Raw genomic sequence first — 115,343 nt, forward strand, 5'->3', positions numbered from 1 at the left:
GGTCTGGCCCGCGGCCTCGGCCTGGTGGTGGTTCCACACGCCGCTTTGGGTCTTGGTGACGTTCGGGTCGTTGGAGGTGAACGGGGTGTCGGAGGCGAAGACGTAGAAGTCACGCAACCGGCTTGAGCAGCAGTCGGTGCGGTTCCACAACTTGATCGCGCTGACGGATTCGGACGAGCCGAGGTCGACCTGCCACCAGGGGTTGGTGTCCAGTGGCGTCTCTGAGGTGTGGCTGACCGAGCCGTAGAGGAAGTCGCCGTTGGTGTTGCCGTCGTTGGCCCGTCCGGCGTTGGCCCCCGAGTACAGGACGCTGGAGGAGGTGTAGGTGCTGGATTGGGTGACGGGCTTGTGGAGTGCGAGGTTGCCGAAGACCTGGACCTCGGCGAGGGACAGCGGCCGGTCCGAGCCCGCCAACTGGACTCGGACGTAGCGGGCGTTGCGGTTGACAGGCAGGGTCAAGGTCTGGCCCGCGGCCTCGGCCTGGTGGTGGTTCCACACGCCGCTTTGGGTCTTGGTGACGTTCGGGTCGTTGGAGGTGAACGGGGTGTCGGAGGCGAAGACGTAGAAGTCACGCAACCGGCTTGAGCAGCAGTCGGTGCGGTTCCACAACTTGATCGTGCTGACCGGCTGGGAGGAGCCGAGGTCGACCTGCCACCAGGGATTGGCTTCTAGGGGGTTGTCGGCGGTGTGGGTGACCGAACCGGATCCGAAGTCGCCGTTGGTATCGCCGTCCACCGCCCGCGCCGCCGACGCGGAGTGGCTCGTGCTGGATTGGGTGGCGGTCCTGGTCACGGCGAGGTTGCCGTCGATGTTGCGGAGGGTTTGGCCGAGCTTCGTCAGGAATCCCATGGCTATGTCGGAGATATGCCCGTTGTCGCGGTGGTAGCCCACGTCCCAGGTCACCGCGCCGCCGACGCGGACGACGCCGCGGGTGAGATCGATCATCCGCTCCTCGCCGGTCGAGGACAGCGGCTGGTCCGGCGGGCTGCCCCATTCGCTCTGCGCGATCCCCAGGTAGTGCAGCTGCAACTGGTCTCCATGGTTGTCGACCCACCGGTCGGGCGTAGGCCGCGGCCAGAAGTCGACGCCGGATTCACCCGGCGTGAAGTCGGACTCGGCCGACCACGAATTGAACGGAGTGCCGCCGCTGCTGAAGGAGAGCAGGGCGTTGGGGTTGCCGCTGCGCAACTTCGCGGCCATCTGGTCGTAGAACGGCTCGAGCTGCTGGTAGCCGGAGCCGTCGATGAAATAGCCGTCCACGTTGGCGCCCCACTGCTGCGCCCAGGTATTCGCTACGTTCAGCCAGTTGGCCTGGTAGGTCGCGTTCGGCGCGCCAGGGTTCTGGCCGTCGCCGCCGAGCTTGTGTCGGGCGTATTCGTCGCGCGCGATGGGGTCGGCGGTGATGTAGACGATGAACTTCAGGCCAGCCTGGTGCAGGGCGGCGCCCAACTCCTTGATCAGATCCCGGCGTGACAACCGCGACGGATGCTCTGCGGTGGCCGGGACGAGCGAGTCGAAGGTCGCGTTCGGAGCGGCGTAGTATCCGGTGTTCTGCCCGACCGACAGTTGGAGCCAGCCCGCACCGACCGACTTCACCTGCTGCACGACGCCCGCCACATCGAAGTTGTCGACCCGGGTGTTCCACTGCTCGACGGTCGGCATGTTGTTCGGGTAGTCGGTGCACGGTAGTTCGGGGCAGCCCTCGGCCAGGTAGTGCATCATGACGCCGAACTTGCCCTGGTTCATCCAGTCGGTCGCCGGACCACCCGCAGCGCGGGCCGGCGCCGGCGGAACGGAGACCAGGCCGAGGCCGAGCAGAAGCGCGGTCGAGCCTGCCAAGATCGACCGCCCTAGGGTCGATCCGGCCAGGACCGATCCGAGTAATTTCATCGGGATGCCTCCTTGGGCCGGGCCTCGCGCGCAGCCCTGGCCCGGTTTGCGGCCACGTTGTCACGCCGCGATTCGTGGAAGGGGGTTGGCGCGCTCCGGCCGTCGGGCGCCGGCAACGTGCCCACGCTGGGCCGCCCAGTGCCGTCGGACCCTCTGCGGAGGAACGTCATGGACCCTCCCTCCGCCTCGTCGTGACGGATCATCATGTTGCTTGAGGTGGACGTCGGTCCGCCGGCTGAGCTGGACCGACATCATCGCGAGGGCCGGGCCCCTGTCGCTCGAGCCCTCACTCTCTCGCGCAGTAGCGAGTAATTAATAATGAAGATGTTCTTAATATTACCGAAACACGAAGATAGTCGCACCGGATGGGCAGGACGTCAAGAGGGGTGGAGGAGCGCGTTCCCAGGGGCGGAGATTGTCCCGTCGGCCGCAGTGGGAGTAGACCGGCCTCCCACGCGTCGGCCCAGTCCAACCACATCCATCGGGTCGGCAGGCTACCGGCCGGCCTGGTCAGTGAGCGCACGCCTCCCCCGGCCGTGAGTCGCCCGAAGCCGCGCTTCGGTGCAGGTCAGCGAAGCGCTGTCCGGAATCTACGGTCGTGACCGCCACGCCGTCGAACGCGGTCGCGACGACCACGCACCACCGGCGATCCATCTCACCGACGGGTGAATGGCAGAAGATGGATCTTGTCAGAGCACATCACACAGTGGTCGGCCGGCCTGCATGAGGACCGGCAGCCTCGCTGCTCAGCGCCATCACTCTCATCACACCGGAGCAAGCACTCCGGCATTCGCCGCAAGCACTGACACGCCGCTCTACGCGCCCACGCCCGGCAAGCAGGACGGTCGGAAGGTGGTCGGAAGGTGGACGGCAGGACCAAGATCGCCGACCCCGAGGCACCCGACGCGATCAATCAACGACAACGTCCCGCCGAGAGCGAACCGCTTCTCTCCTCTGCCGAGAACTGGACCGGCGTCGCCGAATCCTTCGCGAACACCAAGGGGCCGGGCTGGGACGCTCAATGACGGCATCGCCAGGACCAAGCACTACTACTTCGCCGAGTAGTGGAACGACGTGGACACTTACCGGTACGACCCTCCCTCGATCGGGTCCAAGGGACGGCTGCTCGTGCTCGACTCGCATGTCGATCCGCTGCGTCGTACCGGAGAGGCCGCCCAGCACGATCCCGGCCGGCACAAGAACATGACCGCACGCATCCAGAGCTCCAACGCGGCGTTCACCTTCTTCGGCACCTACTCGCAGCGAGAGGGCCTGGAGGACTCGGCCGTCTACTGCACCAGCCTTCCCGCACAGAGCAGCCCGTGCTCCGCAACGGGGCGGCGTCCGTCATCGGGCGGCCAGCCGTACACGACCCGGGTCGTGCACGCCGACGGGACCCCGGCCGGCGAGTTCTACGGACAGGAGCTCAACGGGCACAAGCTCGGCACCGGAAACCCCGGTGACGAAGGAAAGGCGCTGGGCGTACAGCTCCGCCTGGTCGCTCCGCTCCCCGGCAACATGGGAGCGATCGTGGAGGTCACCTCGGCCAAGAAGTAGAAGAAACGCTACGAAGGGGCCGTGACGGCCCCTTCTGCCGTGCTCACCGCGCTTCGGGCCGCGAGTACCTCGGAGCGATGATCACCTGCAGCTCTGACGTGCTCTCTAGTCGAGGACTTGTACTTCGGCGAGGGACAGAGGTCGGTCGGAGCCGACGAGCTGGATGCGGACGTAGCGGGCGGTGCGGTCGAGGGGAAGGCTCAGCGTGGCGCCTGGTGCGGCCTCGTGGAATGTGCTCCACACGCCGGCCTGGTCGGCGGTGGCCTGCGGATCAGTGGAGGCGAAAGGTGTGTCGGAGGCGAAGACATAGAACTGTCGCAGCCGGTTCGAGCAGCAGTCGGCGCGGTTCCACAGCTTGATCGCACTGACGTGCTGGACCGTGCCGAGGTCGACCTGCCACCACGGGTCGGTGTCGAGAGGGGTTTCGGAGGTGTGGGTGACTGAACCAGACGCGAAAGCCCCGTCGATGTTGCCGTCCACTGCGCGGGTGGCCGGCGCGCCGTAGCCCGTGCTCGACTGGCTCGCGGGCTTGTTGAGGGCCACGTTGGCGGTACCTGGCGGGTAAAGCTGCTGCTGGGGAACCATCTGCAACGGAGTGTTCGGGCTGGACCACATCAACTTGACGGCTGCTTCGCCACCGTTTTCGGTGTGCTCCAGTTTGATGTCGTAGACCTGCCCGGCGGCGAGGTCGATGCTGCCTTCGTTCGTGCTCGGGATATGCGGGGTGGTGTTGTTGATGATGAGGTGCCCGTTGACCCAGAGCTTGATCGTGTCATCGGAAATGGTGGCGAACTTGTAGGTCTCGGAGAGCCGGGGCTGAATCTTCCCGGTCCAGCGGGAGGAGAAGTTGTCGGTGCCGATGGAGGAGTCGGGTGAGCCGCCGTACCGCCATAGGTAATTGACGGTGGCGTCGGTCCGGATCACGGCAGGTGTGCCGCTGAAGGAGTTGTTGTTCCAGAACTCGGCCTTCAGCCCGGTGCCGGTACCAGCGGCGGTGGGTGCGGAGGTGGTGATGTCGGCTTCGATCACCGTGGCGATGGAGTTCGTGGCATCACCACCGGGCACGAAGTCGAAGCCGTCGCCCGCCGCGCGGACCACCACCGGCTGGGTGCTGCCGAGCACGCGAGCGGCCGACACGGTGAAGGGGCTGAGGGCCGAGACATGCAGCGTGCCACCCGCCCCGGGCCAGCTGTAGGCGTGCAGGTACAGCTTGCTTCCCTTCCGGGTGATCTTCCCCCAGGACGGGCCGGCGGTGAGTGCGCTGTACCCGCCGCCGTAGATCGCCGAGCCGTTGGTCGCCATCCAGGACTTCATGCCCGCCAGCGCGTTCCCATGACCGGAGGAGATGGCACCGGTATCGGTGGGACCGACGTTGAGCAGGAAGTTGGAGCCGACGCTGACCGACGTGACCAGGTCGCGGATCAGCGTGGCCGGCGATTTGAAGTTGGTGTCCCACGAGGTGTATCCCCAGGTATCACCGACGTTGTCGCAGGTCTCCATCAACTCGGAGGGCGACGGAGCGGTTGGATAGTAGCCTTCCGGGGTGGCGTAGTCGCCGTCACCAGGCCGGTAGAGGTGGTACTCCCCACCGATGCCGTGGTGGTCGATCGATCGTTCGTTGATGATGATGCCGGGCTTGAGGCCGCGCGTATAGTGCTCCATCTGCGCGCCGTCTTCGAAGCTGTAGGGGTTGGGCGGGTTCGTGTAGTTCTTGTGCGAGCCATCGAACCAGAGGATCTCCGGGTCGTAGCTCGTGACCAGCTCCTTGAGCTGGGCCCTGACGCGTTTGAGGTACTCCGGGTAGTTGCCGCCGGGCAGTGCGTCGGGATCGTGCCAGTCCCAGATGGAGTAGTAGAGGCCGAAATGGAGGCCGTTCGCGCGGGCGGCGTCGGCCAGCTCGCGCAGCGGGTCCCGCTGGAAGGGCGTGCGCTGGCGGATGTTGTAGTCGTTGACCTGGGTGGGCCACATGGAGAAGCCGTCGTGGTGCTTGGCCGTGATGACGATGTACTTCTGGCCGGCGTCCTTGGCCATCTTCACGATGGCCTCAGCATCGAACGAGGTCGGGTTCCAGGCGGCGGCCTTGGCCGCGTAGGCGGCGTCGGGGATGCCGCAGTTCCTCTTGATCCACTCAGCGTCCCTGCAGGTCGAGCCGTCGGGTCGGGTGTACTCGCCGTGGAAGGCCGAATAGACCCCCCAGTGCAGGAACAGACCGAATCTCGCGTCGGTCCACCACTTGGTACGTAAGGAGGACAGCGGGTCGTCGATGGAGTAGTTGTCGCCCTGTGCTGCGACAGCGGGCTGCGGGATGGTGATCGCGAAGGCTGTCATCAGTACGGCGATCACGCGGCTCAACAGTCGTTTCACTGGCCAGCCACCTTCTTCTCATGGGGGGAGGCCTGCTCGGCAGCGTAGTGTCGATGTGCCTCTTGCAGGCCAGGTCTTCGACCACGCCGAGGGCCTGGAGGAACGCCGGACTGGCGAACATGACCTCGCCCGCCCGGCGCTTGGTAAGCAGTTCGGTGTGGCCTTTCACACCTCGGAGGCCACGGTCGCGGTCGGCGGAAGCGCGCTCCTGAACGACTCCTTGCACGCCGACCACGGACGGCGTCCCCGCCCTTGCCTTCAAGCTGGGACGCGGCGTCCGGCAACTGGGCGTACGTCTTGGGCGGGGCGGCGATGCCGGCCATGTCGAACAGCTCGACGTTCGGCGCCCTCAGCTTCTCGGCCTTGATCTCCGGATGCCCCGGACTCCGACGCACCGGTGTCCTCACGTACCGAACAACCGGCGAGCGCGACTGCGCCTGTCCTTCGGGCCATGGGGGACTTCTCGATCGTGAGCGATCACCTGAGCGCTCACGCAGCAGTGTGTGGCTCGCCCACATTCGTGTCAAGCGCGTTTCGGTAGCGTGACGATCATGAGCCGGCAGCCTTGACAGCGGAGGCATCGACTCTCACCATCAGCCATTAGTGCTCACGTGAGCGCGAACGGAGCGCCTGCCAAGCCGTCATACGGCGCTCGAATGCGCTGTGCGCGGCAGATCCTGCACATCTCCGCGACACGGGCGATCGACGGCGACGCCAACAGTCAGCCGTGGCAGCGCGGGAGCGATCACGCCCCTGATGCTGATCAGCCCGCTTCTCGCAGTAATCCATCAGCTCCGGGTCGCGCCATACATCCGATCAATTTTGCGGCATCGAGAGCATATCGAGGGGTTGACGCGCAAGTTCTGCTGGCACATGATCCCAGACATCCGACCTCTCCTCCTCTCGAAAGGTGGAGCATGCACCTCAGATCTCTGCTGGCATCGCTTGGCCTATGCCTCGGCCTCCTGTTCGCGGGGGGTGCCGCCCAGGCCGCGCCCGGCGACAATTACGCCCCCGACGACTCGTTCACGTCCTCACGCACTCAGTGGTGGCGTGACGGCCACTTCGGCATGTTCATGCACTTCGGCATGTACGCCGCCTACGGAGGCGAGTATCGCCGCCCCGACGGCACCGTCTGCCGCACCTGGCCCGGCGAGTGGATCAAGAACAACTGCCAGATCCCCTGGCCCGAATACGAGGCGAAGGCCGCGACCTTCAACCCCACCGGTTTCGACGCCAACGCGGTGATCGGTGCCGCCAAGGCCGCCGGTGAGAAGTACCTGGTCATCACGGCCAAGCACCACGACGGCTTCGCGATGTGGCCGACCGCCGTCAACGACTGGAACATCCACGACCGCACGCCGTTCAAGCGCGACATCCTCGCCGAACTCGCGACCGCCGCCCGCGCCCAGGGCCTCAAGCTCGGCCTCTACTACTCCATCCTGGACTGGCACGACCCCGACGCCCAGCCCGGATCCTCCAACTACGCCGCATATCTCGGCCGGATGAGGGCGCAGCTCAAGGAGCTGCTCACCAATTACGGGGACATCGCCGTGCTCTGGTTCGACGGGAACAACTACACCGACCAGGAAGGCGCGAAGGTCGAAGCCTACGTCCGCCAGCTGTCACCCAAGACGATGATCGACGACCGGGTCGGGATGCAGCGCGCCCTCGACGGCGACTTCCACACACCCGAGAACGAGATCCTGGATGCTCCCGTCGACGGCCAGCTGTGGGAGTCGTGCGTGACCATGAACGACTCGTGGGGTTACAGATTCTTCGACGACAACTACAAATCGGCGACCACCCTGACCCGCAACCTGGTGGGCATCGCGGCGAGCGGCGGTAACTACCTGCTGAACGTCGGGCCGGATGAGCGGGGGATGATCCCGCAGCCGCAGCTTGACCGGATGGCCCAGATCGGCAGCTGGATGAACACCAACGGCCCGGCGGTTCGTGGCGCGGAATACACCGGCCTGGTCGCCAAACCCTCCTGGGGTGTGGTCAGCCGCAACGGCAACAAGCTCTACGCCTCGGTCTACAACTGGCCCGCCACGGGCTCCGCACTGCACCTCACCGCCAAAGCCCCCTTCACCGTGAACGCCGCCCGGCTCCTGAAGACCGGAGCCGCCGTCCCGGTGACCGCCTCGGGCGACGGCTACGACCTCAAGCCCACAGGCTCCGAACCCGACCCGATCGCATCGGTCATCGAACTCGACATCACCCCCACCACCGCCAAACCCACCGGATCGGGCACCGGGCTCAAGGCCCAGTTCTGGACCAACAACTCCTTCTCCGGCGCGCCCGCGGTCACCCGGATCGACCCCACCATCAACAACCGCTGGCACTACGAAGGCTCCCCCGCCCCGGCCATCCCCACCACGAACTTCTCCGGCCGCTGGACCGGCCTCATCGAACCCCGCTACAGCCAGACCTACACCTTCGCCACCCTGTCGGATGACACCGTCAAGCTCTGGATCAACGGGCAGCTCCTGGTGAACGACACCACCCCGCACATACCGAAGATCGACAAGGGCACGATCTCGCTGACCGCCGGCGAGCGGTATCCCATCACCATGGAGGTCACGCAGAACAACGGCGAATCCGCCGCGAAGCTGTTCTGGTCCAGCCCCGACACACCACAGCAGATCGTCCCCGTCAGCCAGCTCTACCCCGCCACCACCCTCAACGATGACGCCCCCGGCATCGCCTACACCGGCACCTGGAAGACCAGCACCGATCGCACCTACGCAACCGACCTGGACGGCGACGTCCACTACACGATGACCGACGGCGACGCCTTCTCCTACACCTTCACCGGCACCGGCATCGACTTCCGCTCCGAGAAGCACAGCGACCAGGGCCTCGTCGACCTCTACCTCGACGGCGTGCTCCAGGACACCGTCGACACCACCAACCCGACCAGGCTGTCCCAGCAGCTCCTCTACTCCCGCCGCGATCTGCCCAACGGACAGCACACCCTCAAAGCCGTCAAACGCTCCGGCCAGTTCATGCTCGTCGACCGCATCGACATCTACCCCTGACACGCTTCACCGGCTCCAGGCACGCGCCCGGAGCCGGCAGCACCGAGTACGGTTTCCCCGTTCAGCGCTCCGCACCGGAAGCCGTACGCCGACCCGAAGTCCAGATCATGGGCTGATCCTCAGCCCGCATCGCGGCGGCCGGCCTGATCGGCCGCCGCGACATCTTCGCCCGGGGTACCGATCTGCCACCAGCACAGAGGGACGAGCCGGAGCCGACCGCCTGGCCCTCTCCCCCACGCTCCCTTTCCTGCGGCGCGTCCCGGACGACCTCGCCGTTGCCCCCGCCGGGACGATCGACTTGGCCGGACCCGCCCGAAGTGACCACCTCAGGTGGCCGGCCTCATGGAAGTGCGAACAGTCGGTCCTCCAGGTGGTCCAGGGCGAGCCGGACGGCGCCGAGCGCGACGGCGTTCCCCGAGGCGGGAGGCCTGGAGGGGGAGGGGGAAGAGGCAGAGGTCGTCGAGTCACGAGGGCATCGACGAACTCGGGGTCGTCGAGGGGAGTGCGGGCGGCGAGGGCGTCGGGGGCCACGTACCAGCGGGCGGCTTTGAGCACACCGATCTCTCCGGCCGCGCCATGGCGGCCCTCCCGGACGCGGCCGTCGATCAGGATTCCCACTGAGACCTGGTGTCCGGCCAGCATGTACACGACGTCGCGGGCGTCGTCGGTGGCTCCTTGCCAGTGCTCGGCCACGGCGCCGAGGTTGGCGTCGTTGCCGACGAACACGGGTCCGGATCCGAACGGGACAGGGCCGCCTTCAGGTTCACTCCCGCCCATCGCGGCAGGGCCGGGGACTGGATCACTGCACCGCTGCGCGGGTCGACCAGGCCGATCGTACCTGCGCCGACGGCGAGGACGTCGGCCAGACGGATGCCGGATGCGCGGGCGGCGCGTTTGAGGGCGACTCGGGCGGCCTCGATGCGCTCGTCGTTGCCGAGCACATGGCCGAGCTCGGAGCGGAACCGGTAGCGCTTGGCGGGTCGGCCGACGGGCCGCGGATTCGAGGCGTCGGCGTGGAACACCCGCAGGGCCGCCACGGCAGTGACACGACTCAACGGCTCCACCTCCCAGAGCCGAGGAGCGTCCGCATCCATCGATTCCTTCTGCGACCTCTTGACGTTGCGCCCTTCGAGTGCCACCATCCTAGCGCGTTCTAAATATTAAGCCCGTCTTCTTTATTAATTTAAGGTCACGGCGCTGGAGTCGCCCCGGCTACGGGTCAGTGACTGCCCTTCGACTCGCCCATGAAAGGCCGGATGCCTCATGCCTCAGTCCCGTACCGCGTTGTCCTGGCTGTCTGACGCGGTGCTGTATCAGGTCTATCCGCAGTCGTTCGCCGACTCCGACGGCGACGGCATCGGGGATCTGGCCGGCATCGTCGAGCGCCTGGACTACCTGGAGTGGCTGGGCGTGGACGCTGTGTGGCTGAGCCCGTGCTTCGCCTCGGAGTTCGGCGACGCGGGCTACGACGTGACGGACTACCTGAGCATCGCGCCCCGCTATGGCACGAACGACGACGCCGTGGCACTGGTGGAGGCCGCTCGCAGCCGGGGCATCCGCGTGATGCTCGACCTGGTTCCCGGGCACACCTCGCACCGGCACCCGTGGTTCCAGGAGTCGGCGAACACGCCTGGAGATCACCGGTACATCTGGTCGGACCGGATCGCGTCGCCGATGCGTGAGTGGATCCCGAACCAGGGCAGGCGAGGGGGTTTCTACCGGGCCAACTTCTACGCGATCCAGCCGGCGCTGAACTTCGGCTACGCGAGGTCGAACGAGGCCGAGCCGTGGCGGCAGCCGGTGGACGCCGAGGGACCTCGTGCCAACCGGGCCGCGCTCCAGGAGATCATGCGCTACTGGTTCGACCGGGGCGTGTCCGGATTCCGGGTGGACATGGCCTACTCACTGGTCAAGGATGATCCAGGCCAGGCTGAGACGGCCAAGATATGGGGGCGGATCCGCGAGTGGATCGACAGGGCCTACCCGGACCGGGCACTGCTGGCCGAGTGGGGCAACCCCAAGATCTCCATTCCGGCGGGCTTCCATTCGGACTTCTTTCTGCACTTCGACGGTCCCGCGCTGCGGTCGCTGTGGGACAACAACGCCGGCAGCCTGGGCCCCTGGAGTGATGGTCAGCCGTGCTATTTCGATCCCGACGGCAAGGGTTCGATGCATGCGTTCCTGGCCGAGTGGCAGACCGCCGAGGCGGCGGCCGACGGCCGCGGACTGATCGCGCTGCCCACGTCCAATCACGACTTCTCTCGCCTGGTATGCGGACCCCGCACCCGTGACATGGCCGTGCCGGCGTTCGCCTTCCAGCTCACCTGGCCGTCGCTGCCGGTCATCTACTACGGCGACGAGATCGGCATGCGCTACGTCCCGGGGCTGCCGGACAAGGAAGGCAGCCAGCTCGACACCCAGGCCAGACAGGGATCACGCACCCCCATGCAGTGGAACGAGGGCCCGAACGCCGGGTTCTCCACCGCTCCTGCCGAAGACCTCTACCTGCCGATCGATCCGGACCCCGGCCGGCCCACCGTCGCAGGCTCCCAGGCGGATGCGTCCTCACTGCTCCATCACGTCCGCAGCCTGATCCGCCTGCGCAAACAGACTCCCGCCCTGGGCGCCGACGCGCCCGTGCGGGTCTTCCACCGCGACTACCCCTTCGTGTACACCCGTAATGACAGCCATCTGGTCGTCGTCAACGGGCGGCAGGATCCGGCCATCGCGCCGGTGGCGGGCGTCGACGGTGCTCTTCCCCTCGCGGTACACGGTGTCGAGGTGACCGACGGAGCGATCCGAGCCGACGGCTTCTCCTACGGAATCTTCGAGCTCCCGCGGCTCTGAGAGCCATCTCACCCCCACACAACAGATCACCTGGAGCAAGCAATGAATCGTCGGAGACTCCTCGCCGCGAGCGGCGCCGCGATGGTAATGGCGTTGGCAGGATGCACCGCGGGCAGCAAGCCGGCGACGTCGTCCGCCGGCGGGGAGGTGGAGCTGTCGTTCCTGACCTTCGAAACCCCCAACCTCAACGCCGCCTACTGGGACGCCGCGATCGCCCGCGCCTCCGCCAAAGTCCCCGGCGTGAAGATCAAGAAGCTGGTCTCGCCGATCGTCGACCGGACGGCCTACGTCAAGCAGCTCGACGCCTCCGGGCAGATGCCCGACATCATGCCAGCGATCACCGTCGCCGGGTTCGCCCAGGCGGGCAAGCTGGCCGACTTCACCCAGGAGGAACTGACCCAGTTCGTCTGGCCCGAGTCGAACGCGGTCGGCGGCAAGATCTACCAGTTGCCGTACAACACCCAGACCATCCCGATGGTCTATTACAACAAGAGCCTGTTCGCCAAGGCCGGGATCACCACTGAGCCCAAGACCTACGCCGATTTCCTCGAGGTCTGCGCCAAGCTCAAGGCCAAGGGCATCAACCCGATCGTCCTGGGTGGCGGTGGTAAGGACACCTGGGCTGACATGTACCCGCTGACCGCCACGGTCGCGACAGACGTCTACAAGAACAACCCCGCCTGGCTGGCCGACCGCACCGCCGGCCAGACCACCTTCGCCGATCCGGCCTTCGTCAAGGCGGTCGAGAAGGTCTCCGCCCTGGCCAAGGACGGCTACATCGATCCGGCCGGCCTGAGCCGCTCCTACCCTGACACCGAAAAGGCCTTCCGCGACGCCAAGGGCGCCATGTACCCGATGGGATCATGGTTTCCGGCAGCCGCCGACAGCAAGCAGCCCGGCTTCGAGATCGGCGTCTTTCCCTGGCCCACCGAGGACGGCTCGCTGGTGGTACCGGCGTTCACCGGCGGCGGGCTGAGCGTCAGTGCCAAGGCCGCAGACGTGTCTCGGGCCAAGAAGTGGGCGCTGGCCTTCCAGACCGACAAGACCAATCTGGACGCCATCGTCAAGGGCGACGGCGCCATCATCGCGATCAAGGGGTACCAGCCGCCCGCCGACATGGGCCCCGTCTACCAGGCCACCGTCGCGGTCTACGACAAGGCGCTCCACTCGGGCACCGTGACCACGGCCTTCTCCCAGGAGAACGGCGACGCGGCGCTGCCGCCCGGCCTGGCGGACAAGGCCGCCCTCGGTGTGCAGGACCTGATCACCGGCAAGAAGACCGCCGCCCAGTTCGCTGCCTTCCTCGACAAGGAGTGGGCCAAGGCCCAGTAGGAGCCACGGTCCCGCCACCGAAACGACCAAGCGCTGCTCGGCGGCCTGACCCGGCCACCGAGCAGCGCCCGGAAAGGAGCGCCGCGATGACGGCGACGCACACAAGGACCTCGGCCGGAGGCCGACGGGGTAGGCAGCGCCCCACCGCTCACCCCCCGCGACACGGCCGGGGTCGGTCCGCGCGCCGACTCGGCCACCTGGCCCACTTCGGGCTCTTCGGGCTGCCCTCTCTGGCGCTCTACGCCTGCATCGTGCTGATCCCGATCGGCATCTCGGTGTACTACAGCCTGACCAACCGCAACCCGTTCAACCCGCCCACCCAATGGGTCGGCGCGCGCAACTACCAGAACCTGGCCACCGACCCGGACTTCTGGAAGGTCCTCACCAACACCATCGTCATCACGATCTTCGTGACGGCCGCCTCCAATGTCATCGGCCTGGCCATCGCGGTGCTGCTCGACCGGCGCGGCTGGCTCTACAACGCGCTGCGCGGCGTCTTCTTCACCCCGGTCGTGCTCAGCGGCGTCGTGGTCAGCGTCATCTGGCAGGCCATCCTCACCGACGACGGCCTGCTCAACAGCACCCTGCGCGGCCTCGGAATCTCCGATCCGCCGGGCTGGCTGTCCGACCCGGACCTCGCCCTGTACACGCTGAGCTGGATCGTCACCTGGCAGATGGCCGGCTTCTGCGTCGTCGTCTACCTGGCCGGCCTCCAAGGAGTGCCACACGAACTGTACGAGGCGGCCGCGATGGACGGCGCCGGCCCTGTGGCCCGCTTCCGCAGCGTCACCTGGCCCCTCCTGGCGCCGTCCGTGACCATCAACACCGTCATGCTCCTCATCAGCACCTTCAAGATCTACGACCAGGTCCAGGTCATCACCAACGGCGGCCCAGGCGACGGCACGACCAGCACCATCGCCTTCGACGTCATCCAGACCGGCCTCGTGGGAAACCGGATCGGCGTCTCCTCCGCCATCGCGGTCGTGATGCTCGTCTTCGTCGCCATCGTGTCCACCGTCGTCCTGCAACTGCTCCAGCGCCGCGAGGTGAAGGCATGACCCGACACACCGGCAGCCGGCTGCGCCCGCTCGTCGCCACCTTCGTCAGTGCGGTGTTCTTCCTGCCGCTCTACCTCGTGCTCACCAACGTCTTCAAACCCGGCCACAAGATCATCGATGCTCCGGCCGCCCTCCCCCTCCCCCCCACGCTCGACAGCATCCGGCAGGTCCTCACCCGTCCCGACCACCTGTTCTGGTACGGCCTGATCAACAGCATCGAGGTCACCGCCATCTCGATCACCATCCTCACCGTGCTGTCCGCGATGTGCGGCCACTACCTGGCACGCAGCGAGGGCCTCGGCGCCAAGGTCATGCTCGTGGTCATGCTGGCCGGCCTCATGATTCCACCCGCCGTCATCATCGCCCCGATCACCGAGGTGCTGCGCTCCGTCGGCCTGATGACCTCCGTCGCCGGACTCGTCCTGGTCAACGTCGGCTACTACGTCCCCTTCGGCGTGTTCGTCTTCGCCGGCTTCGTCAAGACCATCCCCATCGAGATCGAACAAGCCGCCGCCATCGACGGTGCCCGCCGACTGCGGATCTTCTGGCAGGTCGTGTTCCCCCTGCTACGGCCCGCCTCCGCCAGCGTGCTGATCTTCCTCGGTGTCTGGATCTGGAACGACTTCCTCAATCCGCTCATCATCCTCGGCCCCGCCGAAGGCACCACCGTCACCGTCGGCATCTACCGCGCCATCGGCGAACACCAACAGGACTACGGAGCCGTCTTCGCCCTGATGTTCCTGGCCACCCTCCCCATCCTCGTCTTCTACCTCGCCTTCCAGAAGCACTTCGTCAAAGGCCTCACCGCGGGCGCGAGCAAGGGCTGACCCGATGACCCACATCAACCTGCGCGACCACATCGGCACCCGGCTCGAGCGTCCCGTGACGCTGGCCGTGGTCGGCGCGGGAGCACGCGGCGCCGCCTACGCCGAACTCGCCGCGCAGCATCCGGACAAGATCAAGGTCGTCGCGGTGGCCGAGCCCCGCGACGCCGTGCGCAAGCGGTTCGCCGAGCGTCACGATCTCGCACCGGACCTGGTGTCCCCGACCTGGCAGGAACTCGCGGCCCGCGCAAGGATCGCCGACGCCGTGCTCATCGCCACCTTGGACACCGAGCATCTCGCGCCCACCGAGGCCTTCGCCGACCTGGGCTACGACATCCTGCTCGAGAAGCCGATCGCAACCACCGAAGAGGAGACCGTCGCGATCGGTGAGGCGGCCGCCCGCACCGGCGCCACCATCGCCGTCTGCCATGTCATGAGATACACGCCCTACACGACCGCGCTGCGGGAGGTCCTGCCACGGCTCGGGGAGATCGTCTCGGTCGAGCACCTCGAGCCGATCGGCTGGTACCACTTCGCGCACTCGTACGTCCGCGGCAACTGGCGCCGCGAGGACGAGGCCAGCTTCGCACTGCTGGCCAAGGCGTGCCACGACATCGACTGGCTCGGGTTCGTCATCGGCCGGCCGGTCGAGAAGGTCTCGTCCTTCGGCGGGCTCAGCCACTTCCGCCCGGAGAACAAACCAGTGGGCGCCGCCGCCCGCTGCCAGAGCTGCGCGGTCGAGCCATCCTGCCCGTACTCGGCACAGCGCATCTACCTGGACGGCCTGCGCCGGGGCGGCACCAAGCAGTACTTCACCCGGGTCGCCACCGAGAACATCCTCACGGAGCAGGCCGTCTCCTCGGCTCTGGCCAAGGGCCCCTACGGCCGCTGCGTCTACGCGTGCGACAACGACGTGGTCGATCACCAGGTCGTGAATCTCGCCTACGAGGGAGGGGTCACCGCGTCGTTCACGATGACGGCGTTCACCCCGATGGAGAACCGCCACACCAAGATCTTCGGCAGCCGGGGCCAGCTCACCGGCGACGGCCGGTACCTGAGCGTCTTCGACTTCCTCACCGAGCAGACCACGATCATCGACACCTCCCTCGACGGATCGTCCGCGGCCGAGGGTCACGCCGGCGGAGACCACGGCCTGATCAAGGCGTTCGCCACCGCCTTGCACGAAGGCCGCCCCGAGCTCGTCCTCTCCGGCATCGCCGAGAGCATCGCCGGCCACCGGGCCGTCTTCGCCGCCGAACGATCCCGCTGCACCGGGACCGTCGTCACTCTCTGATCGTCCGCCCTCGGGGGACGGACGGGAGATTCCACCACACCGTCAGCGCTCGACGTGGTTTCCACCGGGTTCGTCACTGCCGAGGAGAGAGCCATGCACCCCCCCAGATCGGTCCTGGCCGGAGCGGCGGCATTGCTGCTCGGCCTCGGCCTCGTCTCTGTGCCTGCCGCATCGGCCACGCCCGCACAAGCCGCGGTTTCCGTATCGGCGGGCGACCTCGCCGACGACTGGAGCGCGCTGAGCAGCCTGCTGCCCGCATACGCCGGCAGTTGGACCTCGCCGCCCACGGCGACCGTCACCGGCCACATGACCGACGGAGCCCTGCTGGGCAACGGAGATCTCGGCGTGGTCGTGGGCGGCGACCGCAACGCGCTCAGGCTGTACGTGGACAAGAACGATTTCTGGACCAGTCCCGGTGCTTCCGGCACCCACCCGATCACGTTGGGCGGGCTGACGCTGCGCAGGGCATCGGGCACGGACGACGGCACCGCCTATGGAATGACCCAGGACATCCTCAACGCCGAGGTCCGCACGGACCTGACCGTCAACGGCGCGCCCATCCGGGCAAGGACCTACGTCGCCGACTCCGCGGACATCGTGCTCACCGAGGTGAGCACGACCGGTTCGAGCCCGGTGCAGCTCGCCCTGGACGCCTGGACGAAAGCGGACAACGCACAGTTCCCGTCATCGTCCGGGGTCAACGGTTCGACGCTGTGGGCGGCTCGCAGCACCCAGAGCAACGCCTCCAGCGAGTGGGTGTCGCGGATGGGCGTCGCCACCAGGGTCATCGGGGCGTCGGTCACCACCTCCACGAACTCCACCGGCAGCTCCACCGCCCAGTTCACCGTCACCCCCGGCGCCACGGTCACCATCGTGTCGGCCGTCGAAGGTGGCCGCGGCGCCACCGATCACGTCGATCGCGCTCTCGCCACCGCCAACGCGGTGACCGCGGGATCGGTGGCGGACCTGGGCACCGAGCACCGCGACTGGTGGAAGGACTACTGGCTCAAGTCCTACGTACGGATCTACGACCAGACCCTGGAGAAGTACTACTACGGCTCCCAGTACCTGCTCGGCAGCGCCTCGCGCCGCGGATCGACCGGCCCCGGCCTGTGGGGGCCGTGGGTCACCACCGACGATCCGGCCTGGGGCGGCGACTACCACCTCAACTACAACGTTCAGGCCCCCTACTACGGGACCTTCTCCAGCAACCGCGTCGACGTGGCCGCCCCCCTGAACCAGGCGGTCCTCGACTACCGTTCCACGGGAGCGGCCAACATCGCCCGCCTTCAGACAACCCCGCCCGGCTTCGGTATAAGCCAGCGGTTCAAGGACGCCGTCCCCGCTTCGACCCGCGGCTACCTGTACCCGGTCGGGATCGGCCCACAGGGCGGCTCCGGCGAGTGGTACTTCTGGGACCAGCCGACCAACGCCACGTACGCTGCCGTCACCCTCGTCTACACGTACGAGTACGCGCCGAACACCACCTTCCTCAGCGGAACCCTCTACCCGTACCTGCTGGAGCTGGCGAACTTCTGGGAGGACTACATCGGTGCGAAGGAGGCCGATGGCAGGTATCACTTCATGGGCGCCGCCTACGAAGGCGAGTGGGCCAAGGACGACGCGCTCTCGCTCACCGCGATCCGGTACGTGCTGACCCGCACCGTCAAGTACAGCGAGCAGCTCGCAGTCGACTCGTCGCGGCGGGCGAAATGGAATGACATCCTGGCCAATCTGCCGGACTTCCCGACCGTGGTCTACAACGGCAAGACGGTCTTCAACCGGGACTACACCAACACCGGCACCTTCTCGGAGATGGTCGGGCGGACCATCTGCAACCTGGAGTTCATCCATCCGTTCGACTTGCTCGATCTGGACTCCTCCTCGGCGCGGCGTCAGACGGCGATCGACACGTTGGATGTGATGGACTCCTGGAACCAGGGAAACAATCTCGCCAAGAGCTATGCCGTGGCGGCCCATGCCGGTTATCCGGCGGCGGCCCTCCAATCCCGGCTGAAGGCTCTCATCACCCCGAACCTACGGGCCAACCTCAGCGTCGTGCAGGGCGGCGGCGGGCTGGAGTCGGTGGCCGCGACCGACGCCATCAACGCGATGCTCCTGCAGTCCACCAACGGGACCATCCGGCTGTTCCCCGACTACCCGGCCGGGCAGCGCGCGCACATCACGCGGCTGCGGGCCAAGGGCGGCTTCCTCGTCACCGCCGACTACGACGGGACCAGCGCCTCCGACGTCTCCATCACCGCCGACAACGCCGGCGGACCCGCGACCGTCCTCGACCCGTGGCCCGGCCGCAAGACCATCGTGACCGACGCGTCCGGCGCGAACGTTCCCGCCACGTTCTCCAACGGCCGCTACACCTTCACCACCGCCGCAGGCGGCACCTACCGCCTCACCCCGTCCGACGCCGTGATCGTCGGCTCGGTCTCCAGCCAGCCGGCCGGCACCGTCGACCTGGCCGCGCAGGACACCCTCGACTGGACACACTGGGGCCTGACCACAGCCGCCGGCTTCGACCACAAAAGCGGGACAACCCAGGCCATCAGCGACATCACCCCGATCGGCGGCAACCCCGTCCTCCGGCTCGCCGACAGCAAGGTGACCTACACCTGGGCAGGCGGAACCCCCACCGCCACGGCAACGGCGACACCCACCGCCGTCTACACCCGCTCACCCGGCAACGGCTTCCGGCTGACCGTGAACGCCGCGACCACCCCCCGCCGACTACGCATCCACCTGGGCGCCTGGTCCGCGAAAGGCAAACTCACCGCCACCCTCAGCGACGGAAACACCCCCACCTACACCGGATGGTTCGACTCCCCCACCGGCAACGGCTACGGCATCGCCGACCTCACCTTCAACGCCGCAACCGCCGGACAAACACTGACGATCACCTACGTCGTCGACACCTCCTACACCGGCACCGAAGGCAACATCACCCTGCACGCGGCCACCCTGTCCACCGACGTCGATCTCGCCGCGGGCAAGACAGCCACCCAATCCAGCACCTACGTGACAGGCGGGAACGCAGGGCTGGCGGTCGAGGGGAACACCAACGGCGACTTCCAGGCCGGCTCGGTCACCCACACCTCGCAGAGCCCGGTGGACGCCAACCCGTGGTGGCAGGTCGACCTCGGCTCCTCGCAGCAGGTCAGCGCTGTCAAGCTGTGGAACCGCACCGACTGCTGCTCCGACCGGCTGCGCGACTTCCATGTGTTCGCCTCCGACACCCCGTTCACCTCGAACGACCCACAGGTCACGAAGAGCCAGAGCGGCGTCTGGAACACCTACCGGGCCACCGCGGCCGGCACCACGCTGAGCCTGCCCGTCAGCCGGTCCGCGCGCTACATCCGCGTCCAACTCGTCGGCTCCGAGCGCCCCCTCTCCCTCGCCGAGGTACAAGTCCTCGGATGAGCGCCTTCGGATGACCCTCGTCCAGAGGGTCGGCCGATGGTTCCCCCCCACCCCGAAAGGACCGGGAATGAAAATGTCGCTTCTTTCCAGACCGCGGATGCGACGAATCTTGCGCGTGGCGGCTGGATTGGCGGCCGGCCTCACCGTCGTCACTCACCCCGCACCGGCGGCGGCCGCCGGTGGCCATGCCACCGACTGGATGAACCAGCGCAAGTGGGGCGTCATGACGCACTACCTGGCTGAGGGATGCCCTCCGGGCTGCCGGTACGGCTCCTACGCCACCGGCCAATGGCCCACCGTCACCGAATGGAACCACCGGGTCGACAACTACGACATCGCCGGCGTCGTCAACCAGCTCAAGTCGGTGGGTGCCGGATGGCTCCAGTTCACCGTCGGCCAGGTCTCCGGCTACTGGGCGGCGCCGAATCCCGTGTACGAGTCCCTCGTGCCGGCCACCGCCGAACACCCCAGCCGCCTGTCGAACAGGGACCTGGTCAAGGACCTCGCGACCGCCGCGCACGCCGCGGGCCTGAAGTTCATCGTCTACGTGCCGCTCGACGCGCCGCGAATCGACACGTACGCGACCACCAAGCTCGGCGGCGATCCCGACGCCGACTTCGGAGGCGTCCGCAACGCCGCCTTCCAGAACAACTGGACCAAGGTGATCAAGCAGTGGTCTCAGCAATGGGGCACCCTCATCGACGGCTGGTGGATCGACGGCGGGATACCGAGCATCGACGAGTACGCCTCGAACATCGTCGACGCCGCCCGCTCCGGCAACCCCTCCACCCTGATCGGGCTCAGCGCGGCAGGCTGGCACCTGTCGACCAACCCGAACTCCGCCGCCAAGTCCGACTTCGTCTCGGGCGAGGACAAGCTCTCGGCGTCCTCCCGCTGGGTCGACTACAACGGGACCCAGGTCCTCACCCATGGGTTGTCGCGCCTTCAGGGCCACTGGGGCAACCCGGCGGACACAGCGATGTCCCACAACACCGAGAACCTGGTGAACAGCACTCTCTCGTTCATGAACGCGGGCGGTGCCATGACCTGGGACGTCGGCTACGACTGGGCCACCGGACGCATCTCCGACCAGGCGATGCGGCAGCTCGCAGTCGTGGCCGAGTCCACAGGCACCACCGGAGGCGACGGCATCCGGACCGACAGCAGCCAGCCGTCGATCACCTACAACGGCACCTGGGACACCGTGACCGATCCGCGCTACGCCGACGGATCGGCCCGAGTGTCCACCGGAACCGGGAACTCAGCCTCGTTCACCTTCAACGGAACCTCGGTCAAATGGGTCGGCGGACGTTCCAGCGGCGCCGGCAAAGCAGAGGTGCGCATCGACGGCACCGTCCAGGCCGGCGTAGACCTCGCCTCGTCGCCGACCACCGGCGACGACGTGGTCTTCGCCAAGCACGGGCTGAGCAACGGCCCTCACACCATCACCATCACACCGACAACCTCTGGCGCCGTGGCCGTGGACGCCTTCGAGGCCGGCAACCAGGCCCGGATCAATGTCGATGATTCCGACACCTCGCTCCATTACAGCGGCTTCTCCAGCGGCAACCCCGGCGGCTGCTTCAACAACACCTGCCACAACTCCAACACGGCGGGCTCCACCGCCACCTACTGGTTCACCGGCTCAAGGATCACCTGGAACGCCATCACCGGCCCCGACCAAGGCTCCGCCGCCGTCTCGATCGACAACGGCCCCGCCACGATCATCGGTCTCGCCGACGAATCACGTTCCGTCGACGTCCCCGCATACATCAGTCCGGCCCTGCCTTACGGCCCCCACACGATCAAGATCACTACGCAGGACGCCAAATGGGTTACCGTCGACCGATTCGCCATCGACACCGTGCCCACCAAGATCGTCGGCGTCGCAAGCGGACGATGCGTGGACGTTTCCAACTCGCAAGACGGCACCGATCTGAACCTCCGCACCTGCAACGGCACCAACGCCCAGAAGTGGGCAACGAACCCCGCCAACGGGGAGGTTCGCGCCCTGGGCAAATGCATGGACGTCGAACAGGGGAACCAGGCCGACGGCACACCTGTTCAGCTGTACTCCTGCAACGGCTCCGCCGCGCAGAAGTGGACCTACGACGCCGGCACCAAACAGCTCAAGGCCTTCGGCAAGTGCCTGGACGCCCTGGGCGCGGGCACAACCGACGGCACCAAGCTGGTCATCTGGCCCTGCCACAGCGGCACCAACCAGCAGTGGCAGATCGGCGGATGAACCGCGCGGCTGAACGACGCAATCCACCAGCAGTCGGACGCGGAGCAGATGCAGAACGTCATGTCCGGACCCCACCGGCCTGACATCACGACGGTACGGCCGAAACTCGAACCGCCCACGTGACCCGGGACCGTTCAAAGGGTGAAGGATCGCTCACTCACCGGACCTCGGCTACTCCGAGGCCGCCGGGGAAGTGACCGAGACCATGCTCGCGGCGCTCCGCCTACGATGCCTGGGTCACTCACTGAGAGCGCCTCTTCACCACCTTTTGCGGTCTCATCGGCCCCGGCGAGGCACGTCCGTGACCGCGTCGATAGGAATCTCCAGAGATCGTGGCGCATGGTGAGCAGGCGCGTCACGGAAGCGAGGTCCGCCGGTGAGCGGCACGCGATGCGTGCGCCGCCTGCCGCTCGGCGTCGCGGTTGCCTCAGGCGTCGGTATGCGGCCGCCCCATCTGCTGGAGCATCACCGTTACCCACCGACCGCGACACCGGCATCGTCGTCCCACTAACGTGCCGAAGGGTGTCCGCCCATGACGCCCGGCGACCCGCCGCCTAGGCTAGCCACGCCCTTCCTGGCGCTTCGGACCGAACATCAACCTGACAACTTCGATCAACGTCGGGCGATGAAACGGCAAGACGCTGGATCAAGCACGTCGCCTGCTGCCATCGTGGATGACGATTCCCCTGCCCGCTTCGGTGGGCAGGCGCGGGCCCCGTCGACTCGACGGGGCCTTTGCGTTGTGGATCGTGAAGCAAGGGCGGACAGCGTCACCGCCCGCATGGCGATCTCAGCGACATTCCCTGTGCTGAGCACTGACGCGACATGACGAGTTGGGCCACAGGTCCTGCGGGCCAGGCCGATCACCAGGCGGGCCGGTCAGCCGAGGCAGCGGCACGCGCGAGTTCCGGTGGTATCCATCCGTGTGATGAACGCCAGTTTCGCTCTGCGATCGACATTCGCCGTGATGGGTGAATGTGCGCCAGTTCTCGCCCTTCGGCCAGGCAACTGGTCCCGGGAAGCGCCCCGCACACCGGGCAGGTCAGATGATGGTCTGCTGAGTCACGCGATCATTGTGGCGGTCCTCTCGCCATTTTCCTGTGATCGTATGCAGCGGGTCGCGGAACTCGGGAGGTCGCAGAGTTCGATGGGCACTTCCCGTTACGGTCGGATTCCGGAATATCGAATTAGTAGCGAGAGTAGGTGCTGCCCCATTCGAAGAGATCGCGGACGGAGACCTTCAATCCCGCCCGCCCTGGGCACCCGGCTCCAGGCAGCCCTGGAAACGCATCTGCGCCTGCACCCGGATGGGCCGCTGCGCCCGGCCGGTCTCCAGAACATTACCGATCCGGAACGTTGCGCCAGAGGCTGGAGCCGGGCGCCCGCCTCGCCCAGCACCTGCGTGACCATGTCCTGGCCGGCGCCGTCCCGCTCGGGCTTTTGGCCAGCCAGCTCAACCGCCCCTACGCGCTGGCGCTGCTGCAGCGTGCGGCCGGCTGCATTCCCGCAGGCGAGGCGGACCCGGAACGCTTCGACGCCGAGGTGGCAGCCGTTCAGGCCGCGCTGGACCAGGTCGTGGTGATCGACGCCAGCACGCTGTACCCAGCCACCCAAACCGTCGCCGGCTTCGCCGAACTCCGTGCGCGCTTCGCTTCGGTCCGCCTGCCGGCCCCGTGCTACGACGAACTCGAGATGGCCGCAATAGCCATCGAGCAGGTGCGGAAATCGTCGATGAACATCGGCGTCGAACCCGGCTCCGGCCTGCGCGTGTCCCAGCTCACGCAGCGGGAGAGCCCATCTCGGTGACCGGATGCATCACCTGGTGAAAGCGGCCGAGCTCACGGACATCGCCGCCGTGGCGGACCTGTCCCTCGTGAGCGAACTCATCACCGGCGGCCTCGAGGCCGACCTGATGGCCCAGAGCCCGACCTTCACCCTGCGGCGCGAAGGCGCATGGCTGGCGGGACTCCAGGCCGTCGCAGGATGGCTGCTGTGCGGAGTATGCGGCTTCGCCGGGTCGGTGCACCCGCACGAGGCGCCCGTCCGTGCAGCCCGCCTGACCTGCCTGGTCGCCGAGCAAACCGCGGGGCTGACCCGGCAAGGACTCAGCGAGCTGGTGCTGTCCGCCGAGACGGGACTGCGCCAAGCACGCGAACTCGACGCGATCCGCGCCGGCCTGGCCGAAGAAACGACGCCGATCGGCGCTTCGGAGGACTCCGAGGCGCTGCGTGTCCATCTCACCGCAATCCTGAGAGAAACTCTTCAGGCGCAGGCTCAGCCTGACAACGAGACGGACACCATCGCGAGGGGCGTTCATGAGTGGGGGTGATCTGCGATGAAGCAGGGCTTGCAAGATCTCTTCCCAAGCAGATGTTGATCGTTTCCCACTCACGGCCCAGTACTCCCCCATCCTTCGGCTGTGCAAGTGATCACTGTGGAGGCGAGGGCGAGCAGCCCGGCGAGGGCGAGCTCAAGGCCGAAGAGGTGTCCAGTGAGGCGGTTTCAGGTGCCGGGGGTTACCGGGAAGCTGAGGCCGACGTATCGCGCGTCGGCCCAGGTTGAGGCGGGGTAGGGCCGGCACATCGTGCCCGCCCTACCCTCCGCCGTCAACGCCACCGCCCCTGCGGGGTGGTCACGGCGATCACGGTGCCTGGGTTCTCTGCGGTGGGGATTGGGCTGATTGGCCAGGGGCCTTGGCTGATACGAAGTCCTTACTGCGGATGAGCGCGAAAGCCAGGACGCCCCCTATGAGCGCCACGATTCCGCCGGCGGCCAGCACGTCGTTCAGTGACGTGGCGAAACTGGCGTGGATCGCATCATTCGCCTGGCCACGCAGCTCCGGCGGGGCGGCGGCAGCCACCTGCCCGGAGGTGCCCATGCGAATGGCGTCCGCGATCTGATGGGCCCGCTCTCGGAGGGCGGAGATGTTCGCGAGCCGCTCCCGTAGCGTGTCGTGCAGTGATGCGGAGAAGATCGAGCCGTACAGGGCGATGCCGACGGCGATGCCGACCTGACGGAAGGTCTGGTTCACACCAGAGGCCATGCCGGCCCGGTATACCGACACGACCCCTATTGCGGTCGACGCCAGCGGCGGGTTGACCATTCCGGCGCCGATTCCGGTGACGATGAATCCCGGAATGAGGTAAGTCCAGTCCGAATCGGCGCTCACGCCCGTCATGAGCAACAGGCCGATGCCCACCAGGAGCAGGCCGGGGCCGATCAGCCACCGGGTCGGCACCCGGTTCAGCGACCGGCCTGCCGCCATGGCGGCGACGAGCGTGGAGCCCGAGCTGACCAGCAGCCGGGCACCGGTGCCCATCGCGCTGTGACCGAGACCATTCTGCAGGTACAGCACGAGGTAGATGAACGTCGCGAACAACGAGGCGTTCATCGCGAACGCCGCGATCGAGCCGCCGACGAACGTCGGGGTCCGCAGCAGCGACAAGTCGAACATCGGCTCCGGCACTCGCGACTCGACCACCACGAACGCCGCGAGGAACACCGCTGCCGAACCGAAACAGAGCAGTACGCCCTGCTCGCCCCATCCCATATCGCTCGCCCTGATCAAGGCGTACACCAGGCTGAACAGTCCGGCGGTGAGCGTCACGGCACCCAGCCAGTCGATCCGGGAGGCGCGCGGCGGGCGGGACTCGTCCACCAGCCGAAGCGTGATGACGATCGCGGTGATACCGATCGGCAGGTTGACCAGAAATATGCCGCGCCAGTTGATCCCGCTGGTAATCACACCGCCGAGCACCGGGCCGAGCGCAGTCGCGACGCCCGCGACGGAACCCCAGACACCGAACGCCACGCCGCGCTGTTGACCCTGGAACGTGCCGGCGAGCAGCGCCAGGGAAGTGGCGAACAGGATCGCACCGCCGACTCCCTGCACGCCACGGGAGACAATCAGCGTCACCTGTTCCTGGGCGATGCCGCACAGCAGCGATCCTGCCGTGAAGATCGCCAGTCCGATGACGAACAGCAGCCGCCTGCCGTACTGGTCGGCCAGGGAGCCCGAGGTCAGCAGGAGTGCCGCCAGGCTCAACGCGTAAGCGTCGGTCGTCCATTGCAGGCTGCTGAAGCTCGCGTGCAGTGAGTGCTGGATGTCCGGTAGCGCGACTGCGACGATCGTGACATCGAGCAGCAACATGAACGTCGCGCCGCACACCACCAGCAGCGTCCACCATTGGCGTTTCATCGTTCGCCCCCTTCTTCGATGCGCAGGTCTTCCATCTTCGGCTTGGGTCGGCGATGCTAGCATGGTAGCTTGCTAGCATGGGAGGCGTGGAAGTCAAGCAGTTCAACGTCTACCTGCCGGTGGATCTCATCCGGCAGGTCAAGCACCATGCCATCGAGAACGAGCTATCGCTCTCGGCCCTGGCGGCCGAGGCATTGCGCGCGTATCTCGCCGTTCACGAGAAGGAATCTCGAAAGGAAAGCACATGACGACCGAGGGCATCGAAGGCGTTTACCTCGAGACCCACAACTGGGGAAAGTCGGCCAAGTTCTTGCAGGCGTTGGGCTACAACGTCGACTTCGCGACCGAGGACGGCTCAGGGATGCTACGCAACAGCGACGGCCCCTACCTCTTGCTCGCCGAAGTCCCCGAGAACCAGAAGCCCGAGGTCCAGGTCGTGCTGCGCGTGCCGGACGCGGACGCGTTCAACGTCGAGGAGTCCGTCGAGGTGGTCACGCCCTTCGAGGAGACCCACTACGGAACGCAGGAGATGAAGGTACGTGACCCCGACGGGCGCATATGGAGCCTGCAGGCGCCGATCAAGAAGTGACCGCGTGGCGGCAGCCGCCAGGTGCTCCACGAGCCACTGCGGATGAAGTCGTCCAGTGAGCCTCGGTGCTCCCAGGTGTCGCCGGCAGCGCGGTTTGTCAGGTGTCGTCACAATGCCGGTGCGACTTCGGCGTCGCGCGGCTGATCGCGACGAGTTCGTCGAAGTCGACCGCGACACCTTGCAGGAGTACGTCGACGACGTGGCCCGCGAGTTCGACGGGGAAGTGGGCCTCGCCGAACATGTTGCCCTGGAACACCACGGACGCCAGCATGTCAACGACGAGGTCGGCGTTGAGGCCGGGCCGCAGATGCCCGCGGTCGAACGCACGCGCCACCGTGGCGGCGACCGCGTGGCGGGCAGGCTGGATGAGTGTCGAAGTCAGGTGCTGCCGAAGCCCAGGGTCGGCCGAGCAGTCGGCCAGCAGGGGAGCGAGTACGCCCGGCGGCACCCGCCGCAGCAACGCGTCGGCCAGCGACTCGAGACTGACGATGAGATCGCACCGGGTGCAGCCGGTGTCCGGCACGGGCGGCGTGACCAGCACGGTGACCAGCGCACAGATGATCAGCCGCTGCCGCTTCGGCCAGCGTCGCAGTATGGACGGCTTGGTCGTGCCGGCCCTGGTGGCGACCGCTTCCAGGCTGAAGCGCGAATAGCCGTTCTCCCTCAACACCTCGAGGGTCGCCTCGAGGACGGCCTGGTCGATCGCCGGGTCCCTGGGCCGGCCGGTTGCAGGGCGCTCTGGCGCGCGCGATGCCATACCGGAAAGCATACGGGCGCGTGATCTGTGGTTTCAGCCTTGTGGTGATTCATGGGTCACTTACGATACGATCCGTAAAGTAACGAAATCCCCCAGCGAGGATATGCGAGCCTCTGATGACCCAGATTCGAGAAGACGCAGAATCCGCCGTCGCCCGCGAGCCCGGCAGTTGGACGACCCTGCTGAGACCACCACACCTCGCTGTGACGACCGTGCTCGCAGGGGGCACCGCCCTGCACGCGATCAACATCTACCTGGTGACCGCGATGCTGCCATCGGTCGTGGCAGAGGTCGGCGGTCTTCGCTTCTACGCGTGGAACACGACACTGTTCATGTTCGCCTCCGTGGTGATGTCCGCGTTGGTACCGAAGTGCCTCGCTTCGCTTGGTCCACGCAACTCCTACCGGCTTGCGTTGGCCGCGTTCGCCCTCGGCACTCTCGCGTGCGCGGCGGCTCCCACCATGGCCGTGCTGCTCGTGGGCCGTACCGTGCAGGGCATCGGTGGCGGGCTGCTGGTCGGCCTGTCCTACGCCATGATCAGCACGACGCTGCCTGCTCCGCTGTGGACTCGTGCGGCGGGGATCCTGTCCGCGATGTGGGGCGTCGGCACGCTCGTCGGTCCCGCGCTCGGCGGCGCCTTCGCCCAGTGGGGACAGTGGCGCTTCGCCTTCCTGCTCCTCGTACCCTTCGCCATCGCGGTGGCCCTGCTGCTTCGGTCGACGATGCCGGGCGTCCAGGCGGACAACGAAACCGCGCCGGTGGCGTACGGGAACCTTGCGCTCGTCGCTGCCGCGGTGCTGGCTGTGAGCGCGACGAGCCTGTCCCGCCAGGCTTGGGTCAACTTCGGCGGACTCGTCGCCGCCGCGCTGCTGCTCGGACTGTTCATTCGCCGCGAGCGGACCCGGCCGCGGCGGCTGCTGCCCCCGACGGCCTTCACGCCCGGCTCGCCGTTGCGACCGCTGTACGCGACGCTCACGGTGTTGGTCGTCGCCAGCACCACCGAGATCTTCGTGCCGTTCTACGGCCAAGAGTTGGGTGGCGCCGCCCCGCTGTCGGCGGGATTCCTCGGGGCGGCGATCGCGGCGGGCTGGACGGTCGGCTCGATGGCCAGCGCAGCTTGGACGGACAAGGCGCGACTGCTTGTCGGTATCGGACCGGTGGTCAGCTCCGTCGGTCTGACTGGCATGGCCGTGATGTCGTGGCCGTCGGCCTCGCTCGTGACGGTCCTCTGCTGGGCGGTGCTGCTGTTCGTCGCGGGCAGCGGAGTGGGCATCACGTGGCCGCACATGACCGCGGCCGCCATGACCGTCGGTGAGACCCCACAGGAGAAGAACACCGCCGCCTCCTCCATCACGACTGTCCAGCTGGTGGCCACGTCGCTGGGCGCGGCCCTGGCCGGAACGGTGACTAACCTGACCGGAGTCGGCGGAGACGCGACCGAGATCGGTCATTCCGCACAGTGGTTGTACGGAGCGTTCGCCGTCATCGTCCTCTGCGGAGTGTTGTTCTCGCACCGGGTCATCGGGGAACGCATCAGAAGGCACACGAAAGCCGAGTCATGATGAGCTGGGTCCACTACGCGACGGTGTCAGTAAGGTCGGCGCCTGCCCATGGCACACACCGGCCAGATTACGGACCGCGTCAACGCGTTTGACCTTCTTGGCCCGCGCAGTGCAGTGGAACGAAATCCGGCGCTAAGGGAACGCAGCTAGTGCTGTGACCGGAAACGATCACCGGGCTCGCGGGTAGAGCCGCCCTGCCGGTTGGATGGCGCTGATCACGTCCGATCAGGACTCGGTGGCGCAGACGTCCCAGACGACCTCCATGTCGTAGTCGGCGACGTCGCCGACGGCCTGAGCGTAGAGCAGCTGTGTCCCTCGTCAGATCGTGCACACTCCGATCGTCACGGACACTGCCGTGAACAGGCGATCGGCCCACTGGCCGAGCGCTATCCGAATGCGTCGATCGGTCTGGACAACTCTCGCGAGAGTGGGCGTGGCTACTACATCACCGCCTGTTTCAAGCTGCGGCTCGGCGGCCTTGAGGTCGGCGACGGCGGCTTCACCACCTGGACCAGCGAGTTGCTGCGCGAGCACTACCGGCAACTCCGCTCCCTCGGATCAACCCCACCGTGCTCCGGCGGCTCAGTCAGGGAGCTCAGGCTTCTTCGTCGACTTCGAGGAACGCGACGAGAACTACGACTGGCAAGCCGCCATGCTCGCGGTCATCGACCAGACCACAGGAGCGAGGCTGATCAGCGAGTGGCTACAGCCATCCCTGGGAAGCGATCTTCATCAGGGCGTCATCGTCGCTGCTCTTGGTCCGCGAGCCTGCGGACCTTGACCGGTCGCGCAACCCTGCCTTCCTAGCGTGTTGCTCCGGCTGCGCGGCGGGCGCACCGGCATACGCGCCGTCATTTGTGAGAACCTGGAGCTCACCGGCCTGATGCGGCCATTCGACATCGAGATCCGGTACGGCGAACGCATCGGGTTCTCGGCTCCAACAGCTCGGGCAAGTCCACTTTCCTGCAGTTGCTGGAGCAAGCCGCCGACGGCGCGGTGCCCTCGGTACGGCACAGCGATTCGGTGCGGCTGGGAGCACGGGTGGCGTCCGGCCGGTTTGTGCAGGCCCGCGCCCGGCCGGATCTGCACGGCCGCGCTCCGCCCGAGCTGGTCATGACCGGCTACGCGCTCACCTTGAACGAGGCCGTGGCCGCCCTGGCCCGCTACGAACTCGCTCCTGCGGCCAACCAGTGGTTCGAGACGCCATCGGGCGGCCAACAGACCCGCCGGCAGATCCTCCTGCTGGAGTTGTCCGGCATCACCCTGCTGCTGGACGAGCCCACCGACAACCTGGACCTGGCCAGCGCCGAGGCTCTGCATCAGGGGCTGGCCTCCTTCGCCGGCACCGTGCTGGCCGTCACTCACGACCGCTGGTTCGCCGCCGACTTCGATCGCTTCCTGATGTTCGGCGCCGACGGGACCGTCCACGGAGCCAACGAGCCGCTCTGGCGCGAGGGCCGGGTCGAACGCACACACTGAGGGCGCGGACTCAAGGCCTGCATTCCATCCCGGTGAAGAGGGCTTCGATCACGCGGTCGACGTATTCGTGCGTCAGCGGCTCCTGGACGATCAGGGCCCGGAAGTACAGCGGGCCCGACAGGATGTCCATCGCCAGGTCCAGGTCGAAGCCGGGTGACAGTTGCCCTTGGTCGCGTGCCGCCTTCAGCCGGGCGAGGGTCTTCTCCGCCTGCGGGGTGATGAAGTGGTCGTTGAGCGCCGCGGCGACCTGGGGGTTGAGCAGGGCCTCGCCGATCAACGCACGATACAGGGGGCCCACGGGTGGCCGGTCCAGCAGATCCATGGCCGCGTGGATCTGCCGGCGCAGGTCGGCGACGATGTCGCCGGTGTCGGGGTAGTCCAGATCGGACTTGTTCAGCGACAGGAGCGAGTCGAGGAACAGGGCGCCCTTCGACGACCAGCGGCGGTAGATCGTGTGCTTGCCGACGCCGGCGCGGGCCGCGACCGCTTCGATGCTGAGCTTGGCGTAGCCGATCTCCTTACCCAACTCCAGAGTGGTCCGCATGATGGCCTCGGTCCGGTCGGTGGCACGGCTGCCGCGCTTGTCGGTCATCCCACCACCATATCGGAACGGCACGTGCCGTGTTGACACCTCTGACGACCTCCACCATGCTCTGAACGGCACGGCACGCGCCGTTCAGCTACAGGAGGGCACTGTGGGGCCATCAAGCAGATACGCGGCGCTTCGGCTCGCCGCTCTCACCAAGACCTTCGGCCGCAAGATGGTGGTCGACCACATCGATCTGGAGGTACCGCGTGGGTCCTTCTTCGGCCTGGTCGGCCCCAACGGGGCGGGCAAGACGACATCGTTGTCGATGGCAGTGGGACTGCTGCGTCCCGACGGCGGACGGGCCGAGATCTTCGGCCTCGACGCGTGGGCCGACCCCGCGCGCGCCAAGAAGCTGATCGGCGTGCTGCCCGACGGCTTGTCCATGCCCGAGCGGCTGACCGGCCGCGAGCTGTTGCGCTTCACCGGCCTGCTGCGTGGCATGGAGCTCAAGGAGGTCGAGCGGCGTGCGGGCGAACTGTTGGAGGTCCTGGAGCTGGACGAGGCCGAGCGCACCCTGGTGATGGAGTATTCGACCGGCATGCGCAAGAAGATCGGTCTGGCCACGGCACTGCTGCACGCGCCGAGGTTGCTTGTGCTGGACGAGCCGCTGGAGGCCGTCGACCCCGTCTCGGCCGCCAGCATCAAAGTGATCTTGCAGCGTTTCGTAGGCAGCGGCGGCTCGGTGGTGTTCTCCAGCCATGTGATGGCCCTGGTCGAGCAGCTGTGCGACCACGTGGCGGTGATCGCCTCCGGCCGGGTCGTGGCCTCGGGCACGCTGGAAGCCGTGCGGGCGGGCCGGAGCCTGGAAGAGCGGTTCGTGAGCCTGGTCGGCGGCCAGGTCCCCGAGGTGGGTGAGCTGGCGTGGCTGTCCTCCTGATCCAGATGAAGCTGGCCGTGCTGCGGCACTCCATGACCGGCCGGCGCGCCGCCCAGATGGTCACCGGCGCGCTGACCGGGTTGGCCCTCGCGGGGGGTCTGATCGTGCTCGCGGGGCGCGACTACCCGCTCGCGTCCCTGCCGTTCGACCTGTTGGGGGTGGGGTTCGCCCTGTGGACGGCGGGCTGGCTGCTGGGCCCGACGCTGTTCGGCGGCGGCGATGAGACGCTGCGTCCCGAGCATTTCTCGTTGCTGTCGTTCACGCCGCGCCGCTTGGCGGCCGGGCTCGCGGGGGCCGCGTTCGTCGGCGTCGCACCCCTGGTCACGCTCGTGGCCTTCTCCGCGCTCGTGGTGGTAGCCGTCAAGGCCGGGGTCGGCGCGGCGGCCACAGCGGTCGGCGTGCTCGCCGTCGTCCTCCAGCTGGTGGTGTGCGTGCTCGCGTCCCGGCTGGTCACCGCGGTGCTCGGCCAGGTCATGCGGTCCAAGGTGGGCGCGGCGCTGGCCGCTCTTGTCAGCGCCGCCATCTTGGCCGGCCTGCATTCGAGCTGGGTGCTCTCGCCCCTGGTGCAGGCCGCTCTGCGCACCGGGTTCCCCGCCCCCTTCTCCGCCTGCGTTGTGGCGCTGCCTTCCGGCTGGGGTCTGGTGGCCGTGCGGGCGGCCGGGCAGGGACAGTGGCCGACGGTGGCCGTCGCCCTGGCGGGGCTGGCTGCGCTCGGCGTGATGTGTTGGTACGGCTGGGCCGCCTTGCTGAAGCGGCGGCTGACCACCCGGCGCCCGAGCGGCCGCCCGGTCCGGGTGGCCTCCGGCGGCTGGGCCAAGGGCCCGATGACGGCAGTCGCCGCCCGGGAGCTGCGCACCTGGTCTCGGGACCTGCTGCGCTTTCACTACCTGGTCTTCGCCCTGTGTTACGCCTTGGCGTTCTGCCTGCTGCCGCTGGCCATCGACGCGCCGATCTTCCTGCCCTGGACCGGAGCGGTCTTCGCTCTGTGGGTCGCGGCCATCTCCGCCAACCTCTACGGCGAGGACGGCACCGAGCTGTGGTGCAAGATGATGGTTCCCGGCGCCGCGCGCCACGACGTGCGCGGCCGTCAGCTCGCCTGGCTGCTGGTCACCGCGCCGCCGACGCTCGTCTTGACCGCCGCCATGGTCGTCTTCACCGGCGAGTTCGGCCTGTGGCCCTGGTTGGCGGCGCTCGTGCCCGCGCTGCTGAGCGGCGGCGCGGGCGTGACCGTGCTGATGTCGGTGCTGCGGCCGGTGCCCATGACCGACCCGCACCGCAGAGGCGGCAACCTGCTGGAGAACGGCACCGACTTCGCCCAGGTGCTGCTGGTGCTGATCCTCACCGCGGCGACGGCCGCCCCCGCCTATTTCGCGGTCCGGCTGGGGCCGGTCTGGGCGGGACCGGTCATGGGCCTGGCCGGCGGCGCCGCGATGGCTTGGCTGCTAGGGCGCCTCGCCGCGACCAGACTCGAATCGAGCGCGCCCGAGTTGCTCCTGCACCTGCGCACTGGCGTCTCGCCCAAGCGGAGGCGACCAGCCGCAGCCCTGGATCTGGCGCGGCCGCACCTGCCCAAGCCCGACCTGGGCCTGGACAAGCTCGGCCTCGACCTGGCCCCGACGGGCCGGCGCGCGTACGTCATCGCGAGCCTGACCCTGTGCTGGGTGCCCCTGGTGGCCCAGGGCATCGTGCCCGCACTCATGCTGACCACCGGCCATGTCACCCCCTCGTGGCTTTTGGCCCTGCACCTACCGCAGCATCTCCAATGGCCCACCATCATCGCCATGATTGCCCTCGGGCTCGTCCTGCTGACCACCGGACTGGGCATCGGCCTCTACTACCTGGCCAGGTCACGGCGAGACGGCATCAAACTCGACGACGGCCCGTGACACTGCCTTCCAGCGGCCAGCCTCATCGCAGAGAGCCACTTTGCGGCCAGTGACACCGACCCGAGCGGGCGCCCGTGTAGGCAGGTCCTGCCGGTTGGACGGCTGATCGGGTTTCGGCGGTCGGGAGGCCAAGTGGCGCAACCGATCAAGGTCCGCAGGCTTACTGACTCGGAAGGGCGGAGGCCGCAGTAGATCGTGCGGCGCGGCACGATGAGCACGGTTCGCCATCGACGGGCGACCATGGACGGTCTCCGGAGGCGGGCCCCTTGGCCGGTGCCGGGGACGGCGCCCCCGGCACCGGCAACAGCACCGTGTGGGGCAAGTGCTGGAACAACGGCAACAGGACCGGCGAGGCGCGGCTCGTCCACTGGTGAAGTACGCGCTCGACAACGGCACCAGACAGCACAGCACGGGGCTGGGGCGTCAGCCCACCGCGTACGCGCGCGTCAGGGTCTGTGTCACACGGCCGCCTCGGGTGTCGGCGACAGTGGCGCACAGGGATACGAACCGAGATGACCGAGGCCGATCTGCGGGAGACCGAAGCCGGAAAGATTGTCGTCAAGCCGGGTTGCGACATGAGATCGCCGCACGAACCTTGGTCCGATCCTGTCGAGGCCGAGGCGCTGAAGGTTCGACTCGACGATCTGCACCGAGCGAAGATCCGGCTCGCTGATGAGGTGCTCGTAGTCGGCGACTACATCGGAGACAGCACCCGAGCCGAAATCGCCTACGCCCGATCGCTGGGCAAGCCCGTGCGGTTCACGCACCCCGAAGTCGACCTCGACGCCTGACCGCCCACCCCCACACCCTCCGCAGGCACCCCTTGGAATTGATCATCTAGATGACGATTGAATGTCACGTGACGAGCACGGCGGTGAGCATCGAGAGATACGACTCGTGGGCGAGACACAGGCTGTCAAGGTCGGACGTCTCGAACCACGCCACAGCGTCATGCTCGTCCGGCGCGGCGTTGACAGGTGTTCCGCTCCACCTGTCGACCAACCAGATCTGCATGTCGAACGTCGCGGTCCGGATCTCATGCATCGGCGGACCGGACGGCTCCGATGCCGTGATTCCCAACTCCTCCCGAAGCTCGCGGACAAGGCTCTCCTTCGGGTCCTCCCCCTCCTCGACATGACCGCCCGGCAGGTCCCACACGTCGGGATACCACCGGCGTCCGGCGCTTCGATGACACAGCAACACCCGATCGCCGTCGCGAAGAACGGCCGTCACAATCCTGACCGGACCGGAGACGTCAGCGGAGATCCTCATCCGCGACATTCTGCCCCATGCGGATCTGAGTTCGGTCAACTTGGCCAAGATGACTATGGGCGCTTGGCCAGAGCGAGGAGTTCGGCGACCAGCGCGCCATCCCGGCCGACGTCAGCCGGCCCGGCGGGCGACGTACAGGATGCGCTCGTGGTCGGTCTCGTCGGCCGAGTCCCGCGTCGACGTCCCCACCAGCCCGTGGGCGGCCACGACGTGCAGTCCGGACAGCTGGGCCACCTCGCGCACCGTCCGATCGGAATGGTGCTGCTGCACGTGGCGCATCGACAGCCGCTCCCAGCCCGCGCCGTTCCGTTCGAACAGGTCGAACTGCGTGACCACGACCGCGTCGGCCTCGATCCGCGGGGACTGCGCGAACCAGACCACGTACCGATCGCCCCGGTCGGCGACCGTGGGGACGCTGAACATGCGGCGGTAGTAGCCGATGGTGTTCAGGTCGAAGACCAGCACCCCGTCCTCGGCGAGCTGGTCACGGGCGGCCGTCAGCGCCTGTCGCAGCTGGTCCGTGCCGATCAGGTACGTCATCGGCACGTCCACGCAGGCGACCACGTCGAAGCCGGTCAGCCCGGGTGGGGGCTCCTGCAGCCGTCCCACCAGGAACCCGACCTCCTCGGCCCCGGGCCGACGGCGGGCCATCGCGACCATCGCGGGGGACAGATCGTAGCCGGTCACCTCGAACCCACGCTCGCGGAAGGCCACGCTGCTGCGGCCGGTTCCGCAGCCGGCGTCCAGCAGCCGCCGACCGCCTGACCCGTACCGATCGACCGCCTCCACGAAGCGGGCCACGAGGCTGGAGGTGTCCATCCGCGCGTTCAGCTCGTCGTAGCGGGCCGCGATGCTCTCGTAGGCGGCCAGCGTCTCATCCACCTGCGACATGCGTGCCTCCTGGGTGCGGATGTCCCACCTCATCGGGAGCGGAGCCGTGCCGGGCCGCCGGGCCCGGCACGGCCGCCGGAGACGGACTACCAGATGAACCAGGCCTGCCGGTTGATCCGGCGGCCGGTGACGCGGCGCAGCAACTTCCTCATGGAGTTCACCTCCTTTCTCAACGAGCGAAGGGGGTCCGGTGCAGTTGGAACGGTGGAGGGGTGATGATGCCCGCCACGTGGGGCTGTCCGCGACCGCCGCGCACTTCAAGACGGGCGCTGTCGGTCACCGCGGCGAGCAGGCCGGAGGCCAGGTGGCGGGCGACGACGGCGCCGGCGCAGGTGAACGGGCCGCCGCCGAAGGGCAGGTACGGCCCACGGGGGCCGGGGCCGTCCCACCTGCCGGGCCGGAACCGGGCGGCCTCAGGCCAGTGCCCTTCGTCGCGGTGCAGCAGATAGGCGCAGACCGACACGCTGTCCCCCGGCTCCAGCCGCACGCCGCCGACCTGATGGGCGCGCAGCACGGGGCGGCCCAGCAGCCACGCCACCGGCCATAGCCGCAGCGACTCCCGTACGGCCGACTCCGCGCGCACGGCCGCCAGGTCGACGCCCTCGTTCGCGGCTTCCAGCAGCGCCCAGGCGACCACGTGGCCCACCGGCGCCACCGAGGTTCGGAAGAGCAGCAGATATACCTGGGCGAGCTGCGCGGCAGGCGTATCGGGCGGGGCGGCCTCGAGTACGGCGTCCAGCAGGTCGCCCCGCCCGCCGGGCCGCGGGCCGGCCCGGCGGGCGAGTACCTCGCCGGTGAGCGCCCGCACCACGCGTGCCCACAGCGCCCGCCACATCACGCTCGCCAGCCAGCCGCTGGGACGGATCAGGACATCATTCCGCACCACCTGCTCCATCAGCTCCCGCAAGAGCGGCGGGCTGTCCGGCCGCAGCAGCGCCTCGGACAGGAACCGGTACACGGCGGCCCGCCCGGCCGACGGCCACTCGCTGACCTCTCCCAGCTCCGCCACCACGGCGGGCAGCCGCTCCCGATGCGCGGCCAGATGGGCGCGCAACGTCGCGCGGGCCGCCCGCCCGATCGCGACCTGCGTCTCCCGCGGCTCCAGCCGGCCGCCGCGGACATGGAAGAAGTCGGACACGTCGTCGTAGTGGCCCTCCTCGTCGTGCAGCACCCGCAGGGCCTCCGCCGGGTCGGCCACGCACAGCGACCCGTCGTCGGGCAGCCGGAACACCGGGCCCCGCTCGCGGGCCGCGTGCTCGACGAACCCCAGCGGGTCCCGGTGATACCACCGCGCCGCCCCATACGGCCACGGCCGCGCCCCGCCGGGAGCCGCCCGATCCGGTTCTCCGACCGTCGTCATTCCCACCTGCCCCATGCATCCGTGATCTCGGGTGTACGCGCACGCCCGCCGCCTGCCGGTACGCGGTAACGGCGGCAAGGACGACACCAAATCAGGAATAGTGCCGGTTAATAAGTGAACGGTGAGGAGTATCGCCACTGAACTTACAGAATTGGAGGAATTTCGGCAATGAATGCGCTGCGTCGTAGTGGCATTGCTGACCGTGTGGAAGATGGCGCTATTTTTCCGAGAAAGCGCCGCCGGGCGCGAAGGTGAAATGGCATTTCACGGTGAGTGCACATGAAGGCTTCCCGAACCCCGCGCGGGTTACGGTGCCGGCATGCTGGTGCGCCTGCTGTGGAAGCCTCCGCCCCGGCAACGGGCTATGGCCACGGACGCACCGCATCGCGACGACGTCGAGCGGCGGGTGCTGCGGGCGGCGATGCAGGCGATCGTCCGCGATGCCTTCCAGCAGACGGCCGCCAAGCAGAACAGCGAGCATCGCGGGCCGGCCGAGTTCGCCGATGGTGAGAGGCCTCCTTGCTCCTCTCCTGGCGCAAGATACCGTCGAGGTGCCGGGCTGGGCCGAGATCCCCATCGCCGAGCTGGATACCGATCTTGGGTGGAGCCGGTACGCCGCCGCCGGCCAGGCCAGATCGGAAACGATCGCGCGCCAACGCCATGCCCAGCCGCCGTCGAGGAGCGGACGACGCTCCAACCGTGTCGCATGAGTTCTCCATCGCCGCCGGTGGTTCGGCACTCTTGCCTGCGCGAACTGGAGACCCGCCACCCGGGCCTGACCTGGCACGCCACCGGGCGGTACGCCCATGCCCAGGGCTTTTGCCAGCGATACCGGCAACGCAGCGACAGCCCATGGACCGCCGACCGGCACCCCTGCCCGCACTTCTGAGCGTTCGATCCGCCTCTCCACCAGCCACCGTTGATCTCTCGGTAAAGGGCAGCGTGTTCTGCCAGGGGCAGCTGATGAACCAGCCCCCCTGCGCGACACCGACTGGCTGACGCGCAAGGCCATTGACCACGACAAACGGTTCCCGCGCACTCGGCACCGCCACCCGGCGCCAGGTCGCGCCCAAGGCGGTATGCGGCAGCGCCCCGGCGACCGGCCGCCGCCGGCCTACATCGTGCGCCACAGCACGCTCGACCAGCCAGCGAGGCTGTCGCCCTTGCAGTGGTGCAGGCCCCGCGAGTGCCTGGCCGACCGACTACCCCAGACGTTCCCCGACGTCTACCCTGGCGAGGACGGCACGCGCGGTGTCTACCCGCGCCGGTACCTGCTGCTGAACCGCCAGGTCGATGCACAGGGAAACTACCAGGGCGAGGGCGCAGTACTGCTCGACGAACGCCCCGTGGAGGACGAGCCGTTCGTCGTCACCTGGAACACCGGCGAGCTGGTCCAGTCGGGCCTGGTCCGATGGACACTCTCCCACGCGAGCCCCTGACCCAGATCGGCGAGCGTGGCATCAAGCGTACGCAGTGCCGGCCAGCGCCGGCCGGCATGCATGGAGACAAGGCACACGCCGACGACCGCATCGGTGGCCCCGACCGCGTCGCCGTCATGCTCTTCAACACCGTGCCTGCCACCTGCTGCGCGTCCTGGCCGACATCGCCTTCTACCGTGGACGACAGGAGATGACCCCTGGCCAGACCAACACCGATGGTGAGCAGGGAGCTTGGGCCTCGTAAGGGTGAGCTGTCGGTTTGCTGGGTGAGGTACGGGCGAAGCCCGTTGCTTTTTGTAGCTGGGAGTTAGTTGTACATCCCGGGCGCCTTTACAAAGTAAGTTGAATTGGGCCGATTGGGAGATTACGGGAAGCCAGAATGCGGCACGGCGGTCGCTCCCCAGGTAGGCCCCGCTCCGTTTTGCAGGGATTGAGTCATTTCGCTCCGCCCTCGCATGACGCGCCGACGAAGTCTGAGGTGTTTCGCCTGCTCATGAGCCGTAGCGCAGCCAGTGCCCAGCGGCCATGGCGTTGGCGACGCCCTGGCGTGCAGCATTCGACCTCCGCAACTCCCCCGATCTCGACTCGACCAGCACACGCCTGTCCCAGGGGCCCCGTGCCCTCTTCAGACTGCCTCAAGCCCCGGCGAGGGCGCTCAGCATGCGCCTCATGAACATGGCCAGGTGGTTGGCCATGTTCAAGGCGAGCCCGGCGACTTGCCCGGTGCTGCGCAGCCGGATCGCCGCGACCTCGATACCCGGCAGGACGCTCGTGGCGGCGGCGGTGAAGGGCGCCACGGTGAACGTGGCCGGCACAGCGTGGCCACCAGGCTGCCGCACGCCGGCGAACCGCTCGACGCGGTGCGCACCCTGCTCGGCTGCGCGAGTCCGCAGGGAGGCTCAGGCGCGCTGAGCGCGAATGAGGTCGCGGTACCAGGCGAAGGAGGCTTTCGGGGTGCGGACCTGGGTGTCGTGGTCGACGTGAACGAGACCGAAGCGCTGGTGGAAGCCCTCGGCCCATTCGAAGTTGTCCATCAGGGTCCAGGTGAAGTAGCCCCGGACGTCCACGCCCTGGGCCACGGCGGCGTCGACGGCCTGGAGGTGGGTGTCCAGGTAGTCGATGCGGTCGAGGTCGGGGACGGTGCCGTCCGCGGTGACGACGTCGTCGACCGAACAGCCGTTCTCCGTGATGTAGACCGGCGGGAGCGCCGGGTAGCGCTCCTTGAGGCCGACGAGCAGTTCCCGCAGGCCATCGGGGACGACGGGCCAGCCGAACGCGGTGCGGCGGTAGCCCTCGATGGGAGCCTCTTCGAATGGCAGGCCCTCGGATGTCGGAGCCTGGATCCGGGTCGGGTTGTAGTAGTTGATGCCGAGCGCGTCCAGGGGCGCCGCGATCAATGCGAGGTCTCCGTCCTGGACGGAACCGCCGAGGGTGGCGTCCGCGCCATAGGCCGACAGGTCAGGGTAGGTGCCCGCGAGGATCGGGTCGTTGAACAGGCGGTTGTGCAGGTTGTCGTAGGCCTCTGCGGCGGCGCGGTCGGCGGGGGCGTCCGAGGCGGGCCAGACCGGGGTGCAGTTGTTGGCGATCATCACCTGGAGGCCGCGTTCGCGCAGTTCTCTCAGCGCCAGGCCGTGGCCGAGCAGCTGGTGGTGGGCGACCGGCAGGCAGTCGAGGAACAGAGCACGGCCCGGCGCGTGGGTGCCGAGGCCGTAGCCCCAGACCATGTGGATGAACGGCTCGTTGAGGGTGATCCACTTCTGGACGCGGTCGCCCAGCCTGCCGGCCATGATGGCGGCGTACTCGGCGAAGCGGTGGGCGGTGTCGCGGTTCAGCCAGCCGCCGTCGTCCTCGAGGCCCTGCGGGAGGTCCCAGTGGAACAGCGTCGGGACGGGTTCGACGCCGCGCGCGAGCAGGCCGTCGACCAGCCGATCGTAGAAGTCCAGGCCCTTGAGGTTGATCTCGCCCTTGCCGGTCGGCTGGATCCGGGGCCAGGCGATCGAGAAGCGGTAGCCGGTGAGGCCCGCCTCGGCGATCAGCGTGAGGTCCTCCTCGTACCGGTGGTAATGGTCGCAGGCCACGTCCCCGGTGTGCCCGTCGCGGATCGTGCCGGGGCGAGCGGTGAAGGTGTCCCACACCGACGGGCCGCGGCCGTCCTCCTTGGTGGCGCCCTCGATCTGGTAGGACGCCGTCGAGGCGCCCCAGATGAAGTCCGTGGGCAGATGGTTCAGTGCCATGTCGATCCTCCGCTAAACATGAGTCTTGGTCATGTTAGATGGGTCAATGGGATGATGGAAGCGTGAACCAAGATCGCGCCCCCGGGACGCTGCGCCGCCGCCCCGTCCAGAAGCGCAGTGTCGAACGCTTCGAACGGCTGCTTGACGCCTGCGCCGAACTCCTGGACGAGGTCGGCTACGCCGCGCTCACCACCAAGGAGGTGGCACACAGAGCCAAGGTGCCCATCGGCACCCTTTACCAGTTCTTCTCCGACAAGGAGGGGCTCACCGGCGCGCTCGCCACCCGCAACCTGGAGTCCTTCCTGGAGCGGGTCGCGGCCCGGCTGGAGCGCGAGAAGCCCGAAGACGTCTCGGGCATCGTGGATGTGGCCGTCGGCGAGTTCGTCACCATGCGCCGGACGATCATCGGGTTCGGCGTGGTCGACTTCGGTGCGGCGGGCCAGGACCACATCCTTGATCCGGCCCTGGACAACAACACCGCGGTCGCCGGACGGCTGCGCTCACTGGCAGGCGTTCAGGACGACGCCGATCTGGAGATCCCCGTGCGGGTGGCCCTGGAGTGCGCGGACAGCGTGCTCAAACTGGCCTTCCGCACTGATCCGCAGGGCGACCCCCTGCTGATCGCCGAGTGCAAACGACTCCTCAACAGCTATCTGAACGATCGCATCCGGCCGCCGTTGATCTGTTAGCGAGGCCACAGCTCAAAAGCCTGGTCTCCATGGAGAGCGGCGGCGGCGCCCTCCTCGCCGACGTGCAGCCGGAGGACGCCGCCGCTGCCCGTCAACGGACGCTTCTGACCTTCCAGACCAGCACCGCGCCCAGCGCGGACATGGCCGCCGAGCAGAGGAACAACGAGTGGTAGCCCCCCAGATCGACGAGCACGACCGAGGCGATCGGAGGCACCAGCACGTACGGCAGGGAGCCCATCAGGTTGGCCAGGGCCATGTCCTTGCCCCGGTCCGCCGAGGCCGGGAGCACCTGGGTGACCAGGGCGGTGTCGACGGCCAGGTAGACGCCGTAGCCGACGCCCAGGATGACGGCCGCGACCAGTGTCATGGGCCAGGTGGGCGACAGGGCGAGCGGGATCGCGGCGGCGGCCATCGTGACGCCGCCGAGGAAGACCAGCATGCGGCGCTTGCCCAGCCTGTCGGAGAGCCAGCCGCTGAGGACGACCGTCGAGACGGTGGCCAGGCAGTTGACGCCGATCACGATGAGCAGGCCGTCCTCGGTGGACCGGCCGGGGAACAACTGCTCGTAGTGCAGGACGTCGTCCAGGAAGTACGGCATGTAGAGCGTGCCCAGGCCGTAGCCCAGGCCCATGATGAACCGGGAGCTCATCGCCCAGACGAAGTCCGGGTGCTCACGCGGACTGATCCGGTAGCCGTCCAGGAAGGCGCGCATCGAGAACGGCTCGCGGAGGCCGCCGGCCAGCGGCGGGTCCTTCATGCCGACCGCGAACAACACGATCAGCAGCGGGAACGCGGCCATCAGCGCGTACTGCGCGGAGAACCCGGTGACCAGCCCGAGCAGCAGCCCGCCCGCGATCATGCCGCCGGCCTGCGGAACCGCGGCCCAGCCCAGCACCACACCGCGCTGCGTGACCGGAACCTGGTCGGGCACCACGGGGCCTATCCCGGCACCGATGATCATGAAGCTGGCGGACAGCACGAGAGAGCCGAGCGCGACCCCGGCGACCGTCGTCTGGAGGCCGGTGCAGACCAGCGCCACCGTGCAGAGCAGCGAGCCGGCGATCATCCACGGCCGGCGGCGGCCGAACCGGCCGGTGGTGCGGTCGCAGAGCGCGCCGGCCAGCGGCGCGATGACGATTCCCGAGATCGCGCCCATCATGCTGACCCAGGCGTAACTGCCGACTTTCCCCGCCGGGTCGATCTGGGCGATCTGTTCGGGCATCAGGAACGTGGTCGGCACCTGCATCGGGATGAACATCCCGACGTTGGCCAGGACGTAGAGGACCACCCAGCCGGGGCCGACCTTGCGGGTCGGCTCGGCGAGGGCTTCGGGCCGTTCGGGGACGAGGGTCACCGGGGCACTCTCCTGAGGTGGACGAGCTCGCTCGTCCAGTCGAAGGACAGCAGCGGCGGCAGGCCGTGGCCGAGCAGGACGGCGCCTTCGTGCACGGCACCGGTGGCCACATCCCGGTAGCGGGCGTCGGGGTCGAGGCCCTTCAGCCGAGTGCGGACGACAGAGCGGTTCAGTGCGGACGGCTGGAACTGGAAGACGACGACCTCGTCCTCGGTGAGGTACTGCACGGCGTCGTGGTCGAGCCGGTACAGGGCACCGCCGTGAACCACTGGCCGGATCCGCTTGTACTGCTCGACCAGCATCCGGGCCCAGGCCAGGTCCTCCTCGCTCCACTTCCGCAGATCGCCGCCGATGCCCATCGCCCCGGCCATCGAGACGTGGAAGCGGTACCGGATCGAGGTCGGGCGGGCGGTGAAGCTGTTGGGGCTGTCGGTGACCCAGGCGCCCATGGTCCGGGCGGGCAGCAACTGGCAGTGGCCATGCTGGATCGCGATCCTGTCGGCGGCGTCGGTGTTGTCGGACGTCCAGACCTGATCGGCGCGGGCCAGCACGCCCAGGTCGGCCCGGCCGCCACCGCCCGCACACGACTCCAGGTACAGGCCGGGACGGGCGGCGCGCAGCCGGTCCATCACCTCGTAGACGCCGCGCGTGTGCTCGATCCAGATGCGGTCGGGGTCGGCGGCCCCAGGCTGCCCGACCTCGCTGAAGGACCGGTTCATGTCCCACTTGAGGAAGACGACGTCCAGCTCGGTGACGGTCCTGACCAGCCATTCGACCGCCCATTCGCGGACGTCGCGGCGGGCGAAGTTCAGCACGTGCTGGTTGCGGCGCAGGGTGCGGGTGCGACCGTCCTGGTGGAGGATCCAGTCAGGGTGCGCACGGAACAGGTCGCTGTCGGGGTTGACCCCCTCGGGCTCGACCCACAGGCCGAATCCCATGCCCAGCGCGCGGACACGGTCGGCGAGCGGGCCGAGACCGGCCGGGAAGCGGTCCGGGTTGGGCCACCAGTCACCGAGGCCCGCCATGTCGCTGGTACGGGTGCCGAACCAGGCGTCGTCCACCACGAAGACCTCGATGCCGACCCCGGCGGCCAGCTCGGCCAGCTCGGCCTGCTGCTTCTCGGTGATGTCGAACTCGGTGGCCTCCCACGAGTTGAAGATCAGAGGGCGCTCGGCCGGACGGGCGGGCAGCACCTGGCGTTCGATGTAGGCGTGCCAGCGGCGGCTGGCGCCGCCGAAGCCGTCGGGGGCGTAGAGGCCGGTGAAGACCGGGGTCTCCAGGCTCTCGCCGGGGACCAGTTTCCAGACCAGGCCCTCGTGGCCGAAGCCGCCGGTCCAGGAGGCGCGGCCGTAGGGGTCGCGACGCAGGGTGATCCGGCGGCTGCCGCTCCAGGCCAGGGCCGCGCTCCAGACCTCGCCGTGCTCCTCCGTGGCGTCGTGCGCGTCGAGCATCAGCCAGGGTCCGGCGTGCTGCCCTGTGATGCCAAGGCGGCTGGTGAACACGGTCTCACCGACGGGCACCCGGTCGCGCTGGAGCTGGAACTCCCGGCCCCACTCCCCCACCACATGGCTGACCCGGTAGTCGTCGCGGGCGGGCAGCGTCCAGGCGGCGGAGTCGAACCGCAGGACGTCCACCGGCTCATCCGCGGTGAGGACGGCCCAGCGTTCGATCTGGTCATGGCCGTCCAGGATCCGGTAGTGAAGGTCGAGACCGAGGGAGCGGACACGGTCGGCGAAGGAGAGCGTGAGCCGGCCGCCCTCGACCGTGTGTGAGAGGAACCGCCACTCGAAGCCGCGGACGCCGTCGTCGAACCGGACGGTCAGCGACGGCGCCCCGAACCGCAGGCCGCCCTCGACGACGTACTCCTCACCCCCGGCATCGTCGCTGCCGGGGTCCTCGGCGGGCAGGTCGGCCGCGATCACGACGGCCTGCTCCAGGGTGAGCGGCCGGCCCCAGTGCACGTGCCGGGGGACGTCGTCGGCGTCCAGTTGGAAGGCGTAGGAGGTGCCGGGCGTGCTCAGTAGCCAGAGGCGGGCTTCGGGGTGATGGCTGATCATGCAGGCCTGATCCTTAAATATGAACGCTGCTCATGTTCTGCCCATATGCTAGGGACGCGAACCCGCCACGCCAACCCCTTGGCGGAGGCCATCGTGGGAAATGGGGAAGGTTGTGGCGATGCTGCCGACCCGGGTCGCTACCGACACTCCGCGTCACGACCACCGTCAGGGGTCTCGTCGCTCATCGGGGCGGCAATGACGCGCACCCAGCTCGCCCGAGAGCCCGGCATGCACCCCGCCACCATCGGGCGAGCGCGGGTTTCTGCCTGATCGTGTTCGCGTCGGAGGCGGTCGGGCGGCAGGGGCGGCCCGCCTGGGGTTCGGCCTGATGCTGAAGTTCTTCGAACAGGAGGGCCGGGGCGCGCAGGTCACCTGATGCACATCCCGACCGGACCGGCCGGCCAGCGGGATGGGGGTGGGCTCAGCGGCCCGCCGGCGAACAGACCGGAGATGAAGCGGTCCAGGTCACCCGTGGTGGAGGTCGCGCCGGCGGGTAGCCCTACACGTTGAGGTCGACCCGCCCACCCTTGCTCATGGTCAGACAGCCGGGCAGATACGGCCGGGGCACGGGCCGTGCTATGGCCCGGCACGGCGGCCCTGGTCTGGTGCACTTCAGCGGCTTCAGGATGCGCGGTAGCCGGAGGAGGTCGAAGGTGAGAAGTCAAGGCGGCGCTCGATCTCCTCGTCCGGGGAGGTGGCCGGGGCGCCCTCGCGTTCCCTGGGGCAGGACCCTCCGACTTCACCCGCAGCGCGGGCGCCACCATCGGAGGGCCGCCGCAGCCGGCCATGGGTGCACTGATGACAGCACTGGGTCAGGTGGAGCCACGGCAGACCAGCATCGGAACGATCACCGGGTCCGGCGGTGACGGGGGTGGGACCGCACCGGGCAGAAAGGCCGCGACGTGTTCCACGGCGAGAATGCCGAGGCGGTGCTTGTCGATGGACAGGGTGGTGAGCGGGGGGTCCACCAGTTCGCCGAGAGTCAGGCCGTCGAAGCCGACGACAGCGAGGTCACCGGGGACGGATCTGCCGAGCGCGATGGCCTGACGCATGGCGCCGAGCGCGATGAGGTCGTTGTAGGCGAAGACGGCGGTGACGTCGGGATGCTCGGCGAGGAGCCGCTCCATGGCAGCGGCGCCACCCTGGACGGAGTTGCCGGCGGGCAGCACCCAGGTCTCGTCGACGGGCAGGCCGAGTCGGGCGGCGAGCGACAGGAACCGGTCGCGTCGGGCGTCGACCGGACGGTAGGTGGCGTGCTCGCGATTGTCGATCATGGCGATGCGGACGTGACCACGTTCGACGAGGTGAGAGATGCCCTGTTCGACGCCTGCTTCGAAGTCGATGCTGACGCCGGGGATGGTCGTTTCGGTGCCCTCCTTGTCGAGGAGGACGAGGGGCACCCCTGCGGAAGCCAGAGCGGCGATGGCGTCCGGATCCGTGAGAAACCCGACGCAAGCGTCCGCTTGAGCGCTGACGGTCTGGGAGACCTGGCGTTCCTTGGCGAGGTCCGAGCTTGTGGTGTAGACCACGACCTGCCACCCCCGGCTGTCGGCGGCGTGCAGGACGCCTGCGGCGACCTCGGGGAAGAACGGGTTGAGCACATCCGCGATGACCAGGGCCAGAGTGGGAGGTGGCCACCGGTCAAGTCAAGGTCACAGTTCAGCCGAAGGTGATGCCGGATGATGCGGAGGAGTTCAAAGGCGACCTTTGCATCTCCGCGCGGGCGTCGGCGCGATCTGGCTTGTGTCACTTCCAAGATCCAGTAGAGCGACGGGGCACACTGAGCTGATCAAGCGCTGTGGGCAACGGTGGCAGTGGACCGGCGGCGGATCAGGCGTGGTGAGCCTGGCTTCCGCCGGGGGCAAGATGGCCCGCCCGTGTCCGCTCAGCGCGTTCTCGGCGCCGCCGGGGTGCGCGGCGATGGCCTTGCCGAGTTCAGCGCCGTTGTCCATGGCCAGGTTGGCGCTCGGCCCGGGGCGCCGCGTTCAGCGGGTGGATCTCCTGGACAGGCTCGCCGGACATGTCCTCGAAGATCAAGTGTTTCGTGGCCATGTATTCCGCCATGTAGTCGCGCTGACCGTGGGTCGTGACGGCCTGGACGCTGACCCAGTGCTCCAGGAGGGTGAACAGGTGCGGGTTTTCGCGATCCTGGAAGACGCGGAACTCCAGGCAGTCCGGGTTGGCACGGATCGGGCCGGCGATCTTTTCCAGCGCCCGCTCGGCTGCCTCGATCTTGTCCGGCCGGGCCCGCAGCCGCACGGTGAAGACTATGGGCCCCGGGTACTCCTTGGGGGACGCGGCCTGCCTACGGTCTTTGGCCTCGTCCGGTTCCGGGACGGCGGAGAGGGTGTCGGACACGGGTTCCCACTTTCACTGGCTGGACTGGCGGTGACTGCCGGTAGGTGATGGTGTGGCGTCCGTCGGCGGCGACGTCACGCCGCTGACTCCTTGGCGGCGTCCGCGTCGAGCATCGCGGTGCGCAGCCGGATCCGGCCCGGCAGCAACTCCCCGGCTGCGCGGGCTTGCTCCAGTGCGACCGACCACCACGCCAGATCATCGAGTACGACATCGAGTCCCACGTTCGCCAGGGGGCTCGTCGGCCGACCGGCGTCATCGAACGCGTCGTTGACGAACGGGATCACGACCGTGTTGCGAAGCGGCACGGCCTCTGTCTCCACCACGATCTGGGCGAGGTGCTCGATCGCCCGTATCCCCCCGCCGATGCCGGCGCTGTAGCCGACGACGGCGACCGGCTTATTGCGGAACGCGAAGGACGCCCAGGCCGAGTCGATGGCGTTCTTCAGGACACCCGGGAGGCTGTGGTTGTACTCGCCTGTCACGACGATGTAGGCATCCGCGTCCTTGATCTTCCGGTTCCATGCCTTCACGACCGGCTCGGAGTACGTCGGGTCGTTGATGTCGCCCAGGGTGCCGAAATGCTCGGAGAAGAACGGCAGCGGCCAGTCTCGCAGGTCCAGCACCTCGACATCGAAGCTTCCGTGGTCGGCAGCGACGGACGCCACCCAGGGCGCCACCCTGTCCGCCGCCCTGGTCAGGCGAGTGGTTCCCACGATGATCTTCAGCTTGGACATCCGCGCCTCCGGGTTGTGATCAACAGATCGTGAGTGTATCCCCAATCATTGCAAAGTACCAATCATTTCCGAAGCACCGATCATTATGGACGAGGATACGCTTGCCGGATGGAAAGCACGCGGACGACCTTCGAGAGCCTGTCCATGCCGCTGATCGCCCACCTTGCACGCATGGGACGGCGTGCCGTCGACGCGTCGATCGAGCCCGGCGGTCTTCGCCACCGGCAGGTCATCGCGCTCAACCTGCTGAGCCAACGCGGGGCCATGAGCCAGCAGGCGGTCGGGGAGATGCTCGGCCTTGATCCGAGCAACGTCGTCGGACTCCTCAACGAACTCGAGGAGCGTGGGCTGACGATCCGCCGTCGCGACCCGGCCGACCGCCGAAGGCACATCGTCGAACTCTCCGAAGGCGGCGAGACGGCACTGAAGGCGGCTCAGGCGCGACTCGCGAGAGTTGAGGACACGATGCTCCACGCGCTCAGCCCCAAGGAGCGCGCAACCCTCCACGAGCTGCTGTTGCGCGCGGTAGGCACCGATCGCCCCGACTCCGACGAGAGCGGTCCGCGCCCCGCGTCGCCACCTCAATGCGACTGAAGTGGCAGTACCTCGGCGAGGGGCCCGCACTGATCGCGACGATCGGCACCCGCCCCTGGGCACGCCTCAGCGACCAGCAGCGCCACCAACGCTGTCCCCGCTCAAGCACAAGAACCTCAGCGTCCTGGGCCGCTCCAGCTTCACCCCCACCCAGCCGGCGGGCGGCACCCCTACGCCCGCCGCGCGACCCGGACGCGTGTGCCGCCGCCTTGGTCAGCCGCTTCGCAGCCGTGACGGTCTGCTCCCCCGCGGCCCGGAGGCCGCCACGGCGTGGTTGCAGCCGTTGGCGGGAGGCATCGTCACGTCCTACTCGGCCGGGTCCCAGGCACTGAGCTGCTCGAAGATACGTCGGTCGCCGTCGAGCTCCAGGGAGTCGATCGGGATACGGTCGTGCAGGATGAAGACCAGCTCGCCGGCCGTGCCCCGAGCGGAGAAGAAGGCGGCGGCCGCGTTCGGGTCCTGGCCGGCAGCGGTGGCCGGCATGGTGCCGGCCCCGGGGAGGCGGGCGGTCCGTGCGCCGTCGGCGGAGAGCGAGAGCCGCCAGGAACGCCCCTCGGAGGCGTGGAAGTCGATGGCAGCGGGCTTGTGCGGCCAGGCACTCGTCGTTGCGACGCAGGTGGACAGGAACTCGTCGACACCGTCCAGCGCCACCTCGACCGGCAGCGGCTGCGGGGCACCTATGGTGATCTGGGCGTCGTACGTGTGCACCGCCATCTGCTGGAGCTGGTGCCGAGCTACGGCACCGGAGGTCTGCGGCGACTGCGACGCCTCCCACCACGTCCAGCAACCGCGATCCGGGCCGGCCTTCCGCAATGCGTCCAGCAGGTGCTCCGTGGACTCCGCCAACCAGGCCAGCAGGGCCTCGCGCTCCCGAGGCGCAGCCGGGGCGCCCTGCGCCGCGGACTTGGCCGGAGCAGGCCCTGCCGCGACAGTGACGGCCCAGTCGCGGCGCCCCTCGCCGATGTGCTGCGCCAGATCGAACAGCGTCCACTCGGGGCAGGTCGGCACCTGTACGTCGAGGCTGGGCGCGGAGGCGACCGCGGCGCGGAAGGCAGTCGACCGTTCGTCGATCAGTCGCAGCAGAACGGGGAACTCGAGTGTCGTTGTCACCCTGAATCTCTATCACTGTCGTTCCGCACAGCCGCCATCGCGGGCGGACCCTCACCACCGCGGAGAAAGGAGCGCCGGCAGCGCATCGGAGGCCTGCTGCGGTACCACCGCCTGCTGCACCCCGGACGAGGAAGCCCTCGACCGGCCCAGAGCCCGGCCGAGGCGAAGGCCGCCGCCGACTGCGCGCGCGGCAGCTGAGGCACGGACCGGACGGGAGGCCGGTGAGCACGGCGACGACGCCGGGCCGCGGTGCTGACCGGCGCACCGGTGTCCGGGTCAGCCCTCGGCGTCCTCGCCGTCTTTCTGGGAGGCCTCGGCCGGGTCGCGCAGGGGCCGAAGCACGCCGCCTGCCGGGGTCGAGCCGCGGAAGCTGTAGCGGCCCAGCACGTTCAGGTAGCGGGTGGTCCACAGCACCGCGCGGCGTTCAGCACCAGGCCGAGCGCGCCGAGCGGTGATCGCGCTGAGGATTCAGAGCCAGGATGCGAGCGGGCCACTGCTCGATCTGGACGAGGGCCCGTCCATCCACGGTCATCCACATCCTCCCCGCCGCCCTGGGACGCCAGGAGCCTGAGCATCGAGCTGTCCTGAGCCATGTCCGCGCCGCAGGTGCTTCACGCGGGCGGGCCCGCCTTGACGCGCTGCACCAGTCGTTCCACCGACCCCCGGTAGCTGTGGAGATGTTCCAGCCACCACGTGGCGCCCGCCTCGGCGTAGTCCCGCACCGACGAGCCGGGCTCGCTCACCCCGATGACCGCCACCTCGAGGTCACCCGCAGTAGCCCGGTGCCGGCGCAGCTCACTGACCTGAGCGGCCAGGGAGCCGGCCGAGAGCGTCATGCGGCCCTCCCGGTCGTCGCCAGCGACGATCCAGCCGTCCCAGCGCGCGGCACGCCGAAGGGCGCCCGGAGCCGTGCCGCCGACCCACACCGGGACCCGGGGCCGCTGGAGGGGCAGCGCCGCGAGCCGCACCCCATCAACGGTGTAGTGAGCGCCCCGGTGGTGCACCTCCTCGCCGGACCAGAGCGCGACCATCACGTCGAGCGCCTCGTCGAGCACGACCCCGCCGGGACGCGCAGAGCCGAAGGCGGTGAACTCCTGCCTCACGCCGCCCAGCCCAGCGCCCAAGATCGCGCGGCCGCCGCTCAGCCTGTCGAGCGTCGCAACCGTCTGGGCCAGCCTCTCCGGACGGTGCCGGGCCACGGCCGTCACCGCCGTGCCCAGCCTGATCCGCGAAGTCGCCTGCGCCGCCGCGGCCAACGTCACCCACGGGTCGGCCGATGGCATGCCCCAGGCGAAGGCCAGATGGTCCCACACCAGCACGGCGTCCCACCCGGCGGCCTCGGCCTCGCAGGCGAGGGTGACCAGGTGTGCCGGCTCCGCTAGGTCACCGAGGATCGCGACGTCGATGCCATAACGCATGCCCCCACCCAAGCACCCGGTACCGACACTCTGTTGGGGCCGCGATCGCTCAGCGCGGCATCGACGAGCGGTGAGCGCTGTCGAAGAGAGGTCTGGTCTCATTCCATGTCGCGCTGACACAGCACGCGGGAGGTCGTGAGGATGTAGGCATGAGTTCATCGCAGCCCCTCGCCGCCCACGCGTCCGAGCCGGACACAACCTCAGGCGGGGCGGTGAATACTGCCGGCGCGGGGTCCGGCCCCCCGTCGCCGCGCACCCCTGGGTCCGCCCCGGGTCACCGCTACTTGCTCGACAACGCCCGGGTGGAGGCGGGCGAGCGGTTCACCTGGCTGGCCGAGCTGTTCGACGGCGTCACACTAGGGCACTTCGACCGGCTCGGACTGAAGGCGGGCTGGCGCTGCTGGGAAGTCGGCGCCGGAGGCCCCAGCATTCCCGAGGCACTCGCCACGGCCGTCGGGCCCACCGGTTACGCGCTGGCCACGGACATCAATCCGGCCTGGTTGGACCCGCACGGCGGGTACGAGGTGCTCCAGCACGACATCGTCGGGGCCCCGCCGCCGCAGCCAGGCACGTTCGACCTGGTACACGCCCGGCTCGTGCTCGTCCACGTGCCCGACCGTGCCCGCGCGTTGGCGACGATGGTGGCGGCGCTGCGCCCCGGTGGCTGGCTGCTGGTCGAGGACGCCGATACCGAGCTGCAGCCGCTGGCCTGCCTTGATGAGGTTGGCCCGGCACAGCAGCGCGCCAACCGGCTGCGGCGCGCCGTCCGGGAGTTGATGACCCGCCGCGGCGCCGACCTCCGCTACGGCCGCACGCTGCCGCGGGCGTTGCGCGCGGCCGGCCTGGTCGATGTCACGGCGACCGGCTGTTTCCCGGTCGGCGGGGTAGCCTGCGACCAGCTGGAGGCCGCGACGGTGCGCATGGTCCGCGCCGAGTTGCTCGCCGCTGGGTTGGCCGACGACGCCGAGATCGACGCGCACCTGGCCGCCATCGATGCCGGCGAGCTCGACCTCACCCTCGCGCCGCTGATCTCGGCATGGGGACGCCGCCCGGGATAGCCCGCGGCGTCCGAGCCGTGGTCAGCCACAGGCCGGTGAATACGGCGTTGGCCGGCGTCGGCCACGCCGCGATCGACGACGTGGAGATCCGGGTGGCGGCGCTCGATCCGCACGTGTGATCTCGCCGGACTCAACGCCATGCTGAGCCACATCATCAGCGCGTCCGAGCCGGGTGATCGCAACCGCCGCAAGCCGCCCGGAGCACTGCAAGCCGGGCTCAATCCCTGCGCAAGGCGCCGCCCTTAGTGTCGCAGCGTGTTCAAACGACTGGTCCTCGGCGCCGCTCTCACTGCGGCTGCGACACTGACGCTCGCCTCCGCCGGCCCCGCCTTCGCCGCTCCCGTCTCGGCCGGGACACCCGCGCCCGGCAAGGTGGCGAACAAGCTGTTCCGCGCCTGGCTGGCCGCCGACCGCGTGGCCGCGGCGAAGGCAGCCACCCCCGCTGCGGTCAAGACGATCTTCACTTATGTCTACCGCGCGCCCGATCGCTTCGACGGCTGCTCCGGCAACGTGTGCCGGTTCGTGCACACAAGCGTGCGCGTGCCCGGCGGGCTTGACGGCATCGCGATGGTGGTCACCGGCTCGAAGGTCACCAAGGTCTACCTGTCGCGGCACATCACCGAGCCGCCCACCGTGGCCAAGCATCTCTTCGCCGCCTGGAAGCGGGGCGACAAGTACGGCGGCCTGGAGGTCGCCACCTCCGCCACGGTGCAGAAGCTGTTCGAGGTCAAGTACGACCCGCGCGGCGTCACCCACTTCTTCCAGGGCTGCAGCAAGGAGCCGCAGGGTTACTCGTGCGCCTACTCCTATGAGGGCGGTGCGATGCTGATGCACGTACGCGGCTCCCGGAGCGCCGGCTACGAAGTTCGCTCGATCTCCTACCTGGCCGACTGAGGGGAGAGCAGTCAGGGGCTTGCCAGGTCGACTTCAGGCGGCCGTACGCGATCGAAGACCCGCCCGGGTGAACAGCTGAGCCATGCCCTATGGCGGCCCTCGTCCAGATCGAGCAGCGATGCCAGTCGCGCCGAGCTGCTCGACCAAGGCGGCCCCGCGCTCTGGCAGGAGTTCATGGACGAGTTTCGCCGCTCGCACCTGACAAGATCATATCGCTTTGATCTGCGGACAAGACGGTGGCCGCCCCACCCACGGGCCCAAAGAGCTGGTGAGCATCGACATGCAGGCCCCCAGCACTGGATCAGTTCACCGCGCCCGACCCGGGGCCGGGTGGACGCCGGGTTCGACCTCGGCCAACGGGCCCTTCTCACACCCGTCCTGACGGCTGCGGCGTGTCCGGCTCCGCGATCGCATGGTGACTGACACATGCGACAGTCGTGGGCCAGCTGCTGGATGGGGCGCTGGCCCACGACGGCGCCGGGCGTCCTGGGTTCAACGATCTCCCCAGGACGCCATCAGTGCCAGGGCCGCGTTCCGGTCGAATGCGTCGACCGGCGTCAAGTTGCTAGCTCTTCGCGGCCTGCCCGGTTCCCTTGACGCAGTACGGGCAGAAAGGTTCGGGGTCGACGCAGATCTTGACGCTGTCAGAGTCGTTGGCGGGATCGAGATCCAGCTCCTTGCCGTCGGCGGTGGCCGCGTTGGTCGTCTCGCCGATCGCTGTGGCCTTGGCATGGACGGTCAACGTGGCCGAGGCGCCACTGGCCAGGGAACCGACCGTCCATATCCCGCTCGCCGGCGCGTAGGCCCCGTCGGAGGCCGTGGCCGACACGAAGGCGAGGTTGGCCGGCAGCACGTCCTTGACCGTGACCCCCGTCGCGTCGTTCGGGCCGGCGTTGCGTACGGTGACGCGGTAGATGACGGTCTGGCCCACGGTCACCCTGGTCGCGTCGGCGGACTTGACCACACTCAGGTCCACGGCCGGGTTGACCTCGGTAACGGCGTCGCCGCTGGCAGAGGTCAGCTGCTCCGGCTCCGGACCGAGCCGGTTCTCGTAGCCGACCGTCCCCCGGTTGGTCACCTTCCCGCCCGCTGCGTCCCGACCGACCTTGACCTTGAACTCCACGGTGGTGCCGCCGGGCAGACTTGCGGCGTTGGGCAGCGAGCCCCCGGCCGCGGCGGTGGCGCCGTTCCCCAAGGTGAAGGAGACCTTGCCGGCCGCGGCGTCGAACGCGCCCTGGTCGTCGCCCGCCTGATCGGTCTTGTCCCCGCTGCCCGGGCCGTCGACCACCCGGAGCGAGCCGGGCACGAAGGTGGTCCCCGCCGGGACGGTGTCGGAGAGGCGCACGTTCTCCGCCGTGGCGCCGCCCTTGTTGACCGCGGTGAGGCGGTAGGTGATCACGTCGCCGACGTCGACCGGCCCCCGCGGGCTCGCGGTCTTGCTGAGGACGACGCATGGCGCGGTCGCGAAGGAGATGTCATCGAGCAGGTTGCCGATGGCGCGGTTCCCTCCGGCCGCCGAGACGGAACGGAAGGCGAACCTGGTGGTCGTCTGGCCCGCGGGCACGATGTAGGTGCCGGAGTAGGTGCCCCAGTTCCCGGTGCCGTCCGACATGACCTGCTGTTGCACCGGGGCCGCCGGAGCGCCGATGTCCACGGCCATCGTGTCGACCCCCAGGCGGCCGCGGTGGGATAGCCGCCAGTACAGCTTCGTCCCCGGGGTGGTCGCGCGGTCCTGGTACAGGGTCGAGACCTGGTTGGCGTTCAGCTCGGCGAGTTGCCTGCCCTCCTTGGGCGGGGTGTTGGTCGGGTTCGGCGGGCTGGCCCACAGCTCGATCATGTGGTCGGTGGCGGTGGTGAGCCAGCCGGGCACGTGGCTCGGCGTGCCGGTCTGTGAGGCGTCGGGGAACAAGGCCCACGTCCCGCGGCTGACGACCGGCTGCTCGAAACCGCCGTTGACCAGCGACACCTGGTCGGGGCAGGAAGCGGGATCCGGCGCGACCCGCAGAACCGCCGGGGCGGTGACGGCAGGCGCGGCGTCGGCCGGGACCGCGCCGAACAGTGTCAGCGGAAGGGCCACCGCCGCGAGGGCGGCGACCGGGTAACACATCCCTTGGATGTGCCTCATCGTGGTGTTCCTCTCGTCGCGGAGAACTGCCTTCATCCACCGGGCCGGGTGAACGGCGCCGGCGCCGGACGGCAGCCTCGCCCGTCGAGGGCACGTGGCGGCACGCGACACGTGCGGTCGCACCAACAGTTGGCTTGATCTTGTTCAGCGCGTACCCGGCCCCTCGGCATCGCCGGCGGTCTGTCCCGCCGTGCGCCGGCGCGGTCAGGGGCCGGTCATGCCGGCCTCAGCCATCACCGTCAGCGCAGCGATCACCGTGCCCGTCGCCCACGCCGCCGCGATCGGCGCCCGTGGCTCGGCGGGATAAGGCCATGTTCCGACCGACGCCCGGGGTGAGCGTCGCAGGCCCGGTCCTGCCGCCGTACACCGCTCGGTTCTCGGCCATCGAGAGCTGAGCGCCATGTCGACGGCATACCGGTTGCCGACGTTCTTCCACCACCCGTCGCCGGGTAGGCGACGACATTGAGGACAGGGGCGTCGGCGCGGTCACCGCCGCGCTCGGCGGCGACGTGAGCGTCACACCTGAGGGGGCTTCACGTACGTCACCCGGACGTTCAGGTAGGTCGAGCCTCCATAGTCGTGTCCACGGATGGCGAGCAGGTTGCAGCACTCCAGGTACTCCGCCGGGACGACGACGTCGATGGCTCCGGTCCTGCAGTAGCCGCTCCTGACCGATTGCACGAGGTGGCCGTTCAGATAGACCTGGGCGTCGTTGTCTATCGTTCCTTGGATACGGACCTGCTGTGCGTTGCGCGGGAGATGGAGCCAGTGGCGCACCAGGATGTCGGTGTTGCGCGCCCATGGCGTCTTGACGTTCTCGGGAGTGTTGAACGAGCAGCCGCTGGCGGTGCCGAAGCCTGCCTGACCCGTCTGCCACTCACTGTCGTCGAAGCCCCGCTCGTAGAACAGGGGAACGTCGGTCGCGGGCGGCACCTGGCGGTACCTCCAGCCCGTGCTGTTGTAGTCGAGTTCCGTCACGACGGGTCCGTTATTCCTTGCCGAAGGATTTCCTCTTGTGTTCCCGAGCTGCGGCCCTCGTCGTGGCCGGTCCGGGAGGGCGGCGCGTGAGCCGGTCAGCCCCCGGCAGGCGCTCGCGTGACCCCTGCCGCCAAGCGTGGCGACCGGCGGCCCCGACACAGTTCCCCCGCGGCGAACCGCGACCCGGACCGCAAGCGTCGGCTGCCGACCATGATCCTTCTCACCGACAACCGTCGTACCGATGCGCCGCCACCGCGGTACCCGCCGTCAAGGTGCTTGTCTTTCCCAAGACCTCCGGATTCCGGCATGACTCGATCCCCGATAGTGCTCACCCAGCCGAGGGCATGCCCGCGGTGGCGCGCTCCCGCTGCCGACGCGGGAGGGCGGCCAGCCCGGCGAGCCAGCCCAGCGCGATCCCCCAGAGCAGGCCCGCGATCAGCCCGCCCACAAGATGTCCGGCGTATGCCCCCAGGCCCGCCGAAGCGATCTGGGACAGCACGACCGCTCGCAACAGGTTCACGATCACCGCCCCCAGCACGAACGCCCCCCACGTGCGCCAGAAGCCACCCCGAGCCTGGGCCACCATGACGACCAGCACCAAGGCGAGGACGCTGTCGGCGAGCGTGACGAGCCAGGTCGTCTCCCCCAGCGGCACCACACGCAGACCCGGCAGCCCGTACGGCAGGCCGAGCGCGGACGGCACGGCCAGGTAGCCCATCCGGGTGACCAGCGCGCTCCCCAACAGTCCGAAGGCCAGGACGATCGCGAGCGTGACGATCGCGGGGAGGCTATTGCGACTAATGCTCATGTTCGGCAGGCTAGCCGCGACCGCGATTCTGGCGGAAGACCCCCGTTCCCGGTGACCGGAGTTCATATGAAGAGTGCTCGGCTCATCACGGCCGTCGCCGTGCTCGCTGTCCTGGCCGGGGGCGGCGTCGCCGCGGCGACCAGACCCACCCCGAAGCCCGTCGCCCGGTTCGTCACGGACGATCAGGGCAGGGTGCTGCTCCTGCACGGCTTCAACACGGCCAGCAGCGCCAAGAGCACGCCTGACGGCCTGCCGACGTTCACCGAGGCGGACCTCGACCGTGAATACCGGGACATGGGGACGAACTTCGTCCGCTTTCTGATCCAGTGGCGCACGCTCGAGCCCACCCCCGGCACCTATGACACGAAATATCTGGACAAGGTGGCTGAGCGCGTCGCCTGGTACGCCAAGCGTGGCTACCACGTGATGCTGGACATGCACCAGGACCTGTGGGGCAGCGACATCACCCCCGGTAGAGGCGCGGGCAACGGCGCGCCCGGGTGGGCCACACACCTCGACGGCCTCCCGGTCAGCACCGACCAGCCCACCTGGGAGATGTACTACTTGGAACCCGGCGTCATACGGGCCTTCGACCACTTCTGGAACACCACCGGTGACCACCCCGAACTGATGGACCACTACGCCAAGGCGTGGAAGGCGGTGGCTGCCAGGTTCAAGGACGACCCCGCCGTCATCGGCTACGACCTGATGAACGAGCCCTGGGGCGGCTCGATCCAGGGCGCCCAGTTCGAAACCGGCCCGCTGGCCACCCTCTACCGCAGGTCGATCGCGGAGATCAGGTCGGTCGACCCCGACGGCTGGATCTTCCTCGAGCCCCAGGCCGTGGGCGTCAACTGGGGTTTGCCGTCGGCCCTGCCGCACTTCGACGACCCACGCGACGGCCAGCCGCGCATCGGCCTGGCTCCGCACCTCTATCCGCTCCCGCTCGACCTGGGAGATGACTACACGGCCGGTTCCCGTCGGTGGACCGATCGCACACTGGGCTGGTGGCGGGACAACATGCTACGCACCGCCGAACGCGTGGGCGGCCCTGTGGTGCTGGGCGAGTTCGGGCTGGACATGTCCCGGCCGGGCTCCCCCGACCTGGTCAAGCGGGTGCTCGGGCTCACCGACCAGGTGAACATGGGCCGCGCGTACTGGTCACGCGACCCCGGACCCTGGGGCCCCTACGACGACAAGGGGAAGCCGGGGCCGCTGGTCGCCGCGATGGCCCGGCCGTACCCCAGGGCGGTCGGCGGGGTGCCGGTGAGCGTCACCTACGACGAGAAGTCCCGCGCGCTGACCTTGGTCTTCGACGCCAACCAGACCGGCCCGACCGAGATCTATCTGCCCGCACGCGACTTCCCCAATGGTGGGCAGGCTTCCATCGGCGAGGCCACCTGGGACGCCGGCAGGCGCGTCCTCACCGTGAAGACGAAGACGGCCGGCCGCCTCACCCTCACGATCACCCCTGGATAGCAGTACGGCCCCCGCCACGAGGCGGGGGCCCGTAGCCGTCTGGTCGAGGCCGGCCGACGTGAACCGGCGCGCCCTCCATCCTGCGATCGGTCTTGAGGAACAGGGCCAGGATCGCCGTCGGCACCGCCGCGATGGTGGTCGTGGTGAAAGCCGGCACAACGGCCGCCACAGTACTGCTGCAAGGTGATGACCAACCCTGATGCAATCATCATGACCATAGGGCCTCTGACGTGCCGGATTGTCTGTACACGGACCTATGATCTTCCCCATGCCGATATCCGCCATCCCCGCGTCCCTGTCCTATGCCGATGCCGATGCCCGCCTGGGTGGCGCGTTGTCCGCGGTGTTCGAGGGTGCGGGAGCGTCACCTGGCTACGCCGAGGTGCTGTTCTTCGACGGCGACCTCACCCTCGACGGGGATTTCCTGGACGCCATCAACGAACTGCGCGGCGGCGACGTCGAGTTGATCGTGGTCACCGGCAATCTGACGGTCAACGGCCCGATCGCGCTCTATGACGACCGGCCCGGCCTGTACGTCGGCGGTCACACCGAGGCCGAGACCTTGGAGGGCGGCGAAGCGGAGATCTACATCCACGACGGCGCCTTCACCCACCTGGTCTACGGCTGGTACAACCACGGCTCCTTGCGGACCGGGATCGTCGACACCCCCTGGGTGATCGACTACGACCACGCCATGGACGTGTACGCCCCCGGCGGGCGCTGGGTGAACAATTACGACGATGACGACGACGACGCAGACTTCGCCGTCGGGGACAGCATCGTCGAGGCGTTCGTGCCCGAGGTCGTCGACGCGGAGGACCGTCGCCTGGACGTCGACGAGTTCCTGGACCGGTTGCGGGCCGGGCTGCCGGTCCTGCGGCCCGGAGCCCTGGACGGCGGCCGAGTCGGCGCTTGATCACGTGTTCCGGGCGTGCATGAGGCGCGCCCCTGGGCTACTACAACTCGTCTCGTGAGTCGTCGTTCGGCACCGTGTGCGTATCAGGTGACGGATGCTCCGCGGTGGCTGGGCCCGCCGGTCAGTCGATGCCTTCGACGATGCGGAAGTCGCGCTGGACGCCGTCGGGGAGGGCCACCAGCGCCTTCTGGTATGCCTCGCTCTCGTATGCCGCGACGGCCAGTTCAAAGCTGTCGAACTCGACCAGAACGACGCGTTGCGTGATTCCGGCCTCGTGGGCGACGACTCGACCGCCACGAGACAGGGTGCGCCCGCCCCCGGCCTGGACAGCCGGACGGGCCAGCTTGTTGTAGGCAGTCAGGCTTTCAGGGTCGGAAATGGCGGGGTAGACACTGACCCAGTAACCCTTAGCCATGGAAACCTCCTGTGTTCGGCCGGACACGTCCGACTTCGAATTGACACTCAATCGATCGATCCCGGCGACGGGCAATGCGGTCAGCGGAATCGTCATATGCGCAGGTTAGGGCTTGATGTGCGGTCGAGGGAAAGATCGGTACGGGATAGACTCAGAACGGATCGTTATCAATCGGCGGGGAGGGCACGTGGCGCCGGATACGGTGAGCCTGCGGTACTTCCTGGTGCTGGCGCAGGAGTTGAACTTCACCCGCGCGGCCGCACGGATCGGTATCGCACAGCCCGCACTCAGCGCCCGGATACGCCGATTGGAGGCTGAACTCGGTACGGCCCTGCTGGTCCGCAACACGCGCAGCGTCGTATTGACCACGGCCGGTGCGGCTTTGGCGGAGTCCGCGCCACCCGCGCTGGCGGCGCTGGACCGGGCATGGGACACCGCCCGGAGCGCGGCGGCCGGTGAACTGGGCACGCTGCGCATCGGATACAGCCTCAGCGCCGGGGCCGAGACGGCACCGGCGCTGGTGGACAGGCTGATTCGCGGCAACAGCGGACTCGAGGTCGGCGCGGTCCCGATGGCGACACCGGAGATCTCCCCCGCGGTCGCCGACGGCCGCATCGATGCCGGGATCACCCGCGGTGAACAGCCGGGCCGTGGCGTGCGCCGGTTCCTGCTGCGGCGTCAGCGCGTCGGGGTTCAGCTGGCGCAGCACCATCCGCTGGCCGAACACCCGGAGATCGAGATCGCCGACGCGGCCGCGTATCCGCTGCGACTCCCGGAGCGTGCGACCAACCCCGTGATCCACGATCAGCTGTCCGCACTGTTCCGGGACACCCGACCACACCCGCGGTTCCACACGCCCGCGGTCTCTTTCGACATGTCTCAGCGCGACCTGCGCGACGGGGTCACCCTCGCCCCGGCCGGAGAAGCCGCGGTCACGGCATCACCGGCCGGTCTCACCTGGCGACCGCTGCGGGGCGCGCCCAGCCTGACCATCCACCTGGTCCTCCCACGCGAGCTGTCGCCGCTGCACCGCCGCATCCGTGCCGTCGCCAGAACCCTGGCGCACGAGCTGCACTGGCTGCCGGACAAGCACGGGTAACCGGCGGGAACGTCCGCCGTCAACGGCGTCCATGACGTCGGTCCATGCTTGACGCAAACCGCTGTTCCCTTGCTCCTCGAGGCGCTGGCGACCTCGCGTAATCCAGTGACGCCTATTCGCGCAGGACAAGTCCTGGACGCGCCACAACCGACAGGTGCATCAGCCCAGGACTGTGCCCGAGTTCTCGGTGCCGCGGGGACGCTTGCGGGAGAACGCCGAAAGGTCTACGGCCAGGCCGGTGTGCTCGCCGACGAATCGTACCGGCCGTTCGTCGTGATCTACGCCGTTCTCGGTCTGTTCGATGATTGCGGCGAGGAACTTGCCGACGACCGGCGCGTTCTTGAACTGGTTGCCGCTCGTCCCCATGGCGACGTAGAACCCGTCCAGCTCCGTACGGTCGTAGATCGGCGTCCAGTCGTCGGCGACGTCGTAGACTCCCACGACCCCGCGAGCCCGATTCGGTATCTCCAACGCCGGTAGCCGTCGCGCAGCCCTCGTCACCTGGGCCTCGAACACCGCCGTCGTCGGATGTGCGGTGACGGCGTCCGGGTCGTCCACCCACTGCAGCGGATCGCATTCCGGTTCCGTGCCACCCACCAGCAGTCCCCCGCCGGCCTCACCGCGCAGGTAGATGCCCAGGTCCATGTCCGCGACGCAGATCCCGGCGCGGTTGTCGGCGCCGGGACCCACGCCGAAACCCACGGGGGCCGCCACGTGCGCGACCTCCTGCCGTAACGGCCGGCATCCCACGGTGAAGTCGGATCCGACCGAGGCCAGCTCGTTGATGCGGGTCGACCACGGGCCTGCGGCGTTGACCACCACGCCGCAGGAGATCCTGCTCCCGTCCGCGAGTGTCACCGCGGTGACCCGGCCATGAGCCCGCTCGATCCCGCGCACCGACGTATGGAACCGGAACTCGGCACCGTGTGCCCGCGCGGCGGCGGCCAGATTCTGCGCGGCCAGTTGCGGATCGTTCACGAACCCCGCATCAGGTGTGTACACGGCACCCAGCGTGGTGTCGGTCTCGGCCCAGAACTCGTCGTCGTCGATGCGTTTCGGTGGCCAGTACCTGCCGACGTCGATGCCCGGGATCCGCTCCGACAGGTCCGCACTCGTCCACTCCTCGAACGGGATACCCGCGTTCTGGAACAACGGCAGGTACACCGACCGAGGAGCCACGTCCACGTCCAGCATCGCCATCCCGCACCGTACGTACCGAGCCAACGGCCCGACGTCGCGGCCAAGGTGCTCCGCCCACGACTTCCAGCCGAAGTGCGCCTCCCAGGCGGTGGCGACGCCCGCGGCGGTGGAGAAGTTGAACCGCACCACCGCGCTGGACGCACTCGTGGAGCCGTGGCCGGCGCCCCCGGCCTTGTCGACCACCGTCACCTGCCGGCCACGGCGGGCGAGTTCCAGGGCGACCGACGCGCCGATCACCCCCGACCCGATCACCACGACGTCCGTGCGCCTACCGGGCACGGCAGGTCCTGAGATAGCTGAGGAACGAGGCCTGCAGCCCAGTCACGTGCGTTTCGTGCATGAGTGCGCTGGTGACGGATCCGCTGCGTGAGGTGAGGCGGTGAAGGAACATGGCCGTGTTCTTCGCGAGATTCTGGTAGACCGCCATGTCTCCGAGGATCTCTCGGTCGTTGAAGGTCACGTGAAGCTTGGTGGCAGGCAGGGTGTCACTCATGGCTTGAAGACGAGCGAAGACCTGACTGTCCGCACCGACAATGCCGGGGCTGCCCGCGCCGATGCTCTCGAAGAAGGTTCCCTTGGTGAGCCAGGCGTAGAGACTGAAGAGTCCGCCGTAGGAATAGCCGAAGAGGCCGTGACCGCTCGGGGCTGTGCCGTAGTCGCGTTCGATCCGCGGGTGGAGGTCGTCGGTCAGGAAGTTCAGGAACATATCCCCGCGGCTGTCGCTCAATTCAGCGAGGTAGGCGTCGGCTTGCTCGCGAGTCATCGTGCCTGCTTCGATCCCCATCTCCACCGCATCGATGTACTCCTTCGCGATGGGTTCTCCGGGGGGCACGAGGTCGCGGTTGCGCAACCGCTCCCAGTGCTCTGCTTCCTCGCCTGCGTAACCCACGCTGACTTGGACGTAGGGCTGAATCGACTGCATGGGGTCCAGTTGCGTGACGATGAGTGGGGCGGTCATGCCCACGGCCCAGTTGCCGTCGAGCACGTACACGACAGGCGCCTGCGCCGCGGCAGGGTCGTAGCGCGGTGGCGTGGTGACCCAGACGCCGTAGTCGTGCCCACCGCTGGAACGCATCTCGAAGTAGTCGGTGCCGGGGAGGCAGCCCTGCCACATGGCGCTCATCGCAGGTCCTTCACCACGCGTCCGGCCTGGACGACGAGAACGGCGTTGGCGGGGTCGGCGAAGAGCTTCGGATCTTCGAGCGGGTTGCCGTTCCAGAGCACGAGGTCTGCCTGCATTCCGGGCGCGATGACCCCCACCTGGTCCGACAGGCCGAGGATCTCGGCGTTGGTCTTGGTTGCCGCCACGAGGGCTTCCATCGGTGTCTCCAACTCCGCACGCAACCTGAGCTCTTCACCTCGGCGGTCCTGAGCCGGACCGATGAGATCGGAACCCAGCCCGATCCGCACTCCGGCCTCCTTGGCGGCAGCGAGCGCCTCGGTCATCCGCTCACGGACACCCAGCACACGATCGCGGACCGACTCGCCGAGGCCGGCTTCCGCGGGGTCGTGGAGCAGTCGCTCGACGACGGCGAACGTGGGCACAAGGGCGACCCCGCGCGTGGCCATCAAGGTGGCCGTGGGCTCATCGAGGTCGGTGCCGTGCTCGACACAGCGCGCCCCGGCCTCGACCGCGTTCCGAATGCCCTCATTGTTGTGGGCGTGAACCGTCACGTAAGTGCCCCGTGCCGCGGCTTCCTGCACAGCGACGGCGATCTCCTCCACCGTGAACTGGGTGTCGGTCAGCCGGTCGTGAGCGCTGACCACGCCCCCGGTCACACAGAGCTTCAGAAAGGAGGCTCCGCGGCGGAAGGCCTCACGTACGTTGCCTCGCAGCTCGTCGGCGTTGCCCGACATCATGGACAGGGCGCACAGACCCGGAAGGTGATGGCCGCTCCACAGCTCGGTGGGTTCCCAGTCGGCTCCGTAGTAGCCGTGCCCACCGATCTGGCACTGCACAGGTCCGCACGACAGGACGCGCGGTCCCCTGACCTTGCCCTTCGCGATCGTGGTGACGACGCCGCCGTCGATCCCGCCGGTGTCCCGGACGGTCGTGAAGCCGGCGTCGAGCGCTGCGCCGGCCGTGGCGAAGATGTCCGCCGCGATCTCGGCGGCACTGATCTGGAACGAGAACTGCGGCTGGATCGGGCTCGACAGGCCCAGGTGAACGTGCGCGTCGATCAGGCCGGGCGTCATCGTCAGCCCCCCGGCGTCGAGCCGCTCGCCGGGTTCGTCACCGGAGGCCCCGAGCTGGGTGATCCACCCGTCCTCGACGGTGACGTCGACGTCCATGGGGTCGCGCCCCGTCCCGTCGGCGACCGCCGCGCCGACCACCTGTAAACGTCCCACGAGTCGTTCCCTCCGCCGTCGCGAGCCGACTGCGACCATGTACGAAGCAACACGGCGCCGCCAGCAATCTTTTCCAATGGATAAACTGTAGGAGTGATCCTGTCAACCACGGAACGCAAGGGCGACGCACGCGAGCGCCTCCTGGCCCGGCTCCTCGACACCTTCGACGAGGCCCTTCCCTCACCGGAGGTGTCGCTCCGCGAGATCGCCGCCCGGACCGAGACCAGCCACGCCCTCCTGCGATACCACTTCGGGTCACTTCCGGGCGTCCTGGCGGCCATGCTCAAGGCACAGCGATCTCGTGACAACGAGGCCCTTTTCGCAGCCGCCCAGCAGGGCACCTTCACCGACCTCGTTGGGGCGATCTGGCGGACCTACACCCGCCCGGAGCAGTTGTCGCGTGTCCGCGGCTTCTTCCACGTCGTAGGACTGGCCGCGTACAGGCCGGAGGACTTCCGCGAGTTCATCGACTCGCTCGACGACCTGACCAAGATGCTGGCCTCACTCGCGGAACGCGAAGGACACGACACCGGGGAAGCGCTGACCATGGCCACCGTCGCCGTTGCCGCGGTCCGCGGCCTGCTCTTACAGGAAGTCCTGACTCCGGGAGTCCACTCGGAGGACACCGTCGACCTGATCCTGCGCATGCTCCCCGGCAACGCGGCCGGTGTTCACTCAGGCGATGAAGTACGCCCGCACCCTCAGGCAGGCCGTCCCGCACCGGCGCGTGATTCTCATGGTGCATGAGATGAGGCGAACTTCGATCTGGGCACCAAAGAGGGCCGGGCAGGGACTGGAGGTCTCGGGCGACAAGTGGCCGGGCGCTGGACAGGTCGTCTGCGCCGCCTGACAGACTCTTGAGGATCTACCTGGCCAGGTGTCTGCTGATGACGAGGCGCTGGATCTGGTTGGTGCCCTCGAAGATCTGCATGATCTTCGCCTCGCGCATGTAGCGCTCGACGCGGAAGTCCCGCGTGTACCCGTAGCCGCCCAGCACCTGCACGGCGTCCGTGGTGACCTTCATGGCGGTGTCGGTGGCCACCAGCTTGGCGACGCTCGCCTGCCTGCCGAAGGGAAGGCCGGCGTCGCGGCGTCGGGCGGCGTCGAGGTACGTCGCGCGGGCCGAGTCCACGCCTGCGGCCATGTCGGCGAGCAGGAAGCCGAGGCCTTGATGGTCGATGATCTTCTTGCCGAACGTCTCCCGCTCCTTGGCGTAGGCGACCGCCTCGTCGAGCGCGGCCTGGGCCAGCCCGGTGGCGCAGGCGGCGATGCCGAGACGCCCGGAGTCCAGAGCACTGAGAGCGATCTGAAGGCCCTGCCCTTCCTCGCCGATCAGGCGGTCGGCTTCCAGGAACGCGCCGTCCCAGTGAGCGCTGGTGGTGGGGACGGCGTGCAGGCCCATCTTGTCCTCGGGCCGGCCGAAGGTGAGGCCGTCGGCCGCGCCGGGCGCGAGGAAGCAGGAGACGCCACGTCGGCCCTCGCCGGTGCGGGCGAAGAGGGCATAGAGGTCGGCCTTGCCACCGTGGGTGATCCACGCTTTGGTGCCGGTGATGCGGTAGCCGCCGTCGGCCGGGTCCGCCCGGCACGTCAGGGCGGCGGGGTCGGACCCGGCCTGCGGCTCCGACAGGCTGTAGCCGCCGACGAGCCGGCCCGCCAGCATGTCGGGCAGCCACCGCTCCCGCTGCTCCGGCGTCCCTTGGGTGGCCACGGGGAAGCAGGCCAGCGTGTGCACGCTGGTGGCCACGGCCACGGCCGCCCAGCGGGCCGCCAGCTCCTCGATCACCTGCAGGTACACCTCGTACGGCTGCCCTCCCCCGCCGTACTCCTCCGGGTAGGGCAGCCCGAGCAGCCCGGCGGCGCCGAGCGTGGCGAACAGCCCTTCGGGGTAGGTCTCGGCCCGCTCGTGCTCGTCGGCCCGGCGGGCGAGCTCCTTGTCGGCGATCTCCCGGGTGAGGGCGATGAGGTCTCTGGCGTCCTGGTCGGGCAGCAGGCGTTCGACGGTCATGGTGTTCTCCTGGGTACGGGTCACGCGGGCATGCCGGGTCCGGCCTGGGTCGCCCCGGCGGGTCCGGCCGCGGGCTGGGCGGCCAGCCGGGCGAGTGCGGTCGCGGCGCGGTCGCGAAACTCCGCGACCCGGGTGAGCTTGATGTCCTCGTAGCCGCGGATCAGCTCCGGCAGGGCCGCGATGGCGGCGACGTCGTCGGCCGTGTCCGGGGTGAGCCGGTCCAGCGCCTGGCGCACCAGGTCGCGGTACTCGCCGATGAGCCGGCGTTCGACGCGGCGCACCTCGGCGTGGCCGAACACGTCGAGCGCGGTGCCGCGCAGCGTCCGGGCGGCGCGCAACCCGCGGAACAGCGCCCCCGCGCCGCGGCGCAGCCTGATCTTCCGCTTCATTCCCAGGGCGCGCAGCAGGGGCGGGTGCAGCAGCACCGACACGACGGCGTCCGGGCCGAACTCCTGCTCGCGGCGGGCCCGTTCGGCCGGGTCGAGGTGCAGCCGGGCCACCTCGTACTCGTCCTTGTAGGCCATGAGCTTGTGCAGTCCGCGGGCGTAGGCCAGGGCGATGCGCTCCCCGGCTTCCTCTCCCGCGCGCTCGGCGGCGAGCGCGGCGACGCGGCGCACGTCCTCGGCGTAGGAGCGGGCGTAGGCGGCGTTCTGGTAGCCGGTCAGGTCGGCGATCCGGACGTCCAGCGCGCCCCGCAGGTCCGTGGCGGCGGGAGCGGGGGACGCGGGGAGCGCGGCGCGCAGCACCGCCTCGCGGTCCAGGACGGCCGCGCGCCCCCACCGGAAGGCGGCCAGATTCTGTTCGGCGGCGGCCTTGTTCAGCCGGATGGCCCGCTCGATGGACCCGGCCGAGACGGGCAGGCAGCCGTGCTGGTAGGCGGCGCCGAGGAGCAGCATGTTGGCCGGCATGTGATCGGCGAACAGCGCCTCGGCCAGGCCGTGGGCGTCCAGGTAGAGGTTGTCGGCGCCGCGGGTGGCCGACTCGACGCGCACGATGGCGTCGGCGGGCGAGCCGGGCAGCGCGGCGCGGCCGGTGACCATGGCCGCGGTGGGCACCACGGCGGTGCTGACCACCGCGATCGTGCGTTCGGCCGAGGCGGCGGCGAGATTGCCGTCGGCGGCGGCGCCGAGCAGGTCGAAGCCGATCAGGACGTCGGTGGCGCCGTTCGAGGCGCGCGCCGCCCCGGTGATGGGCCGCGGCGAGACGCGCACGTCGCTGACGACGGGGCCGCCCTTCTGCGCGAGCCCCGTCTGCTCCAGCCCGGTGGCGTGCAAGCCGTCGAGGTGCGCGGCCATCTGCAGGATCTGCGAGACCGTGACGACGCCGGTGCCGCCGATGCCGGGCATCCGCAGCAGCACCGGCACGCCCTCGAACCTGGGCACGGGGTCGGTGAGCTCCACCGGCAGCGGAGGCAGCGGGCGGGCTCGGCGGGTGCCCGGCTCGACGAGCAGGAACGACGGGCAGTCACCCTTGAGGCAGCTCAGGTCGGAGTTGCAGGACGGCTGGTGGATGCGGGTCTTGCGGCCGAACTCGGTCTCCACCGGCTGCACGGACAGGCAGGACGAGACGTCCCCGCAGTCGCCGCAGCCCTCGCAGACGCGCTCGTTGACGACGACCTTGGCCGTGGGGGTGGGCAGTTCGCCCCGCTTGCGCAGCCGCCGTTCCTCTGCGGCGCAGCGGTCGTCGTGGACCAGCACGGTGACTCCGTCGAGCGCGGCGAGCTCCTTCTCCACCTCGGGCAGGTCGTCGCGGTGCCGCACGGTGGCGATCGGCGCGAGCCGGACGCCCCGGTACGCCTGCGGCTCGGCCGTGGTGATGACGACGCGGCGGACGCCCTCGGCCGCCAGCGCCCGCGTCAGCGTGGGCACGTCGAGACGGCCCTCGGCGCGCTGGCCGCCGGTCATGGCGACGGCGTCGTTGTAGAGCAGCTTGTACGTGATGGACACGCCGGCGGCGACGGCGGCGCGGATGGCCAGGGAGCCGGAGTGGTGGAACGTGCCGTCGCCCAGGTTCTGCACGAAGTGCCGGTCGTCGGTGAAAGGCGCCAGGCCGATCCACTGGGCGCCCTCGCCGCCCATCTGGGTGATGCCGACCTGGGCGCCGCGTCCCGCCCCGTCGAGGGCGATCATGGCGTGGCAGCCGATGCCGACGCCGACGAGCGTGTCGTCGGCGGTGCGGGTGGAGGCGTTGTGCGGGCAGCCCGAGCAGAAGTACGGGGTGCGCGCGGCGACCACCGGCAGCAGGCGCCGCGCTTCCTTGGGGCGGGTCAGGCGGACGGCCGCGCGGGGCAGCCGGTCGGGCCCGACGCAGGCGGCCAGGGCCTTGGCCACGTCGTCCGCGCCGAGGGTTCCGCGCGCGGTCAGCAGCTCCCGCCCCACCACGGCGGGCCGGCGTTCGGCGGCGTACAGGGCCTGCTTGAGCTGGCCCTCCAGGAAGGGCACCTTGTCCTCCACGACGAGCACGCGGTCCAGGTCGCCGGTCATGGCGGCCAGCTCGGCGTGGTCGAGGGGGAACGGCATCGCGATCTTGATGAGCCGCAGCCCGAGGTCCTCCATCGCCGCCTCGTCCAGGCCGAGGTCGTCCAGGGCGCGCCGGACCACCGCGTAGCCGGTGCCCGAGGCGAGGACACCGAGCGTGGCCCGCCGGGCGCCGAACGTCACCCTGTTGAGGCCGTGCGCGCGGGCATAGGCGCGGGCGAGGTCGAGCCTGCGGGTGAGCATGTCGTGCTCGGCGTCGAGCGAGGCCGGGCCGACCAGCGCGCCCGCCGGCCCGCGCCCGCCGCGGCCGTTCTGCTCGGGCGCGGGGACGCCGTCGCGCAGCGGGCCGAGGTCGACGGTGGCCGAGGCGTCCGCGACGTCGGCGACGATCTTCAGACCGGTCCACAGGCCTGTGGCCCGCGACAGGGCGACGGCGTGCAGCCCGAGCTCGACGATCTCGGCCACGGAACCGGGTGAGAGCAGCGGCATCGACAGGCTCTGGCACATCGGCTCGCACGAGCTGGGCACCGTCGAGGACTTACTGCCCGGGTCGTCGCCGATCCAGGCCACGGCGCCGCCGAGGGGCGCGGTGCCGGCCAGGTTGCCGTGCCGGATGGCGTCGGCGGCCCGGTCCAGGCCGGGATTCTTGCCGTACCAGAAGCCGGTCACCCCGTCGTGCCGCCGTCCGGGCACCCGGTCGAGGAGCTGGGTCCCGGCCACCGCGGTGGCCGCCAGCTCCTCGTTCAGCCCGGGGCGGAAGAGCACGCCCGCCGTGTCCAGGAACGCCGCGGCCCGGCCCATCTCCAGGTCCACCCCGCCCAGCGGCGAGCCCTGGTAGCCGGACACGAAGACGCGCGTGTCGAGGCCGCGCTCCTGGTCGAGCCGGCGCTGCTCCAGCGTCAGGCGGACGAGGGCCTGGATGCCGGAGATCAGCACGCGGCCGTCCGGGGCCGTGTACTTGTCGTCGAGCGACACCGTGGCGGGATTCGTGCTCACGCCGCGCACCTCCTGACTGGGGCTTGTGTGACCCCAAGCACAGCAACGACAGCCGAGCGGGCGCAAGTATCAAAGGACAAACTGCGACTTCAACGCAAAGAGTTTGCGCGAGATCCGTGGAACGCTAGCTTTGTTTGTGTGCTGAAGAGGAGGATCTGATGGACGACGTGGATGCCACCGATCATCGGTTGCTGCGCCTGCTGCGTGAGGACGGGCGCAGGACCTTCTCGGAGATGGCCACGGAGGTCGGGCTGTCCGTTGCGGCGGTCAAGCGGCGCGTGGACCGGCTGCGCGAGATCGGGGTGATCACCGGCTTCGCCGTGCAGATCGACTACGCCAGGCTGGGATGGGGCATCGAGGCGTTCACCGAGCTTCGCTACCCGGGCACCACCCCGGTCAGCGAGATCGTCCGCACGGCCACCGACGTGCCGGAGGTGCAGGCCGTCTACACGATCGCCGGCGATCCGGACGCGCTCATCCAGGTCCGCGTCCGGGATCTGGGCCATCTGCAGCAGGTGATCGACCGGCTGCGCCGGGCGGGCGACGTCACGGGGACGAAGACGTTGCTGGTGCTCGGGTCGTGGACCCGCGACACCCTCACGCCACCGCGCCGCCGCACGCCGTGACGGCCGTCGGTCGCTTCGTGACCGAATGTCGGCGGGCGTACGACCTGTCATGGGATGGCCGCACCTGGCAGACGGCGGTTCGCGTCGGCGACAATCAGCCCAGGACGGGGACGAGCGCCAGCTCTGGGTTCCTCGATCCTCAGGCCGGGATCCAGTTGCCGTGGAAACCCGTGGGGATGCGCACCGGGACGTGCACCTCGGCGAGCGGGGGCGCGGCCAGGTCGGCGGCGTCCAGGATGGCCAGGTAGCTCGTACCGGCGCCGCGGTCGTGGGCGAACGTCATCAGGAAGCCCTCGTTCTCACCGGTCCCGGCCCGGGGGACGAAGACGGCCTCGCCGCAGGTGTGGCCTGGGGGGAGGCGGTGCACCGCCCGGTCGCCGCCGCCGGCGAGGTCGTAGGCGTAGATCTCCGACCGTTCGGGCTCGGCGTCCAGGGAGAAGCTCGTCGTGTAGCCGTAGCGGTGGGGCAGCCCGAGCATCGAGTCGGCCACACGGGGGTATTCGCTGGGCGCGTCGTCGAGCGATTCCTCGGCGACGGCGCCCGACCTCAGGTCCAGCGTCCAGCGGTACGCGACCGGAAGCCCGCCTTCCAGGTCGTCGGCGCCGCCGCGCCACAGCGTGGGGACGCGGGTGCCGGTGACAGTGATCGTGTCGCCCTGCGGGTCCTCGAAGGCATTCATGGTGTGCCACACGTAGCAGGGGGCGACGTCGAACCAGCGTACGGGCGCGTCGTCGCCCGCCGTGCGCGCCAGCACGCCGAACCGGGCGCGGTGCGCGTCATCCCAGCGCCACGGCGGCCCGCCCGCCGCGGCCTGGGCGCGGTCGAAGACGACCGGCAGGTCCATGAAGATCATGTAGTTCCGGGTGATGGCGAAGTCGTGCATCATCGTGGCACGCGGCACGTCCACGACCCGCGTCTGCACCACCTCGCCGGTGGTGGAGGCGCGGTAGCAGGTCAGGTACGGCGGGCGCAGCTGATAGCCGAAGAACAACAGCTCCCCCGTGATCGGGCATACCTTCGGGTGCGCGGTCATCGGGGTCCGCAGGGCGCCGTCGAAGGTGTACGCCCCGATCGTGGCGAGGTCCGGCGTCACCTCGTACGGGAAGCCGCCCTCCTCCAGGGCGAACAGCCGTCCCGCGTGCGCGATCAGGTGGGTGTTGGCCGTGGTGACCCGGTAGTCGATCCGGCCGGTCTCCGGGTTGAAGGCGAGGGCGAAGCGGGACTGGCCGGGGTGCTCGTACAGCGGCGTGCGCACGTACCGGTTGCGGTACCAGCGCGCCCGGCCGCCGTCGAGCGCGATGGTGTGGATCATTCCGTCGCCCGCGAAGGAGTGCGGCGACCAGCCGGTACGCGGGTTGGGCCCGTTGCGGAAGAACTGCCCGTTCAGCTCGGCCGGGATCTCACCGACGACCTTGGACGGCTCCACGGTCACCTCCTCGGCGACCGGCGCGTTGTTGCCCGCGAGGTGCAGCGGCACGGTTTCGGACATGCTGGAACTCCTGTCGGAATGGGGTGGAGACGTCGACAACCGTGCACGAAAATATCCGCGGACAACAGTCTTGTTCTTCCAGCTCGCTTCAGCCGACCGAAAGAACCCCAGGTGAGAGCCTCCGCAAAAGTCCCCGGGCGGAGCCGCTACGAGATCACATCCGCCGAGTCCGCCTCCACGGGCACCACGACTAGCCTGTTCGGCAGGGCTTTGGCGGGTGCCGGCCCGGCGAGTGAGGGAGACGATGTCGGCGACGCGACTGCTGGTCCTTGGCGTGGTGCGGTTGCACGGTCAGGCACACGGTTATCTGGTGGGCTCCGAACTGGAGTCGTGGGAGGCCGGGCAATGGGCGGGGCTCAGGTCGGGCTCGATCTACCACGCGCTGCGTCAGCTGGCCAAGGAAGGTCTTCTGGACACCAGCGAGGTGCACGAATGGCCGGGCCGCGTCGATTACGCCATCAATGAGAAGGGCGAGGCGGAGTTCCTCGGGCTGCTCAGAAGCGCCCTGAGGGTTCCCGATCGGCGTCCGGAACTGCTCAACGCGGCCCTTGCGCTGCTGCCCGCGCTGCCCGAGGAGGAGGTGATCGCGCTGCTCGAGGAGCGGGTGCGCGCTCTGGAGGGTGAGCGGGCGCAGATCGTGGCCACGGCCCAGGAGGAAAGGCGTCCGAGGAACGTCACCGAGTTGTTCGCCCTGCGCGCGGCGCAGGTGGCGGGTGAGGCGGCGTGGGTCCGTGACCTGATCGGGCGGTTGGAACGCGGCGAGCAGCCGGCCTGATCGGCCGGAGACCGGTTTGACGGTACGAGCGCGGATGAGCCATAGTTCGATACCCAAATTTGGTTAACCAAATTTGGGTACAGCTAAGGAGTCTCATGCGCATCACGACAGCGGTCCTTCTGGCGCTCGTCCCGATCCCCGCAGCCTCGATCCCGGCATCGGCGGACGCCGCCCCCGCCTGCCGGGCAGTCGGCGCCAAGGTGGCGATGACCTCCAGCGGCCCCCCCGACCAGCGCGTCGCCGGCACTCTGTGCCTGCCGCGTGGTCATGCCACCACCGTTCAGCTGCTCATTCCCGGCGGCTTCTACGGCCAGGCCTACTGGCGGATGCGGGGCGACCCGCAGCGCCCCTCCTACGTGGAGACGATGACCGGCGCCGGGTACGCCACGCTGGCCATCGACCGTCTCGGCACCGGGGCGAGCTCCTACCCGCCGAGCACCCGTTTCCGGCCGGACACCCACCAGATCGTCATCCGCCGGCTCATCCGGCAGTTGCGCGAGGGCCGTCTGGGCGGGGGCCGGTTCGCCAAGGTCGTTGTCGTCGGCCACTCGCTGGGCTCGACCCTCGCCCGCGCCGTGGCCGCCGCACATCCGGCGGAGGTGGACGGCGTCATCCTGACCGGCGAGTCGAGCGTGCCGGACGAGGCCGCTTTCGAGCAGATGGGCGCGGGAATCCACCGGGCCGCTGACGACTCCCGTTTCGCCGGGCGCGGGCTCGACGACGGCTACCTCACCACCCGTCCCGGCCTGCGGGCCACCTGGTTCTACCACGGGCCCAACGCCGACTCCAAGGTCATCGCCGCCGACGAGGCCACCAAGACGACGGACGTCTTCCCGCCCGGCGACTCCTACACCCCGCCCTCGATCAACAAGCACATCCAGGCCCCCGTGCTGATGGTCAACGGTGAGCACGACAAGCTGCTGGCCGGAGCCCGCTCCTCCTCCGCCGCGCTGCACGCCCAGGAGGCCCCCTTCTACGGTCCCCGCGCCAAGCTGGAGACCGTCGTGGTCCCCGGCACCGGGCACGTGCTCAACGGCCACCGCACCGCGCCCGACTGGTTCGCCCAGGCACGCGCGTGGGCCGACCGCCAGGTGGGCGGAGCGGCCCGATGAGCCAGGAGCCGATCGACAGCCCGACCACGTGGGTGGCCAGGCACGTCAAGAGCTACGCCGAGTCCGGCGGCGCTCGCGGTCACCTCTTCCACGGCGCCCCCACCCTGCTGATCACCACGATCGGCCGCCGCTCAGGACTGCCCCGGCGCACCGCCCTCATCTACGGCCGCGACGGCGACCGCCACCTCGTGGTCGCCTCCAACGGCGGCGCCGCCGACCATCCGCTCTGGTTCCACAATCTGCTCGCTCGACCACAGGTCAAGGTGCAGGTCGGGGCCGAGGTGTTCGACGCGGTGGCCCGCCCCGCGGCCGAGGACGAGCGGGTGCGCCTGTGGGCGACGATGACGGAGATATGGCCGCGCTACATCGTCTACCAGCGAGAGACGACAAGACAGATCCCGATCGTGATCATCGAGCGGGCGGCGACGTCGGACCTCGGCTGACGACGATCTCCAGCCACGCTCCCCGCACATCCCGGTGACCCCAGGCACGAGGCCGGACATGACCTTGGCCGGTCTGGAGATCGCTGTCCATGTCTGGTGGTTGAGGGACGGTGTTCGCGACGCTCACCTATGACCGACCGGTCGGTCAACCGTCTTCTCCTCGATGAGGGTCGCGAGCTGGGTGGCGACTCGGTGGAGGGGGGCGGTGTCGTGCTTCCCCTTGGCGAGCAGGAGTGCGCCCTCGGCTCCAGGAGGTCGGCGAGGAGGTCGGCGATGGCCAGGCCCCACTCGTCGGCGGCCTGCGTGATCGTTTCAGCGGCCAGTCGTTCGGCCTTGTCAGCGAGCCGCCACCTTGTTGATCAACGAGGACGGCGGCGGGGTGCGCCGAATGGCGCAGTTGGTGCAGGTCGAGTCCGGCGTGCTTGTCGAACAGGACGCGGACGCGGTCGTAGCCGAGGCGGGCACGGCCGGTGTGCGGGCAGATGTCGCCGGCGGCCGGGCGGCGGGCCGGGACGGGGCGCCGTTCCGACAGGAACAGCGGGCCACGAGTGCGTGAGCTGCCGTCCGGCAGCCGCAGCAGCCGGGGCAGGTGCGTCCGCTCCCGAAGGGGGATGCGCGGCGCGACAGCAGCCGGTGGATCGCGGCCTTGGCCACTGCGCGGGCCTCGTCGGCGGTTTCCCTGCGGCGTTCGACGTCGGCCGGGACCGACGGCGCGGCCCAGTGCTTCTTGATCTGGCACCAGGACAGCCAGGAGGCGACGGCGGCGCGGTTGCGGTTCCAGGTCGCCGGGCCGATCTCGACGTCGCTCACCTCTGCCGGCAGGCGGTCCCGGTCGAGCAGGGTGATGACGCGGTCGATGGCCGAGGCGTAGGCACGGTGGGTGTTGGAGTTGGCCGTGCGCGGGGTGGACAGGAAGACGTCGGCGGCCGCGGCGAGCGTGACGTGGCCGCCGCGCAGGGCGGTGAATGCGCCCGTCGGGGCGAGCATGCGCTGTGCGGCGGCCACGCGAGTGGGTCGTCCAGGACGTGGTTCACCTCTTCGGCTACCTGAGTCCACCGAGACGGAGGGCGTCCCTGATCTCGCTGAGTTTCGCGGTCGTCGCTGTGGTCCACTCCTTCGCCTGCTCCCCGAGGCGGAGGGCGTCCTCGATCTCGCTGAGTTTCGCGGAGGACAGGACGCCCGCTTGCTCGATCAGGTCGTCCCGGGACACCGCGGTCAGCCACGTGCAAGGAGTCATCCCTGGACGAGGGAACGCTATCCGCAGCACGCCTTCAAAGGGCAGTCCTTCCCCGGCTCCTACTGCCACTTCGACGCCCAGACCGCTGAGGTCGACGCCCGCCGGAGCGACGACCTGCACAGCCCGGATCCCGGACGCGTCGTCTTCCGACAGCAGGACGACCGGCCGCCGCTCGTCGAACGCGACCCACCAGACTTCGCCACGTTGCACATGTCCTCCTGACACTGGGTGGCAGGCCCGGGCGGCGGTCAGGGCATGCCTCTTGGGTGACACCGCCGCGCATCGGCGATGCGGTGCCGCGTTCGGTCGGTTCTACCATTTTCGGGACGGCCGGAGACCTGCGGGCAATGCCCCCTCGCTCACCTGGAGTCGCGAAAAACGGGGCACACGAGCTGGACACCCTGCAGTGCGAGCTGCAGGCCGGCCACCCCGATCCGCACATGGCCCTGGGCCAGGCGGGCCTGGAAGTGGCCTGGTGGCTGCGCTGGTCGACCACCGAGCGCGCGCGGCGGCCGGCCGCGCCCGGAGTAGGTGATGTAGGTGGCGCGCCAGGCGCACATGCGGCCTTGCAGCCGGTCCCGGACTTCGACGCTGGCGACCTCGTGGATGTCGGTCATGGCATCTACCAGTAGTCCGTGTTTGGTCACGGACGGAAGGTTAAGGCTGTCTTTTCCACTGTCTTGCTCCGTGACCTTTCCGTCCCAGCCGGAACGGAAAGTCCGACAAAACCAATGACTTGTTCCTCAAGAGCAGGGACATGATCATGCGATTCCGGGGGCGTGAGCGCGCCGCGCCGGGAGAGCCGGTGGCCTGCAGGCCGGGGCCTCTGGGCGGCGTTGTCCACACCGGCTTTCGTCCCAGGCGAATCGTGAACTCGGAGTTTCTACTAACTCGCTCCGCCGCGATCGTGGTTTTCGGGTGCCCCGAGCGAAGGGGCGCTTTCCGTCATCGCGTGCGCGGCCGACTTCGTACGAACTGACGCAGGCGTGCGATGTCGCGCTGTTCGGCCTCGATGAGGCGGTGTGAGCGTCTGCATGTCCTCGCGGCCTGACCCGCGCCGAACGGCTCGGACGGCCGCGATCACGCCGAGATGAACGGCTCCGTCAGATGCGGTGTGGCCAGGTGCAGCGTGGTGGCGGTTGCGTGGTCGAGCATGCGCTTCCTTGAGCGCCTGGCCGCCTCAGGGCCGATCTCGTGCGAGTAGGAGAGCTCGGGGTGGAGCAGTTGGAGCGCGTGCACCAGGAGGTCGCCGGTGACGAGCGCCAGCTCGCGCCCGTCGGCGACCAGCACGCTCTGGTGCCCTGGTCGCGCTGCCGGGCGCAGGGGCGCCGTCCACCGCGGTGCTGGCCGAAGCGTTGCCCCGATGGCGACGCTCAGGCAGACCGGCGCTTCTCCCGCTGCTGGGCCAGTTCCTCGACCGCGCTCGGCAGGGTCGTCTCGAAGTCGATCAGCTTCGCCCAGGTCGGGGTCACGACGATCCGGACCATGCCGTCGTGGTAGAGGGAACGCACCTCCGCCTCCCACGCGACTCGCTGCTCGGGCGTCATCTCGTAGGTGCTGGTCGCCTGGAGGAATTCGTCCGGGATGCCGTCGACGAAGTCGAGCTCGGCCCGGCCGCGGATGAGCAGGATCTTCGGCGGGTGCGTCTCGGTGTCGATCGTCAGGGCGACCATCGGGTTCTGGCTCAAGGCCTGGAGCTTCGGAGCGTTCTTCGGGGTGCACATGACGATCTCCTCGCCGTTCCAGGCGAAGATGATCGGGACGTTGCGGGGTGTGCCGTCCTTGGCGACGTAGGCCAGGCGGGTCACGTCGCGAGCCAGCAGTTCCTGGCTGGTCGGCCGGTTCAGAACCTGGGTGATCTCGTTCGGCTGCATGGTCATCCCTTTCGTCATTGTCGTTTCCCTGGTCCGTCCAGCGGATCGTTCTGGTTGGTCGCGGGTCGGCGGCAGCGGGACCGTCAGGTGAGCTGCTCGGCCAGCGCGATGATGATCCCCTCGGCGCCGCGGACGTAGCAGAGCCGGTAGCTGTCCTCGTACTGGGCCAGCTCGCCGACGAGTTCGGCGCCGTGGGTGCGCAGGCGGGCGATGACGTCCTCGATGTCGTCGACGGCGAACATGACGCGATGCATGCCCAGCGTGTTGTGCGGCGGGTTGCGCGGTCCGGCGCCGATCGCCGCGGGGGCGTGGTACTTCGCCAGTTCCAGCCGGCCGTGGCCGTCCGGGGTCCGCATCATCGCGATGTCGCAGCGGACGCCGTCGAGTCCGACGGTACGGTCCGCCCAGCGGCCCTCGATCTGCGCCTTGCCCTCCAGCTCCATGCCGAGTTCCGCGAAGAACGCGACGGCAGCCTCAAGGTCGTCGACGACGATGCCGACGTTGTCCATCCGCTGGAGCGTCATGGTGGTTCTCCTTCGTCGCGCGGCCCGTTGTGGGCCGCTGGTGTACCTGGGACGGAGCCGTCGCCACGTTCTCGACATCCAACGACATGCTGATTTTCACCGCCGCCGAATGCCACGCGGCGGACCGGGTTCCGCCGCGTCTCAGGGACCCGCACCACGCTCTCGCGGCCTCGCGTGACCTGGTGTGTAGTACTGGCAGGGCCAGCTACACCCTTGGTGATCCGCTGGGCGAGGAGCAAGACTTGGGGCATGGGCAACAACGACCTGGGCGACTTCCTGCGGGCCCGCCGCGCCGGACTCACGCCGGATGAGATCGGTCTGCCGGTCGAGTTCGGCGCCGGTCGCCGGGTCGCCGGTCTGCGGCGCGGTGAGGTCGCGCAGCTGGCCGGGGTGAGCACCGAGTACTACACCCGTCTGGAACAAGGCCGCGCCCGGCAGCCGTCCGAACAGGTACTCCATGCCCTCTGCGACGCGCTGCGGTTCGATGACATCGAGCGGCGGCATCTGTTCGCCCTCGCGGGCGCCACAGCCGGACGCAAGGACCGGGCCGAGCACTCGTCACGGCTACGACCGGCGTTGCGACAGGTGCTGGAGTCGATGGATCTGGCTTGTGCTTTCGTCAGCGACCGGAACCTCACTGTCGTCGGCGGGAACACGTTGTGGACGCTGCTGTTTCCCGGTGTGGCCGAACTGCCGCGCCAGGAACGCAGCATGGCGCGCTGGACGCTGCTGGATCCACGCGCTCGCCTGGTGTGGTGCGACTGGGAACGCGTCGCCCGCGACTACGTGCACGGGTTGCGGATGGCCGCCGCGGCCCAGCCGCGCAACCAGCGCATCGCCAACCTGATCGGTGAGCTGATGATGCGCTCCCCCGAGTTCCCGGCGTGGTGGTCGGAACACCGCGTCCAGGAACGCAGCACCGGCCTCAAACGCCTCCGCCACCCTGTCGCCGGTGACCTGGAACTGCAGTACGAGATCTTCACCTCGGTCGCCGACCCGGGCCAAACGCTCGTCGTCTACTGCGCGCCGTCCGGCTCGCCGTCCCAGGAGCGCCTGCGACTGCTGGCCAGCTGGGGCAGCGAACCCGCCACCGCGACCACCCGGAACACCGCCGCCGAGTCCTGACCACCGCCCGAACCGGGCGATCCAGCACCACCACCACCCCGACACGACCCCGTCATACCCCCGGGGTCGATGCCGCCGTGCCCAGGCACGCCCGGCGGCGTGACACGCGTCCACGAAAGGACACCCGTAGTGAGCAAGACCTTCCTGATCACCGGCGTCAGCACCGGCCTCGGACTGGCCGTCGCCCGACGAGCCCTGGCGGCCGGGCACCGGGTGGCGGGCACCGTGCGCACCGAGCAGCACGCGGACGCCTTCCGGGCACTGGACCCCGACCGCGCCCGGGCCTTCATCCTCGACCTGTCCGACGCCGACCGGATCGACCCCACGGTGCGGGCCGCCGAAGCGGAACTGGGCCCGATCGACGTGCTCGTGGCCAACGCCGGCTACGGGCTCGAAGGCACCTTCGAGGAGTCATCGATGGACGATCTGCGCCGCCAGTTCGAGATCAACGTGTTCGGCACGGTGGCGACCGTGAAAGCGGTCCTCCCCGGCATGCGGGAACGGCGCGGCGGCCACATCTTCGTCATCACCTCGATGGGCGGCCACACCACCTTCCCCGGACTGGCGTTCTACGAAGGCAGCAAGCACGCCCTGGAAGGCATCACCGACACCCTCGCCCAAGAGGTCAACCAGTTCGGCGTGCGGGTCACCGCCGTGGCTCCCGGCGCGTTCAAGACCGACTGGGCAGGGCGGTCGCTGGTCCGCGCGCCACGCAGCATCGCCGACTACGACGCGCTGTTCGACCCGATCCGGACCCGCCGCCAGGCTCTCGCGGGTCAGGGCATCGGTGACCCCGACCGCGCGGGCGACGCCATCCTCACCCTCCTGGACGCGGAGAGGCCTCCCGTGCACGTCCTGCTCGGCTCGGACGCGCTACGCCTGGTCGCCGCCGGGCGCCGGCGCGTCCAGGACGACTTCGACGCCTGGGAGGAACTCAGCCGCTCCACCGACTCCACCGAAGGCGGAGTGACGGTCGCCTGACACCGGACGATCCGCCAAGACAGTCGTGAAGGCGTGCCGGTCGCGTTTTCGGGGCCGGTGAGGACCGTCTGGTGGCATCACCCGTCACCTTCTCCACGGTGAGCGTACTGTGGATCGGCGGCGTGTCGGCCATCCTGGTGCCGCCGGTCGCCGGCGGCACGCCCGGCTCAGGGGCGGTTCGCGGGTCTGGCGGGTGCAGGCCTCGGGTCTGACGAGCCCCTGGCAGGCGCACGACGGGAGTGGCCTGCCAGGGGCTCCGGGCGTCAGGTCTGCCTGCGGGTCTCGGCTCCTCCCCACGTCTTCAGGTACGCCTCGGCTCCGGCCAGCATGTCCTGGGCGAACTCGTTGCCGGCGTACTTGCGCATGTCCTCGATCCAGTCGGGGACCAGGCCGTAGTGGGCCACGCCGTCGGTGTTGACGTCCCAGACCCGTTCACCGGTGCGCAGCCGGTCGAGCGTGACCGCGCCGTCGAGCGACGTGAACGGATAGGTGACCGCGCTGCCCTGGCGGGGTCCCGGGAGGGGGCCCATGCCGTTGGTGTCGAGGCCGTAGCCGTAGCCGGGGTGGCCGAACTCGTCACGCAGCGGCTTCGTCGTGCGCCAGCCGGCGGTGAAGGAGTCGGCGGGCGAGCCGTACGCGGTCACCATGCCGCCGAGCCGGTAGATCCGGCGGAAGTAGCTGGGGTCCGCCCAGCTGTGCGAGGAGATGACGCCCGGATACTTGGCGCTCTCCAGCAGGTCGAGCGTCTGGGCGGCGGCCTTGACGCTCATGTGGTCGAGCTCGACGATCATGCCGCGCTTCATCATCCCCTGGACCATGTAGGAGCCCAGCGAGGTCAGGCCCCTGGTGTTGCAGTGCGGCGCCGCGGGATAGACCGGCAGGCCGACGCCGGGCGGCAGCCACCTGGCCACCTCGGGCGGCAGCACTCCGGCCGGGTCGATCGTGTTGTCGTGCTCGGCTCCCGTGCACGTCCTGGCGTTCCAGAAGGAGCCGCTCGCCAGGAAGTTGCCGATGTTGACGATCACGCCCGTGGTGCCCGAGTCGAACCGGACGCCGCACAGGGCGTTGTCGTACTTGTGGCAGACGAACATGCTGCGGACGCCGATCTGGTACATCTCGTCCAGGCCGCGGTCGATCTGCGCCTTGGTGCAGTGCGGGATGCCCCAGGTCTGGCGGCAGCCGAACGGCTCGGAGGTCTCGACGCCCAGGACCACGGCCAGCTTGCCGGTCGCGATCACCTGCCTGGCCTCGGCGGTCGACTTCACCACCCGGAACCAGCCCTGGCCCGGACCGCCGCTCTGGGCGTCGATGTAGTCCTGCAGCTCGAAGGTGCGCTGCGCCTCCAGCCTGAGCGTGGCCATCTCGTCGCAGGTGTTGTGCTTGAGCGGGTAGATCTCGCAGAGCTGCCGGTTGGCGACCAGGTCGTTGACGAAGATCCGGAGCCCGCCGCGCCAGGCCCGTTCGAGCCACTTGTAGTAGCCCTGCTGGTGCGTGAGGGAGTCGTGGGCCGGCCAGTCCTTGAACGTCGGCCAGCCGACCGGGTCGTGCTTGCCCACGGGGGTGCCGTGGCGGGTGAAGTTCTCGAACCAGGCGAGCGATCCGTCGGGCTGGTGGTCGGGGCAGTCGACCAGGGCGTGCTCGATGCCGTCGAGGTCGAACGGCTTGCCGCAGATCAGGCTGCCGCCGAAGGCCTCGTTCGCCATGAGATGGCTGTGGGCGTCGACGAAGCCGCGGACGGGGTTCGCGGATCCCGGCGGCTGCCCGACTGCCCCGACGTCGGACTCCGGGGCGGCCTGGGCGGTGGCGGTGGTCCCCGCCAGAGGCAGGGTGGCCAGCAGGACCACCCCCATGATTCTGGTGATGTTGCGTAACATGAGCGCACCTCACGAATCGGCTGATTCATGGTCTGCCTTTGTTACTCGCCGGTCAAGACGTAAGTGCGGCTCGGATTCGGCGCGATCAGACCACTGCGTCCTCGCCCCCCGCGACCGCGGCGGCCCGCGCCTCGATGGCGGCGATCAGCGCCTCCACCTGGACGGTGTAGACCGGCGCCGGGCGCACCTCCGCGAGCTCCGCGCTGAGCCGGGTGATGTGGGGGAAGCGCTCGGCGTCGACCATGCGGTACTCCCGCATCCATGACGACTCGTCGCCCGCCCTGGCCTCCGGGGTGAACAGCGCGTAGGCGGCCGCCTGGCCGACGTGCGCCAGCAGGGCGTCGGCGACGGCCCGGTAGTGGAGCGCCGCGTCGGCGCCGTCGAGCCCCGCCTCGTTGATCGCGCCGAGGATCAGCTCGACCAGCCTGAACTCGTTGGCCCGACGCGTCGTACGGCTCGCGGTGATCGAGGCGACCGCCGGATACTTGAGCCCGACCCGCAGCGACACCTCGGCCAGCGCCCGCAGCCGGTCCTTCCAGCCGAGCCCGTCGGGAATGCTCTCGACGACCTCGCCGTAGACCCGGTCGGCCACCGACAGCAGCAGCTCGTCCTTGTCGCGGAAGTGCCGGTAGACGGCCGTGGGGTCGGCCCCCAGCTCCTCGCCCAGGCGGCGCACGGTGAACGCGTCGCCGCTGCCCCGGGCGGCGATGCGCAGGCTGGCCTCGATGATGGCCTCGCGGCTGAGCTGGCTGCCCGAGCGCCTGGTCCTCACAGGTGTCTTCGCCATGATCGCACCAGTGTATCGGTTGGGTCTCCACGTAGCGCAACAGTGTTGACATCTATGTTGCGCTCGCGTTCACTCCTCCCCAACACAGCGTGAGCGGAAGGTACGGTCATGGTGGAAACGATCTTCGTGGGACGGGTCTTCACGGGCACGACCCCCACCCCTGTCGATGCGGCGGTGGCGGTCGGCGGCGGGCGCGTCCTGCGGGTCGGCGATCCGGACGAGGTGCCGGCGCAGGCGGGCCCGGGCACCGAGGTGGTGGATCTCGGCGACGGCCTGCTCATGGCGGGCTTCCAGGACGCCCACGTGCACCCGGCGTCCGGCGGCGGCCAGATGCTGCGCTGCGACCTGTCGGCCGAGCACGACGTCGAGGGCTACCTCCGGGTGATCGCCGCCTACGCCGCGGCGAACCCGGACCAGGCGTGGGTCCACGGTGGCGGCTGGTCGATGGACGCCTTCCCCGGCGGCACGCCGACCAGGCAGCTGCTCGACACGGTGGTGCCCGACCGCCCGGCGCTGCTGACCAACCGCGACGGCCACGGCGCCTGGGCCAACAGCCTGGCCCTGCGCCTGGCGGGCCTCGACAGGGACACGCCCGACCCCGTGGACGGCCGGATCGAGCGCGAGCCCGACGGCACCCCGCAGGGCACCCTGCACGAGGGCGCCATGACGCTGGTGACCGCGCACGTCCCGGTGGCGACCGCCGAGGAGGCCTACGCCGGGCTGCTCGCCGGCCAGTCCCACCTGTTCTCGATGGGTGTGACGGCATGGCAGGACGCCATGATCGGCGCGTTCCCCGGCCATCCCGACAACTACCCGGTGTACCTGCGCGCCGCCCAGGAGGGGACGCTGCGGGCCCGCGTCGTCGGCGCGCTGTGGTGGGACCGCGAGCGGGGCCTGGAGCAGATCCCCGAGCTGGTGGAACGGCGGGAGCACGGGCGGGTCGGCCGCTTCAACGCCACCACCGTCAAGATCATGCTGGACGGCGTGGCGGAGAACTTCACCGCCGCGATGCTGGAGCCGTACCTCGACGGCTGCGGCTGCGCGACCGCCAACAGCGGCCTGAACTTCGTCGACCCCGCCCTGCTGCGCGAGGCGGTCCGCGAGCTGGACGCGCTCGGCTTCCAGATCCACTTCCACGCCCTCGGCGACCGCGCGGTCCGGGAGGCGCTCGACGCCCTCGCCGGAGCGCGCGCCGCCAACGGCGCCAACGACAACCGCCACCACCTGGCGCACCTGCAGGTCGTGCACCCCGCCGACATCCCGAGGTTCGCCGAGGTGGGCGCCGCCGCCAACATCCAGCCGCTCTGGGCGGCCCACGAGCCCCAGATGGACGAGCTCACCATCCCGTTCCTCGGGGCCGCACGCGCGGCCCTGCAGTACCCCTTCGGCGACCTGCTCCGCGCCGGCGCCCGGCTGGTCGCCGGCAGCGACTGGTCGGTGAGCAGCCCGAACCCGCTGTGGGGCGCGCACGTCGCGGTGAACAGGACCGTGCCCGACGGCGAGCGACGCGCGCCGTTCCTGCCCGGGCAGGCGCTCACCCTGGCGCAGGCGCTCACCGCCTACACGGCCGGCAGCGCCTGGATCAACCACATCGACGACGTCACCGGCACGGTCGAGGCAGGCAAGGACGCCGACCTGGTGGTGCTGGACCGCGACCCCTTCGCCGGTCCGCCCGAGGAGATCGGCGCCACCCGGGTGGCCAGGGCCTACGTCCAGGGCCAGCTCGTCCACCAGGCCTGACATCCCGCGAGAAAGGCGTGACTCATGAGCGGACTGCGAGGGACGGCACTGGCCGTCCTCACCCTGGCCATGGCCGCCGCCGCGTGCGGCGGGGGCGGAACCGCGGCCCCGGCGGCCGGCAAGAACCTGAGCTCCGGCACTCCCCGGCCCAAGGGTGACATCGACGCCTTCACCTGGGTCTCCTATGCCGAGCCACCGACCCTCGACTACGTCCACGCCTTCGACTACCCGCAGAACATGGTGCTGTCCAACGTCTGCGAGAGCCTCATGCGCTGGACGCCGGAGCTGAAGGAGGAGCCTGGCCTGGCGGAGAAGGCCGAGCAGCGCGATCCCAAGACGCTCGTCTACACCATCCGCAAGGGCGTGCGCTTCCACAGCGGCGCCGAGCTGACCGCCGACGACGTGGTGGCCAGCCTCAACCGGCACCTGGACGAGAAGATCGGCTCCTACTGGATCTCCACCTTCCGCAACGTCAAGTCGATCACCAGGACCGGCCCGATGGAGGTGACGGTCAGGTTCAAGCGGCCCGACGCGCTGTTCAACCTGGAGATGGGCGCCTCGCCCGGCACGGTGGCGAGCGCGGCCTCGCTCAAGGCGCAGGGCAAGGCGTTCGGCACCGCCGACGGCGGCCTGGACTGCACGGGGCCGTTCAAGCTCGGCGCCTGGACCAAGGGGCAGTCGATCCAGCTCGACCGCTTCGCCGGCTACTGGGGCACCAAGGCCCGGTCGGGCAAGGTCACCTTCACCTTCGTGCCCGACGCGGCAGCCAGGACCAACGCCCTGGTGACCGGCGAGGCCGACGGCGGCTACCTGATCCCGGCCGCCTCCGTCGCCCGGCTGCGCTCCTCGGGGGCCGGCACCGTCTACGGCGGCCCCAACCTCACCACCGCGAACCTGATCGTCTCCGACCTGCGCGCCGGCCCGCTCGCCGACGTCCGGATACGGCAGGCGCTGTCGCTGGCCATCGACCGGCAGGGCCTGGCCAAGGCGGCCCTCGGCGAGTACAGCGCCCCCACGCTCGTGCCCGGGCCGGTGCAGGCCTGGCGCAACGTGGCCGAGGCCAGGCCGCCCGCCCCCGCCGTCAAGCGCGACGTCGAGGCGGCCAAGAAGCTCGTCGCCGAGGCCGGAGCGCAGGGCATGAAGATCGTGATCGCCACCTCCAACGCGGCGCCCGAGTTCCCGGTGATCTCCAACGCCGTGCAGGCGGCGGCCCAGCAGATCGGCCTGACGGCCGAGGTGCGGACCATCGCCCCCGACGCCTACACCGCGCTGTTCTCCGACCCCGCGGCGCGCAAGGGCATCGACCTGTTCCCGACGTTCTGGTACCTGTCGGCGACCGACCCGCTCGAACTGTACGGGCTGTTCAAGACGGGGCAGTTCGAGAACTACGGCGGGTTCTCCGACCCCGCCTACGACAAGCTGGTCGACGCGGCCGAGGCCGAGTTCGACCGGGTCGAGCGGGCCCGGCTGACGGCCAGACTCCAGGAGACGGCGGCCACCCAGCTCCCGTGGATCCCGCTGGCGGACCTCGACAACGTGATGTTCCTGGGCAAGCGCATCACGGGCGCGCCCACCAGCATCTCCTACCTCTACTACCCGTGGGCCGCGGACATCGGGGCGGCGGGTTGATGGCGCGCTTCCTGCTGCGCCGGCTGGCCGGGATGGCCGCGATCCTGGGCGCGGCCTCGTTCCTGGTGTTCGGCGCCCTCCAGCTCGCCCCCGGAGACCCGGCCACCTTCCTGCTCAGCGGGCGCTCGGCCACGCCGGAGGCCCTCGCCGCCATCCGCGCGCAGTACCGGCTCGACGATCCGGTGCCCGTGCAGTACCTGCACTGGATCGGCGGGGTGATCACCGGCGACTTCGGCCGCTCGGTGCAGTTCCGCACCGATGTCGGCGGGCTGATCGCCGCCCGCGTGCCCGTCACGCTCACCCTCATCGGGATGGCCTTCGTGCTCACGATGGTGCTGGGCCTGGCGTTCGGCGTGTGGAGCGCGACCAGGCCGGGGGTGGTGGACAAGGCCGTGCTCGTGGGCAGCTCGGTCGCGGTCGCCACGCCCTCCTTCGTGCTGGGGTTCGTGCTCATCGTGGTGTTCTCGGTGAACCTCGGCTGGTTCCCGTCCATCGGCGCCGGGGATGGCCTGGCCGACCGGTTGCACCACCTCACGCTGCCCGCCGTGGCGCTCGCCCTCACCTTCGCGGGGGTGCTCGCCAGGGTGTCGCGGACGGCGATGATCGAGCAGCTGGGCCAGGAGTACGTCGTCGTCGCCCGCGGCCGGGGCGTGCCCGAGCCGACGATCGTGCGCAGGCACGTGCTGCGCGGCGCCATGACGGTGACCCTCACCTACGGCGGCCTGCTGGTGCCCGGCCTGCTGGTCTCGACCGTGCTGGTGGAGACCACCTTCGGGGTCAACGGCCTCGGCCAGTTGCTGCAGTACTCGGTGACGGTCAAGGACTTCCCCGTCGTGCAGGCGCTGACCCTGCTGACCGTGGCGGTGTTCGTGCTGGCCAACCTCGTGGTGGACCTGCTCGCGCCGCTGGCCGACGCCCGCGTACGCCTGGGAGCGAGGACCTGATGGAACAACACGTGCGCCTGGGGGCGAGGACCTGATGGAACAACTCGTCGTCAGACCCGGACTGCGCGGCCTCACCGGCCGGTTCAAGGGCGGCGGCCTGCGGGCGGCGGCGCTCGTGGTGATCGCGCTGCTGGTCCTGGCCGCCGTGCTGGCGCCGCTGATGGCTCCCGCCGACCCCGACGCGGTGGACCTGTCGGCCGCACTGGCCGGCCCCGGCGGCGACCACCTGCTCGGCGCCGACGCCTCCGGCCGCGACCTGCTGTCCAGGGTGATCTACGGGGCCAGGACGGGGCTGCTCGGCCCGCTGGGCGTCGTGGCCCTGTCCACGGTGCTCGGCGTCGCGGTCGGATTGAGCGCCGCCTGGCACGGCGGCTGGGTGGACGCCGCGCTGTCACGCTCGATGGAGCTGGTCTTCGCCTTCCCCGGCCTGCTGCTGGCCATCCTGGTGGTCGCGATGTACGGCCCCGGCCAGCTCGGGCCCGTGATCACGCTGGCCGTCGCCTACACGCCGTTCGTGGGCCGCCTGGTGCGCGGCGTGGCGCGGGGGGAGATGGGCCGCCCGTACATCGCCGCGTACCGGGCGCTGGGCTTCGGCGGCCTGACCATCTGCCTGCGCCACCTGCTGCCGAACATCGCCCCGGTGATCCTCGCCCAGTCCACGATCAACTTCGGCTACGCCCTGCTCGACCTGGCCGGGCTCGCCTTCCTCGGCCTGGGCGTGCAGCCGCCGACCGCCGACTGGGGAGCCATGATCAACGAGGGGCAGTCCGCCGTCCTGCAGGGGGCGCTCGGCCCGATCCTCGTCCCCGGTCTGGCCATCGTGCTGAGCGTGATCGCCTTCAACATCGTCGGCGAGAGCCTCGCCGACCACGTCTCCCGGAGGTGACCATGCTGGAGATCGACGACCTCTCGGTACGCCTGCCACGCACCGCCCGCCCGGCGATCGACCGCATGTCGCTCACCGTGGCCGAGAACGAGACCGTCGGCCTGGTCGGCGAGTCGGGATCCGGCAAGTCGCTGACCGCTCGGGCCGTCCTCGGCCTGCTGCCGGAAGGCACGCGGGCCGAGGGCGCGATCCGGATGGACGGCGCCGACGTGCTGTCCATGTCCCCGGCGAGTCTGCGCCGCCACCGGACCCACGCGGCCGCGATGATCTATCAGGATCCGCGCGCGGCGATCAGCCCCTTCCGGCGGATCGGCGACTTCCTCGCCGAGATCCTCAGGGAGGAGATCGGCGCCAGGGCGGCCCGCGCCAGGGCCGTCGAGCTGCTGGGCATGGTCGGCCTGCCGGAGCCCGAGCGGCACGTGCGCCAGCATCCGCACGAGCTGTCGGGCGGCATGCTCCAGCGGGTGGTGATCGCGGCCGCCCTGGCGGGAGAGCCCCGGCTGCTGCTGGCCGACGAGCCGACCACCGCGCTGGACGTGACCACCCAGGCCGAGATCATGCGGCTGCTGCGCGACCTGCGCGCCAGGACGCGGACCGGGATGCTGTTCATCACCCACGACCTGGAGCTGGCCGCCACGATCTGCGACCGCGTCTACGTCATGTACGCCGGCCGGGTCATGGAGACCGGCCCGACGCGGCGGCTGTTCGCCGGGCCGCGCCATCCCTACACCGCGGGCCTGCTGGCCGCCACCCCGCGCGTCACGCACCTGGGCACGCTGCCGCCGCCGATCCCCGGGCGGCCGCCCGACCTGCTGTCGGCTCCCCCGGGCTGCCCGTTCACCCCGCGCTGCCCCGACGCCACGGACTCCTGTACGGCCGCCGCCCCGCTCCTGGTGGACGGGGTGGCCTGTGTGAAGGCGGAACGGTGACCATCGACCTCGAGGTGCGCGGCCTGCGCAAACGGTACGGCGCGTTCACCGCCGTGGACGACGTCGGCTTCGACCTGGCGGCGGGCGGATCGCTCGGCCTGGTGGGAGAGTCGGGCTCGGGCAAGACCACGACGGCCCGGCTGCTGCTCGGCCTGGAGCGGCCCGACGCCGGCACGGTGCTGGTGGCGGGGAAGCCGCTGGCGGAGCTCGGCCGCAAGGCCAGGGCGCGGCTGATCCAGATCGTCTTCCAGGATCCTCTCGGCTCGCTCGACCCGCGCCTCGCCGTACAGGAGTCGCTGGCCGAGGTGCTGCGGCTGCACTTCCCCGGCGAGCCGCACCAGGCACGGGTGGGCGAGCTGCTCGACCAGGTCGGTCTCGGCCCGCGTGAGGCGCGGGCACTGCCCAGGGAGCTGTCGGGCGGCCAGCGGCAGCGCGTCGCCATCGCCCGGGCGCTGGCCGTGCGGCCCAGGGTGCTGGTGCTCGACGAGGCCGTGGCCGCGCTCGACGTCTCGGTCCAGGCGCAGATCCTGGGCCTGCTGGCCGAGATCCGCGCGGCAGGCGACGTCTCCTTCCTGTTCATCACCCACGACCTGGCCGTGGTCGGCTGCGTGACCGATCACGTGGCCGTCATGCGGCGCGGCCGGATCGTCGAGTCGGGGCCGACGGAGCAGGTGCTGACCGCTCCCGGCCACGCGTACACGCGGCTGCTGCTGGATTCCGTCCCACGGCCCGCCTTCTAAGGAGATTTCCGGAAATGTTGTGCTACCTGTCGGCCACCGAGGCCCATCGCCTCATGTCCAGGCGCGAGCTGTCGCCCGTGGAGCTGCTGACCGCCGTCATCGACCGGGCCGAGGCCGTGGAACCACGGATCAACGCCTTCACCGAGCACCTGTACGAGTCGGCGATGGAGCAGGCCAAGGCCGCCGAGACCGCCTACCTGAACGGCACCGCCAGGCCGCTCGAAGGCGTCCCGGTGGCGGTCAAGGAGGAGCATCCCATCGAGGGCCACACCCACGAGGAGGGCTCGCTCCTGCTGCAGGGCATGGTCGCCGAGGAGAGCCACCCGGTGGTCACCCGGATCGCGCAGGCGGGCGGCATCATCCATGCCCGCACCACGACGCCCGAGTTCAGCTGCGCCGGGTTCACCCACAGCAGGCTGTGGGGCGTGACGCGCAACCCCTGGAACCTCGACTACTCCCCCGGCGGCTCCTCGGGCGGCTCCGGCGCCTCGCTGGCCGCGGGCACCTCGCTGCTGGCCACCGGTTCCGACATCGGCGGCTCCATCCGCATCCCCGCCTCGTCCTGCGGGGTGGTCGGGTTCAAGCCGCCGTTCGGGCGGGTGCCCGCGCTGCCGCCGTTCAACCTCGACCAGTACTGCCACGACGGCCCCATGGCCCGTACCGTCGCCGACGTCGCGCTGCTGCAGAACGTCATCGCCGGCCCGCACCCGTGGGACGTGGCCTCCCTCCGGCCCAGGCTGGAGCTGCCGCCGCTCACCGGCGACGTGCGCGGGATGCGGATCGCCCTGTCGCTGACGCTCGGCGACTACCTGGTGGAACCGGACGTCGTCGCGGGCACGCTCGCCGCCGCCGAGGCGCTGCGCGCGGCCGGCGCGGTCGTGGAGGAGGTCGCGCTGCCCTGGACCAGGGGGCAGATCATGGCCGCCGCCGACGCCCATTTCGCGGGCATCTTCGGCGCCGGGATCGGCGAGCTGGCCGCCGAGCACGCGGACCTGCTGTCGGACTACACCCGGCGGTTCGCCGAGATGAAGCCGGAGCTCAGCTTCTACCAGGGCATGGAGCTGGAGGGCCTGATCTACCGGCCGCTCGGCGAGCTGCTGGAGCGCTTCGACGCGCTGCTCTGCCCGACCATGGCCGTGCCGGCCTTCCCCGCCGAGCACGACGGCGGCCCGCTGTCCGTCAACGGCGAGAGCGGCCACTACATGCTGGGGGTCATGACGATCCCCTTCAACATCGCCAGCCGCTGCCCGGTGCTGTCCGTCCCGTCGGGGGTGGCCGCCACCGGCGTCCCGACCGGCGTGCAGATCGTGGGCCGCACCTACGACGACGTGACCGTCTTCCAGGTCGCCTCGTGCCTGGAGGCCGCCCTGCCCGGCATCGGACGGCCCGCCGGCCTGTGAGGCCCGCCCGCTGCTCGCCCGACCTGCCGGCCGGTGCGTCCGCAGGGCGGCGGCACCGGCCGGTCAAGGCGGGGCGTCAGGTGGCGAAGGTGGCCAACGGCTCCACGCCGTAGGTGCGGGCGTAGCCGTTCTCGGTGCCCACGAGCAGGTCCACGACGTCGAAGTAGCGGTCCCAGAAGGGGGTCTCGCGCAGCGCGTCGATCAGCAGCCGGTAGGCGTCGTGGTCGTCCGCCTCCCAGACCCAGACGTCGGTGACCCGCGCCGAGTAGAACTCCGTGTCGTAGAAGCGGGAGCGGACGCCGCGGGTGCGGGCCTCGATCACCGGGACGACCTGGGTGGCGAAGGCCTCGACGCGTTCGGGCACGGTCAGCGCCAGCCACTCGGGCGTGGTCTTGACCAGCATGAACGCGGTGACCGGCGGCTCGGTTCGGTCAGTGGACATCGGCTGCCTCCGGCGTGGCGAGGACGGCGGGCTTGAGGGTCCGCGCGCACCACTGCGCGAATCCGGTGGCCGGGGCCGCCTGCGGCGAGCGGTCGACGCCCGCGTCCAGGCCCTGGTCCTTGGCGCGCTTCATGTCGACCATGCCCTCGACGAACTCCTCGTTGAGGCCGTAGCCGAGCATGGTGGAGCGCAGCTCGTCGAGCGGCTGGCGCCGGTAGTGGACCGGACGGCCCAGCTCCTCGGTCATGATGCGGGCCAGGTCGTCGGGCGACAGGTCCTGCGGGCCGAGCACCGGGACACTGCCGACACCGGTCCAGGAGCGGTCCAGCAGCAGCCCGGCCGCCGTCGCGGCGATGTCGGCGACGGCCACCATCGGGGCCGGACGGTCCGCGGCGACGGTGTCGGTGAAGACGCCGTGCTCGCGGAGCGAGTCGGCCTCCTCCAGCAGGTTCTCGTAGAAGGACGGGCAGGCCAGGGCGCGGTAGGCGACGCCGGAGCCGGCGATCAGGTCGTCCATGGCGAGGGAGGCGGTGACCAGCCCGGCCCGGGCGGCCTGCGGGGTGCCGCGGCCGAGCGCCGAGACACCGACGACATGGCCGACACCGTGGGCGGCGAACGCCCGCGCGGCCGGGCGGGTGAAGCCGCTGTACGCCTCGTCGGGCGTGAGCGAGGCGTCCGGCGGCACCAGCCAGAAGACGGCGTCGGCCCCGGTGAAGGCGCGCTCGGCGGTCGCGGCGTCGCCGTGCGAGCCGGTGACCACCTCGACCCGGCCGCGGACGGCCTCGGGGAGCCGGGCGGGATCGCGGACGACGACGCGCACCTCCTCTCCGTGGGCGGGCGCGGCCTCGACCAGCAGTGACAGCAGCCGCCGGCCGATGTTCCCGGTGGGGGCGGTAATGACGATCATGAAAACCTCTCGGTCCGTGTCGGATCGGTTCGACCCCTTGATCGTGCAGACCCGGACCGTATTGCCACAATGGGAACTTCAGCATCCCATCATTGCCTGAAACGGAATAATGCCGTTGAGCAGCCCCATCCCGAACCTCGACGCCAACCTCGCCGTCGCCCTCGACGCCCTGCTGACCGAGCAGAGCGTCACCCGTGCCGCCGCCCGGCTGCGCACCTCCCCCGCGGCGATGAGCCGCACCCTGGCCCGGCTGCGCCGGGTGCTCCAGGATCCGCTGCTGGTGCGGGCAGGACAGGCGATGGTGCCCACCCCCCGCGCCGAGGCGCTGCGGGACGAGGCCGCCGCGGTGGTGCGCCGGCTGGAGGCGTTGCTCACCCCGAGCGGCGAGATCGACCCCGCCGCGCTGCGGCGCACCTTCACCGTCCAGGCCTCGGACCTGGTCGGCGCGGCGCTGGCGCCGGGCCTGCTCGGGCTGGCCCGGCGCCGGGCGCCGGGCGTGTCGCTGCGGGTGCTGGCCGAGGAGTGGGAGGCGGGCCCCGCGCTGCGCGAGGGCCGGATCGATCTGGAGATCGGGGCCATCGACCACGTCGACCCGGAGACCCGTGTCGAAGAGCTGGTCACGCTGCGGATGGCGGCCGGGGTCAGGGCCGGGCACCCGCTCGCCGAAGGAACCCTGACGCCCGCCGGGCTGGCCGCGGCCGAGCACGTGGCGGTCAGCCGCCGGGGACACTTCGCCGGCCCGCTGGACGCGGCCCTGGCCGAGCGGGGCCTCAGCCGCCGGGTCTGCGCCGTCCTGCCCGGACACCTGGCGGCGATGGCGCTGGCCGCGACCGGCGACGTGGTCTGCCTGGTGCCGACCGCGCTGCCGGGTGAGCCCCCTTCACCGCTCAGCGACGCGGCGCACGCGCTGGGACTGCGCCTGCTGGACATCCCGCTGCCGCTGCCGCCGGTGACGATCGGCATGGCCTGGCACCCGCGCCACCTCGCCGACGGGGCCCACCAGTGGCTGCGTGGCGCCGTGCGCCGGGTGCTCCGTCCGGCCCGGGAGGAGTAGCCCACACCAGCGTCATCGCGGCGGGGGCGCGGCGGTCGCCGCCGGCTCGTCCGTGGTGGTGCCCTGTCGGCCGGCCCGGCGCTCGGTGTGCGCGGAGCGCGGTGCCGGCCAGCCCCCGGACGGTGCGGTCTCCTGTGTCAGGCCCGTGATGACGGCCCGAAGGAGGCGTTCCGCCTGCAGGTCGGCGGCCTCGGGGCCGTCGAGGGTCATGAGCCCGTCGGCGAGGAGGGTGGCCAGTCCGTGCATGGCCGCCCAGACGGCGAACTCGGCTCCAGGGCGGGCCGCGGCGTTCAGGGCGCCGACGGCGACGAGCCGGTCGAGCTCGGCTTCGACCACGTCGTGCGGGTGCTGCGCGATCTCCGCTCCAGGGTCCCGGCCCCCGAAACCGAAGGCCAGGCGCGCGACCGCCGGGTCTTCCAGCGCCCAGCGGACGTAGGCGCGACCTGCCGCGACGAGGCCCCCCTGGGGGTCGACGCCCGGTCCGGCCGTCTGTGCGGCGCTGCTCATACGCTCGCCGAGGCGAGCGATCACCCGCGTCGACAGCGCGCCGACCAGCGCGTCGCGCGAGGCGAAGTGGTGGTAGGCGGCGCTCGGGCTGACCCCGACCCGGGCCGAGGCCTCCCGCAGCGACCAGCCCACGACCCCGTGTTCGCGGACCAGCGCCTCGGCCGCGTCCAGCAGGGCGTTCCGCAGCTCTCCGTGGTGGTACCGCCTCTTGTTCACGACCCTGATCTTAACAGTGCTCAGATGCGTGTTACAGTCGGGACACCGTTAATCTGAACACTGATTAGATTGGAGTGTGGCCATGTCCGCCACCGATCCTTCGCGGGGCGCGCCCGACGTGAGCAGCGGGCCGGCGCCGATCGTGCGCGGCGAGCCGGTCCAGGTCGCCGACGGTGTCCATGTGATCCCCGACCAGCGGGTGGAGCTCGTCCCGAACGTCGGCATCGTCGTGGGCGAGGAGGCCGCGCTGGTCATCGACACCGGCATGGGCCCCGCCAACGGCGCGTACGTCCTGGAGCAGGCCCGGCGTCTCGCCGGTGAGCGGCGCCTGTACCTGACCGTCACGCACTTCCATCCTGAGCACGGCTTCGGCGCGCAGGCGTTCAAGGGCGCCGCGACGATCGTCTACAACCGCGGGCAGCGCGACGAGCTGCGCCGCAAGGGCTCCGGCTACCTCGGCATGTTCCGGGGACTGGGCCCGAACATCGCGGGCGCACTCGAAGGTGTCGAGCTCGTCGAGCCCGACCTCGTCTACGACGGTGAGGCCGAGCTCGACCTCGGGGGCCGCACGGCGGTGCTGCGCACCGTCGGCCCGGCCCACACCGCCTCCGACCAGGTCGTGCTGATCGACGACCGCGTGCTGTTCGGGGGCGACCTGTTCGAGACCCGCATCTTCCCGATCACGCCGTACTTCCCGCCGCACGACACGGACGTCGCTCCGGAGCGTTGGATCGGCGTCCTCGACCAGCTCATCGCCCTCGGCCCCGAGATCGTGGTCCCCGGGCACGGCGAGGTGAGCGACGTGTCGCTGATCCGCGACGTCCGTGACTTCCTCGTGTACGTCCGTGACGAGGCCGGCCGGCTGCGGGAGGCCGGCCTCTCCGCCGACGCGGTGGCGGCCACGATCGACCAGGACGCCCGCATCCGCTGGAGCACCTGGGAACGGCCCGAATGGATCAGCTCCGCGGCCCGGGCCTTCTATGACGCCGGCGCCGCCGGTTGAGACCCCACGGCCTCGGCGGCGCGGCTCACCAGCCGAGCTGGTCGCCGAGCCGCAGGCGCAGCCACAGCACCAGACGCTCGTCCGGGTCGGAGAGGTCGAACCCGAAGATCTCCTGGGCGCGCAGCAGCCGGTACCGGACGGTGTTCGGGTGCACGGACAGCCGCTGGGAGGCGGCCGCGATATCGCTGTTGGCGTCCAGGTAGGCGAGGATGGTGGGGGCGTAGATGGTGCCGTGCTCCAGATCGTGGGCGCGCACCGCCGGCCCGAGCCTGCGGGGCGGCGCCTCGTGCGCGGCCAGGATCCGGGCCAGCGCGGACAGCGTCGCGCTCCCCCACACCTCGTCGATCGTGGCCACCTGGGACGGTTCCGGGTCGCCCGGCCGGTCGGTGAGCGCGCGCAGGACGAGGTCCGCGTCGGCGCGTGAGCTCGCGATCGCGTGCAACCCCTGGACGAGCGCGCCGATTCCGGCCTGGACGGGCACCCGCAGCGCGCCGTGGGCTCGCCGGGCGATGTCGGCGACGAGGTCGCGGTGCGCGTTCGGCGAAGGCCCGCTCGGCAGCAGCGCGTAGACCGTCCCGTCGATCAACGCGCAGCCGTGCCGGCCGTAGTGGGCCTCGCAGTGCAGGCTCACCAGGTCGGCGAGCCGGGTGGCCGCGTGTGCCGCGAGGACGTCGTCGGCGTCGCGGGAGGCGACGGCGAACGCGGCCACCATGACGGGCAGGTTCGGGTCCAGGCCGAGCTGGGGGGCCACCGTGGCGGCGCCGCTCGGGTCGGCGAGCAGCCGCCGCAGGAGGTCGGCGCGCCTGCGCCGGACGGCGTCGACCGCGGTACGGGCCGCGAGCAGGTGCAGCGAGACGGTGTCCACCACGTCGGCAAGAGTCTGTTCCGCGGCGGAGTCCAGGCAGTCCTCGGTGTCGACGACCCAGATCGAGCCCAGCAGCTCGCCTCCCGCGCGGACCGCGACACCGAGCCGGGGAAGACCGCCGCCGACGGCCGGGAACCGGCAGGTGCGCGCCGCTCGGGCGAGCGCGCGGTACTGCTCGTCGTATTCCGGGCCGTCGGGCACCTGAAGGCCGAGGATGCCCTGGCGGCGGCCCTCGTCGATGGCCTGGCCGGGCAACGTCGAGTACGCGAGGATGCGCCGGTGCGGATCCTCGATCACGGTGGCGCCTCCCGCCATCCCCGCGATCGCGTTGGCCAGGGCGAACAGGTCACCGACGGCGGGGGCGCCCCCGGCCTGCGCGAAACGCACCGGGGAGGCGAGGGCCGAGGAGATCATGGCGTCCAGATGGTGCCAGGCTACGGCCTCGTCGGCGGCGAGCAGCACGACGCCGGACCGCCGCGCGGCTTCCACCAGCTCGGTGACCGGCTCGCCGAAACTCTTCACCACCAGGCAGGCGTACCCGGCCTCGGCCGCCGACGCGAGGAGCTCCATCGCCTGCGCCTCGGCCGTCCCCACGCCGACGGCGAGCAGGATCGCGTCCCTGACGGGTGGAAGCGGGGCTCGCCGCTCGAAGATGAGCACGCCCGAGACCGGCACCGGCCTCTCCGGCAGGACGGACAACGGCCGTAGCAGCGAAGAGCCCAGGACTTCGAGGACCTGTCCGAGATCGGGCACCTCAGGATCAAGCACTTCTCACCTCTTTGGCCGGACGCACAAAGCATGCGCGGAATCTCTGGACGGGCACCGCAAGGCACCCCGCCAGTACGGACGCGACGCTGTCAGCATGCGCATTCCAGCAAGCGTGCAGCGGGCAGCCCCGGCGACCGTACCCGTCTCCCCCCAGGCGAGCGCAACCGAGACCGCCACGCGCGCCGCGACCCGTGCGGGCGTCCGGATCCACCTGGCCGAGGACCTCCCCACGCTCGAAACGGTGTCGCGATTCCTCGCCGGTGTGTGGCAGACGCCCGCGTCCCGGCCGCCGTTCACGCCCGACGTGCTGCGGGCCTTCGCGCACACCGGAGGCGCCGTGCACTACGCGAGCGACGGGCACGGCGTCGCCGCCGCGTCCGTCCTGCTGTTCTGCTCGCCTGCCTCCCGTGCCGTCTACTCGATGATCGCAGCCGCCGGCACCAGCGATCGCGGAGTCGGGTTCGCCCTCAAGCAGGCGCAGCGGGCCTGGGCGCTCGAACGTGGCGCGGCCCGCATGATCTGGACCTTCGACCCCCTGGTGAGCCGCAACGCCCGCTTCAACCTCGCCAAGCTCGGCGCGACCGCCACCGAGTACACCGTGGACTTCTACGGCCCGATCGACGACGTCATCAACGGGCACGACGAGACCGACCGGCTCACCGCCGTCTGGCCGCTGTCCGATCCGCGTCCCGCCCACCTGGCCGGACTCGATCTCGGGAGCGTGGAACTCGACCCCCGGCTCGCGCCGGACGGAGAGCCGTTCAGCGCACGTGACGAGAGCGGGCACTGGTGCCGGGTCCCACACGACATCGTCACCACGCGCCGCCAGGACCGGCGGCTCGCCGCCGAGTGGCGGACGGCCGTACGCGAGGTCCTGCTCCCGGTCTTCGAGGCGGGCTTCACCGCGACCGGATTCAGCACGTCCGGCTGGTACCGCCTGACCGGGAAGGAACAGGCGTGAAGATCGAGCTCATCGAACTCGTCGAGATCCGCCTTCCCCTCGTCCGCCCGTTCCGGACCTCGTGCGGGACCGACACCGAACGGCACACTCTGCTGCTGCGCGTGGTGACGGACGCCGCCGAAGGCTGGGCCGAGTTCGGCGGCGACCCCGGACCGGTGTACAGCCCGGAGTTCGCCGCCGGCGCCGAACGCGTCCTCGCGGATCACCTCGTGCCGAGGGTCACCGCGCTGCACCGGCCGAGCGCCGCCCGAATCGCCGCCGCGACGTCCCCGGTCAAGGGCCACCCCATGGCCAAGGCCCTGCTCGAGACGGCGATCCTCGACGCCGAGTGCCGCGCGCACGCGATGCCGCTCGCCACCTACCTCGGCGCGGTGCGCGACCGCGTCGCCGCCGGGGTGTCCGTGGGGATCCCGGACACGATCACGGACCTGCTGGAATCCGTCTCCGCCTACCTGGAGCAGGGATACGTCCGGATCAAACTCAAGATCGAACCGGGCTGGGACATCGAGCCCGTCCGCGCGGTCCGCCGCGAGTTCGGCGACGCGCTGGCGCTGCAGGTCGACGCGAACACCGCCTACTCGCTCACCGACGCCGAGCACCTGCGCGGGCTCGACGAGTTCGGACTCGTCCAGATCGAGCAACCGCTCCACGAGGACGACCTGCGCGGCCACATCGAGCTCGCCAAGGTGCTGCGCACGCCGATCTGCCTCGACGAATCGATCCGCTCCGCGCGCGACGCCGCCACCGCGATCGCCCTGGGCGCCTGCCGCGTCGTCAACATCAAGCCCAGCCGGGTCGGAGGCTACCTGGAGGCCCGGCGGATCCACGACGTCTGCGCGGCGCACGGGATACCCGTCTGGTGCGGCGGGATGCTCGAGACCGGGATCGGCCGCGCGCAGAACCTCGCCCTCGCCGCACTTCCCGGCTTCGTGCTGCCGAGCGACATCTCGGCCTCCAGCCGCTACTACGCCGAGGACCTCACCGACCCGTTCCAGCTCGACGACGGCTGCCTGTCCGTTCCGGACGGTCCGGGCAGCGGCGTGACCGTGCGTCCCGCGGCGCTCGGCCGATACGCCGTCTCGACGCGGAGGCTGTACGAGCGAGGCTCGGCGCGGTAGCGGCCGCGCTCCCGAGCACGAGGCGAAACCCATGGTGAAAGGAGACATCATGCGAGGTAGGACGAGTGTTGTCATGGCCTTGACGGTCACGGCCTCTCTGCTTGCGGGGCCCGCCGCGTCGGCCGCGGCACCACCGTGTGACACCAGGCCCATCCAGACGGCGCTGAAGGCGCTGGCGAAGGTCGGCGCGGGGATCGCCGTGACGGTGAAGAGCCCGCGCTGCGGCGTCTGGAACGGCGGCGTCGGCCTCGCCGACCGCAGGACGGGCCGCAAGGTCACCGGCGACGAGCACAGCCGGATCGGCAGCGACACCAAGACCTGGACGGCCACGGTCGTGCTCCAGCTCGTCGGCGAAGGCAGGATCAGTCTCGACGAGACCGTCGACCACTATCTGCCCGGTCTCATCCGCACCAGGCTCTACGACGGCCGCAAGATCACTGTCCGGCAGCTCCTGCAGCACACCAGTGGCCTGCCCGACTATCTGGACGCGCCGTTCTGGGACGACGAGGAGGCGCACCGCTGGGATCACATCGAGCCCCTGCAGACGGTGCAGCAGGCGCTGACGCTCCCCCGCCCCGACCGGACCGCGTCGGGTTTCGCCTACGCCAACACCAACTACAACCTGGCCGGACTGATCGTCACGAAGGTCACCGGCCGCGGCATCGGCACCGAGATCACCCAGCGGATCATCGAGCGGCTCGGACTGCGCGAGACCTCCTGGCCCGGCGACCAGACCACGATCCCCAAGCCGGACCTGCGGGGTTACGTGAAGAAGCGCGGGACCCTGGTGGACATGACGGAGTGGAACACCTCCGAGGCCGACGCGTCCGGCGAGCTGATCTCCACCGGCGCCGACGCGACCGCCTTCTGGACCGCGCTGCTGACCGGGAAGCTGCTGGCCCCGGCCCAGCTCGCCGACATGAAACAGACCATCCTGGACGACTACGGCAAGGACTACGGCCTGGGAGTCGAGGGCTACCGGCCCGCCCCCGGCCTCGTCGCCTGGGGACACAGCGGCAGCATGGCCAGCGGCCACAAGTTCAGGAACGCCGTCACCGACGACGGGCAACGGGCCGTGACGCTGCTGATCGGCACGGACACCTTCGACTCGGACGACGTCGACTCCATCATCGGCGATCTCATCCGCGACCTCCGCTGACCGGCCCCCTCCTGCCCCTGGCGTATCTCCACGGCTACCGGTGCGCGGTCAGGGTGTAGGCGCCCCGGGTGCAGCCGGTGATCCGCCAGCCGCCCGCCGCCTGCCGGACGGCGACGTCCGTGACTCCGGTCCCGCGAACGACCGGCCGGGCGCTGCCGGGGAACCAGACGTCGAGGCCGCACCCGCTGCCGTCGCCCTGGACCGTGAGGCTCGCCTGGTCCGACGTGAGGCCGGTCAGGCGGCCGGGGGCGGAGCGGGGGTAGGGACGCGAGAGCTCGGCGACGTACGCGTGGGCCGGAGGCAGGTCCTTCCCGGTGGCACAGTCCTCGATCATGAGGTTGCCGCCCGTCGTGGCCTCGGCTCCGGCGTGGGCGTCGCCGCAGGACTGCTTCCAGACCCAGAACGCGCCGCCGATGCGGTGCCGATCCTCCTGGTCGGTGTATCGCGTGATCGGGGCCGAGGCGGGGTCGCCGAACCAGCCCCACTCTCCCGACCAGAGCCCGGCGCCGTAGTACGCCGCCGCCCGGCTCGCCAGGTCGAAACCGCGCTCGATGCTCGTGACGGTGAGGCCGGTGCCCTGGTCGATGGTGATCGACTCGTTGTAGAGGTGGGGGGCGAAGACGATCAGCCGGTCGTCGGTGAAGTCCTTGGGCACCGAGACCTCGAAGCCGAGGCCCGACCAGAGCACGGACGGTTCGAAGAAGATCAGGTGCGGGAAGCCGCGCTGCTCGCCCGCCCTGATGGCCTTGATCGCCCGGTCGTAGTAGCGGCCGAGCAGGACGCCGGAGGTGATCGGCGGGGCCTCGCCGAAGCCGGGCTCGTTCAGCAGGTCGTATCCGGCCACCATCGGCTCGTTCGCGAACCGCTCCGCCAGCATGCCCCAGGCGGCGACCAGGCGGGTCTGGATGCCGTCCCTGTCCTGGTAGAGGTTGGTGAAGGCGCGGGCGACGGCCGGAGAGATGTCGCGTCCGGTGAACTCGCACCTGGGGGCGCCGTCGAAGCGGTCGGCCCAGGTGGGTGCGCCGTCCCAGCCGTGCATCGGGGAGCCGTTGTCGCAGACGGTGCCGGGGGCGGCGTGGACGCCCTTGCCCCAGGCGTCCTGGTGCATGTCGATGACCGTGCGCAGGCCGTGCTTGGCCGCGGTCTCGACGGCCCAGGAGATCCTGTCGAGGTAGGACCGGTCGTACTGGCCGGGCTGGGGCTCCAGGGCTGACCAGGACAGGGCGAGGCGGATGACGTTGAAGCCCAGGTGCTCCATGCCGGCGAAGTCGGCCTCGGTGAGCGGCCGCGTCACCGCCTTGTCCGGAAATTTCTGGAAGTAGTCTTCGAGCTGGTTGACGTTCACGCCGCGCAGCAGCACCTCGTTGCCGTCGGCGTCGACGATCCTGCGGTCGGCCGAGAGCGTCAGGCCCTTGGTGCGCGCTGGCGGCGCGGTGGTGGTGCCGGGCTGCAGGAGCGGTACGGCGAGTGCCGCCGCGGCCACGACGGCCGCCATCGGTAACCGCGCGGAGAAGGCGGCGCCCCTGCGCGCCGGGAGCAGGGCGGTTCTCGGCGCCGGGAGAAGGGCTGTTCTCAGCGCGGGGAGGAGGGCGACGAGGGCAGTCGTCGCGAGGGCGAGGAGGGCGCCGAGGGAGAGCGCGGGGGCGAGGCGGAGCATGATGGCGGGCGCCCAGAACGTGTCGCCGCCCGCCAGGTCGCCGGGGAGCCCGACGGCCACCTGGGCCAGGCCCAGCACCGCGGCCGCTCCGAGCGCGGAGATCCCGGCCACGATGGCCGGCGGCGCGGTGGTGGCACTGAGCCAGCGGTTCAGCGCCCAGGTCGCCACGCCCAGCAGGGCGACGGCGGCGAGGCAGCCCAGCGGTCCCGCCTCGGGCGCCGGAGCCAGCGGGGAGTCGCCGATGGCGTACCCGATGGGCGAGCCGCCCCACCACACGCCGCCGGCCAGCGCGCCCAGGACCACGGCCACGCCCGCCGCCACCCACCCCGGCCCTGACGCCGGCGGGAACGACGCCTCCCGCGTGGGGCGGCGGCGCAGGAGCTGGGCGAGCCAGGCGGCCGCCAGGACCGGCAGGCCGAAGACCGCCGCCTTGACGCCGGTGAAGCCGGTCGACCACGCCAGGTAGACCACATCGCCGAAGGCCATCACCAGCGACATCACCAGCTTGGCCGCCATCGCCGACCACACCACCGCGCCCCACACCAGCAGTGCCGTGCGCAGCGGGGCATGCCCGCGCGCGACCACCCACGCCAGCACCCCGGCTCCCGCCAGCAGCAGGGGCACGTAGACGGTCAGCGCGGCCACCTGCCAGAGCCCGGCGACGGGTAGCAGGTCGGCGCCCGTCCACGTGTACGGCGCGGCCAGCCCCGACGGGTCGAACACCGCTCCCAGCACGATGACGGCGGCCAGCACCACGACGGAGATCGGCGACAGCCAGCGGTTTCTCATGGTGTCGGCGACCATACATGAGCATTGCTCATAATTGAAGAGCCGGATCCACAGCAGGTCTCCCGGTGGCGGCGTGCCGCCCCGGACCGCGGCCGTGGCCCCGGCCGATCGACCTGGGGCCGGCCGTTCGCCTCGTGACCTCGCGCAGCGGAGACGGGACAGGACACCACGGGACGTGCGTTCACTCCGCGATCAGGCGTCCGACGGCCGCGACAGCGTGACGCGGGCGGCCCTGACCTCCTTCGTCCGCGCGAGCCTGCCCCGGATGACGAGCGCCATCCCGGCCAGCGTGAGCCCCATGCCGGCGATCTGCATCGGCGCGGGCGCGCCGGCGAGCTGCAACAGCGCCGAGCTGACCCCCACCAGCGGCGGTACGGCGAGGCCGAGCAGCGCGGAGTAGGACGGCCCGCCGGTCAGCAGGATGCGGTGCTGCAGGAGGTAGGCGGGCACGTAGACCACGATGCCGAGCAGGGCGAGCATGCCCAGAGCCGCCCAGCCGACCCGCTCGCCCGCCGCGACGTCCGCCGCCGCCCACGCGGCGAGCGGGATCGTCCCCACCGCGAAGATCGGCAGGATGCGTGGCGCCATCGCCCCCTGGTAGCCGCGGTTCGTCCTGCTGAAGTACAGGCCGTAGAAGGCCATGGAGAACATCGCCGCGAGCGCGACCAGCGACCCGAGCGCGACGTCGTCGCCGAACGTCCCGGCCAGCCGGGGGATCGTGTAGAGCGCGGCGCCGGCGACCGCGATCACCGTTCCGGCGATGGTGCGCGGCGCGGGCCACGTGCGCAGCAGGACGCTCTCGGCGATCAGGACCACGGCCGGGGTGAGCGAGAGGGCCAGCGCGGGCAGCGCCGGCCCGGCCAGGCTGATCGCGACGGTCGAGAGCACCGTGTACGCGGTGACGCCCGTCAGCGCGAGCAGCACGACCTGCCACCACCGGTACCTCGCGCCCTTCGCGTCCTTCGTGTCCTTCGCGTCCTTCGTGTCCTTCGCGTCCTGGGTGGGCGGGGCGGTCCCGGCGGGCGACCACCAGGTGAGCGCCAGCAGGCCCAGGACGGTGAAACCGGTGCGGCCGGCCGACACGATCGCGGTGCTCGCGTCGCGCAGCGAAGCCTGCACGATCAGCCACGTCGAGGCCAGCAGGACGACCAGCGCGGCGGACTGCCAGATCAACCTTCCTCTGCCGTCGGGCCCGTTCACCGGGCGACGGTCTCGTAGACGGCGCAGGTGCCTTCCACCATCCGCGCGGCCGTGTACAGCTCCCGGTACCGGTCGCGCGCGCGGTCGGCCATGTCCGCGCCACGGTCCTCCCCCGCCAGGACGCTCAGCGCGGCCCCCGCCAGGGCGGGCGGGTCGTCGGGAGCGACCAGCAGGCCGTCGACCTCGTGCCGGACCAGCTCGGGGATGCCCCCCACCGCCGCCGACACGATCGGGATCCCCGAAGCCATCGCCTCCAGGATGACGAGACTGGCCGCGTCGCCCCGTGAGGGCACCAGGAGCACGTCCGCGCCGATCCCGGCGGTCAGGGCGCCCGACACGCTGCCGTAGAAGCGCACGTGCTCGGCGATCCCGAGGGCGGAGACCAGCCTGCGGAGGAGGGTCTCGTCGGGTCCCGTCCCCACGAGGTGCAGTTTCGCGCCAGGCAGTTGGCCGAGCATGAGCTCGAACGCGAGGATCGCGACATCCGCGCCCTTCTCCGGCGACAGGCGGCCGCAGTACAGCACCTGCGGCCCCGGGCCCGGCTCCAGCCGGAAGCTCGACGCGGCGGGGACGTCGACGCCGTTCGGCACGTAGTGGACGCGGCCCGCGTCGCCGAGGAACTTGCCGATGGCCCGCTGGGCGAACTCGGCGACGGTGATGACCGGGAAGTCCGCCCCCGTGGCCAGGGCGGCCTGGAGGAACGGGTCGACCGGGTGGTACATGTGCTGCGTGTACAGCAGCGGCGTCCCGATCGTCGCGGAGAGCTCCGCGCCGCGGAAGCCGGCGTGCATCAGGTGGGCGTGGATCAGGTCCGGCCGCCAGGCGGCGCCCGTGCCGAGGAGGGCGGCGGGGTCGGCGGACTCCCCCGGCGCCGGCAACAGGGTCGGGTCGACGAAGACGTCGGCGCCCGCTCGGCGGCAGTGCTCGGTCAGGACGCCGTCGCTTCCGGCTACCACGCCGACCTTCAATCCACGGGTGATCTGGTGGGTCACCTGGGTGGCGACGTGGCTGACCGTTCCACCGGTCGTGGGGCCGCACTGCACCAGATGCATGACGCGCATGTGTTGCGTCCTTTCCTGACGGGCCATTCGGGCTGACGGCGTGAAGCGCGCGCCGGCGTGACCCTCTCGCCGGCGCGCGCGTGGGTGTCCTTCGGTGATCAGCTGCCTTCGACGGAGCGGGCCATCAGGGCGTTGCCCGCGGTGAGGCCGCCGTCGACCGTCAGGACCGACCCGGTGATCCAGCCGGCGCTGTCGGAGGCCAGGAAGCAGATCGACGTCGCGACGTCGTCCGGCTCCCCGATCCGGCCCAGCGGGTACCACTGCTTGAGCGCCTCGAAGGTGGCGGGGTTCCTGGCGATCTGCTCGTCCCACGCCGGGGTGCGGATGGTTCCGGGGCTGACGGCGTTCGCCCGGATGCCGTGCCCGCCGTACTCCACGGCCAGCGAGCGGGTCAGCGAGACGATCGCCGCCTTGGCCGCGCTGTAGGAGGGGTGGCCGAAGAAGGCGAAGGCGTTCACCGAGACGACGTTCACGATCACGCCGTCGCCGCGGGCCATCATGGCGGGCAGCGCCGCCTGCGCGCAGCGCACCGCGCCCTTGACGATCACGTCCAGGTCGGTGTCCCAGAGCAGCGGCGGAGCCTCGTGGAAGCGGGGTGGCACGGGGCAGGCCACGATGGCGTTGTTGACCAGCACGTCCACCGGTGCGCCCAGGTGGTGCGCGGCCGTGGCGAAGCCCGCGGACACGCTCTCGTCGCGGGTGACGTCCAGCCGCAGACCGATCGCCGTGCCGCCGTCGGCGGTGATCTCCTTGGCGAGGCCGACCGCGCCGGACTTGTCGATGTCGGTGACGGCCACCGCCGCGCCCGAGGCCGCCAGCCGCCGTGCCGTCACCCGGCCGACGCCTCCGGCCGCGCCGGTCACCAGCGCCACCCTTCCCCTCAGATCGAACCGGTCCTGACGCCCGCTCATGTCGGCTCCACCTGCCCGTTGTCGAAGTAGGCCCGCAGCGATTCCTCCAGTACGGGCACCCGCAGGAGCGCCCCGCCGTCCCGCAGCGAGCGGGTGGCCAGGTCGCCGGCGGCCACCGCCGTCCGCGCGTCCACCGGCGAGGTGTCGGTGGCCCCGCCCTCACGCACGAACCGGACGAACTCCTCGATCACCTTCGCGTCCGCCCCGCCGTGCCCGTCGACCGACCCGGGGATGCGGAACTCGGCGTCCCCGGCCGGGTCGTAGTTGCGCCGGCCGGTGTTCCACAGCCGGATCGTGCCGCCCGGCTCGTCACCGAAGTTCTCCAGCCGCCCGGCGTCGCCGATCACGGTGAAGGAGCGCCAGTAGTCAGGGGTGTAGTGGCATTGCTGGTAGGCGGCCAGCACCCCGTTGTCCAGGCGCAGGTTGAGCAGCGCGAGATCCTCGACGTCGATCACCGGGTTGAGCCCGCGCTGACTCGACGGCGGCCACTGCTCCCTGCTCAGCCAGTCCTCCGGCTTGGGCGCCCCCGCCTCCCGCCGCGGCAGGCCGCCGTAGACGGTCAGGCCGCCCATCGCCTGCACGGCCTCGGTGGAGCCCCCGACGATCCAGTGCATGGCGTCGAGGTCGTGGCAGGCCTTCTGCAGCAGCAGGCTGTTGACCTTGGACCGCTCGGCGTGCCAGTCCTTGAAGAAGAAGTCGCCGCCGTGGCCCACGAAGTGGCGGATCCACACCGCCTTCGGCGTGCCGATCTGCCCTTCCCGTACGAGCCGGCGCATCAGCCGCACCACGCCCATGTGCCGCATGTTGTGCCCGACGTACAGCCGGGCCCCCGACCGCCTGGCGGCGCGCAACACGGCGTCGGCGTCGGCCACCGTCGTCGCCATCGGTTTCTCCAGGTAGACGGCCTTGCCGGCGCTCAGCGCGTCGACGGCCACCCGGGCGTGGGTGTGGTCGGGGGTCGCCACCAGCACCGCGTCGATGTCGTCGCGGTCCAGCAGGCGGCGGTAGTCGGTCTCGGCGGCGTTCGCGCCGAAGAAGTCGGCCTCCTTGCGGAGGATGGTCTCGTCCAGGTCGCAGACGGCGGTGACCCGCGATCCGCGACCTGGTTCGCGGTGGGCGGCGACGGCGAGGTTGCGCCGGAGTCCCAGTCCGATGGCGGCAATTCGGAGATCGTCCATGCTCTGTCTGGCTCTCCATCACGTTGAGTCGTCGAGCTGTGTTCCCCGCACCACACGGTGCGGCTGGACGGCACTTGCTGAGGCGGCGTGATCAACGATGCCCAATCTTGCTCGAAAAGAAAAGGCTTGAAGCGATTTTGCGCATGAGTAGACTCTTTCGCGCGGTCCGAGCCTTCTCCGCGGTCGCCACCGGCAGCGCATCAACGCCCTGCCGGCCCCCAGGACCGCTGCTCCCTGAACACGCTGGGCGCGACTCCCACCCGTCGAGTGAACAGGCGGGTGAAGTATCCGGGATCGTCATACCCCACGCGGCGGGCCACAGCGGCGACCCCGAGATCGGTACCCGCCAGCAGTTCCTTGGCCTGGTTGAGCCGGATCCGCAGCACGTACTCCTTCGGGCTGCACCCGGCGCTGCGCCGTACGGCGTCACGGAGCTCGGCCACCCTCATGGACAACCTACGGGCATGCTCGGGCACGGACAGCGGCAGGCAGGCGTCCCTCGCCAGGCTCTGCAGGACGGGATTGCCGTACGGGTCGTGGTCGGCGCGGCTGCGGTGCAGGGTCACCAGCAGCTCGTGCACGGCCGCGGACGCCTCCACCTCCATGTGCGGGCCGCCCCGGTGGCAGGCCGCGGCCATCTTCTTGACGACCAGGTGGGCGGGCTCCGCCGAGGACAGGGGAACGACGGGATGGTCCGCGTCGAAGTGGCCGAGCTCGTCGTAGACGGCGACGGCGGGCCCGGAGAAGTCGGCGAACGCCTCCGACCAGCCCTGCTCGGAGGGGCCGTAGTGGTGCTCGACGCCCGGGAGCAGCCACAGCAGTGCGGGGGCGGCGACGTCCACCGGTGGCCGGCCTCCCCAGGAGAACCACCCCCGGCCGGACAGGACGATCAGGGCGACATGATGATCGAGCGTGCGGGGGCCGACGACGGGCAGCCGGCCTCTCTGGGTGCCGACCGCGAGGCAGACAAGTCCGAGCCGGCGATGGACGGGGCTGGGCGTGAGGTAGTACCACCAGCGGTCCCACGGCTCCTGGCCCTCCACCCGTTCGACGGATCCAACAGGACGCCGCGAATTGTCCATGGCCCTCCCCTCCCACCCCCCGGCAAGCTCATCGTCGGGATCGTAGTGAGGCCGGATGACGATCCCGTCACGTGCGAAGGGATCATCGATGGGCAGCTTCACGATCGAAGACGGCGAATTCCGCCTCAATGGCGCGAAGTTTCGCCTGCTTTCAGGCGCTATGCACTATTTCCGGGTGCATCCGGACCAGTGGTCGCACCGGCTGGCGATGATCCGCGCGATGGGTCTCAACACCGTGGAGACCTACGTCCCGTGGAACCTGCACGAGTCGCGGCCGGGGCGGTACCGGCGACTGGACGAGCTGGACCGCTTCCTGGAGGCGGCCGCGCGCGCGGACCTTCACGCCGTCGTCCGGCCGGGACCGTACATCTGCGCGGAGTGGGACAACGGCGGCCTGCCCTCCTGGGTGACCGGCCGGCTGAGGACGAGCGACCCGGCGTTCCTCGCCTACGTCGACCGGTGGTTCGAGGTGATCCTCCCCCGCATCGCCGCGCATCAGATCACCCGGGGTGGCAACGTGCTGATGGTGCAGGTGGAGAACGAGTACGGCTCGTACGGCACCGACACCGCCTACTTGAGGCACCTCGCCGACACGATGCGTTCAGCCGGGATCGACGTCCCGCTGTTCACCGCCGACGGGCCGGAGGACTACACGCTGACCGGCGGCTCCCTGGACGGCGTGCTGGCGACCGCCACGTTCGGCTCCGACCCGTCGAAGGCGATCAGCGCCTTGCGGCGGTTCCGGCCGGACGACCCGGTGGTGTGCATGGAGCTGTGGGTCGGCTGGTTCGACCACTGGGGCCGCGAACATGTCGTCCGTGACGCGGCCGGGGCCGCCGCCGTACTGGCGGATCTGCTGGAGGCGGGCGCGTCCGTCAACATCTACATGGCGCACGGAGGGACGAACTTCGGCACCTGGGCGGGCGCGAACCACGACCTGGAGACCGGCGCCTACCAGCCGACGGTCACCTCCTACGACTACGACGCGCCGATCAGTGAAAGCGGGGCGCCCACCGAGAAGTACTGGCTGTTCCGGGACGTCCTGACCCGCTACAACCCCGCTCCGGAGCCCCCTCCCGCGCCGCCCGTGCTTCCGGCGGCCACCCTGCCTCTGACGGAGTCGGCCGCCCTGTTGCCCGCGCTGGCCTCGCTCGCGCAGCCTCCGGCCGTCTTCCCCACTCCCCCGGCGTTCGAGGATCTCGGGCTGGATCACGGTCTGGTCCTCTACCGGGTAGAGGTCCCCGGGCCCCGCGGATCGTACCCGCTGATCGTGGACGGGCTGCACGACCGGGCCCACGTCCACGTGGACGGCGTGCGTGTCGCCGCGCTCGACCGCGAGCACCCGTCGGTCGAGGTGTCGGGGCCGGCCACGGTCGAGCTGCTGGTCGAGTCGCTCGGCCGGGTCAACTACGGCCCCCGCATGGGTGAGCGCAAGGGCATCACCGGCGGGATCAGGCACGAGCGCCAGTACCTTCACCAGGTGACGGCACAGGCCCTCCCGCTGGGCGACCTGCCGCTCGGCGGCACGGGCGTGATCCCGTTCGCCCCCGGCACGGCGACCGCCGCACCGGCCTTCTTCCGAGGCTTCGTCCCGGTGGACGACCCCGCCGACACCTTCCTCGGGCTGCCGGGATGGGGCCACGGCTACGTCTGGGTCAACGGTTCCTGCCTGGGCCGCTACTGCTCGGCCGGGCCGCAGCGCACGCTCTACGTCCCTGGTCCCTTGCTGCGGACGGGCGACAACGAGTTCGTCGTGCTGGAACTGGACGAGATCGGGGACCCCGTCGTCGAGCTGCGCCCGGAGCCTGATCTCGGAGCGCGGCGAGAGGCGCCGTGACATCGTGGCGGAGCCTCCCGGGGATCATCGACGGTCATGGCCCGTCGATGATCCCCGGGAGCGCATCGTTCGCTGTCGCGCGCGACTACCGATCCGCGACGTTGACGAAAGCCGTCGCCTTGACGGCCGTTCCCGCCACGACACCACGGACGGTGAACCATCCGCTCTCGGCCACCATGTCCGAGGTGACCGGTTCCCATGTCACATCGACGGATCCGGTCGTGCCGTCACTGTGGACGGCCTCGGCCTGCGCGGGCAGCGTGGGGACCTTGCCGATGGTCGTATCGACGGCAACCGGCCTGAAATCCACGATGGTCTTCGACGCGCGCGCCTCGAAGACGCCGAACTCGGCCAGTCCGCACTCCGCGTCGCCCGGATTGTCGTAGGTGTTGTCAGGGTCGATGGTGAACTTCACCCATCCTGTCTTGACCGGGGTGTCGAAGGTGACGACGTTGTCCGGCTGCCCGTCCCACCGGATCCCGGTCACCTTCCTGCTGCCGCCTTCCCATTCCAGCAGGCCTTCCACGATCTGGTTGACGGCGGCGCCGCGGTCGACCAGGTTGACGTGGTCGATCTCCACCGGCGACGGGAACTGCAGTTTGATCCACGGGTTGTGGTCCGCCTTCTTCGCCGCCCAGGACGTTGTCCTGTTGCCGTCCGTCGCCTTCGTTCCCAGATAGCGGTCATCCTGGTCGTCGCCGTCCGGGACACCGTTGCGGTCGCGAACCGAGGACACCGTGACCGCGGCCGAGCCCGCGATGTCGTCGCTCTGCGCGGTCAGCGTTTCCGGGTTCGACTCCACTGTCACGCCGTCCAGCGTCACGACTGCCTTCGCGGTGGCCTGGAACCCGCTGGTGATCGGTTGCCCCAGGACGATGGTGTTGCTGCCGGGTACGGCCGCCAGCCTGCTGTCGCTGAACACGTACGCGGTCTTCGCCTTCGACAGGTTCGCCTTCTCGCCGGTGTTCAGCGTCGCCTCGATCGTGCCGACGACCGGTTGGTTCACCTTGATGGAGCCGCCGCTCAGCGCGAGCTTCACGGTCTTGAGGAACGCGGGGAACGACATGCGTCCGTCCGCGGCGACGTCGACGGAGAAGGATTCCTCGGCCCGGTAGCCGGCCAGCTCCGCGGAGACGTTGATCCGTGCCCTGCCTGCCGCACCGGACGACAGCGTCCTGTCCTCACCGACGGCTACCACGGACGGGTTGTCGCTGGTGATCGTGATCTTCGCGGTCCTCAGGTCGACCGGCTCGCCGAGGAAGGAGGTGCCCTTGACGTCGATCGTCGCCGTCTGTCCGTCCGTACCGGCCTTCGGCCGCAGCTCTAGTCCGCCCAGGGCGGTCAGATCCCTCAGCGAGAACATCCGGATCTCGAGCACGTCGATCGGGCTGCCGTTCTGCCCGCCTCCCGGGAAGGAAACCCGCACATAGCGTGCGTGCACACTGGGCCGGGCCGGATCAACCGGATAGTTGTAGTACAGACCTTCCTGCTCCCACGCGTACAACGTCGTGTCGCTGCCCGGAACGGCCAGCGTGTTCCGCGACGTCGGCAGCCCGGCGCCGGACACCGTGGTCGTCTCGTTGCCGGTGGTCCACCGCGAGCCGTCGGCGCTGTACTCGATCTTCACCTTCTTCGGCACGTTGTAGTAGGTGACGTTGTCGGCGTTCGGCATGTGGTGGTTGAAGAAGAGGTTGACGCGCGAGAGGTCGTGCGTCCTGCCCAGGTCGTAGGTGATGCTCGGGTTCTGGTCGCCCGCCGGTGCCGACCACTTCGCGAGGTTGCCGCCGGTCGTGTCGTTGATCATTCCGTCGGACAGCAGCCTGGCGTGCCCGCTGTCGGTTGTCACCTGCGGTGTCGTTCCGGACACCACGTTCGCGTCCGGGACCAACGTGATGTAGTTCCGGGTCGAGGTGAAGGTCTTCCCGTCCACCGTGACGTCCGCCCAGTAGCTGTACATCGTGGTCGCGGGAACCTTGCGGGTGAACCGCATCGTGTCGCCCGCGACGGTGAACGGCGACTCGTCGGCCGGGACCTCGGTGACCACGATCTTCCCCGCGGGATTGTCGCGCCTGCCGTCGACGGTCGCGTAGTGGTACTTGACGTTCGAAGCGTCGAGGATGTCGACCTCGCCGCCCTTTTCGGTGTACCCCGTGAACGTCACCGGGATGTCCCTGTCGGTGGCGAACTGCCCCCAGAACAACGCGCCGTCGGTGCGCATGCTCACGCCGACCAGCGGAAGTGCGGCCGAGACGGCGCGGCCCCGCACCTTGACCGGATAGGTGTCGGTCATGACCTGGGGACGGTTCACACCGTCGTCGTAGGTCGCCGTCACGGTGATGGTGGCCGTGCCGTCGCCGGTGGCCCTGACCACGCCCGTTGCCGCTGCCACGGTGGCGACCCGCGGGTTGCTGCTCCTGAACGTGAGCCTGGCGGGCGCGAGGACGTTGGTGTAGCCGTTCATGTAGCTCTCGGCCCGCAGTCGCAGGCTGTTCGCCGCGGTCTGGCTGCTGAAGAGCTTGACACTCGTCATCTTGTAGGTTCTGACCGGGCTCTTGGTCCGGATCTTGATGATGGTGTCGATGGGATCCGCCGTGACACCTGACGTGTCGATCGAGATGTAGTGCTTGCCGTTCGCCTTCTCTGTCGTGAAGGGCAGGGAGACGCCCTTGTTCAGCCACCGGACCTGGTCCACCGGATGGTCGAAGGGGCCGATGTGGCTCATCCGCGACTGGCCGGCGAACCCCGCCTTCGCCACGCCCGCGATCTGGTTCTTGATCATGTGCAGGTAGACGTACTGGTCGCGGGACATGGCGTAGCCCCAGTCCGGCCCCTGCCCGTGAGCGATCGCCTTCCGCGGGTCGGTGTACCAGCCGGGCTTCACGGTGTAGTCCATGGTGTACGGCATGGTGCCGTACATCGACTCGCGAAGATCCGGTCCGCGCCCGTTGTCCATCCACTTCACGATCGACGCCCGCATGTCCGAGAGCTGCTGCGAGGAGATCGGCACCATCGAGAAGATGTTCGTGTTGTCCAGGTTGCTGCTCAGGTTGTCCATGCCGCGGGTCACGGTGATGGAGGAGTCGTAGTTCATGACATAGCCGTGGCCGTACTGGTTGATCAGTTCTTTCGCGGCTTCGATCCAGTTGTCACGTTCGTTCCCCTTGGCGTACTGCGTCCAGACGTCGAGTGCCGTCGTGTACGGGTCGTTCCATTCCTCATGCGCGACCTTTCTGGCCTGCGGCAGGATCCCGGTACGCCAGCCACCCTCGTTGTACGGTTCGCTGTTCCAGAACGGCCGCTCGTGCAGCGTGATGTCCTGGTCGCCGGTCTGCGCGTCGGGGTTGGCGTCGATCAGGACACGATCGTTGTAGTTGCGCGCGGAGCTCCAGGCGACGTCGGGATTGGAATAGCTCTCCGGACCGCCGTCGGCGAAGAGGTACCACGGGTCGTATCGCGCGACCAGACCTTGGATGTCGCTCTCGAGGATCTCGGAGCCTTCGTGCAGAGAGGACACGTAGACGCCGAACTTCAGGCCGTACCGCTCGGCGGCCTGTTTGGCCTGCATCACCCGGTCCCGGACCTGCCAGCTGCCGTCCGCGGCCTTGACCAGGGCGTTGTACTTGTACAGCTTGTTGGCGTCGTTCGGGGTCAGGTCGGCGTTCGGCGACGGCCAGTAGTAGACGGTGTTCTGCAGGGTCTCGGTCGAGAGCAGGGTCATGCCCATCTCTTTGGCCGTCCGCGCCCACTCGTCGTAGGTGAAGTTCGGGTCGTACAGGTTCGGCATCGTGCCGGTCGTGTGCGACAGGGCCGACATCTTGCCTTCGACGAACCAGTCGACCGGGTTCTTCTTGACCGTGATGGTGTACGGCTGTGTCGTCGTGGCACCGCGGGCGTCGGTCACCTTCACGGTGAAGGTGTAGTCCTTCCGCGACGCGCCGTGGGCGCCGTCCGAGACCGTGCCGTCGATGTGGCCGTCCGGCGCCAGCGCGAGGCCGGGGGGCAACTGGCCGTCGGCGAGCGTCCAGGAGTAGCCGGGACTGCCGCCGGCCGCCTGGAAGGCGAAGGGAGACGCCTGCGGGGCGATGCTCGACGTGTTCCGGTTGCCGTCGATCTTCGCCACCATGCCGACATACGGGTTCTCGTCGTAGGCGTAGGGCAGCGTGTTGGACGGGTAGTCGTTCGCCGGGACGTCCGCGTTGCGCGCCTCGAACGCGCGCCGGTCGACGCTCAGCCCCCTGGTGACGATGGTGAGCCGGTCGCCGGCCACGTTCGGCCCGGTGACCGAGTACGTCAGCCCGGGAACGGCGTTCCCTACACCGTCGCAGAGCCTCGCGTAGAAGCCGAGGAAGTTCTTGTTCGCGCCGGGGTTCTGGTGCTGGATCTCGATGAGGAGCTTGTTCCAGCCCTGCTTCAGCTGGATCGGATATCGCGTACCTTGCTTGCTGACCCGACCTGCGACGCGGTCCTGCCCCCCGGCCGGAGCGTCGTTGACGAACAGCCGGTACAGCCCTGATCCGCCCACCTGCCACTGAACGGTCTGCGCGACCGGACTGTGGACGTAGCCGGCGGCCACAACCCACTTGCCGGCTGTCGGCTGTCCCTGCTTGACGTCGAAATAGCCCATCAGGTCGTTGTAGTCGTCGTAGTTCCGGTTGAAGATGCGATCGTCGAAGTACTGCCAGGCGGAGGTCTCCTTGCGCGCCGGATCGGCCAAGGGCTCGCCCAGGGCGGGAACGACGGGAGCGGGAGACCGCTCGACCACCGGATCGGTGTACGGACCGGACACCGCCCACTGGTTGAGGTAGGGAGCGTTCCCGCTGGTCTGAGCCGCACGGGCCTGCGGTCCCGCGAGAACGCCGCCGGCCACCGCGAGTGCGAGCGCCGTCGCGGTCGCGACGACGCCGGACCGGATGTTTCGTAATCTCTTCACGCTGTCTCCTTGCCGTTGCCGAGATGACCGAGGCCCGGCCGTGGGCGAGGTCGGCCACTCCGCGCTGGGAAACGCGCCGCGCGTCCTCCTCCCGGGCACGATCAGGGATGCTCGGAGACGACGAAGGCGATGACGAGGGGAAGCGTCGGGATCAGCGAACCGGTGACCGCGATGTCGCACCCGGGTCCAGCCGGAGCCCGCGCCCAAGGAGGGGCGCGTCCACGCAGGTGGCCGTGCTCGATCTCGCTCAGCCCTCAGTATGTTTCGCCCGCATGACGGAGTCAATAGATCAGTATTACCAAGCCCACGGTCACCGATAAGGCGGAAACATTCGCGGCCGATGCTGGGGCCGACGAGGGCGCGAGGTCACGGCGAGCTGGGCGAGAGGCTGCACGGGGTCAGCAAGTCTCGGATTATTAGTCCAAGGCAATCACAGATAAGTCCAATTCA

Annotated in this window: 97 protein-coding genes and 1 pseudogene; 47 read left to right on the forward strand and 51 right to left on the reverse strand. The window is 69.7% G+C overall.

Annotated elements, in window-relative coordinates; all coding sequences use genetic code 11:
* Nucleotides 1–1,890, reverse strand: a 1,890-nt coding sequence (locus HTZ77_RS45470) for a galactose-binding domain-containing protein (RefSeq protein ID WP_205303892.1), incomplete at its 3' end; no start/stop codon positions are given.
* An 863-nt stretch (nt 1,891–2,753) separates the two neighbouring features.
* On the opposite strand from HTZ77_RS45470, the gene HTZ77_RS29870 reads away from it, so the two are divergent.
* Together HTZ77_RS29870 and HTZ77_RS29875 are read left to right on the forward strand one after the other, a co-directional pair.
* A complete protein-coding gene (locus HTZ77_RS29870; RefSeq protein WP_175593062.1) occupies nt 2,754–2,915 on the forward strand; it encodes a hypothetical protein in 162 nt (53 codons plus the stop codon).
* A 49-nt stretch (nt 2,916–2,964) separates the two neighbouring features.
* Nucleotides 2,965–3,447 carry a hypothetical protein gene (locus HTZ77_RS29875; RefSeq protein WP_175593063.1) on the forward strand — a complete coding sequence of 161 codons (483 nt, stop codon included), beginning with the start codon at nt 2,965–2,967 and terminating at the stop codon, nt 3,445–3,447.
* Nucleotides 3,448–3,552: 105 nt separating this feature from the next.
* On the opposite strand, the gene HTZ77_RS29880 is transcribed toward HTZ77_RS29875, so the two are convergent.
* On the reverse strand, nt 3,553–5,811 hold the full coding sequence (locus tag HTZ77_RS29880; RefSeq protein ID WP_205303893.1) for an alpha-L-fucosidase: 2,259 nt from the start codon (nt 5,809–5,811) through the stop codon (nt 3,553–3,555).
* Between the two features lie 917 nt (nt 5,812–6,728).
* Between HTZ77_RS29880 and HTZ77_RS29885 the strand changes: the two genes are divergently transcribed.
* Nucleotides 6,729–8,855 (forward strand): alpha-L-fucosidase, encoded by a 2,127-nt coding sequence (locus tag HTZ77_RS29885; protein ID WP_175593064.1) that lies wholly within the window; start codon nt 6,729–6,731, stop codon nt 8,853–8,855.
* A 105-nt stretch (nt 8,856–8,960) separates the two neighbouring features.
* On the opposite strand, the gene HTZ77_RS48810 is transcribed toward HTZ77_RS29885, so the two are convergent.
* Both HTZ77_RS48810 and HTZ77_RS29895 read right to left on the reverse strand, forming a co-directional pair.
* Nucleotides 8,961–9,548, reverse strand: coding sequence for an ROK family protein (locus HTZ77_RS48810; RefSeq protein WP_175593065.1), 588 nt, complete (start codon nt 9,546–9,548; stop codon nt 8,961–8,963).
* The gene (locus HTZ77_RS29895; RefSeq protein ID WP_175593066.1) at nt 9,461–9,997 is read right to left on the reverse strand and encodes a hypothetical protein; all 537 of its coding nucleotides are present in this window, start codon (nt 9,995–9,997) and stop codon (nt 9,461–9,463) included. Before HTZ77_RS29895 ends, HTZ77_RS48810 begins: the two co-directional genes overlap by 88 nt.
* Before the next feature lie 142 nt (nt 9,998–10,139).
* On the opposite strand from HTZ77_RS29895, the gene HTZ77_RS29900 reads away from it, so the two are divergent.
* The 9 genes from HTZ77_RS29900 to HTZ77_RS29940 all read left to right on the forward strand — a co-directional run bounded on the left by HTZ77_RS29900 (nt 10,140) and on the right by HTZ77_RS29940 (nt 24,216).
* Nucleotides 10,140–11,702 carry an alpha-amylase family glycosyl hydrolase gene (locus tag HTZ77_RS29900; protein ID WP_235995396.1) on the forward strand — a complete coding sequence of 521 codons (1,563 nt, stop codon included), beginning with the start codon at nt 10,140–10,142 and terminating at the stop codon, nt 11,700–11,702.
* 93 nt (nt 11,703–11,795) lie between these two features.
* The gene (locus HTZ77_RS29905) at nt 11,796–13,034 is read left to right on the forward strand and encodes an ABC transporter substrate-binding protein (RefSeq protein WP_205303894.1); all 1,239 of its coding nucleotides are present in this window, start codon (nt 11,796–11,798) and stop codon (nt 13,032–13,034) included.
* A 251-nt stretch (nt 13,035–13,285) separates the two neighbouring features.
* Nucleotides 13,286–14,092: a carbohydrate ABC transporter permease gene (locus tag HTZ77_RS29910; RefSeq protein ID WP_205303895.1), complete on the forward strand. Its 807-nt coding sequence runs from the start codon at nt 13,286–13,288 to the stop codon at nt 14,090–14,092.
* Nucleotides 14,089–14,919 (forward strand): carbohydrate ABC transporter permease, encoded by an 831-nt coding sequence (locus HTZ77_RS29915; protein WP_175593070.1) that lies wholly within the window; start codon nt 14,089–14,091, stop codon nt 14,917–14,919. Before HTZ77_RS29910 ends, HTZ77_RS29915 begins: the two co-directional genes overlap by 4 nt.
* A 4-nt stretch (nt 14,920–14,923) precedes the next feature.
* Complete coding sequence (locus tag HTZ77_RS29920) at nt 14,924–16,210, forward strand: Gfo/Idh/MocA family protein (RefSeq protein WP_175593071.1); 1,287 nt, start codon at nt 14,924–14,926, stop codon at nt 16,208–16,210.
* 93 nt (nt 16,211–16,303) lie between these two features.
* Nucleotides 16,304–19,642 carry a glycosyl hydrolase family 95 catalytic domain-containing protein gene (locus HTZ77_RS45475; RefSeq protein ID WP_205303896.1) on the forward strand — a complete coding sequence of 1,113 codons (3,339 nt, stop codon included), beginning with the start codon at nt 16,304–16,306 and terminating at the stop codon, nt 19,640–19,642.
* Nucleotides 19,643–19,757: 115 nt separating this feature from the next.
* Nucleotides 19,758–21,887, forward strand: coding sequence for a ricin-type beta-trefoil lectin domain protein (locus tag HTZ77_RS29930; protein WP_175593072.1), 2,130 nt, complete (start codon nt 19,758–19,760; stop codon nt 21,885–21,887).
* Nucleotides 21,888–23,243: 1,356 nt separating this feature from the next.
* Complete coding sequence (locus tag HTZ77_RS29935; RefSeq protein ID WP_175593073.1) at nt 23,244–23,693, forward strand: hypothetical protein; 450 nt, start codon at nt 23,244–23,246, stop codon at nt 23,691–23,693.
* A 4-nt stretch (nt 23,694–23,697) separates the two neighbouring features.
* Entirely contained in the window at nt 23,698–24,216 is a 519-nt protein-coding gene (locus HTZ77_RS29940) for a hypothetical protein (protein ID WP_175593074.1), read from the forward strand.
* Nucleotides 24,217–24,528: 312 nt separating this feature from the next.
* On the opposite strand, the gene HTZ77_RS29945 is transcribed toward HTZ77_RS29940, so the two are convergent.
* On the reverse strand, nt 24,529–26,085 hold the full coding sequence (locus HTZ77_RS29945; protein WP_175593075.1) for an MFS transporter: 1,557 nt from the start codon (nt 26,083–26,085) through the stop codon (nt 24,529–24,531).
* A gap of 86 nt (nt 26,086–26,171) precedes the next feature.
* On the opposite strand from HTZ77_RS29945, the gene HTZ77_RS29950 reads away from it, so the two are divergent.
* Nucleotides 26,172–26,333: a ribbon-helix-helix protein, CopG family gene (locus HTZ77_RS29950; protein WP_235995398.1), complete on the forward strand. Its 162-nt coding sequence runs from the start codon at nt 26,172–26,174 to the stop codon at nt 26,331–26,333.
* Nucleotides 26,330–26,674 carry a VOC family protein gene (locus HTZ77_RS29955; RefSeq protein ID WP_175593077.1) on the forward strand — a complete coding sequence of 115 codons (345 nt, stop codon included), beginning with the start codon at nt 26,330–26,332 and terminating at the stop codon, nt 26,672–26,674. Before HTZ77_RS29950 ends, HTZ77_RS29955 begins: the two co-directional genes overlap by 4 nt.
* A 97-nt stretch (nt 26,675–26,771) precedes the next feature.
* Here HTZ77_RS29955 and HTZ77_RS29960 read toward each other — a convergent pair whose 3' ends face one another.
* A complete protein-coding gene (locus HTZ77_RS29960; RefSeq protein WP_175593078.1) occupies nt 26,772–27,431 on the reverse strand; it encodes a TetR/AcrR family transcriptional regulator in 660 nt (219 codons plus the stop codon).
* A gap of 203 nt (nt 27,432–27,634) precedes the next feature.
* Here HTZ77_RS29960 and HTZ77_RS29965 point away from each other — a divergent pair, with 203 nt between their 5' ends.
* Entirely contained in the window at nt 27,635–28,993 is a 1,359-nt protein-coding gene (locus HTZ77_RS29965; RefSeq protein ID WP_205303897.1) for an MFS transporter, read from the forward strand.
* A gap of 318 nt (nt 28,994–29,311) precedes the next feature.
* On the opposite strand, the gene HTZ77_RS29970 is transcribed toward HTZ77_RS29965, so the two are convergent.
* Nucleotides 29,312–29,536 (reverse strand): hypothetical protein, encoded by a 225-nt coding sequence (locus HTZ77_RS29970; RefSeq protein WP_175593080.1) that lies wholly within the window; start codon nt 29,534–29,536, stop codon nt 29,312–29,314.
* Between the two features lie 265 nt (nt 29,537–29,801).
* Here HTZ77_RS29970 and HTZ77_RS29975 point away from each other — a divergent pair.
* Nucleotides 29,802–30,472, forward strand: a pseudogene (locus tag HTZ77_RS29975) (ATP-binding cassette domain-containing protein); the annotation flags it as partial.
* A 10-nt stretch (nt 30,473–30,482) separates the two neighbouring features.
* On the opposite strand, the gene HTZ77_RS29980 reads toward HTZ77_RS29975, so the two are convergent.
* Entirely contained in the window at nt 30,483–31,064 is a 582-nt protein-coding gene (locus HTZ77_RS29980) for a TetR/AcrR family transcriptional regulator (protein ID WP_235995400.1), read from the reverse strand.
* A gap of 169 nt (nt 31,065–31,233) precedes the next feature.
* Here HTZ77_RS29980 and HTZ77_RS29985 point away from each other — a divergent pair, with 169 nt between their 5' ends.
* From HTZ77_RS29985 to HTZ77_RS29995, 3 genes are all read left to right on the forward strand, one after another.
* Nucleotides 31,234–31,938, forward strand: coding sequence for an ABC transporter ATP-binding protein (locus tag HTZ77_RS29985; protein WP_205303900.1), 705 nt, complete (start codon nt 31,234–31,236; stop codon nt 31,936–31,938).
* On the forward strand, nt 31,923–33,824 hold the full coding sequence (locus tag HTZ77_RS29990) for a hypothetical protein (RefSeq protein WP_175593081.1): 1,902 nt from the start codon (nt 31,923–31,925) through the stop codon (nt 33,822–33,824). The genes HTZ77_RS29985 and HTZ77_RS29990 overlap by 16 nt, the downstream gene beginning before the upstream one ends.
* A gap of 512 nt (nt 33,825–34,336) precedes the next feature.
* Nucleotides 34,337–34,615, forward strand: coding sequence for a hypothetical protein (locus HTZ77_RS29995; RefSeq protein ID WP_205303902.1), 279 nt, complete (start codon nt 34,337–34,339; stop codon nt 34,613–34,615).
* A gap of 64 nt (nt 34,616–34,679) precedes the next feature.
* On the opposite strand, the gene HTZ77_RS30000 is transcribed toward HTZ77_RS29995, so the two are convergent.
* The 4 genes from HTZ77_RS30000 to HTZ77_RS30015 all read right to left on the reverse strand — a co-directional run bounded on the left by HTZ77_RS30000 (nt 34,680) and on the right by HTZ77_RS30015 (nt 38,044).
* Complete coding sequence (locus HTZ77_RS30000) at nt 34,680–35,096, reverse strand: NUDIX domain-containing protein (RefSeq protein ID WP_175593082.1); 417 nt, start codon at nt 35,094–35,096, stop codon at nt 34,680–34,682.
* A 111-nt stretch (nt 35,097–35,207) separates the two neighbouring features.
* Nucleotides 35,208–35,987: a class I SAM-dependent DNA methyltransferase gene (locus HTZ77_RS30005; protein ID WP_175593083.1), complete on the reverse strand. Its 780-nt coding sequence runs from the start codon at nt 35,985–35,987 to the stop codon at nt 35,208–35,210.
* 169 nt (nt 35,988–36,156) lie between these two features.
* Nucleotides 36,157–37,347, reverse strand: coding sequence for a cytochrome P450 (locus HTZ77_RS30010; RefSeq protein WP_175593084.1), 1,191 nt, complete (start codon nt 37,345–37,347; stop codon nt 36,157–36,159).
* A gap of 217 nt (nt 37,348–37,564) precedes the next feature.
* A complete protein-coding gene (locus HTZ77_RS30015) occupies nt 37,565–38,044 on the reverse strand; it encodes a hypothetical protein (RefSeq protein WP_175593085.1) in 480 nt (159 codons plus the stop codon).
* 382 nt (nt 38,045–38,426) lie between these two features.
* Between HTZ77_RS30015 and HTZ77_RS30020 the strand changes: the two genes are divergently transcribed.
* The gene (locus HTZ77_RS30020; RefSeq protein ID WP_175593086.1) at nt 38,427–38,786 is read left to right on the forward strand and encodes a hypothetical protein; all 360 of its coding nucleotides are present in this window, start codon (nt 38,427–38,429) and stop codon (nt 38,784–38,786) included.
* Nucleotides 38,787–39,421: 635 nt separating this feature from the next.
* Here the strand turns inward: HTZ77_RS30020 and HTZ77_RS30025 are convergent.
* Entirely contained in the window at nt 39,422–39,601 is a 180-nt protein-coding gene (locus HTZ77_RS30025) for a hypothetical protein (RefSeq protein WP_175593087.1), read from the reverse strand.
* A gap of 84 nt (nt 39,602–39,685) precedes the next feature.
* A complete protein-coding gene (locus HTZ77_RS30030) occupies nt 39,686–41,020 on the reverse strand; it encodes a GH1 family beta-glucosidase (RefSeq protein WP_175593088.1) in 1,335 nt (444 codons plus the stop codon).
* Between the two features lie 62 nt (nt 41,021–41,082).
* On the opposite strand from HTZ77_RS30030, the gene HTZ77_RS30035 reads away from it, so the two are divergent.
* On the forward strand, nt 41,083–41,709 hold the full coding sequence (locus HTZ77_RS30035; RefSeq protein ID WP_328808848.1) for a TetR/AcrR family transcriptional regulator: 627 nt from the start codon (nt 41,083–41,085) through the stop codon (nt 41,707–41,709).
* A 91-nt stretch (nt 41,710–41,800) separates the two neighbouring features.
* Here the strand turns inward: HTZ77_RS30035 and HTZ77_RS30040 are convergent, their stop codons facing one another.
* From HTZ77_RS30040 to HTZ77_RS30060, 5 genes are all read right to left on the reverse strand, one after another.
* Nucleotides 41,801–43,063 (reverse strand): MFS transporter, encoded by a 1,263-nt coding sequence (locus HTZ77_RS30040; protein ID WP_175593090.1) that lies wholly within the window; start codon nt 43,061–43,063, stop codon nt 41,801–41,803.
* Nucleotides 43,060–45,120, reverse strand: a complete 2,061-nt coding sequence (locus tag HTZ77_RS30045; protein WP_175593091.1) for an alpha-galactosidase — start codon at nt 45,118–45,120, stop codon at nt 43,060–43,062. Before HTZ77_RS30045 ends, HTZ77_RS30040 begins: the two co-directional genes overlap by 4 nt.
* Nucleotides 45,121–45,932: 812 nt before the next feature.
* Nucleotides 45,933–46,742, reverse strand: coding sequence for a substrate-binding domain-containing protein (locus tag HTZ77_RS30050; protein ID WP_175593282.1), 810 nt, complete (start codon nt 46,740–46,742; stop codon nt 45,933–45,935).
* A 313-nt stretch (nt 46,743–47,055) separates the two neighbouring features.
* Nucleotides 47,056–47,478 carry a putative quinol monooxygenase gene (locus tag HTZ77_RS30055; protein ID WP_175593092.1) on the reverse strand — a complete coding sequence of 141 codons (423 nt, stop codon included), beginning with the start codon at nt 47,476–47,478 and terminating at the stop codon, nt 47,056–47,058.
* Nucleotides 47,479–47,552: 74 nt separating this feature from the next.
* A complete protein-coding gene (locus HTZ77_RS30060; protein WP_175593093.1) occupies nt 47,553–48,212 on the reverse strand; it encodes an NADPH-dependent FMN reductase in 660 nt (219 codons plus the stop codon).
* A 108-nt stretch (nt 48,213–48,320) separates the two neighbouring features.
* On the opposite strand from HTZ77_RS30060, the gene HTZ77_RS30065 reads away from it, so the two are divergent.
* Nucleotides 48,321–48,806 (forward strand): MarR family winged helix-turn-helix transcriptional regulator, encoded by a 486-nt coding sequence (locus HTZ77_RS30065; RefSeq protein WP_175593094.1) that lies wholly within the window; start codon nt 48,321–48,323, stop codon nt 48,804–48,806.
* Between the two features lie 306 nt (nt 48,807–49,112).
* On the opposite strand, the gene HTZ77_RS30070 is transcribed toward HTZ77_RS30065, so the two are convergent.
* The 3 genes from HTZ77_RS30070 to HTZ77_RS30080 form a co-directional block, all read right to left on the reverse strand.
* Nucleotides 49,113–49,916: a maleylpyruvate isomerase N-terminal domain-containing protein gene (locus HTZ77_RS30070; RefSeq protein WP_175593095.1), complete on the reverse strand. Its 804-nt coding sequence runs from the start codon at nt 49,914–49,916 to the stop codon at nt 49,113–49,115.
* Nucleotides 49,917–50,192: 276 nt separating this feature from the next.
* Entirely contained in the window at nt 50,193–50,330 is a 138-nt protein-coding gene (locus HTZ77_RS30075; protein ID WP_175593096.1) for a hypothetical protein, read from the reverse strand.
* Between the two features lie 197 nt (nt 50,331–50,527).
* Nucleotides 50,528–51,334 carry an LLM class flavin-dependent oxidoreductase gene (locus HTZ77_RS30080; RefSeq protein WP_175593097.1) on the reverse strand — a complete coding sequence of 269 codons (807 nt, stop codon included), beginning with the start codon at nt 51,332–51,334 and terminating at the stop codon, nt 50,528–50,530.
* Between the two features lie 284 nt (nt 51,335–51,618).
* Here HTZ77_RS30080 and HTZ77_RS30085 point away from each other — a divergent pair, with 284 nt between their 5' ends.
* Together HTZ77_RS30085 and HTZ77_RS30090 are read left to right on the forward strand one after the other, a co-directional pair.
* Nucleotides 51,619–52,392, forward strand: coding sequence for a methyltransferase domain-containing protein (locus HTZ77_RS30085; protein ID WP_205303906.1), 774 nt, complete (start codon nt 51,619–51,621; stop codon nt 52,390–52,392).
* 255 nt (nt 52,393–52,647) lie between these two features.
* Nucleotides 52,648–53,286: a hypothetical protein gene (locus tag HTZ77_RS30090; protein ID WP_175593098.1), complete on the forward strand. Its 639-nt coding sequence runs from the start codon at nt 52,648–52,650 to the stop codon at nt 53,284–53,286.
* A 565-nt stretch (nt 53,287–53,851) separates the two neighbouring features.
* Here the strand turns inward: HTZ77_RS30090 and HTZ77_RS30095 are convergent.
* From HTZ77_RS30095 to HTZ77_RS30105, 3 genes are all read right to left on the reverse strand, one after another.
* Nucleotides 53,852–55,411: a DUF7507 domain-containing protein gene (locus tag HTZ77_RS30095; protein ID WP_205303908.1), complete on the reverse strand. Its 1,560-nt coding sequence runs from the start codon at nt 55,409–55,411 to the stop codon at nt 53,852–53,854.
* Between the two features lie 516 nt (nt 55,412–55,927).
* Nucleotides 55,928–56,389 (reverse strand): hypothetical protein, encoded by a 462-nt coding sequence (locus HTZ77_RS30100; protein WP_175593099.1) that lies wholly within the window; start codon nt 56,387–56,389, stop codon nt 55,928–55,930.
* A gap of 328 nt (nt 56,390–56,717) precedes the next feature.
* Nucleotides 56,718–57,197, reverse strand: a complete 480-nt coding sequence (locus HTZ77_RS30105; RefSeq protein WP_175593100.1) for a hypothetical protein — start codon at nt 57,195–57,197, stop codon at nt 56,718–56,720.
* 66 nt (nt 57,198–57,263) lie between these two features.
* Here HTZ77_RS30105 and HTZ77_RS30110 point away from each other — a divergent pair, with 66 nt between their 5' ends.
* Both HTZ77_RS30110 and HTZ77_RS30115 read left to right on the forward strand, forming a co-directional pair.
* Nucleotides 57,264–58,676 carry a cellulase family glycosylhydrolase gene (locus HTZ77_RS30110; protein ID WP_175593101.1) on the forward strand — a complete coding sequence of 471 codons (1,413 nt, stop codon included), beginning with the start codon at nt 57,264–57,266 and terminating at the stop codon, nt 58,674–58,676.
* A gap of 268 nt (nt 58,677–58,944) precedes the next feature.
* Nucleotides 58,945–59,592, forward strand: a complete 648-nt coding sequence (locus HTZ77_RS30115) for a hypothetical protein (protein WP_205303910.1) — start codon at nt 58,945–58,947, stop codon at nt 59,590–59,592.
* Nucleotides 59,593–59,713: 121 nt separating this feature from the next.
* On the opposite strand, the gene HTZ77_RS30120 is transcribed toward HTZ77_RS30115, so the two are convergent.
* On the reverse strand, nt 59,714–60,103 hold the full coding sequence (locus HTZ77_RS30120) for a DUF1330 domain-containing protein (RefSeq protein ID WP_235995402.1): 390 nt from the start codon (nt 60,101–60,103) through the stop codon (nt 59,714–59,716).
* Nucleotides 60,104–60,194: 91 nt separating this feature from the next.
* Between HTZ77_RS30120 and HTZ77_RS30125 the strand changes: the two genes are divergently transcribed.
* On the forward strand, nt 60,195–61,106 hold the full coding sequence (locus HTZ77_RS30125) for a LysR family transcriptional regulator (RefSeq protein ID WP_175593102.1): 912 nt from the start codon (nt 60,195–60,197) through the stop codon (nt 61,104–61,106).
* Nucleotides 61,107–61,265: 159 nt separating this feature from the next.
* Here HTZ77_RS30125 and HTZ77_RS30130 read toward each other — a convergent pair whose 3' ends face one another.
* Genes HTZ77_RS30130 through HTZ77_RS30140 form a run of 3 tightly spaced genes read right to left on the reverse strand, consistent with a single transcriptional unit; the run spans nt 61,266 to nt 64,655 of the window.
* Nucleotides 61,266–62,585: an NAD(P)/FAD-dependent oxidoreductase gene (locus HTZ77_RS30130; protein ID WP_175593103.1), complete on the reverse strand. Its 1,320-nt coding sequence runs from the start codon at nt 62,583–62,585 to the stop codon at nt 61,266–61,268.
* The gene (locus HTZ77_RS30135) at nt 62,575–63,429 is read right to left on the reverse strand and encodes an alpha/beta hydrolase (RefSeq protein ID WP_175593104.1); all 855 of its coding nucleotides are present in this window, start codon (nt 63,427–63,429) and stop codon (nt 62,575–62,577) included. The genes HTZ77_RS30130 and HTZ77_RS30135 overlap by 11 nt, the downstream gene beginning before the upstream one ends.
* Nucleotides 63,426–64,655: a metal-dependent hydrolase family protein gene (locus HTZ77_RS30140; protein WP_175593105.1), complete on the reverse strand. Its 1,230-nt coding sequence runs from the start codon at nt 64,653–64,655 to the stop codon at nt 63,426–63,428. Before HTZ77_RS30140 ends, HTZ77_RS30135 begins: the two co-directional genes overlap by 4 nt.
* A gap of 93 nt (nt 64,656–64,748) precedes the next feature.
* Between HTZ77_RS30140 and HTZ77_RS30145 the strand changes: the two genes are divergently transcribed.
* Nucleotides 64,749–65,402: a TetR/AcrR family transcriptional regulator gene (locus tag HTZ77_RS30145; RefSeq protein WP_205303911.1), complete on the forward strand. Its 654-nt coding sequence runs from the start codon at nt 64,749–64,751 to the stop codon at nt 65,400–65,402.
* A gap of 118 nt (nt 65,403–65,520) precedes the next feature.
* Here the strand turns inward: HTZ77_RS30145 and HTZ77_RS30150 are convergent, their stop codons facing one another.
* Nucleotides 65,521–66,660, reverse strand: a complete 1,140-nt coding sequence (locus HTZ77_RS30150; RefSeq protein ID WP_175593106.1) for an acyl-CoA dehydrogenase family protein — start codon at nt 66,658–66,660, stop codon at nt 65,521–65,523.
* A 20-nt stretch (nt 66,661–66,680) separates the two neighbouring features.
* Complete coding sequence (locus HTZ77_RS30155; RefSeq protein WP_175593107.1) at nt 66,681–70,133, reverse strand: indolepyruvate ferredoxin oxidoreductase family protein; 3,453 nt, start codon at nt 70,131–70,133, stop codon at nt 66,681–66,683.
* A 158-nt stretch (nt 70,134–70,291) separates the two neighbouring features.
* Here HTZ77_RS30155 and HTZ77_RS30160 point away from each other — a divergent pair, with 158 nt between their 5' ends.
* Nucleotides 70,292–70,759 (forward strand): Lrp/AsnC family transcriptional regulator, encoded by a 468-nt coding sequence (locus tag HTZ77_RS30160; protein WP_175593108.1) that lies wholly within the window; start codon nt 70,292–70,294, stop codon nt 70,757–70,759.
* A 139-nt stretch (nt 70,760–70,898) separates the two neighbouring features.
* Here HTZ77_RS30160 and HTZ77_RS30165 read toward each other — a convergent pair whose 3' ends face one another.
* Nucleotides 70,899–72,248, reverse strand: coding sequence for a carotenoid oxygenase family protein (locus HTZ77_RS30165; RefSeq protein WP_175593109.1), 1,350 nt, complete (start codon nt 72,246–72,248; stop codon nt 70,899–70,901).
* Between the two features lie 244 nt (nt 72,249–72,492).
* On the opposite strand from HTZ77_RS30165, the gene HTZ77_RS30170 reads away from it, so the two are divergent.
* The 3 genes from HTZ77_RS30170 to HTZ77_RS30180 all read left to right on the forward strand — a co-directional run bounded on the left by HTZ77_RS30170 (nt 72,493) and on the right by HTZ77_RS30180 (nt 74,578).
* A complete protein-coding gene (locus tag HTZ77_RS30170) occupies nt 72,493–73,023 on the forward strand; it encodes a PadR family transcriptional regulator (protein ID WP_175593110.1) in 531 nt (176 codons plus the stop codon).
* A 95-nt stretch (nt 73,024–73,118) separates the two neighbouring features.
* Nucleotides 73,119–74,135 (forward strand): alpha/beta hydrolase, encoded by a 1,017-nt coding sequence (locus HTZ77_RS30175; protein ID WP_235995404.1) that lies wholly within the window; start codon nt 73,119–73,121, stop codon nt 74,133–74,135.
* On the forward strand, nt 74,132–74,578 hold the full coding sequence (locus HTZ77_RS30180) for a nitroreductase family deazaflavin-dependent oxidoreductase (protein WP_175593111.1): 447 nt from the start codon (nt 74,132–74,134) through the stop codon (nt 74,576–74,578). Before HTZ77_RS30175 ends, HTZ77_RS30180 begins: the two co-directional genes overlap by 4 nt.
* A 336-nt stretch (nt 74,579–74,914) precedes the next feature.
* On the opposite strand, the gene HTZ77_RS30185 is transcribed toward HTZ77_RS30180, so the two are convergent.
* The 6 genes from HTZ77_RS30185 to HTZ77_RS30210 form a co-directional block, all read right to left on the reverse strand.
* On the reverse strand, nt 74,915–75,583 hold the full coding sequence (locus tag HTZ77_RS30185; protein WP_235995406.1) for a hypothetical protein: 669 nt from the start codon (nt 75,581–75,583) through the stop codon (nt 74,915–74,917).
* Nucleotides 75,584–75,620: 37 nt separating this feature from the next.
* Complete coding sequence (locus HTZ77_RS30190) at nt 75,621–76,025, reverse strand: type II toxin-antitoxin system PemK/MazF family toxin (protein ID WP_175593112.1); 405 nt, start codon at nt 76,023–76,025, stop codon at nt 75,621–75,623.
* A gap of 149 nt (nt 76,026–76,174) precedes the next feature.
* Complete coding sequence (locus HTZ77_RS30195) at nt 76,175–76,462, reverse strand: hypothetical protein (protein ID WP_175593113.1); 288 nt, start codon at nt 76,460–76,462, stop codon at nt 76,175–76,177.
* A 433-nt stretch (nt 76,463–76,895) separates the two neighbouring features.
* Entirely contained in the window at nt 76,896–77,105 is a 210-nt protein-coding gene (locus HTZ77_RS30200) for an MBL fold metallo-hydrolase (protein ID WP_205303913.1), read from the reverse strand.
* A gap of 83 nt (nt 77,106–77,188) precedes the next feature.
* The gene (locus HTZ77_RS30205) at nt 77,189–77,707 is read right to left on the reverse strand and encodes a pyridoxamine 5'-phosphate oxidase family protein (protein WP_235995407.1); all 519 of its coding nucleotides are present in this window, start codon (nt 77,705–77,707) and stop codon (nt 77,189–77,191) included.
* Between the two features lie 65 nt (nt 77,708–77,772).
* Entirely contained in the window at nt 77,773–78,198 is a 426-nt protein-coding gene (locus tag HTZ77_RS30210; RefSeq protein WP_205303971.1) for a VOC family protein, read from the reverse strand.
* A gap of 264 nt (nt 78,199–78,462) precedes the next feature.
* Between HTZ77_RS30210 and HTZ77_RS30215 the strand changes: the two genes are divergently transcribed.
* Nucleotides 78,463–79,338 (forward strand): helix-turn-helix transcriptional regulator, encoded by an 876-nt coding sequence (locus tag HTZ77_RS30215; protein ID WP_175593115.1) that lies wholly within the window; start codon nt 78,463–78,465, stop codon nt 79,336–79,338.
* Nucleotides 79,339–79,467: 129 nt separating this feature from the next.
* Nucleotides 79,468–80,319, forward strand: coding sequence for an oxidoreductase (locus HTZ77_RS30220; protein ID WP_175593116.1), 852 nt, complete (start codon nt 79,468–79,470; stop codon nt 80,317–80,319).
* 263 nt (nt 80,320–80,582) lie between these two features.
* Here HTZ77_RS30220 and HTZ77_RS30225 read toward each other — a convergent pair whose 3' ends face one another.
* Nucleotides 80,583–82,193 carry an amidohydrolase family protein gene (locus tag HTZ77_RS30225; RefSeq protein ID WP_175593117.1) on the reverse strand — a complete coding sequence of 537 codons (1,611 nt, stop codon included), beginning with the start codon at nt 82,191–82,193 and terminating at the stop codon, nt 80,583–80,585.
* Between the two features lie 85 nt (nt 82,194–82,278).
* On the reverse strand, nt 82,279–82,980 hold the full coding sequence (locus HTZ77_RS30230) for a TetR/AcrR family transcriptional regulator (protein WP_175593118.1): 702 nt from the start codon (nt 82,978–82,980) through the stop codon (nt 82,279–82,281).
* Nucleotides 82,981–83,088: 108 nt separating this feature from the next.
* Between HTZ77_RS30230 and HTZ77_RS30235 the strand changes: the two genes are divergently transcribed.
* Genes HTZ77_RS30235 through HTZ77_RS30265 form a run of 7 tightly spaced genes read left to right on the forward strand, consistent with a single transcriptional unit; the run spans nt 83,089 to nt 91,248 of the window.
* A complete protein-coding gene (locus tag HTZ77_RS30235) occupies nt 83,089–84,720 on the forward strand; it encodes an amidohydrolase (RefSeq protein ID WP_175593119.1) in 1,632 nt (543 codons plus the stop codon).
* Nucleotides 84,721–84,744: 24 nt separating this feature from the next.
* Entirely contained in the window at nt 84,745–86,349 is a 1,605-nt protein-coding gene (locus HTZ77_RS30240; protein ID WP_235995409.1) for an ABC transporter substrate-binding protein, read from the forward strand.
* Complete coding sequence (locus tag HTZ77_RS30245) at nt 86,349–87,293, forward strand: ABC transporter permease (protein WP_175593120.1); 945 nt, start codon at nt 86,349–86,351, stop codon at nt 87,291–87,293. Before HTZ77_RS30240 ends, HTZ77_RS30245 begins: the two co-directional genes overlap by 1 nt.
* A gap of 34 nt (nt 87,294–87,327) precedes the next feature.
* Complete coding sequence (locus tag HTZ77_RS30250) at nt 87,328–88,179, forward strand: ABC transporter permease (protein ID WP_175593121.1); 852 nt, start codon at nt 87,328–87,330, stop codon at nt 88,177–88,179.
* Between the two features lie 2 nt (nt 88,180–88,181).
* Complete coding sequence (locus tag HTZ77_RS30255) at nt 88,182–89,108, forward strand: ABC transporter ATP-binding protein (RefSeq protein ID WP_175593122.1); 927 nt, start codon at nt 88,182–88,184, stop codon at nt 89,106–89,108.
* The gene (locus HTZ77_RS30260; protein ID WP_328808850.1) at nt 89,105–89,848 is read left to right on the forward strand and encodes an ABC transporter ATP-binding protein; all 744 of its coding nucleotides are present in this window, start codon (nt 89,105–89,107) and stop codon (nt 89,846–89,848) included. The genes HTZ77_RS30255 and HTZ77_RS30260 overlap by 4 nt, the downstream gene beginning before the upstream one ends.
* Nucleotides 89,849–89,862: 14 nt before the next feature.
* Nucleotides 89,863–91,248 (forward strand): amidase, encoded by a 1,386-nt coding sequence (locus HTZ77_RS30265; RefSeq protein WP_175593123.1) that lies wholly within the window; start codon nt 89,863–89,865, stop codon nt 91,246–91,248.
* A 76-nt stretch (nt 91,249–91,324) separates the two neighbouring features.
* Here the strand turns inward: HTZ77_RS30265 and HTZ77_RS30270 are convergent, their stop codons facing one another.
* Both HTZ77_RS30270 and HTZ77_RS30275 read right to left on the reverse strand, forming a co-directional pair.
* Entirely contained in the window at nt 91,325–91,690 is a 366-nt protein-coding gene (locus HTZ77_RS30270; protein ID WP_175593124.1) for a darcynin family protein, read from the reverse strand.
* On the reverse strand, nt 91,680–92,597 hold the full coding sequence (locus tag HTZ77_RS30275) for an NAD(P)H-binding protein (protein WP_175593125.1): 918 nt from the start codon (nt 92,595–92,597) through the stop codon (nt 91,680–91,682). The genes HTZ77_RS30270 and HTZ77_RS30275 overlap by 11 nt, the downstream gene beginning before the upstream one ends.
* 115 nt (nt 92,598–92,712) lie before the next feature.
* Between HTZ77_RS30275 and HTZ77_RS30280 the strand changes: the two genes are divergently transcribed.
* Nucleotides 92,713–93,651, forward strand: a complete 939-nt coding sequence (locus tag HTZ77_RS30280; protein WP_235995410.1) for a LysR family transcriptional regulator — start codon at nt 92,713–92,715, stop codon at nt 93,649–93,651.
* 12 nt (nt 93,652–93,663) lie between these two features.
* On the opposite strand, the gene HTZ77_RS30285 is transcribed toward HTZ77_RS30280, so the two are convergent.
* Complete coding sequence (locus tag HTZ77_RS30285) at nt 93,664–94,374, reverse strand: TetR/AcrR family transcriptional regulator (protein ID WP_175593127.1); 711 nt, start codon at nt 94,372–94,374, stop codon at nt 93,664–93,666.
* 82 nt (nt 94,375–94,456) lie between these two features.
* On the opposite strand from HTZ77_RS30285, the gene HTZ77_RS30290 reads away from it, so the two are divergent.
* Nucleotides 94,457–95,377 carry an MBL fold metallo-hydrolase gene (locus tag HTZ77_RS30290; RefSeq protein ID WP_175593128.1) on the forward strand — a complete coding sequence of 307 codons (921 nt, stop codon included), beginning with the start codon at nt 94,457–94,459 and terminating at the stop codon, nt 95,375–95,377.
* A 25-nt stretch (nt 95,378–95,402) separates the two neighbouring features.
* Here HTZ77_RS30290 and HTZ77_RS47720 read toward each other — a convergent pair whose 3' ends face one another.
* Nucleotides 95,403–97,010, reverse strand: a complete 1,608-nt coding sequence (locus tag HTZ77_RS47720; RefSeq protein WP_175593129.1) for a PucR family transcriptional regulator — start codon at nt 97,008–97,010, stop codon at nt 95,403–95,405.
* A gap of 94 nt (nt 97,011–97,104) precedes the next feature.
* Here HTZ77_RS47720 and HTZ77_RS30300 point away from each other — a divergent pair, with 94 nt between their 5' ends.
* The 3 genes from HTZ77_RS30300 (at nt 97,105) to HTZ77_RS30310 (ending at nt 100,248) form a co-directional block, all read left to right on the forward strand.
* A complete protein-coding gene (locus HTZ77_RS30300; RefSeq protein ID WP_205303922.1) occupies nt 97,105–97,971 on the forward strand; it encodes a GNAT family N-acetyltransferase in 867 nt (288 codons plus the stop codon).
* Entirely contained in the window at nt 97,968–99,089 is a 1,122-nt protein-coding gene (menC, locus tag HTZ77_RS30305) for an o-succinylbenzoate synthase (protein WP_175593130.1), read from the forward strand. Before HTZ77_RS30300 ends, menC begins: the two co-directional genes overlap by 4 nt.
* Nucleotides 99,090–99,162: 73 nt before the next feature.
* Entirely contained in the window at nt 99,163–100,248 is a 1,086-nt protein-coding gene (locus HTZ77_RS30310) for a serine hydrolase domain-containing protein (RefSeq protein ID WP_205303924.1), read from the forward strand.
* Nucleotides 100,249–100,282: 34 nt separating this feature from the next.
* On the opposite strand, the gene HTZ77_RS30315 is transcribed toward HTZ77_RS30310, so the two are convergent.
* The 6 genes from HTZ77_RS30315 to HTZ77_RS30340 form a co-directional block, all read right to left on the reverse strand.
* Nucleotides 100,283–102,694 carry a glycoside hydrolase family 5 protein gene (locus HTZ77_RS30315; protein WP_175593131.1) on the reverse strand — a complete coding sequence of 804 codons (2,412 nt, stop codon included), beginning with the start codon at nt 102,692–102,694 and terminating at the stop codon, nt 100,283–100,285.
* A 192-nt stretch (nt 102,695–102,886) separates the two neighbouring features.
* A complete protein-coding gene (locus tag HTZ77_RS30320) occupies nt 102,887–103,867 on the reverse strand; it encodes a DMT family transporter (RefSeq protein WP_175593132.1) in 981 nt (326 codons plus the stop codon).
* Between the two features lie 23 nt (nt 103,868–103,890).
* A complete protein-coding gene (locus tag HTZ77_RS30325; RefSeq protein ID WP_175593133.1) occupies nt 103,891–104,955 on the reverse strand; it encodes a glycosyltransferase family 4 protein in 1,065 nt (354 codons plus the stop codon).
* Between the two features lie 98 nt (nt 104,956–105,053).
* Nucleotides 105,054–105,866: an SDR family NAD(P)-dependent oxidoreductase gene (locus HTZ77_RS30330; protein ID WP_175593134.1), complete on the reverse strand. Its 813-nt coding sequence runs from the start codon at nt 105,864–105,866 to the stop codon at nt 105,054–105,056.
* On the reverse strand, nt 105,863–107,044 hold the full coding sequence (locus HTZ77_RS30335) for a Gfo/Idh/MocA family protein (RefSeq protein ID WP_175593135.1): 1,182 nt from the start codon (nt 107,042–107,044) through the stop codon (nt 105,863–105,865). The genes HTZ77_RS30330 and HTZ77_RS30335 overlap by 4 nt, the downstream gene beginning before the upstream one ends.
* 200 nt (nt 107,045–107,244) lie before the next feature.
* On the reverse strand, nt 107,245–108,126 hold the full coding sequence (locus HTZ77_RS30340) for a helix-turn-helix transcriptional regulator (protein ID WP_175593136.1): 882 nt from the start codon (nt 108,124–108,126) through the stop codon (nt 107,245–107,247).
* 88 nt (nt 108,127–108,214) lie between these two features.
* On the opposite strand from HTZ77_RS30340, the gene HTZ77_RS30345 reads away from it, so the two are divergent.
* Nucleotides 108,215–109,963 carry a glycoside hydrolase family 35 protein gene (locus HTZ77_RS30345; protein WP_175593137.1) on the forward strand — a complete coding sequence of 583 codons (1,749 nt, stop codon included), beginning with the start codon at nt 108,215–108,217 and terminating at the stop codon, nt 109,961–109,963.
* Between the two features lie 85 nt (nt 109,964–110,048).
* On the opposite strand, the gene HTZ77_RS30350 is transcribed toward HTZ77_RS30345, so the two are convergent.
* Nucleotides 110,049–114,893, reverse strand: coding sequence for a discoidin domain-containing protein (locus tag HTZ77_RS30350; RefSeq protein ID WP_205303926.1), 4,845 nt, complete (start codon nt 114,891–114,893; stop codon nt 110,049–110,051).
* Between the last annotated feature and the right edge of the window lie 450 nt (nt 114,894–115,343).

The organism is Nonomuraea montanisoli (assembly GCF_013363975.1).
Taxonomy (GTDB): domain Bacteria; phylum Actinomycetota; class Actinomycetes; order Streptosporangiales; family Streptosporangiaceae; genus Nonomuraea; species Nonomuraea montanisoli.

Coding starts and splice junctions, on each gene's coding strand:
- HTZ77_RS30150 (WP_175593106.1), bottom strand. CDS start 66,660: ATGACCGTCGAACGCCTGCTGCCCGACCAGGACGCCAGAGACCTCATC.
- HTZ77_RS29915 (WP_175593070.1), top strand. CDS start 14,089: ATGACCCGACACACCGGCAGCCGGCTGCGCCCGCTCGTCGCCACCTTC.
- HTZ77_RS30160 (WP_175593108.1), top strand. CDS start 70,292: ATGGACGACGTGGATGCCACCGATCATCGGTTGCTGCGCCTGCTGCGT.
- HTZ77_RS30240 (WP_235995409.1), top strand. CDS start 84,745: ATGAGCGGACTGCGAGGGACGGCACTGGCCGTCCTCACCCTGGCCATG.
- HTZ77_RS30010 (WP_175593084.1), bottom strand. CDS start 37,347: ATGACGACGGTCGGAGAACCGGATCGGGCGGCTCCCGGCGGGGCGCGG.
- HTZ77_RS30060 (WP_175593093.1), bottom strand. CDS start 48,212: ATGTCCAAGCTGAAGATCATCGTGGGAACCACTCGCCTGACCAGGGCG.
- HTZ77_RS30315 (WP_175593131.1), bottom strand. CDS start 102,694: ATGAGAAACCGCTGGCTGTCGCCGATCTCCGTCGTGGTGCTGGCCGCC.
- HTZ77_RS30245 (WP_175593120.1), top strand. CDS start 86,349: ATGGCGCGCTTCCTGCTGCGCCGGCTGGCCGGGATGGCCGCGATCCTG.
- HTZ77_RS30330 (WP_175593134.1), bottom strand. CDS start 105,866: ATGAGCGGGCGTCAGGACCGGTTCGATCTGAGGGGAAGGGTGGCGCTG.
- HTZ77_RS30080 (WP_175593097.1), bottom strand. CDS start 51,334: ATGCGTTATGGCATCGACGTCGCGATCCTCGGTGACCTAGCGGAGCCG.
- HTZ77_RS30265 (WP_175593123.1), top strand. CDS start 89,863: ATGTTGTGCTACCTGTCGGCCACCGAGGCCCATCGCCTCATGTCCAGG.
- HTZ77_RS30135 (WP_175593104.1), bottom strand. CDS start 63,429: ATGAGCGCCATGTGGCAGGGCTGCCTCCCCGGCACCGACTACTTCGAG.
- HTZ77_RS29920 (WP_175593071.1), top strand. CDS start 14,924: ATGACCCACATCAACCTGCGCGACCACATCGGCACCCGGCTCGAGCGT.
- HTZ77_RS30180 (WP_175593111.1), top strand. CDS start 74,132: ATGAGCCAGGAGCCGATCGACAGCCCGACCACGTGGGTGGCCAGGCAC.
- HTZ77_RS30175 (WP_235995404.1), top strand. CDS start 73,119: ATGCGCATCACGACAGCGGTCCTTCTGGCGCTCGTCCCGATCCCCGCA.
- HTZ77_RS30005 (WP_175593083.1), bottom strand. CDS start 35,987: ATGTCGCAGGTGGATGAGACGCTGGCCGCCTACGAGAGCATCGCGGCC.
- HTZ77_RS29885 (WP_175593064.1), top strand. CDS start 6,729: ATGCACCTCAGATCTCTGCTGGCATCGCTTGGCCTATGCCTCGGCCTC.
- HTZ77_RS30230 (WP_175593118.1), bottom strand. CDS start 82,980: ATGGCGAAGACACCTGTGAGGACCAGGCGCTCGGGCAGCCAGCTCAGC.
- HTZ77_RS30300 (WP_205303922.1), top strand. CDS start 97,105: ATGCGCATTCCAGCAAGCGTGCAGCGGGCAGCCCCGGCGACCGTACCC.
- HTZ77_RS30310 (WP_205303924.1), top strand. CDS start 99,163: ATGGCCTTGACGGTCACGGCCTCTCTGCTTGCGGGGCCCGCCGCGTCG.
- HTZ77_RS30115 (WP_205303910.1), top strand. CDS start 58,945: ATGCCGATATCCGCCATCCCCGCGTCCCTGTCCTATGCCGATGCCGAT.
- HTZ77_RS30335 (WP_175593135.1), bottom strand. CDS start 107,044: ATGGACGATCTCCGAATTGCCGCCATCGGACTGGGACTCCGGCGCAAC.
- HTZ77_RS30210 (WP_205303971.1), bottom strand. CDS start 78,198: ATGGACAACGTCGGCATCGTCGTCGACGACCTTGAGGCTGCCGTCGCG.
- HTZ77_RS30235 (WP_175593119.1), top strand. CDS start 83,089: ATGGTGGAAACGATCTTCGTGGGACGGGTCTTCACGGGCACGACCCCC.
- HTZ77_RS30065 (WP_175593094.1), top strand. CDS start 48,321: ATGGAAAGCACGCGGACGACCTTCGAGAGCCTGTCCATGCCGCTGATC.
- HTZ77_RS30105 (WP_175593100.1), bottom strand. CDS start 57,197: ATGAGCATTAGTCGCAATAGCCTCCCCGCGATCGTCACGCTCGCGATC.
- HTZ77_RS29945 (WP_175593075.1), bottom strand. CDS start 26,085: ATGAAACGCCAATGGTGGACGCTGCTGGTGGTGTGCGGCGCGACGTTC.
- HTZ77_RS29995 (WP_205303902.1), top strand. CDS start 34,337: ATGACCGAGGCCGATCTGCGGGAGACCGAAGCCGGAAAGATTGTCGTC.
- HTZ77_RS30170 (WP_175593110.1), top strand. CDS start 72,493: ATGTCGGCGACGCGACTGCTGGTCCTTGGCGTGGTGCGGTTGCACGGT.
- HTZ77_RS29985 (WP_205303900.1), top strand. CDS start 31,234: ATGGTGGTCGACCACATCGATCTGGAGGTACCGCGTGGGTCCTTCTTC.
- HTZ77_RS45475 (WP_205303896.1), top strand. CDS start 16,304: ATGCACCCCCCCAGATCGGTCCTGGCCGGAGCGGCGGCATTGCTGCTC.
- HTZ77_RS30255 (WP_175593122.1), top strand. CDS start 88,182: ATGCTGGAGATCGACGACCTCTCGGTACGCCTGCCACGCACCGCCCGC.
- HTZ77_RS30340 (WP_175593136.1), bottom strand. CDS start 108,126: ATGGACAATTCGCGGCGTCCTGTTGGATCCGTCGAACGGGTGGAGGGC.
- HTZ77_RS29895 (WP_175593066.1), bottom strand. CDS start 9,997: ATGGTGGCACTCGAAGGGCGCAACGTCAAGAGGTCGCAGAAGGAATCG.
- HTZ77_RS30095 (WP_205303908.1), bottom strand. CDS start 55,411: ATGAGGCACATCCAAGGGATGTGTTACCCGGTCGCCGCCCTCGCGGCG.
- HTZ77_RS30045 (WP_175593091.1), bottom strand. CDS start 45,120: ATGATCAGCCATCACCCCGAAGCCCGCCTCTGGCTACTGAGCACGCCC.
- HTZ77_RS29955 (WP_175593077.1), top strand. CDS start 26,330: ATGACGACCGAGGGCATCGAAGGCGTTTACCTCGAGACCCACAACTGG.
- HTZ77_RS29940 (WP_175593074.1), top strand. CDS start 23,698: ATGCATCACCTGGTGAAAGCGGCCGAGCTCACGGACATCGCCGCCGTG.
- HTZ77_RS30020 (WP_175593086.1), top strand. CDS start 38,427: ATGCGGCAGCGCCCCGGCGACCGGCCGCCGCCGGCCTACATCGTGCGC.
- HTZ77_RS30270 (WP_175593124.1), bottom strand. CDS start 91,690: ATGTCCACTGACCGAACCGAGCCGCCGGTCACCGCGTTCATGCTGGTC.
- HTZ77_RS30250 (WP_175593121.1), top strand. CDS start 87,328: ATGGAACAACTCGTCGTCAGACCCGGACTGCGCGGCCTCACCGGCCGG.
- HTZ77_RS29960 (WP_175593078.1), bottom strand. CDS start 27,431: ATGGCATCGCGCGCGCCAGAGCGCCCTGCAACCGGCCGGCCCAGGGAC.
- HTZ77_RS30325 (WP_175593133.1), bottom strand. CDS start 104,955: ATGCGCGTCATGCATCTGGTGCAGTGCGGCCCCACGACCGGTGGAACG.
- HTZ77_RS30215 (WP_175593115.1), top strand. CDS start 78,463: ATGGGCAACAACGACCTGGGCGACTTCCTGCGGGCCCGCCGCGCCGGA.
- HTZ77_RS30165 (WP_175593109.1), bottom strand. CDS start 72,248: ATGTCCGAAACCGTGCCGCTGCACCTCGCGGGCAACAACGCGCCGGTC.
- HTZ77_RS30205 (WP_235995407.1), bottom strand. CDS start 77,707: ATGACGAAAGGGATGACCATGCAGCCGAACGAGATCACCCAGGTTCTG.
- HTZ77_RS30000 (WP_175593082.1), bottom strand. CDS start 35,096: ATGAGGATCTCCGCTGACGTCTCCGGTCCGGTCAGGATTGTGACGGCC.
- HTZ77_RS30225 (WP_175593117.1), bottom strand. CDS start 82,193: ATGTTACGCAACATCACCAGAATCATGGGGGTGGTCCTGCTGGCCACC.
- HTZ77_RS30110 (WP_175593101.1), top strand. CDS start 57,264: ATGAAGAGTGCTCGGCTCATCACGGCCGTCGCCGTGCTCGCTGTCCTG.
- HTZ77_RS29980 (WP_235995400.1), bottom strand. CDS start 31,064: ATGACCGACAAGCGCGGCAGCCGTGCCACCGACCGGACCGAGGCCATC.
- HTZ77_RS30275 (WP_175593125.1), bottom strand. CDS start 92,597: ATGATCGTCATTACCGCCCCCACCGGGAACATCGGCCGGCGGCTGCTG.
- HTZ77_RS30290 (WP_175593128.1), top strand. CDS start 94,457: ATGTCCGCCACCGATCCTTCGCGGGGCGCGCCCGACGTGAGCAGCGGG.
- HTZ77_RS30345 (WP_175593137.1), top strand. CDS start 108,215: ATGGGCAGCTTCACGATCGAAGACGGCGAATTCCGCCTCAATGGCGCG.
- HTZ77_RS30030 (WP_175593088.1), bottom strand. CDS start 41,020: ATGGCACTGAACCATCTGCCCACGGACTTCATCTGGGGCGCCTCGACG.
- HTZ77_RS30120 (WP_235995402.1), bottom strand. CDS start 60,103: ATGACGATTCCGCTGACCGCATTGCCCGTCGCCGGGATCGATCGATTG.